The sequence below is a fragment of the Kitasatospora sp. NPDC004745 genome, assembly GCF_042873275.1.
Lineage (GTDB): Bacteria > Actinomycetota > Actinomycetes > Streptomycetales > Streptomycetaceae > Kitasatospora.
Genome location: NZ_JBIALK010000034.1, coordinates 1 through 84038, shown reverse-complemented (window position 1 = coordinate 84038; position 84038 = coordinate 1). Strand labels below are relative to the sequence as shown.

At 76.1% G+C, this 84038-nt stretch carries 63 protein-coding genes and 1 pseudogene; 28 read left to right on the top strand and 36 right to left on the bottom strand.

Features of this window, described 5'->3' with window-relative positions; all coding sequences use genetic code 11:
* The first annotated feature begins 278 nt into the window (after window positions 1-278).
* Window positions 279-635 (top strand): hypothetical protein, encoded by a 357-nt coding sequence (locus ACFYUY_RS35740; protein ID WP_387907115.1) that lies wholly within the window; start codon window positions 279-281, stop codon window positions 633-635.
* Window positions 636-868: 233 nt separating this feature from the next.
* Window positions 869-1492, top strand: coding sequence for a DinB family protein (locus tag ACFYUY_RS35735; RefSeq protein WP_387907112.1), 624 nt, complete (start codon window positions 869-871; stop codon window positions 1490-1492).
* Between the two features lie 36 nt (window positions 1493-1528).
* On the opposite strand, the gene ACFYUY_RS35730 is transcribed toward ACFYUY_RS35735, so the two are convergent.
* A complete protein-coding gene (locus tag ACFYUY_RS35730) occupies window positions 1529-2116 on the bottom strand; it encodes a pyridoxamine 5'-phosphate oxidase family protein (RefSeq protein WP_360221526.1) in 588 nt (195 codons plus the stop codon).
* Window positions 2117-2248: 132 nt separating this feature from the next.
* On the opposite strand from ACFYUY_RS35730, the gene ACFYUY_RS35725 reads away from it, so the two are divergent.
* The gene (locus ACFYUY_RS35725; RefSeq protein WP_387907108.1) at window positions 2249-3199 is read left to right on the top strand and encodes a helix-turn-helix domain-containing protein; all 951 of its coding nucleotides are present in this window, start codon (window positions 2249-2251) and stop codon (window positions 3197-3199) included.
* Window positions 3200-3467: 268 nt separating this feature from the next.
* Here the strand turns inward: ACFYUY_RS35725 and ACFYUY_RS35720 are convergent, their stop codons facing one another.
* On the bottom strand, window positions 3468-3902 hold the full coding sequence (locus ACFYUY_RS35720; RefSeq protein ID WP_360221520.1) for a CBS domain-containing protein: 435 nt from the start codon (window positions 3900-3902) through the stop codon (window positions 3468-3470).
* A 147-nt stretch (window positions 3903-4049) separates the two neighbouring features.
* On the opposite strand from ACFYUY_RS35720, the gene ACFYUY_RS35715 reads away from it, so the two are divergent.
* The 5 genes and pseudogenes from ACFYUY_RS35715 to ACFYUY_RS35695 all read left to right on the top strand — a co-directional run bounded on the left by ACFYUY_RS35715 (window position 4050) and on the right by ACFYUY_RS35695 (window position 7814).
* Window positions 4050-4946, top strand: a complete 897-nt coding sequence (locus tag ACFYUY_RS35715) for a helix-turn-helix domain-containing protein (protein ID WP_360221517.1) — start codon at window positions 4050-4052, stop codon at window positions 4944-4946.
* The gene (locus tag ACFYUY_RS35710) at window positions 4943-5410 is read left to right on the top strand and encodes a VOC family protein (RefSeq protein WP_387907103.1); all 468 of its coding nucleotides are present in this window, start codon (window positions 4943-4945) and stop codon (window positions 5408-5410) included. Before ACFYUY_RS35715 ends, ACFYUY_RS35710 begins: the two co-directional genes overlap by 4 nt.
* A gap of 7 nt (window positions 5411-5417) precedes the next feature.
* A complete protein-coding gene (locus ACFYUY_RS35705) occupies window positions 5418-5765 on the top strand; it encodes an MmcQ/YjbR family DNA-binding protein (RefSeq protein WP_387907100.1) in 348 nt (115 codons plus the stop codon).
* A 147-nt stretch (window positions 5766-5912) separates the two neighbouring features.
* Window positions 5913-6791, top strand: a pseudogene (gene ligD, locus ACFYUY_RS35700) (non-homologous end-joining DNA ligase); the annotation flags it as partial.
* A gap of 168 nt (window positions 6792-6959) precedes the next feature.
* Window positions 6960-7814 carry a DNA ligase gene (locus tag ACFYUY_RS35695; RefSeq protein WP_387907118.1) on the top strand — a complete coding sequence of 285 codons (855 nt, stop codon included), beginning with the start codon at window positions 6960-6962 and terminating at the stop codon, window positions 7812-7814.
* 108 nt (window positions 7815-7922) lie between these two features.
* On the opposite strand, the gene ACFYUY_RS35690 is transcribed toward ACFYUY_RS35695, so the two are convergent.
* From ACFYUY_RS35690 to ACFYUY_RS35675, 4 genes are all read right to left on the bottom strand, one after another.
* Window positions 7923-8543 (bottom strand): DJ-1/PfpI family protein, encoded by a 621-nt coding sequence (locus ACFYUY_RS35690; RefSeq protein ID WP_387907097.1) that lies wholly within the window; start codon window positions 8541-8543, stop codon window positions 7923-7925.
* A 4-nt stretch (window positions 8544-8547) separates the two neighbouring features.
* Window positions 8548-8844, bottom strand: a complete 297-nt coding sequence (locus tag ACFYUY_RS35685) for a PRC-barrel domain containing protein (RefSeq protein WP_360221508.1) — start codon at window positions 8842-8844, stop codon at window positions 8548-8550.
* A complete protein-coding gene (locus ACFYUY_RS35680) occupies window positions 8844-9254 on the bottom strand; it encodes a hypothetical protein (protein WP_360221505.1) in 411 nt (136 codons plus the stop codon). Before ACFYUY_RS35680 ends, ACFYUY_RS35685 begins: the two co-directional genes overlap by 1 nt.
* A gap of 66 nt (window positions 9255-9320) precedes the next feature.
* Window positions 9321-9764, bottom strand: coding sequence for an HAD family hydrolase (locus ACFYUY_RS35675; protein WP_387907094.1), 444 nt, complete (start codon window positions 9762-9764; stop codon window positions 9321-9323).
* Between the two features lie 201 nt (window positions 9765-9965).
* Between ACFYUY_RS35675 and ACFYUY_RS35670 the strand changes: the two genes are divergently transcribed.
* Window positions 9966-11066 carry a hypothetical protein gene (locus ACFYUY_RS35670; RefSeq protein WP_387907091.1) on the top strand — a complete coding sequence of 367 codons (1101 nt, stop codon included), beginning with the start codon at window positions 9966-9968 and terminating at the stop codon, window positions 11064-11066.
* A gap of 242 nt (window positions 11067-11308) precedes the next feature.
* Here ACFYUY_RS35670 and ACFYUY_RS35665 read toward each other — a convergent pair whose 3' ends face one another.
* A complete protein-coding gene (locus ACFYUY_RS35665) occupies window positions 11309-11992 on the bottom strand; it encodes a GNAT family N-acetyltransferase (RefSeq protein ID WP_387907088.1) in 684 nt (227 codons plus the stop codon).
* A gap of 96 nt (window positions 11993-12088) precedes the next feature.
* On the opposite strand from ACFYUY_RS35665, the gene ACFYUY_RS35660 reads away from it, so the two are divergent.
* Window positions 12089-12634 carry a GNAT family N-acetyltransferase gene (locus ACFYUY_RS35660; RefSeq protein WP_360221493.1) on the top strand — a complete coding sequence of 182 codons (546 nt, stop codon included), beginning with the start codon at window positions 12089-12091 and terminating at the stop codon, window positions 12632-12634.
* Between the two features lie 102 nt (window positions 12635-12736).
* Here ACFYUY_RS35660 and ACFYUY_RS35655 read toward each other — a convergent pair whose 3' ends face one another.
* The 3 genes from ACFYUY_RS35655 to ACFYUY_RS35645 form a co-directional block, all read right to left on the bottom strand.
* On the bottom strand, window positions 12737-14050 hold the full coding sequence (locus ACFYUY_RS35655; RefSeq protein ID WP_360221491.1) for a geranylgeranyl reductase family protein: 1314 nt from the start codon (window positions 14048-14050) through the stop codon (window positions 12737-12739).
* 163 nt (window positions 14051-14213) lie between these two features.
* Window positions 14214-15257: an ABC transporter substrate-binding protein gene (locus ACFYUY_RS35650; RefSeq protein ID WP_387907085.1), complete on the bottom strand. Its 1044-nt coding sequence runs from the start codon at window positions 15255-15257 to the stop codon at window positions 14214-14216.
* A gap of 256 nt (window positions 15258-15513) precedes the next feature.
* The gene (locus ACFYUY_RS35645; protein WP_387907082.1) at window positions 15514-16416 is read right to left on the bottom strand and encodes a hypothetical protein; all 903 of its coding nucleotides are present in this window, start codon (window positions 16414-16416) and stop codon (window positions 15514-15516) included.
* Window positions 16417-16578: 162 nt separating this feature from the next.
* Between ACFYUY_RS35645 and ACFYUY_RS35640 the strand changes: the two genes are divergently transcribed.
* Window positions 16579-17325, top strand: a complete 747-nt coding sequence (locus ACFYUY_RS35640) for a rhomboid family intramembrane serine protease (protein ID WP_387907080.1) — start codon at window positions 16579-16581, stop codon at window positions 17323-17325.
* 28 nt (window positions 17326-17353) lie between these two features.
* Here the strand turns inward: ACFYUY_RS35640 and ACFYUY_RS35635 are convergent, their stop codons facing one another.
* From ACFYUY_RS35635 to ACFYUY_RS35625, 3 genes are all read right to left on the bottom strand, one after another.
* Window positions 17354-18454, bottom strand: coding sequence for a calcium:proton antiporter (locus tag ACFYUY_RS35635; protein WP_387907077.1), 1101 nt, complete (start codon window positions 18452-18454; stop codon window positions 17354-17356).
* Between the two features lie 90 nt (window positions 18455-18544).
* Complete coding sequence (locus ACFYUY_RS35630; protein ID WP_387907074.1) at window positions 18545-20092, bottom strand: serine/threonine-protein kinase; 1548 nt, start codon at window positions 20090-20092, stop codon at window positions 18545-18547.
* 13 nt (window positions 20093-20105) lie between these two features.
* The gene (locus ACFYUY_RS35625; protein WP_360221473.1) at window positions 20106-20903 is read right to left on the bottom strand and encodes a serine/threonine protein kinase; all 798 of its coding nucleotides are present in this window, start codon (window positions 20901-20903) and stop codon (window positions 20106-20108) included.
* Window positions 20904-21192: 289 nt separating this feature from the next.
* Between ACFYUY_RS35625 and ACFYUY_RS35620 the strand changes: the two genes are divergently transcribed.
* On the top strand, window positions 21193-21600 hold the full coding sequence (locus tag ACFYUY_RS35620; RefSeq protein WP_387907071.1) for a hypothetical protein: 408 nt from the start codon (window positions 21193-21195) through the stop codon (window positions 21598-21600).
* Window positions 21601-21790: 190 nt separating this feature from the next.
* On the opposite strand, the gene ACFYUY_RS35615 is transcribed toward ACFYUY_RS35620, so the two are convergent.
* From ACFYUY_RS35615 to ACFYUY_RS35605, 3 genes are all read right to left on the bottom strand, one after another.
* Window positions 21791-22921, bottom strand: a complete 1131-nt coding sequence (locus ACFYUY_RS35615; protein WP_387907068.1) for an aminotransferase class I/II-fold pyridoxal phosphate-dependent enzyme — start codon at window positions 22919-22921, stop codon at window positions 21791-21793.
* On the bottom strand, window positions 22918-23679 hold the full coding sequence (locus tag ACFYUY_RS35610) for a PAS domain-containing protein (protein WP_387907065.1): 762 nt from the start codon (window positions 23677-23679) through the stop codon (window positions 22918-22920). Before ACFYUY_RS35610 ends, ACFYUY_RS35615 begins: the two co-directional genes overlap by 4 nt.
* Before the next feature lie 196 nt (window positions 23680-23875).
* Entirely contained in the window at window positions 23876-25525 is a 1650-nt protein-coding gene (locus tag ACFYUY_RS35605; RefSeq protein ID WP_387907063.1) for a beta-propeller fold lactonase family protein, read from the bottom strand.
* Between the two features lie 310 nt (window positions 25526-25835).
* On the opposite strand from ACFYUY_RS35605, the gene ACFYUY_RS35600 reads away from it, so the two are divergent.
* Window positions 25836-26279, top strand: coding sequence for an Rrf2 family transcriptional regulator (locus tag ACFYUY_RS35600; RefSeq protein ID WP_360221708.1), 444 nt, complete (start codon window positions 25836-25838; stop codon window positions 26277-26279).
* 72 nt (window positions 26280-26351) lie between these two features.
* Complete coding sequence (locus tag ACFYUY_RS35595) at window positions 26352-27530, top strand: globin domain-containing protein (protein ID WP_387907060.1); 1179 nt, start codon at window positions 26352-26354, stop codon at window positions 27528-27530.
* 126 nt (window positions 27531-27656) lie between these two features.
* Here ACFYUY_RS35595 and ddaH read toward each other — a convergent pair whose 3' ends face one another.
* Window positions 27657-28484, bottom strand: a complete 828-nt coding sequence (ddaH, locus tag ACFYUY_RS35590; RefSeq protein WP_387907057.1) for a dimethylargininase — start codon at window positions 28482-28484, stop codon at window positions 27657-27659.
* Window positions 28485-28797: 313 nt separating this feature from the next.
* The gene (locus ACFYUY_RS35585) at window positions 28798-29691 is read right to left on the bottom strand and encodes an MBL fold metallo-hydrolase (protein WP_387907055.1); all 894 of its coding nucleotides are present in this window, start codon (window positions 29689-29691) and stop codon (window positions 28798-28800) included.
* A 244-nt stretch (window positions 29692-29935) separates the two neighbouring features.
* Between ACFYUY_RS35585 and ACFYUY_RS35580 the strand changes: the two genes are divergently transcribed.
* Window positions 29936-30718 (top strand): SGNH/GDSL hydrolase family protein, encoded by a 783-nt coding sequence (locus ACFYUY_RS35580; protein WP_360221696.1) that lies wholly within the window; start codon window positions 29936-29938, stop codon window positions 30716-30718.
* A 7-nt stretch (window positions 30719-30725) separates the two neighbouring features.
* On the opposite strand, the gene ACFYUY_RS35575 is transcribed toward ACFYUY_RS35580, so the two are convergent.
* Entirely contained in the window at window positions 30726-31181 is a 456-nt protein-coding gene (locus ACFYUY_RS35575; protein WP_387907051.1) for a DUF2809 domain-containing protein, read from the bottom strand.
* A gap of 206 nt (window positions 31182-31387) precedes the next feature.
* Here ACFYUY_RS35575 and ACFYUY_RS35570 point away from each other — a divergent pair, with 206 nt between their 5' ends.
* The gene (locus ACFYUY_RS35570; RefSeq protein WP_387907049.1) at window positions 31388-32815 is read left to right on the top strand and encodes a DUF2252 domain-containing protein; all 1428 of its coding nucleotides are present in this window, start codon (window positions 31388-31390) and stop codon (window positions 32813-32815) included.
* A gap of 85 nt (window positions 32816-32900) precedes the next feature.
* Here ACFYUY_RS35570 and ACFYUY_RS35565 read toward each other — a convergent pair whose 3' ends face one another.
* On the bottom strand, window positions 32901-33587 hold the full coding sequence (locus ACFYUY_RS35565; RefSeq protein WP_360221690.1) for an alpha/beta hydrolase: 687 nt from the start codon (window positions 33585-33587) through the stop codon (window positions 32901-32903).
* A 169-nt stretch (window positions 33588-33756) separates the two neighbouring features.
* Between ACFYUY_RS35565 and ACFYUY_RS35560 the strand changes: the two genes are divergently transcribed.
* Window positions 33757-35469: an Imm49 family immunity protein gene (locus tag ACFYUY_RS35560; RefSeq protein ID WP_387907046.1), complete on the top strand. Its 1713-nt coding sequence runs from the start codon at window positions 33757-33759 to the stop codon at window positions 35467-35469.
* Between the two features lie 84 nt (window positions 35470-35553).
* On the opposite strand, the gene ACFYUY_RS35555 is transcribed toward ACFYUY_RS35560, so the two are convergent.
* A complete protein-coding gene (locus ACFYUY_RS35555) occupies window positions 35554-35886 on the bottom strand; it encodes a hypothetical protein (protein WP_387907043.1) in 333 nt (110 codons plus the stop codon).
* 455 nt (window positions 35887-36341) lie between these two features.
* On the opposite strand from ACFYUY_RS35555, the gene ACFYUY_RS35550 reads away from it, so the two are divergent.
* On the top strand, window positions 36342-37589 hold the full coding sequence (locus ACFYUY_RS35550) for a DUF5685 family protein (RefSeq protein ID WP_387907040.1): 1248 nt from the start codon (window positions 36342-36344) through the stop codon (window positions 37587-37589).
* A 251-nt stretch (window positions 37590-37840) separates the two neighbouring features.
* Here the strand turns inward: ACFYUY_RS35550 and ACFYUY_RS35545 are convergent, their stop codons facing one another.
* The gene (locus tag ACFYUY_RS35545) at window positions 37841-37984 is read right to left on the bottom strand and encodes a hypothetical protein (RefSeq protein ID WP_360221678.1); all 144 of its coding nucleotides are present in this window, start codon (window positions 37982-37984) and stop codon (window positions 37841-37843) included.
* A gap of 250 nt (window positions 37985-38234) precedes the next feature.
* Here ACFYUY_RS35545 and ACFYUY_RS35540 point away from each other — a divergent pair, with 250 nt between their 5' ends.
* Together ACFYUY_RS35540 and ACFYUY_RS35535 are read left to right on the top strand one after the other, a co-directional pair.
* Window positions 38235-39140: a chitosanase gene (locus ACFYUY_RS35540; protein ID WP_387907037.1), complete on the top strand. Its 906-nt coding sequence runs from the start codon at window positions 38235-38237 to the stop codon at window positions 39138-39140.
* Between the two features lie 213 nt (window positions 39141-39353).
* On the top strand, window positions 39354-39671 hold the full coding sequence (locus ACFYUY_RS35535; RefSeq protein ID WP_387907034.1) for a DUF6191 domain-containing protein: 318 nt from the start codon (window positions 39354-39356) through the stop codon (window positions 39669-39671).
* A 121-nt stretch (window positions 39672-39792) separates the two neighbouring features.
* Here the strand turns inward: ACFYUY_RS35535 and ACFYUY_RS35530 are convergent, their stop codons facing one another.
* Window positions 39793-40422, bottom strand: coding sequence for a TetR/AcrR family transcriptional regulator (locus ACFYUY_RS35530; protein WP_360221669.1), 630 nt, complete (start codon window positions 40420-40422; stop codon window positions 39793-39795).
* A 130-nt stretch (window positions 40423-40552) separates the two neighbouring features.
* Between ACFYUY_RS35530 and ACFYUY_RS35525 the strand changes: the two genes are divergently transcribed.
* From ACFYUY_RS35525 to ACFYUY_RS35515, 3 genes are all read left to right on the top strand, one after another.
* Complete coding sequence (locus tag ACFYUY_RS35525; protein ID WP_387907031.1) at window positions 40553-41023, top strand: DUF1348 family protein; 471 nt, start codon at window positions 40553-40555, stop codon at window positions 41021-41023.
* A 42-nt stretch (window positions 41024-41065) separates the two neighbouring features.
* Window positions 41066-41572 carry a GNAT family N-acetyltransferase gene (locus tag ACFYUY_RS35520; RefSeq protein WP_387907028.1) on the top strand — a complete coding sequence of 169 codons (507 nt, stop codon included), beginning with the start codon at window positions 41066-41068 and terminating at the stop codon, window positions 41570-41572.
* A 141-nt stretch (window positions 41573-41713) separates the two neighbouring features.
* Window positions 41714-42760 carry a hypothetical protein gene (locus ACFYUY_RS35515; protein WP_387907025.1) on the top strand — a complete coding sequence of 349 codons (1047 nt, stop codon included), beginning with the start codon at window positions 41714-41716 and terminating at the stop codon, window positions 42758-42760.
* Here ACFYUY_RS35515 and ACFYUY_RS35510 read toward each other — a convergent pair.
* Together ACFYUY_RS35510 and ACFYUY_RS35505 are read right to left on the bottom strand one after the other, a co-directional pair.
* Entirely contained in the window at window positions 42748-43419 is a 672-nt protein-coding gene (locus ACFYUY_RS35510) for a hypothetical protein (RefSeq protein ID WP_360221657.1), read from the bottom strand. The genes ACFYUY_RS35515 and ACFYUY_RS35510 overlap by 13 nt on opposite strands.
* A 165-nt stretch (window positions 43420-43584) precedes the next feature.
* Complete coding sequence (locus tag ACFYUY_RS35505) at window positions 43585-44112, bottom strand: MarR family winged helix-turn-helix transcriptional regulator (protein ID WP_360221654.1); 528 nt, start codon at window positions 44110-44112, stop codon at window positions 43585-43587.
* A 115-nt stretch (window positions 44113-44227) separates the two neighbouring features.
* Between ACFYUY_RS35505 and ACFYUY_RS35500 the strand changes: the two genes are divergently transcribed.
* Entirely contained in the window at window positions 44228-45499 is a 1272-nt protein-coding gene (locus ACFYUY_RS35500) for an MFS transporter (protein WP_387907020.1), read from the top strand.
* A 114-nt stretch (window positions 45500-45613) separates the two neighbouring features.
* Here ACFYUY_RS35500 and ACFYUY_RS35495 read toward each other — a convergent pair whose 3' ends face one another.
* Window positions 45614-46525: an alkaline phosphatase family protein gene (locus ACFYUY_RS35495; RefSeq protein WP_360221648.1), complete on the bottom strand. Its 912-nt coding sequence runs from the start codon at window positions 46523-46525 to the stop codon at window positions 45614-45616.
* A gap of 304 nt (window positions 46526-46829) precedes the next feature.
* On the opposite strand from ACFYUY_RS35495, the gene ACFYUY_RS35490 reads away from it, so the two are divergent.
* Window positions 46830-48092, top strand: coding sequence for a serine hydrolase domain-containing protein (locus ACFYUY_RS35490; protein ID WP_387907016.1), 1263 nt, complete (start codon window positions 46830-46832; stop codon window positions 48090-48092).
* A gap of 28 nt (window positions 48093-48120) precedes the next feature.
* Here ACFYUY_RS35490 and ACFYUY_RS35485 read toward each other — a convergent pair whose 3' ends face one another.
* Together ACFYUY_RS35485 and ACFYUY_RS35480 are read right to left on the bottom strand one after the other, a co-directional pair.
* Window positions 48121-50547, bottom strand: a complete 2427-nt coding sequence (locus tag ACFYUY_RS35485) for a tetratricopeptide repeat protein (protein ID WP_363365317.1) — start codon at window positions 50545-50547, stop codon at window positions 48121-48123.
* Window positions 50548-50880: 333 nt separating this feature from the next.
* A complete protein-coding gene (locus tag ACFYUY_RS35480) occupies window positions 50881-53580 on the bottom strand; it encodes a BTAD domain-containing putative transcriptional regulator (protein ID WP_387907013.1) in 2700 nt (899 codons plus the stop codon).
* Between the two features lie 288 nt (window positions 53581-53868).
* Here ACFYUY_RS35480 and ACFYUY_RS35475 point away from each other — a divergent pair, with 288 nt between their 5' ends.
* Window positions 53869-56727 (top strand): BTAD domain-containing putative transcriptional regulator, encoded by a 2859-nt coding sequence (locus ACFYUY_RS35475; RefSeq protein WP_387907010.1) that lies wholly within the window; start codon window positions 53869-53871, stop codon window positions 56725-56727.
* A gap of 65 nt (window positions 56728-56792) precedes the next feature.
* Here the strand turns inward: ACFYUY_RS35475 and ACFYUY_RS35470 are convergent, their stop codons facing one another.
* From ACFYUY_RS35470 to ACFYUY_RS35460, 3 genes are all read right to left on the bottom strand, one after another.
* Window positions 56793-57485 (bottom strand): sigma-70 family RNA polymerase sigma factor, encoded by a 693-nt coding sequence (locus ACFYUY_RS35470; RefSeq protein ID WP_360216909.1) that lies wholly within the window; start codon window positions 57483-57485, stop codon window positions 56793-56795.
* Between the two features lie 178 nt (window positions 57486-57663).
* Entirely contained in the window at window positions 57664-58014 is a 351-nt protein-coding gene (locus ACFYUY_RS35465) for a hypothetical protein (RefSeq protein ID WP_360216906.1), read from the bottom strand.
* Window positions 58015-58433: 419 nt separating this feature from the next.
* A complete protein-coding gene (locus tag ACFYUY_RS35460) occupies window positions 58434-60242 on the bottom strand; it encodes an alkyl/aryl-sulfatase (protein WP_387907007.1) in 1809 nt (602 codons plus the stop codon).
* A gap of 344 nt (window positions 60243-60586) precedes the next feature.
* Here ACFYUY_RS35460 and ACFYUY_RS35455 point away from each other — a divergent pair, with 344 nt between their 5' ends.
* Both ACFYUY_RS35455 and ACFYUY_RS35450 read left to right on the top strand, forming a co-directional pair.
* Window positions 60587-61951 carry a MinD/ParA family protein gene (locus ACFYUY_RS35455; protein WP_387907005.1) on the top strand — a complete coding sequence of 455 codons (1365 nt, stop codon included), beginning with the start codon at window positions 60587-60589 and terminating at the stop codon, window positions 61949-61951.
* A gap of 272 nt (window positions 61952-62223) precedes the next feature.
* Window positions 62224-62700, top strand: coding sequence for an OsmC family protein (locus ACFYUY_RS35450; protein ID WP_360216897.1), 477 nt, complete (start codon window positions 62224-62226; stop codon window positions 62698-62700).
* A 473-nt stretch (window positions 62701-63173) separates the two neighbouring features.
* On the opposite strand, the gene ACFYUY_RS35445 is transcribed toward ACFYUY_RS35450, so the two are convergent.
* From ACFYUY_RS35445 to ACFYUY_RS35425, 5 genes are all read right to left on the bottom strand, one after another.
* Window positions 63174-63596, bottom strand: coding sequence for a carboxymuconolactone decarboxylase family protein (locus ACFYUY_RS35445; RefSeq protein WP_360216894.1), 423 nt, complete (start codon window positions 63594-63596; stop codon window positions 63174-63176).
* Window positions 63597-63850: 254 nt separating this feature from the next.
* Window positions 63851-65287: a S8 family serine peptidase gene (locus ACFYUY_RS35440; RefSeq protein WP_387907003.1), complete on the bottom strand. Its 1437-nt coding sequence runs from the start codon at window positions 65285-65287 to the stop codon at window positions 63851-63853.
* Window positions 65284-68736, bottom strand: coding sequence for a right-handed parallel beta-helix repeat-containing protein (locus tag ACFYUY_RS35435; RefSeq protein WP_387907001.1), 3453 nt, complete (start codon window positions 68734-68736; stop codon window positions 65284-65286). The genes ACFYUY_RS35440 and ACFYUY_RS35435 overlap by 4 nt, the downstream gene beginning before the upstream one ends.
* A gap of 193 nt (window positions 68737-68929) precedes the next feature.
* Window positions 68930-70468 (bottom strand): hypothetical protein, encoded by a 1539-nt coding sequence (locus tag ACFYUY_RS35430; RefSeq protein WP_387906998.1) that lies wholly within the window; start codon window positions 70466-70468, stop codon window positions 68930-68932.
* Window positions 70469-70606: 138 nt separating this feature from the next.
* Window positions 70607-83488: a hypothetical protein gene (locus ACFYUY_RS35425; RefSeq protein WP_387906996.1), complete on the bottom strand. Its 12882-nt coding sequence runs from the start codon at window positions 83486-83488 to the stop codon at window positions 70607-70609.
* Window positions 83489-84038 lie beyond the last annotated feature (550 nt).

Sequence of the window (84038 nt, the reverse complement as noted above, 5' to 3'; positions counted from 1 at the left end):
GGCCGGCCTCACCAAGTAACACCCCCCCAAGCACCACCGCCACGGCGCCGCCGCACCCCCACCACGAGGGGCGCGACGGCGCCGTTCGCACGCCCTGGACATCCCCGGGACGCTCCCGGACACCCCTCCCCGGATGCCCGCCCCGGCACCGGCCCGCTAACGAGGCGGCGTCGGCGCGGCGGCGAGCCGGTCACGAACGGACCGCCGCACGAACGGGATCGGTACCGTCGAGGTGCGGGACCGGTTCGGGACCGCAGGCGACTTCGATCGGGGGGACGATGCGCCGGACCGCCGTACCGCTCGCGCTCGCCGTGCTGCTCGGGCTGGCCGGCTGCGACCCCAGGACCGACCCCGGCCGGAGCCTCCCGCCGGACGACCGGCCCGGCTACGCCGTCCCGACCCCGAGCCCGCCCGGCACCGTGATGCCCGAGCTGCGGGGACAGAGCGTGCTGGCCGCCCGCTCCCTGCTGCCGCTCTGGTACCCGGTGACCGTGCGGGACGCCGACCAGCGGGGCCGGGTCGTGGTGGTGCAGTGGCAGTGGCGGGTCTGCGCCCAGGATCCCGCGGCGGGGACGGCGCTGACCGGTCAGGTGGTCGCCCTGCGGGCGATGCTCGCCGAGGAGTCCTGCCCGTAGGCGCGGCGGCCGGCACCCCGTCGAGCCCGACCGGCACCACCCCGACCGGCACCACCCCGGACGGTCCGCAGCCCGGCCGACGGCCCCGCGACCGGGCCCGCCTCCTCGCGCTCGCTCCGGGCCGGCGCCGCCCGTGCGAAATCCGCTCGCGCCGGCCCGGAGCCGTGTGGCAGCGTGCACCCGGTCCGTCCGCACCCGCCCCGCCCGCACGCCCCGCGCCGAGGAGCCACCCGATGTCGCTGCCGCCCCGACTCGTCCCCCTGCTGACGGAGTTCGACTTCGCCCGCACCCGCCTCACCGAGCGGCTGGCCGGACCGACCCTGGACAGCGGGAACGGCACCCCGGTCGCCGTCAGCCCGCTCACCGACGAGGAGTACCTCTGGGAGCCGGTGCCCGGCTGCTGGTCGGTGCGCCGGCACGCGGACGGGCCGGGCGAGGGCGCGACGGTCCTGGTCGGCGCCGGCGCCTGGGGGCGGGACACCACCCCCTGGCCGCACCCGGAGCCGGCCCCTTTCACCACCCTGGCCTGGAGGTTGAGCCACCTCACCGAGCTGTTGCTGCTGCGCGCCGACCACACCGCCGGCACCCGTTCGCTCACCCGGGACGACTTCCGCCCGAGCGGGGACGCCGCGTCCGCGGTCGCTGCCTTCGACGCCGCGGCCACGGCCTGGCGGGCGGCCCTGCTCACCGCCGACGAGACCGCGCTCGACACCGTGGGGTACTGCACCTACCCGCACGGCGGCGACGCGGAGGAGCCGTTCTGGGAGATCGTCTGGTGGGTCAACCAGGAACTGCTGCACCACGGCGCCGAGATCGCCCTCCTGCGCGACCTGCACCGCTGGTCGCCGCGGCACTGACGAGCCGCCGGGGCCACCCGGCCCGCCCGGGCCCGCTCAGCGCGGCGGGCGGGCCGGGAGCGGCAGCGGCAGGGCGGGCAGACCGTCGATGCTGGTGCCGACGTACGGCTTGCCCTCGCAGTAGGTGTTGAACTCCTCCTCGTCCTTGCGGCCGAAGTACTGCTCGTGCAGGTCGCGGTCGGCGCGGTAGTCCATCAGCGGAACGGCGAACCCGCAGGAGTCGCTGACCCGTTCGGCCCGCACCAGCACGATCGCCCGCAGCCCGGCCCCGTCGGCCTCCGGCGCGAAGCGGCCCAGCAGACCGGCGAAGCGCGGGTCGTCACGGAACACCGGCTCGCCCCGGCCGTGCACCCGCACCACGGTGGGCGGGCCGTCGAAGGCGCACCACATCAGGGTGATCCGGCCGTTCTCCCGCAGATGGGCGACCGTCTCGGCGGTGGACCCGCCGAAGTCCAGGTAGGCGAGCGTGAGTTCGTCGACGACCACGAGGGTGCCGGAGCGGCCCTTGGGTGAGACGTTCACGTGCCCGTCCTCGGCCAGCGGCGCGGTCGCGACGAAGTAGACGGGCTGCCGCTCGATGAACTCGCGCAGCCGGCCGGTGATGCTCTCGTACTGCTTTCCCATGCCCGCCAGTCTGCCCGCATCTCGCCAGTCAAGAAAGCGTGATCCACCACACGAGACGATCACCCGGCGACCGGGGCGCCCGTAGGATGGCACGTGCACATGCCACCTGCTCGTCCTGACAAGGGAGTTGAGATGGCTCACGACGCCCCGGCCGCCCCCGACCCCGGCGACGCCACCACCTACGGAACGGCCCTCGGCGCGCCCGCCGGACCGCTGCGCCCGTTCGTCCTCGGCTACCGCGGCTACCGGCTGACGCTCCACCGGCCGCGGCGGCGCTTGGAGGTGCCCACGGACGTGGTCACCCTGGCGCTCACCTTCGAGGGGTCGATGCGGCTCACCGACGCCGTCGATCCGGGGCCCGGCCACTCCTTCGCCTCGGTCGCCGCCGGGCTGCGCCGCACCGCCACCATCGCCGAACACTCCGGTGTGCTGCACGGGTTGGCCGTCTCGCTGACCCCCCAGGGCGCGTTCCGCGTGTTCGGGCCGATGGCCGGCGACCTGGGCGGCCAGTGGGCCGAGGCCGGGGACGTCCTGGGCCCGCGGCTGCGCCGGCTGTCCACCCGGCTGGCCGACGCCCCGACCTGGCCGGCGCGGTTCGCCCTGCTGGACGCCTACTTCGCCGCACGGCTCGCCGACGGCCCGCGCTGGGAGCCGTCCGTCCAGTGGGCCTGGCACCAACTGCGGCGCTCGCACGGCCTGGTGCCCGTCCACGCCCTGGTCGCGGGCACCGGCTGGAGCCGCCGCCGGCTGGAGCTGCGGTTCCGCCAGCACCTCGGGGTGGCGCCCAAGCAGGCCGCGACCATCCTGCGCCTCCAGCGCACGCTCGCCGTCCTCGCCCGGCACTCGGCGGCCGAGCGGCCCCTCGGGAACCGGCCGGACGGCGGGAACCGGCTGGACGGCGCCCGGATCGCCACCCTCTGCGGCTACTACGACCAGTCCCACCTCGACCGGGCCTTCCGCGGCATGGTGGGCTGCTCGCCCCGCGAGTTCCTCGCCTCCCGCACCTCCGCCGCCACCCTGCCCGAACCGGCCGACCGGGTCGCCGGCCGGGTGACGAGCGCCGTCCTCAACCCCGGCGGCTGAGCCCGTCCGGAACCGGGGGGACGCGCCGCGTGCGCACTTTTACAAGACGGGCGCCCCCGCCGTCCGGCACCCTCGGAACGCCCGGCCGGTACGGGGGGACCGGCCGGTCACCGGGCGCCGCAGCGGCCGGCGGGCCGCTGCGGCCGCAACGGCGGCGGCAGCGGGACCCGCGACAGTGCCGGGAGCAGCGACGGCGGGCCGCCGTGCGTCACCTGCGCACGGAGCCCGCCGCCGGAGCGCGCGGCGGCGCGGACGCGCCGCCCGCCGGTCAGCGCTTCATGTAGACGCTGTCCATGAACTCGATGATCTGCTGGTCGGTCAGCCGCTGACCGTTGCGGTGCCCCATCGCGAGGTCGGCCTCGCTGATCATGCCCACCAGCCGCTCGCCGTCGATCACCGGGATCCGGCGGATCTGGTGCTGTTCCATCTTCCGGAGCACCATCTCCATGCTGTCGTCGGCGCGCACGCAGTGCAGGTGGCCGGACAGCTCCATGGCCGTCATGGAGGACGGGTCCTTGCCCTCCGCGAGACATCGCACCACGATGTCACGGTCGGTGATGATGCCCTTCAGCTTCTGGTCGTCACCGCAGATCGGCAACGCGCCCACGTTGCTGTCGCGCATCATCCGGGCGGCCTCGTCGAGCGTCTGGTGGGCGCCGATGCACTGGGCACCGGTGTGCATGATCTCTCGGGCAGTGGTCACGGGGACTCCTTCGTCGATGTCTCCCCCCGGTGATCCCCCCAGCGGCGGTCCCCCCGAGCGGTCGACCTCACCACTCGCGGAGTGACCGCGCCCTCACCATAGGCAACACCCCGCCCACCCGCGACCGCGGCCGCCGATACTGGAGACGTGACCACGGAAGCCCCCGGAGCGACCGGCACACCGGTCGACGAAGCCGTCCGCGCCCGGCCGGCGACCGCGCTGCGCCCCTACGTGGCCTGGTACTCCGGCTACCGCCAGCGCGGCGTCCCGCCCGCCGTGCACCGCGGACTGCCGTCCCCGTACCTGACGTTCATCCTCACCCTGGACGAGCCGCTGGTGGTCGCCGGCCACCCCGACCCGGCGCAGCCGCCCGGCACGTACCCGACGCTGCTCGGCGGCCTGCACACCGGCCCGGCGCTGATCACCCACGACGGCCGGCAGTCCGGCGTGCAGATCGCCGTGCACCCGCTCGCCGCCAGGGCGCTGTTCGGGTTGCCGGCCGGGGAGCTGGCCGGGATCGACGTCCCCGCGGAGCAGGTGCTGGGGCGGCTCGGCCCACTGCTGCACGAGCGGCTGCGGGCCGCCGGCAGCTGGGACGAACGGTTCGCCGTGCTGGACGCCGCGCTGCTGCGGGCCGCCCGCCCCTCCGGGCGGGTGCCGCCCGAGGTGGCCTGGGCCTGGCGGGCGCTGCGGCGCAGCGACGGCGCCCTGGCCGTCGCGGAGCTGGCCCGGGAGACCGGCTGGAGCGCCCGGCACCTGCAGGAGCGGTTCCGGCGGGAGACCGGCCTGACGCCGAAGGCGGCCGCCCGGGTGATCCGCTTCGACCGGGCCCGGCGGCTGCTGGCCGCCACCGCGCCGTCCCCCCGGCTCGCCGAACTGGCCGTCCGGTGCGGCTACTTCGACCAGGCGCACCTGGCCCGTGAGTTCCGGGCACTGGCCGGCGCCGCGCCCAGCGCCTGGCTGGCGGCGGAGGGACCGCAGGACGGGAAGTTCCGAAACGTCCAAGGCGGGGCGGACACGGCGGCCGCAGAGTGGGAGTCGTGAGCAGCCCCCCAGCGACCCCCGAGGAGCACGCGATGGACGACAGGACCCCCACCCCGCAGGTCTGGCCCAGCCTGCGCGCCACCGACGCCCGGGCCCTGATCCGCTTCCTGGTCGAGGCCTTCGGCTTCCAGGAGGTCGTCGTCCACGGCGAGGACGGGTTCGTCGCGCACGCCGAACTGGCCTGGCCCGAGGGCGGCGGCGTGATGCTCGGCTCCGACCGGGAGGCGCCCGAGGGCGCCGAGCCCTGGCCGGGCCGGCCGGGCACCTTCACCGCGTACGTGGTCACCGTCGACCCGGACGGCGTGCACGACCGCGCCGTCGCCGCCGGGGCCCGGATCACCACCGCGCTGACCGAGACCGACTACGGCTCGCGCGACTTCGCCGCCGCCGACCCGGAGGGCAACCGCTGGTACTTCGGCACCTATCCGGGCGCGCCGCGGCCCGCCGCGCCCTCGGCGGGGTGAGGAGACCGTGGCGGCGCCGGTGGACCGGCTGCGGGCCCTCTGCCTGGCCCTGCCGGAGGTCGAGGAGCGGGTCAGCCACGGGGAGCCGAGCTGGTTCACCGGCTCCGGCCGCCGGGCCCGCCTCTTCGTGATGCTCGCCGACCACCACCACGACGACCGGCTGTCCTTCTGGTGCGCGGCGCCCGGCGGCGCCCAGGCCCGGCTGGTCGCCGAGGACCCGGACCGCTACTTCCGCCCGCCCTACGTCGGGCACCGGGGGTGGCTCGGCGTGCACCTGGACGGGCCGCCGCCCGACTGGGCCCGGATCGAGGACCTCGTCGCGGACGCCCACGCCCTGGTGGGCCCGGACCGCTGACCGCCCACGCCCCGGGCGGTCCGGGCGCCCCGGGCGTCCGGGCGACGGCGGCCGGGGCGCGCGACGGTCCGGGCGGCGGCCGTGCGCCGCGGCCGCCGCCCGGGCAGACTGGCTGCGGGGGCCACCCGCAGGCTCCGGAGAGCGCCCATGCCCCAGCTCACGGTGGACGGGCGCACCCTCGCGCTCTCCCACCTCGACAAGGTGTACTACCCGCGCACCGGCACCCTCAAGGGCGAGGTGCTGCGCTACTACGCCGCCGTCCACGACGCCCTCCTGCCGCACCTGCGCGACCGCCCGGTCTCCTTCCTGCGCTGCCCGGACGGCGTCGAGGCCGAGGTGTTCATCGCCAAGAACCCGCCCGCCGGGACGCCGGGCTGGGTGCGCACCGTCGAGGTCCCGAGCAGCGGCGGCGACCTGCGCCAGGTGGTGCTCGACGACGGCGCCGCCCTGCTCTGGGCCGCCAACCTGGGCTGCCTGGAACTGCACGTCCCGCAGTGGCACGCGGCCGCGCCGGGGCTCGCCGACCGGCTGGTCCTGGACCTCGACCCGGGCGAGGGCGCGTCCGTCCTCACCTGCCGGACGGTCGCCGGGCTGCTGCGCGAACGGCTCGCCGCCGACGGCCTGACGGCCTGGGTGAAGACCTCCGGCTCCAAGGGGCTGCACCTGCTGGTCCCGCTCGAGCCCACCCCGAGCACCCGGGTCTCCGGCTACGCGAGGGCGCTCGCCGCGGCCCTGGAGGCCGAGCACCCCGACCTGGTCGTGCACACCATGGCCAAGGCCCGGCGCACCGGGCGGGTGCTCGTCGACTGGTCGCAGAACAACGCCAAGAAGACCACCGCCGCGCCCTACACCCTGCGGGCCCGGCCGCTGCCGACCGTCTCCACCCCGCTCTCCTGGGCCGAACTGGAGCGGGCCGGCACCGAGGACGACCTCGTGTTCACCCTCGCCGAGGTCCCCGGACGGCTGGCCGCCCACGGCGATCTGTTCGCCCCGCTGCTCGATCCGGGGCAGGCCCGGCCGCTCCCGGCCGACCCGGTGGGGGCGGGCTCCACGGCGACGTCCACGGCGACGTCCGCCGTGAAGGGCGCGGCGAGGGCGGGGCCGGAGGCGGGAGCACAGGCGGGCCCGGAGGCGGCGCCGCCCGCCGCGGCCGCGCCCCGCACCCGGCAGGTCCTGCACCCGCCCGTCGAGGTGATGCGCCCGGCCGCCGTCACAGCCGTCCCGCCCGCCGACGGCCTGGGCGGCGCCGGCGTGCAGTACGAGCTGAAGCTGGACGGCTTCCGCTGCCTCGCCTTCGCCCGCGGCGACCGCCCGCCGTTCCTCCAGTCCCGTACCGGCCGCGACCTCGCCCCCGAGTTCCCGCCGATCGCCGCCGCCGTCGCCGGGCTGCCCGAGGGGCTGGTGCTGGACGCCGAACTCGTAGCCTGGCGCGACGGCCGCTTCGCCTTCGGGGAGCTCCTGCACACCCGCCAGGCCCGGGCCGCCTCCCCGGAGGTCGCCCTCGGCCTGATCGCCTTCGACCTGCTGGCCCTGCCCGGTCGTGACGTGCGGCGGCTGCCGCTCGCCGACCGCCGCCGCCTGCTGCTCGCCGCCCTCGCCGACGTCCCGCCACCGATCAGCCCCGTGCTGGCCACCACCGACCGGGCCGAGGCGCTGGAGTGGATGGAACGCCTCGCCGACACCGGCGTCGAGGGCCTGGTCTGCAAGGCCGCCGGCTCGCCCTACCGTCCGCGCGGCGGCGGCCGGGCCTGGGTCAAGTACCGGCGCAGCGACACCGTGGACGCCACCGTCCGGGCACTCACCGGCCCGGCCGCCCGGCCGCGCGCGCTCGTCCTCGAACTCGACGACGGCCGGGTCCTGCTCAGCTCCCCCGGGCTGACCCCGGTGCAGGCCCGCGAGGTCGCCGCGGTGGCCGCGCCGCTGCTCGGCCCCGCCACCACCGACCCAGACCTCGGCCCGGTCCACCCCCTCACCGGCCCGCTGCGCGCCGAACTCACGCTCACCGGCCGGCCGCCCACCGCCACCTTCGTCCGTCTCCGCGGCGACTGAGGCGGGAGCCGGAGCGGGGGGCCGGAGGCGGGGGCCGGAGCGGGCGGGGGCCGGAGCGCGGCCGGGTTCGCCCCCGGCCGGACCCGCGGCGCACGCGCCCGCCCGCGCTCAGGCTCCGCGTCGTTTCGCCGCGTGGGCGAACGCGGTGACGAAGGCGTCCTCGAACACCGGCAGATCGGCCGGGTCCCGGCTGGTCACCAGCGGCCCCGGGCCGTCCCGGCAGAGGTGCACCTCCTCGTCGACCCAGGTCGCCCCCGCGTTGCGCAGATCGGTGCGCAGACTCGGCCCGGAGGTGAGGGTGCGGCCACGGACGGCGTCGGCCTCGATCAGGGTCCAGGCGGCGTGGCCGATCGCCGCGACCGGGCGGCCCGCCGCGCACCAGGCGCGCACGAAGGCCACCGCGGGCCCGTCCAGGCGCAGCAGGTCGGACCCGGCGACCCCACCGGGCAGGACCAGCCCGTCGAATGCCTCCGCGTCCGCCTCGGCGACGGACCCGTCCACCCCGAAGGTGTCACCGAACGCGGCGCCCGAGGCCTCACCGAAGGCCTCGCCCAGGGCGAGCCGCCGGACGGCCTGGACCCGGCCGGGTGCGGTGGAGAGCAGGCGCGGCACACCGCCGGACTCGGCCACCGCCTGCCAGGGCGACGTCAGTTCGACCTGCTCGACACCGAACGGCGCCACCAGGAAGGCGATCGTCCGGCCGGTGAGCGTGGTGGACGGCCAGCCCATGAGGTCAGCGCGGCTCGCGGCCCGCGAGCTCGACGGCGACCGGCGGAGCGGAGCTGAGCCGGGCGCGCGGACAGTCCAGGTGGACGGCCAGCTCCAAGTGGTCGATCCTGGCCACCAGGCCGACCGGGACCACCACCCGGGCACCGGGCACCCAGGGCCCGGCGTCGACCAGCAGGTGGTCCCCCGAGTCCTGTTCGACCGTGCCGAGCGGACCGTCGACGGCCTGCACCTCGTACCCCGTCAGGCTCAGCTCGGCCGCGTGGTGGGGACCGGGGCGGTACTCCCACAGCTCGGTGCCCATCACGCCTCCGGCTGGTCCCAGGGCCGCCGTTCGCGGCGCTCGTCCCGGTCGGGGGGCCGTGCGGCGGAGCCGTCTCCGGGTTCGCGGCCCGCGGCCCGGCGGCGCAGCAGCGCCGCGACGGCCATCGCGACCGCCACCGAGGCCGTCCACACCACGCCGAGGGCGATCAGCACGGCGGCAGTCGGGGTCCGCACGCCGACGGTGAGGCAGATCGCGGCCATCAGCAGCGCGGTCGTCACCACCCCGGCGGAGACCCGGCGGGCCACGCCGCGCAGCACGCCGCGGAACCGGCTCGGCCGTTTGGCACCCATGGTGCTCAACTTCCGGTCGAGGCGCGCGTCCTGGCGCAGATCGGACTCGATCTCCTCGAGGAGCCGCCGCTCCCATCCGCTCAACGCGGGTCCGTCCATCTCGGTCACCTCCGACAACTCCGGTGACGTGCTCGCACCCGGGCGGTTGCCCGGTTCGGGCCGGCGTTAACCGCCTCGGGGACCGCCTGTTCCCGCGCCCACCGGGCCGAAGGCCCGCGGGCGGGCGAGCAGGCTGTCGTCCAGGACTCGCAGCAGGGCGGCGGCGTCGCGGTGGACCTCGGCCGCACCCGCCGCCCGCAGCAGGGGGCCGGCGTCCACGCCGGCCTCCAGGGCGATGCACGGGACCCCGGCCCGCCGCGCCGCCAGCACCTCGTGTACGGTCCCGGCCACCGCCACCGCGTGTGAAGGCCTGCCGCCGACCAGCTCGAGCGCGGCCCTGACCGGGTCGTCGCCCGGGGCGGCCACGGTCAGGGCGGGAGCCCCGGCCGGCCCGGGAGCGGTCAGCACGACCGTCCAGCCACGGGCGGCGCACTCGCGCAGCAGCTCGGCGCAACCGGGCGGCGCTGGCCGCCAGGCGGTACCGAAGACAGCCGCCGAGATCACCGTCATGGCCCACCGCTTTCCCGTTCGAGGCCACGCACCGTACGCGCCCTTCCAGGTTAGGCCGCTCCCCGGCCGAGCGCGCCCTGCCGACCGTCGGCCCCTCCCCGGGCGGGCCGGAAATCCGCTTGGCCACGGACCGTCGGGCCGCGATACTCCGGGGACCCGCTGCCGGGGTCCGCGGGGGGCGATCCGCAGGAGGGGGACGGGATGACGGTGTTCGCGTGCACGCGGTGCGGGACGGCACTGACCACACCGGTGTCCCGGGTCGCGCTGCCCGCGCACGCCCGTCGCGAGGGCGGGGACCGCTTCCTCCCGCCCCTGCTGGAGCCGGGCACGTACGCCGTCGATCCGCTCTGGTGCGCGCCCCCGTGGCGGCCCTGGGAGGAGATCGGGGAGGCCGCGGCGGCCGCACTCGGCGTCCACGCGCCGCTGCCCGGGCTGTCCGTCGGCCCGGCCGGCGCGGTCGTGGTGGCGCCGGGCGACACCCGGGGCACCGTCCTGCTCCCGGAGCGCTGCGAGGGCTGCTGCGCCTCCGCCGGCGGCCTCGGGCCGAACCTGGCCTGCGCGGGCTGCGGGCGGGAGGTCGGGACCAGGATCGACGACTGCTACCGGTGGCAGTCCGTGTGGTTCCTCGCGGCGGCCGTGCGCAGGACACCGGCCGACGGCCTGTTCGACGACCGGGTCGACGGGCCGTCGGACGAGGCGCTGGACGAGCCGCTGGACGGGCCGGTCCCCTCAGCCGTGGAGGGCTGGACGGTACCGGCCCTGCCGCCGGTGGAGGCCCCCGGGTGGTGGAGCTCGCAGTGGGAGGCGGCGGTGGGCACGGCGCTGGCCGATCTGCTGGCCGCCTCGGGAGGCGCACCGGTGTCCGTGCCCGACGGCCTGCTCACGGCGACGTTCGGCCGCACGCTCGACGCGCTGCTGCCGGCCGGGCCGCCGGCCCGGACCCTGGCACTGGCCCTGGCCGGTCCCGGGCTGCCGCCCGCGCCCGGCGCCGACCTCCTGCTGGTCCCCCGGCACCCCCGGACGGGCACCGGGTGGCGGCCCGGGACCGCCGCGGGGTCGCCGCCCGCCGGCGGAGCCGCCACCGTCCCGCTGGACGCCGCGGTGTGGAGCTACCTGGCCTTCCCGGAGCCGCGGACGACGGCCCGGCTGCCCGCCGGGGTCGAGCGCGACGACCCGCTGCCGCTCCGGCCGTACAGGCCGTTCGCCCCCGACCGGGCGGCGCTGCTCGACCGGCTGGCCCGCCTGCCGGCCGTCCGACAGCCGTGGCTGCGGGCGATCCACGACCGGCTCCGCGGCGGCTGAGGGCTGTCTCTCCGGTCATCTGCGGAGCCGGCTGAGGATGGCTGCGAGGTGGAGTGCGGCCTGGCAGGCGATGGCGAGCTGGTCAGTGCGCATGGCCAGGCCCCACCACTGTTCCGAGCGGTTGATGCACCGTTCCGGTCTGGAACGGCCCCAGCTCCTCCGGCGGGTCCCGCCAGGGCGAGCACGGGCGGTACTTCCACGCGATCGCCCCACGTGCGCCGGAGCGGTCCGCGGGGCCCGCGTCAGCCGGGCCGCCCGGGCTCCGGGTCGGTGGCGAGGCGGGCGTGCAGGTGCTCGTCGAAGTACTCGCCGCCCTCGTAGCGGTAGGACGCGCGCAGGGTGCCCTCGTAGCGGAAGCCGGCGCGGGTGGCGACCCGGCAGGAGGCGTCGTTGCCGACGGCGTGGCAGAGCTCGATGCGGCGCGCGGCGGCGGTGTCCACGCCCCAGCGGGTGACGGCGGTGGTGGCGCGGGTGGCGATGCCCCGGCCGCGGGCGGCGGCGAGCAGCCAGTAGCCGACCATGGCGAGGCCGTCCTCGCGGTTGGTCCAGCGCAGCGCGACGTTGCCGAGCAGCCTGCCGTCGGCAGCGTCGGTGACGGCGAAGGCGGCGGTGCCGCCCTCGGCCCAGCCGGTGTCGCAGCGCTCCAGGTAGGCCTCGGCGGCGGCCCGGTCGTCGGCGCGGAACGGGTTCCAGCGGGCGATCTCCCGGTCGGCCGCGGCCGCGGTCAGGGCGGGGAGGACCCCGCCGGGCAGCTCGAGGGTGCGGCCCCAGGGGCGCAGCAGGACGTCGCCGAGGTCGAGGGTGGCCGGGCGGAAGGTGCGGTGGCCACCGACCGGGGCCGGGGCGGTCGGTCGGGCTGCGGCCTGGACCGGCTGGGCGGGCTGGGCCTGCCGGCCCGGCTGGGCGGGCGTCTCGGTGCTGCTCATCCGACCTTCCTATCCCGCCCCTTCCCGGGCCCGCCAGCGAATTTCCCCGCGGGAGACGACCCGCCCCCGGCACCCCGGGGGTGCGAGGATCGACACGTGATCGAGCTGCTGACGGCCCACACGTCCGGGTTGGGGCGTGCCGCGCTGGACGAGGCGCGGACCCTGCTGGTCGAGGTGTTCGGGGTGGTCTTCGAGGGGGGTCTGACCGCGGAGGACTGGGAGCACGCGCTGGGCGGGATGCACGTGCTGCTGCGGGAGGACGGGGTGCTGGTGGGGCACGCCGCGGTGGTCCAGCGGCGGATGCTGCACGGCGGGCGGGCGCTGCGCGCCGGGTACGTGGAGGCGGTCGGCGTGCGGGCGGACCGGCGCGGGCTCGGGTACGGCGCGGCGCTGATGGACGCGGCGGAGCGGGTGGTCCGGGGCGGGTACGAGCTGGGCGTGCTGTGCGCCGCGGACGGCGCGGCGGGCTTCTACGGGGGGCGGGGCTGGCTGCCGTGGCAGGGGCCGCTGGCGGCGCTGACGCCGACCGGCCCGGTCGCGACGCCGGAGGAGGAGGGCAGCGTGTTCGTGCTGCCGGGGCCGGTCGCGCCGGACGTCTCCGGCCGGCTGACGTGCGACTGGCGCGACGGCGACCTGTGGTGACCCGCGCCGTGGCCGCTCGAAGGACCGGCCGCGGCGCGGATCACCGGGCCGGCCACCACCGGACCGCGGATCACCGGACCGCGGGTCACCCGGGCGCCGCCCTCACCTGCCGGGCGCGACCCGCCCGACCAGGTGGAGCAGCCGGTCGAGGGCGTCCTTGGAGTTGGGCTCGGTGAGGTTGACCATCAGCCGGAAGGCCACCTTCAGCAGGGACGGGTGGCCGAGTCCGGCGGCGCCGGCGGCACCGAGCAGCCGGGGCCGGCCCAGGAGGTCGGCGGCGAGGCGCCCGAGTGCGAAGTATCCCGCGTAGGCGGACCGCAGGGCCTGCGGGTAGGCGCGCAGGGCGAGCTCGCGGCCGCGGTCGGTCCGCCGGGCGAGGGCCTGGACGACGGTCTCGGCGGCGAAGCGCCCGGACTCCATCGCGTAGGCGATGCCCTCGCCGGTGCCGGGGCTGACCGTGCCGCCCGCGTCGCCGACGAGCAACAGACCGTCGGCGTAGTGGGGTTGGCGGTTGAGCCCCATCGGGAGGGCGGAGCCCCGGACGGGTTCGGTGACGGCTTCGGGGGTGTAGGCGTACTCGGGCGGCAGGTCGTCGCACCAGCGGCGCAGGAGGTCCCGCCAGTCGAGGTCGATGTGCGCGGTGTCGAGGACGCCGAGGCCGACGTTGGCGGTGCCGTCGCCCATGCCGAACACCCAGGCGTAGCCGGGCAGGAGCCGGCGGCCCGGGTCGCCCGGGTCGCGCAGGTCCAGCCAGGCCTCCAGGTAGCGGTCCTCGTGGCGGGGGGTGGTGAAGTAGGTGCGGTAGGCGACGCCCATGGCGCGGTCCGTCCGGCGGTAGCGCTTCATGGCGACGGAGAGCCGGGTGGAGTTGCCGTCGGCGGCGACCACGACCGGTGCCCGGTAGCTGACCGGTTCGCGTTCCTCGCCGAGCCGGGCGGTGACACCGGTGATCCGGCCGGTCCGTTCGTCGACCAACGGGCCCGCCACGTTGGCCCGTTCGACCAGCCGGGCGCCGGCCGAGGCGGCCCGGCGGGCGAGCAGTTCGTCGAAGTCGGCGCGCCGCCGGACCAGGCCGTAGCCGGGGAAGGCGGACAGCTCGGGCCAGTCGAACTCGATCGAGCGCCGGCCGGAGACCAGCCGCAGGCCCCGGTTGTGCAGCCAGCCGGCCTCCTCGGAGACGTCGATGCCGAGGTCGGTCAACTGTTTGACGGCGCGCGGGGTGAGGCCGTCCCCGCAGACCTTCTCGCGCGGGAAGGCGGACTTCTCCAGCAGCAGGACGTCCAGGCCGGTACGGGCCAGGTGGTAGGCGGCGGTGGAGCCGGCCGGGCCGGCGCCGACCACGATGACGTCGGCGTCCTCCCCGGTCCGGGCGGACCGGCCGCCGTCTCCGGTCACCTGCTGCTCTGGGCCGGGCATCGCGCACTCCCACGGGTCGGATCGGGTGTGGAACTCGACGGAATCGGAGGGACTCAGACGGACGATAGAGAACCCCGGTGCCCGCCCGCCGCCCCGACACGCGGGCCCGCCCCGATGACCGGTCAATACCGGCCATCGGGGCGGGCCCGGCCCACCCGGTGGGTCAGAGCCCGCCGTTGACCACCGCGCTGGAGACGGCGCCCGGGCTCACGTTCCACTTGGCGAGGATCTTGTCGTACGCGCCGCCGCGGATCACCTGGTCGAGGGCCTTGGAGATCACGTCCCGCAGCGCGGTGTTGTCCTTGGCCACGGTGATGCCGTACGGGCCGGACTGCAGGAAGTGGGTGTTGGCGAGGACGAACTTGCCGACCCGCTCCGGCGTGGTGGTGTTGTACTGGGCGACCGGGTAGTCGTTCAGGTCGGCGATCGCGGTGCCGGAGGCGACCTCGGCGAGCGCCTGGTCGTCGTTGTCGAAGCGGTGCACCTGGAGCACCTTGCCGGTGCGCGGGCAGGCGCCCATCTGGCGGGTGGCGAACTCGTCCTGCAGGGTGCCGCGCTGGACGGCGACGGTCCGCCCGCAGAGGCTGTCGACGGTGCTGAGCGGCACCTGGTTGCCGGCCTTGACGACCATGGACGTCCCGGTCGTGAAGTAGTCGACGAAGTCGACTCCGGGGTCGGCCTGGTGGCCGTCGTCGGCGGCCCCGAGCTGGCGCTGCTTGGTGTCGATCACGGCGGACATGACCAGGTCGATGCTCCTGCTCTGGACGGCCGGGATGAGCTTGTCGAACGGCATGTCGACGAACTCGACGCGCAGGCCGAGGTAGTCGCCGATGGCGGCGGCGATCTCGGGGTCGAGCCCGGCGGGCTTGGCGTCGTTGTCGCGGAAGTCGACCGGTGGGTAGTGGAGGTAGGAGCCGATCTTCAGGACCCCGGCGTCCTTGACCGCCTTGGGGATCCGGTCGCGCAGGTCGGCCTGGCTGCCGGGGACGGACCCGGCGCCGCTGCCGCAGCCGGTCAGCAGTAGTCCGCCGGCGCCGAGCAGGGCGGCGGCGCGGGCCGGGAGCACGGGGGTGCCGGAGCGGCGGTCGGCGGGGCGGCGGTCCGCGGAGCTCCGGGCGCCGGAGCGGCGGTCGCCGGAGCTCCGGACGATCGGTCTTTGGCCGGGAGTGGGGGCGGAGCAGGGGGTGTGGTCGGGGGTGCGGTGCATCGCGATGCGTCTTCTTCGCAGTGAGAGTGCGGGCAGGGAGACGCCGCGCCGGAGTGGCTGCCGGGGTACGCAGTGCGGACCTCGTCGCCGTGTGCCCAGATCGGGCCGCCGGGGGTGCGGGGCGGCCGGTCGGCGGAGGTCCGCCGTCGGGGGCGGTCGGGGTCATCCTCGCACCCCGCGCCGGGCGCCCCGTCGCCGGGTCGGTGGGCGGCCGGTCGGCCTGCCCTCACGCGGGGGCCGGGGCGTCCGGCGGACCTCAGGCCTCGACCCGGTACCAGCCGTTGCCGCTGCGGAACCAGAGCGTCCCGTCCCGGCCGTGGGCGGGCCCCGGGTCGATCCCGCCGGGCAGCTGCAGCCGCTGTCCGCCGGTCCGCTTCCACTGCTTGCCGACCAGCAGGTGCCGGGTCAGCTCGCCGCTCCTGGAGAGGAAGACGCCCTCGCGGCCGCGGACGGCGAATCCGGCCGGCAGCCGCACGGGGCAGGGCACCGTCGTGGCCGAGCCGTCCACCGGGTCGATCTGGGTGAGGTAGCTGCCCGAGGAGCTCGGGTACCAGGCCAGCCAGGCGTGGCGGCCTTCGGTGGCGCCGGCGAGGCCCTCCAGCGGGTAGTCCGGCAGGCGGTCCTGCGGGCGGTCCCGGGGGCTCCACACCGGCCGGCCCCTGGTGTCGGCGGCCCGCAGCCCCGGGATCGCCATCGGGTGGTCGCCGTAGATGCCCTCGTCCCCGTACGCCATCCAGATCCGGCCGTCCCGGTCGGTCACCAGCGCGCGGACGTCGTCGCCGAGGAGCAGTTCGCGGCTCGGCGACCCGTCGGCGCCGTACACCACGCCGTTGGGCAGCCAGTCCTCGCCGTCCCGGCCCGGCCGGGCGTCGGTCAGGAGGATCCGGTGGCCCGGCAGGAGCGCCAGGTGGTCCGGCGAGGCCCCGACGCCGGTGAGCGGCACCCGCCACTCGCCGTGCCGGCCCAGCACCACGACCTCGCCGTCGAACGGCAGCCTGATGAACGGCCAGGCCCCGGGCGGCGTCGCGTACTGCTCCGGCACCACCAGGACGGCCAGTTCGCCGTCCGGCCCGACCGTCCAGGTCAGGGCCCGGCGGCCGGCCCGGCGTTCCTCCTCGGGCAGCCGCCAGACCTCGACCGGGTGCCGGTTCGTCGCCACCGGGCCTCAGACCCGCGCCGCGAACGCGGAGGACAGCAGCGGACGGACGCTCATCGGGCGGGTCACCTCTGGCAGTCGGGAGGAGGGTCGGCAGGTCAGCGGGACGGGAGCCACTGTACCGGGGGGTGCGTCACCGGTCCGACGGCCCTTAGAGTCGGGCCCATGGCCTCGAACGACCGCAGCCGTGCGGCAACCACGCTCGACCCCGCAAAGATGATCGCCGACGCCCGCCGGGCGCTCTTCACCATGGTCGGTGTGCTGGCGGCGATCTGGCTGATCCAGCTCGTGAACTGGATGGACGACTACCACCTCGGCCGGCAGTTCGGCGTCGTGCCGCAGGATCCGAGCCGGCTGCCGAACATCGTCACCGCGCCGTTCCTGCACTGGAACTGGGCGCACCTGGAGGCCAACTCGGGCCCGCTGTTCGTGTTCGGCTTCCTGGCGGCCTACCGCGGCGTGAAGAAGTTCCTCGGCCTGACCCTGCTGGTCGCGCTGACCAGCGAACTGACCGCCTGGGTCTTCGACAGCCCGGACTCGGTCGGCGCCGGGGCGAGCGGCGTGGTGTTCGGCTACTTCGGCTACGTGGTGCTGCGCGGGGTCGTGGACCGCAACCTGGTCGACACGCTGATCGGCGTCGTCCTCGGCGCCTCGTTCGCCTACATGGTGACCGCCGCCCTGCCCGGCGTCGCCCCGGGCATCAGCTGGTCCGCCCACCTGGGCGGTCTGGTCGGCGGCCTGGCCGGCGCCTGGATCTTCCGCGACCGCGCCCCGCGAACGGCGACCACACCCGTGCCCGCGCCCGCGTCGGCCTCCGGGGTCGGGTCCGGGGCCGCCACCGGGCGGGCCGCCGCCGCTCCGGGCAGCCCCAACGCCGCCCTGCTCAAGGAGCTGGACGACCTCGGCCTCTAGGCCGCGACTGACAAGTCCCGCCCGGTCGTCAGGGGTTGACCGCCAGCACCACGTAGGCGGCCAGCACCGCGAGGTGGACCGCGCCCTGCAACGGGGTGGCCCGGCCCGGGACGACGGTCAGGGTGCCGAGCACCACGGTCAGCGTCAGCAGCACCAGGTGCGCGGGGCCGAGGCCGAGGACGAGCGGGCCGGTGAGCCAGTACGAGGCGATGGCGACGGCCGGGATGGTGAGGCCGATGCTGGCGAGCGCCGAGCCGAGGGCCAGGTTGAGGCTGGTCTGCACCCGGTTGCGCAGGGCCGCGCGCAGCGCCGCGATGGTCTCCGGGAGCAGCACCATCAGGGCGATCACCACGCCGACCACCGAGTGCGGCAGCCCGGCGTCGTCCACCGCGGACTCGATGGTCGGTGAGACGCCCTTGGCGAGCCCGACGACGGAGACCAGGGCGACGCCGAGCAGCAGCAGGCTGACGCCGGCGGCGGCGGGGGTCGGCGGGTGGGCGTGGTCCTCCTCCTCCAGCACCCGGCCCTCGGGGGTGACGGGCAGGAAGTAGTCCCGGTGCCGGACGGTCTGGGTGGCCACGAACAGCCCGTACACCACGATCGAGGCGGTGCTCGCGTAGATCAGCTGGGTGGTCGAGAACTGCGGCCCGGGGGTGCTGGTGGTGAAGGTCGGCAGCACCAGGCTGAGCGTCGCCAGGGTGGCGATGCAGGCCAGCGCCGCGCCGGTGCCCTCGGCGTTGAAGACGGCGGTGCGGTGCTTGACCGCGGCGACCAGGATGGACAGCCCGAGGATGCCGTTGCAGGTGATCATCACGGCGGCGAAGACGGTGTCACGGGCCAGGGTGGCGGACTTGTCCCCGCCGTCGGCCATCAGCGTGACGATCAGCGCGACCTCGATCACGGTGACCGCGACGGCGAGCACCAGGGATCCGAAGGGCTCCCCCGACCAGTGCGCGATGACCTCGGCGTGGTGCACGGCGGCCAGGACGGCGGCCACCAGGAAGCAGGCGACCACACCCACCACCCAGCCGGGCAGGTCCCGGTGCCAGGTCAGGGCGAGGACGACGAACGACACCACCGGAACGACGACGGTCCATCGCGCGGAGGCCGCGCGGAGCTTCGTGATCATGCGCCGAGGATCCCAGACCGGGGGCCCGTCACCCGGGTGCCCGCGCCGGGGTACGGGGGGATGTGACCCGGTTCATCCCGCTTCGTCCGTTCACCCGCCGTAGTCGGCCAGGTACCGGAGCACCTTGTCGACGTGCGGGCGGACGCGCTCGGGGACGCCGCCGGCGGTGGCCACCGTCTTGTCGCTGGTCCGGTAGGCCGCGGCGACCAGCGCCGGCAGGTCGCGGGTGTAGCCGCGGTGCTTGAGCTGCTGGTCCAGCCAGCAGACGTAGTTGCCCATGGCCGCGATGGCGTCCCCCGGGTCGAGGTACGACTTCGGGCCGGGGTGGTTCGCGGCCTTCGCCCACGCCTCGAAGACCGCGGGCGTCCACATCGCGATGCCGTACTCGCCGGTCTCCGGTCGCGCCGCGTTCGGGTCGAAGCCGCTCTCGGCCTTCAGCATGGCGGCCAGCAGCGCCGGGGTGATCTCCGGTTCGGGGCAGCGCCGGGCGGCGTCCTCGATCATGCCCCGGTAGGCCGCCGGCACGTCGGAGCCGACCGGGATCGCCCCGGGGGGCGGCGTGGCCCGGTGGGCGGCCGGGGCGAGCGGCTCCGGCGCCCCGGTCAGCGCGAGCACCGCCGCGGCACAGGCCAGCAGGCCGGCGAGGGCGCGCAGGGCGGCGCGGCGGCGGACGGGCGGACGGGCGGCGGCCCGGGCGACCAGCGCCGCGAGGTCGGTGCGGGCCCGCTCCTCCCTCCCGGGCGCCAGGCAGGCGGTGACCACGGCCCGCCACGGCCGGGGCAGCGACGCGTCCAGCCGCAGCGGCGCCGCACCGCGCGCGTACGCCTGGGCGGCCAGCGAGCGGGCCCGGGCGGTGGCGCCCAGGAAGGGGTGCAGGCCGCCGGTGAGCAGCTGGTGGGCGATCACCCCGAAGGCCCAGACGTCGGCGCTGGGGCGCAACACGACGCCGCGCGCCCCGGTGCGCTGGGACCACCACTCGGGCGGGACGTGGTCGGGCGAGCCGAGCGGCGGGGCGTAGGCGTGGGTGCCCTCGAGTTCGGCGGTGAGGCCGAAGTCGGCGATCTTGGCGGTGCCGTCGGCGAGCAGCAGGATGTTGGCCGGTTTGAGGTCCCCGTGCACCCAGCCGGCGCGGTGCATGTGGGTCAGTCCGGCGCAGACCTCGGCCAGCAGGCGCTCGGCCCCGGGGACGGGGACGCCGGGGCGGGCGGTGGCCAGCACGTCCTGCAGGCTGCGGGCGGCACGCTCCATCACCAGGGCGACGGCGCCGTCGAGGCCGGGGTGGTCGGGGTCGTCGACGACCGCGACCGCGAGGGTGCGGATCAGGTGGGGGTGGTCGGCGCGGCGGCTGAAGCGCAGCTCGCTGCGGGCGATCTGGGCCATGGTCCGGCGCTGGCCCGGGCTGAGCCGGGCGGGGCTGAGCAGTTTGACGGCGGCCGGGGTGCCGTCGGGGCCCTCCGCGGCGTAGACGCTGCCCCAGGCGCCGGCGCCGAGCAGGGCGCCGGTGCGGTAGCCGGCGAACCGGTAGCCGGCCGGGACTTCGAAGGTCGGGGCGTCGTACGGCTGGGGGTCGCAGGGCTGGGCGCCGCGGGGCTGGGCGTCGGGCGGGCCTCCCTCGGGCGGCGGCGGGTCGGTCCTCACGGCGGGTCGGTCCTCAGGGGCGCCGGGGCGGGAGCAGGGCCAGGTGCTCCTCCCGGACGAGGTCGAACTTCAGTGCCAGGGCCGCGAGTTCCTCGCGCTTGCCGCCGCCCGGCGCCTCCTCGTAGGGCTCGCGCAGGCGCAGTTTCGTCCACACCAGGTAGTCGATGTGGTAGTTGACCGCCGAGCGGGTCAGTCCGCGGCAGGAGGGCAGCGCACGCAGCCGGGCCAGCACGTCGGTCACCCCGGGGACGGCGGCGGCGGAGGGTGAGCGCAGCCTGGGCTCGCAGAGCGCGAGCAGCACCAGGAAGTACTTGGCGGTCGGGTCGAGGGCGAACGGGCTGACAGTGCGTTCGCCCTCGGAGCCGCCGGCGTCCTCGACTCCGCCGCCCGCCGACCGTCCGGGGGCGGCGCCGCCCGGGCCGGGGGCCAGGTAGGCGTGCTGCGGGGCGAAGACCTTGAACGAGACGGGTTCGCCGAGCGCGGGAAGCAGCACCCGGGAGAACTCGAACGGGACGGGTGCGCCGAGCCGCCCCGGCGCCACCTTGACGTGCTCGCCCGCGCCCTCCAGGTTCTCCACGACGTAGGTGGCCGTGGTGCTGAAGTTGGAGAGCAGCCAGTAGTCCTCGGCGGCGGTGACCTCTCCCGCGCGGCGCGAGACACCCTGGTCCGTGAGCGGGATGGGGGCCGGCCGGCCCGGCTCGCCGCGCCCGAAAACCGCGGTCTCACCAGGCCCCATCCGCAGCAGTTCGGGGGCCCGGCCGGGCGCCACCACCGGTGCCGGGTCGGGAAGTTGGACGATGACCGTGTCCACGCAGACACCTCCGTCGGTCGGGTCGATGGTATCCGCCCTTTCCGCTCCGATGGCAGTTCGCCACCCGGACGGGTGAAGGGGCCGGACCACCGCGACGGGCGGGGCGCCGACGAACTGATCGTTCGTCAGTCGGCGATCTGTCCGCGTGCTGAACACTGCGAGAACGGTTGCAGCACGTAGTTGAATGGTCACCTTGAGTGTGACGTAACACACACGAAACATGTTCACGTTCTGTGCAAGACTCATCCCAAGGAGTGAGACACCCTTAATTTCCAAGGAGGTTCATATCATGCGCGCTCGGATCGCAGCCGTGATGGTGGCGACGGCAGGGATCGCGGGTCTCTCGGCCGGACCGGCCCTGGCGACCCCGATGACGGCCGAGACCGGCACCGTGGCCTGCGCCGCCGTGCTCAACCAGCCGTGCATCTCGCACCAGGCCGACGGTGAGGGCTTCGTCGGCACGGCCCAGGTGTCGGCCGCCCCGGGGCAGTTGACGGTCCTCCGGGTCGAGGTCCGCACCCAGAAGGCCTGGGGCAGCCCGTGGGAGACGGCCACGTCGACCACCACGGTCCGCCTCGGCTCGGTGAAGGCGACCACCCCGCGCGTCGTCACCAACGACCTGAAGATGATCTGCGCCACCGCCGGCCCCGCGCTGGACGCCGCGCAGCAGGTCACCACCTGTACCAACCCGTTCTGATCCTTCGCCAACCCCCGTTTGGCGAAAGGGATCCGGAACGCGGGGGCGGCACTCGGCCACCCCACGGGCCTCAGGGCCGGCCACCGTACGCGGTGGCCGGCCCGTTCGGCGTTCCGGCCCGTTCGGCGTTCCGGCCCACTCGGCGTTCCGGATCGTACGGCGCTCCGACCCGCCCCCGGGCCCGTGCGCGTCAGCGCTTGCGGAGCCAGTCCGCGAAGGCCGCCAGGGCCGGGGCCGGGTCGCGGCGGCCGAGGCCGATCCGGAAGCGGTCGGCCGGCGTGGGCGTCAGCTCGGAGCGGAAGATCCCGGCGGGCAGCAGCAGGACGCCCGCCTGCTCGACCAGCGCCGTGCAGAACTCCTCGACCCCGTCCGCGCCGAGGTAGCGCGGGTAGGCGACACAGCCGCCGTCCGGGGCGCGCCACTCGAAGAGGTCGGCGAACTCGGCGAAGAAGGCGTCGAACTGCGGGACGTTCTCCGCGATGATCGCGCGGTTGCGCTCCAGGATCCGCTCCCGGTTGTTCAGCGCGATCCGGGCCAGCACCTCGCTCGGGGCGGAGTTGCAGATCGTGGTGTAGTGCTTGGCCCGCTCCAGCCGGGAGCGCAACTCCGTGTCCCGGCAGGCGATCCAGCCGATCCGCAGGCCGGGCAGGCCGAGCGCCTTGGAGGTGACGTTGAGCGAGAGGGCGCGCTCGGAGAGGTCGGCGGCCTGCGGCAGGGCGCGGGCCCGGTCGCGCTCGAGGCCGCGGTAGACCTCGTCGGAGAAGAGCCGGATGCCGCGTTCCTCGCACAGCTGCGCCAGCCGCGTGAAGTCGGCGGCGTCGATCACCTTCCCGGTGGGGTTGTTGGGGAAGTTGACCGACACCACCCGGGTGTTCGGGCGCAGCGCGGCCTCGACGGCGTCCAGGTCGAGCGCCCAGTCCCGCGCCGCGTCGAGGGCGACCCCGGTCACCTCGCAGAGGGAGAGCGGGATGGTCTCGGCGGACTGGTAGTTGGGGGTGAGCACCACGGCGTGGTCGCCCGGTTCGAGGAGCACCTGCATGGCGAGGTTGAGCCCCTCCTGGGCTCCCCCGAAGCAGATCACGTCGTCGGCGTCCACCTGCTCGTACGTCCCGGCGATCGCCCGGCGCAGCCCCGGGTCGCCGTAGGTCTCGGTGTAGCCGAGGGCGAGGGTGTCCCACGCCTCCCGGTCCTCGGGGCCGGCCAGGGCGAGCAGCTCGGCCATCGTCATGGTCTGGGCGTCGGAGGCGGTGAGGTGGTGCCGCGCGGTGAACTCCCATTGGGAGAAGTGGGTCTCGAGTCGGAAGTCGGGGAGCCTGGTCATGGCTGGTCACTCGCTCTCGTGCGGTCGTGCGCTGGTGCGGGGGTGTCCCCGGGTCCGGCGTTCCCGGGTCCGGCGTCACGGGGTTCGGCGTCACGGGGTTCGGCGTTCCGGGATTCGGTGTTCCTGAGTTCGGCGAGCAGGGTGTACACGGTCGAGCGGGACACCCGGAGCGCGGCGGCGACGGCGGGGGCGGCCCGGCGGACGGCGAGGACCCCGGCCTGGTCGAGTTCGTGCAGCACCGCGAGCCGGTCCTCGCGCCCGAAGCGCTCGAGCGGGCGGCCGTGCGCACGCACGTATCCGCCGATCACGTCGTTCATCCGTTCCGTCCAGTCCCGTTCGAACAGCGGCTCGGGGCGGGGGGCGGTGGGTGCGGCGAAGCCGGCCAGCAGGGCGGCGGCCTGTTCCAGCGGGCCCCGGTCGAGGTTGACGCAGAGCACCGCCGAGGGCCGCCCGGCGTCGTCGCGCAGCACGGCGCTGACGGAGGAGAGCCGGCGGCCGTCGGGCAGCAGCTTCTCGTAGGGGCCGTAGACGTCGGGGGCGGACGGGTCGAGGGCGTCGAGTTCGCCGAGCAGCGACGGGTCCCCGGGGGCGCGGGTGGTCATCGGGTTCCACACGGCCAGCACCCGGTCCGCGGCGGCGTCGTGCAGCACCACCTCGGCGTAGGGGCCGAGCAGCAGGGCCACGGCGCGGCAGGCGGGGGCCCAGGTGCGGATCCGCGGGTCGGCGGCGTCGGCGGCTGCAGCGGGTTCGGCGGTCATGTTCGGACTGTACGTCCAGTCCGGACGTTTCGTCCAGGCGTGCGGGCACGGGCCCCGGGGGGGTGCGGCGGTGGCGGGAACGGCGGAGGGCCCCGCCCGTGGGTACGGGCGGGGCCCTCCGCGCTTCGACGGCAGCCGGTCAGCGGCTACGGGTCGGCGGCAGCCGGCCGGTGGCCGGCGGTCAACGGCAAGGCGGTCAACGGCAGGTGATCAGCAGACCGAGGACGGCGGTGCAGCTACGGGTGTCCCGGCTGGTGGCCGGGGACGGGTCGGCGGGCACGCCGGCGGTGCGGGCCACCGTGACGTCGAAGGTGCGGACCAGGCTGAGCAGGCCGACCGAGACCGAGAAGTGCCGGGTGGTGCTCGCGCCCTTGGCCAGCGGAGCGGTCACCGCGCAGGTGAGCTTGGTGCCCGCGATGGTGCAGTCGCTCGAGGTCGCGGCGAGGCCGACGGGGAGGTCGGCGGAGACGGTGGCCGAGGTCAGCGGGTCGGGGCCCTGACCGGTCAGGGTGACGGTGTAGTCGACCCGGCTGCCGAGCAGACCGCTCACCGGGGTCGCGGTGAGGGCGACACCGAGGTGGGCGCTGGGGGCCGTGTAGGTGAACCGGTCGCCGGCGACGGCGGCGCTGGTGCCGCCGGGCGTGGTGACCCGGACGTCCACCGGACCGGTCACCGTGGTGGCGGGGGCGGTGGCGGTGCAGCTGGTCCTGGTGCAGCTGAACCTGGTGGCGGCACCGGCCGCGCCGAAGGTCACCGCGGTGGCGCCGTTGAGGTCGGTGCCGGTCACGGTCACGGCGGTGCCGCCGACCCCGGAGCCGCCGGCCGGGCTGATCGCGGTGACGGCCGGCACCGGCAGCGGGAAGTTCAGCACGTCGACGGCGCTGCCGTTGAAGTCGGCCAGGTAGCCGTGCCGCCCGTCGGGGGCGACGGCCAGGGTGTAGGGGTTCGCCCCGACCGGCACGGTCGCGGTGACGGTCCGGCTCGCGGTGTCCACCACGCTCACGGTGTCGTCGTCGTAGTTGGACACGTACGCGGCGGTGCCGTCCGGGGAGATCGCGACGGCGTACGGGCCGGAGCCGACCGCCACCGTTCCGGTCAGCGTGTTGGCGGCGGTGTCGAGGACGGCGGCGGTGGCGTCGTCGGCGTCGGCCGCCCAGAGCCGGGTGCCGTCCGGGCTGAGGGCGAGCCCGAAGACGCTGTGGCCGACGGGGACGGTGGCACTCACCGTGCCGGTCGCGGTGTCGACCACGTTCACCGCCTTGGCGCCGGAGGCCGCGACGTAGAGGCGCTTGCCGTCGGCGGAGAGGGCGAGTCCGTGCGGTTCCGCGCCGACCGGGACGGTCGAGGTGACGGTGGCGGTGGCGGTGTCCAGCACGCTGACGGTGCCGGCCCCGGCGTTGCTGACGTAGGCGCGCGTGCCGTCGGCGGACAGGGCCAGGCCCCACGGCTGGGCGCCGACCGGGACGGTGGCGGTGACGGTGTTGCCCGTGGTGTCCACCACGCTGACGGTGCCGTCGAGGTGGTGGGTCAGGTAGGCGCGGTGCCCGTCCGGGGAGACCGCGACCGCGTAGGAGCCGCTGCCCGCGGTGAACGTGCCGGACACCGCCCTGGTCGCGGTGTCCAGCACGCTCACCGTACCGGTGCTCTGGCTGGTGACGTAGGCCCGGCCGCCGTCCGGCGTGAGCGCGACGCCCGCCGGGTAGTCCGCCACCGCCACGTGGGCGGCGACGGTCGGCGGCGGCGTCACGGCCTCGGCGGTGACGGGCTGCGACAGCAGCGCGGCCGTGGCCGCGGTTATCGCGGCCACGGCCGTCCAGGTGCGCCGGGGTGCACGGGCTGTTCTCACGGGTCTCTCCAGGATGGTCGGTCAAGGAAACACAACGCCGGTCGCTCCGGCGCCCCCCGCGGTTCCGGAACCGCACGAAGCGTAGAAGCACCCCTGACCGACCGTCAGGGGCTGATCGGTAATGTCGCCAACTGTTCAGATTCGATCGATTCGACACACCCGATCCGATCCCGACCCGATCCTGAACCGTTCCCGATCCGATCCCGGCGCGATCCCGATCCGCCCCCGCCTGATCCCGCTCCGCCGTCGACCCGGTCGGGATCGTGCAGAAAATTGGAGTTCCGGAATCGCATTCGCTAGCGTTCCGCACGTGAGGCTGACCAAGAGCACCGACATCGCCCTCCGGATCGCCATGCGACTGGCCGTCCTGGGCGAGGAGGCCAACCCGACCACCCGCGAGGTGGCCGAGTCGGTCGGGGTGCCCTACACCCACGCGGCGAAGGTGGTCAGCCGGCTGCAGCACCTCGGGGTCCTGGAGGCCCGACGCGGGCGCGGCGGCGGGCTGATGCTCACCTTCGCCGGACGCACCGGCTCGCTCGGACTCCTGCTGCGCGAGCTGGAGGGGGTCGGCGACGTGGTCGGCTGCGAGGACGACCCGCCGTGCCCGCTGCGGGCCGCCTGCCGGCTCCGCGGTGCGTTGCGGACGGCGCAGGAGGCCTTCTTCGCCACCCTCGACCCGCTCAGCATCGACGACCTGGTGGCCTCCCCCACCGGGCCGGTCCTGCTCGGCCTCACCAGCAGACCCACCGACTGATCCGCCCCGGGCCCCGCGCACCCGCGCTCGGCCTTTAATACGCATCTCAGATACCAGTTCGGAGCCCGACTGATGCTGTCCGCCAAGTCCGCCGAGGTCGTCGAGGCCACCCTGCCCGCCGTGGGCGGTGCCATCGGGGACATCACCCCGCTCTTCTACGAGCGGATGTTCGCCGCCCACCCCGAGCTGCTGCGCGACCTGTTCAACCGGGGCAACCAGGCCAACGGCACCCAGCGGCAGGCCCTCGCCGGATCGATAGCCGCCTTCGCGACCGCCCTGATCGCCCACCCGGACCAGCGGCCCGACGCGATGCTCGCCCGGATCGCGCACAAGCACGTGTCCGTCGGCATCCGCAACGACCAGTACCGGATCGTCCACGAGCACCTGTTCGCCGCGATCGTCGACGTGCTCGGCGAGGCCGTCACCCCGGAGGTCGCCGCCGCCTGGGACGAGGTGTACTGGCTGATGGCGAACGCCCTGGTGGCCGTCGAGGACCGGCTGCGCGCCGAGGCCGCCGCCGGCGGCGACCCGGCCGACCTCTGGCGCCCCTACACCGTCGTCGCCCGCTACCAGGAGACCGACACCGTCACCACCTTCCTGGTCCGCCCCGCCGGCGGCCGGCCCGCGCCCGCCGCCCGCCCCGGCCAGTACGTCTCGGTCCGCACCGAACTCGCCGACGGCGCCCACCAGATCCGCCAGTACAGCCTCTCCGGCACCGCCGACGGCGCGCTGCGCTTCAGCGTCAAGCGCGAGCCCGGCGGCGAGGTCTCCGCCCACCTGCAGGACCACCTGCACACCGGCGGCACCGTCGAACTCTCCCCGCCGCTCGGCGACATCGCCCTCGCCGACGGCGACGGGCCGGTGCTGCTCGCCTCCGCCGGCATCGGCAACACCCCGATGACCGCGATGCTCCACCACCTCGCCGCCACCGGCTCCCCCCGCACCGTCGTGTCGGTGCACGGCGACCGCGACCAGCTCAGCCACGCCTTCCGCGCCGACCTCGCCCAGCTCACCGCCAAGCTGCCGAACGCCACCGCCCACGTCTTCTACGAGCAGCCGCTCGGCGAGTGGCCGGCCGAGCGCACCGGGCTGGTCGACCTCTCCACCGTCGAGGTCCCGGCCGGCACCACCGCCTACCTGTGCGGACCGCTGCCCTTCCTGCGCACCGTCCGCGAGCAGCTGCTGGCGGCGGGCGTCCCCGCCGCCGACATCCACTACGAGGTGTTCGGTCCGGACCTCTGGCTCGTCTGAGGCCCCGCCGCACGCGGCCCGCTCGGGACGGATCCCGGGCGGGCCGCCGCCGCGCCGCCGGCCGGGCCGCACCCGGAGGCCGGGCCGCCCGCGGCCGCCGCCGCAGTCGGTCGACGGCGCCCGCGATCACTCCGGGCGGAGCTCCAGCGTGCAGCACTTCGCCCCGCCGCCGCCCTTCAGCAGCTCCGAGACGTCCACCGGCACCGGTTCGTAGCCGGCCTCGGCGAGCCGCCCGGCCAGGTTCTTCGCGGTCTCGGGCAGCAGCACCCGGCGGCCGTCCGAGACGGCGTTGAGGCCGAACACCTCGGCGTCGGCCCGGTCGGCGAGGATCGCGTCCGGGTACAGGGTGCGCAGCACGGCCCGGCTGTCCGCGTCGAAGGCCTCCGGGTAGTACATGACGTGGTCGTCGGCGAGCACCGCCAGCGCCGTGTCCAGGTGGTAGAAGCGCGGGTCGACCAGGGTCAGGCTGACCACCGGGACCCCGAACAGCGCGCCCGCCTCGGCGTGCGCGGCCCGCGAGGTGCGGAAGCCCGAGCCGGCGAGCACCCGGCGGCCGACCACCAGGTGGTCGCCCTCGCCCTCGTTGACGTGCCCGGCGCGGCGCACCTCCTGGTAGCCGTTCGCCCGGAACCAGGCCTGGTAGGCCGTGGACTCGGCGGCCCGCTCCGGGTACCGGAAGGTCGCGACCAGGGCCCGGCCGTCCAGCACGGTCGCGCCGTTGGCGGCGTACACCATGTCGGGCAGGCCGGGCACCGGGTCGATCAGCTCGACGGTGTGGCCGAGGCGCCGGTACAACCGGTGGAGCCGCTCCCACTGGCGCAGCGCGAGCGCGGTGTCGGTGGGCTGCGCCGGGTCCATCCACGGGTTGATGGCGTAGTCCACGGTGAAGTGCGTCGGCCGGCACATCAGGTAGCGCCGCGGCCGGGCGGTGCGCTCCGGGGTCTGGGTGGGCATTCCTCCACCGTCCTTGGGTGCGGGGGGTTCGGGGCGGTCCGTGGTTCGGAAGACCGTTCGACAGGCGGCTGCCCCGGCGGCGCCGTTCGCACACCCGCGCGGACGCCCCCGGCTGGCGCAACCCCCCGCGCACCCGGCGCGAGCCCCGGCGCACGGGCCGCGGTGAAGGGGACGCGGTGAAGGGGCCGTCGCGCACGGGCCGCGGCGAACGGGCCGCGACGCGTCAGGTGCCGCGGGCGGACGCACCCCGCCCCGCCCCACCTCCCCAACCGCGCGACCTCCGCACCGCGCGACCTCCACGCTCTGCACCGCTCTACCAGCGCACCGCGGCGAAGTCCACCGGGGCGGGCCGCAGCGACCGGCAGCGCTCGGCGAGCGCGCGCAGCCGCCGGTCCGCCTCCGCGGCGGGCATCCGGCGCCGCTCACCGTGGCCTGGCAGCAGCCACTCGAAGTGCAGCGCGCCCAGGCTGCGGTCCAGCGAGGCGGAGAGCTCCTCGATCGAGTACCAGGTGATGCTCTCGTGCACCTCCACGTCGCCCGTGGTGCGGGACCAGTAGAGGGTGTCACCGGTGAAGCAGTACCGGTCGTCCACCGCGTAGAGCACGCTGCCCCGGGTGTGGCCGGGGAAGGGACGGGCGGTGACGCCCGGGGCGATCTCCACCGGGTCGAGGCCGCGCAGCACCCGGTCGGCGTCGGGCGCGGCGTCCAGGTCCCCCTCGTGGATCCAGAGCCGGGCACCGAGGCGGTCGGCGTACCGGCGGCCGTGCGCCGCGTGGTCCCGGTGCGTCAGGAGTACGTCGGTGACGGGGCCGAGTGCCTCGTAGCGCGCGGCCAGCGCCTCGGCGAAGCGGGGCGTGTCCACCATCAGCCACCCCGTGGGGCGGCGGCACAGGTAGGAGTTGGCGCCCGCGGTGTGGCGGGAGTTGTGGCCGAGCAGCAGCACCTCCTCGTCGAGGGCGAGCGGGAAGGGGTCGCCCGCCGGGTCGAGCGGGCCGGCTGCCGGGCGGACGGAACGGGTGGGGCAGGCGTGGGCGGCCGCCAGGAGGCTGCGGTGCTCGGCCTCGTCGCGCGGCTGGCGGACCAGTTCGGAGCGCCCGCGGTGCTCGCGGATCAGCCCGGGGGCGAGCTGCCGGGCGACGTCGCAGTTGGTGCAGCGGTCGTCGACGGTCCAGTCTCCGGGCAGGCCGGAGGAGGCGTTCGGAGTCATGGGTGGCTTCCCCTCGTCACGGGACGGCGGCCGGCGACAGGGCCCGGCGGCCGGCGCGATCGCGCTCCTCGAGGATGGTCCGGGCACGCCAGGAAGCGGAAGGGGGCGCGGATCTTGTGCTTTCCGGTGACCGGCGCTCTGGCCGGCGCTCTCACCGGCGCGGGGGGGTACGTGGCCCATCTCACGCGCCTCCCCGGTCACCTACGGTGGCGTAGGTCACTTGAGAAGGTGAACTATCTACTTCATGCCGAACCTCCAGGAGACCCTTGACCTCAGTTCGTACGCCGCCCTCGGGGACAGCTTCACCGAGGGCCTGAACGACCCCGGAGCGGACGGCGCCTTCGCCGGCTGGGCCGACCGCCTCGCCAAACTGCTCGCCGACGCCCGCCCGCCGGGCGGCTTCCGCTACGCCAACCTGGCGGTCCGCGGCCGGCTGCTCGACCAGATCGCCGCCGAACAGGTGCCGCAGGTCCAGCGGCTCCAGCCGGACCTCGCCACCTTCTGCGCCGGCGGCAACGACATCCTCCGCCCGGGCAGCGACCCGGACGAGGTGGCCGAGCGCTTCGAGGCGGCCGTCGTCCGACTCACCGAGGCGGCGGGGACGGTGCTGATCTGCACCGGCTTCGACACCCGGGACGTGCCGCTGCTGAAGCACCTGCGCGGCAAGATCGCCACCTACAACGGGCACATGCGGGCGGTCGCCGACCGCAACGGCTGCCAGGTCGCCGACCTGTGGTCGCTGCGCGCCGTGCAGGACCGGCGTGCCTGGAGCGAGGACCGCCTGCACCTGTCCCCGGAGGGCCACCAGCGGGTCGCCCTGCTCGCCGCCCGCTCGCTGGGGCTGCGCACCGAGCAGGACCCGGAGGCGCCCTGGCCCACCGTCCAGGAGCTGTCCGCCGCCGACCAGCGGCGCGAGAACATCCAGTGGGCCCGCGAGTACCTGCTGCCCTGGGTCGGGCGGCGCCTGCGCGGCGAGTCCTCGGGCGACAACGTCGAGGCCAAGCGGCCCGACCTGCTGCCGCTCTGACCCTGCGTCAGACCCGGTCGGGTGCTGCGGGCCGCTCGGTCCGCAGCACCCGGCGTCCCCGGTGCACCCGGCGCCCCCGGAGCGCGCTCAGCGCCCGGTGGACCAGCGCGGCGGACAGCGCGCCGACCAGGTACCAGAACAGGTCCGGCGGGTTGAAGGTCGACCCCAGCACCAGACGGGCCGGCGTGCTGCGCCGGCCGAGCTCCTCGGGCACGCCGGTGAGCTGCAGGAACTCCACCGCCCAGCTCACCACGGAGGCCGTCACGGCCGCCCGCCACGGCCGCACCCGCGGCGCGACCAGCACCACCAGCGCGTACACCAGCACCGTGTAGAGCGCGTCCCCGGCGGCCTTCGCGGGCTCCCCGCCGAGCAGCGCCCGCGCCCCCAGCCCGGCCGCCACCGTCAGCCCCGCCGCCGCGCCGGCCGCAGCCCGCACCCACCCGTGCCCCCGAAGACCGTCCATCCGGCCCACCCTACGGGCCGCCCGCCCCGCCCCTCGACCCCGCTCCCCCGCACGCCGTCAGCACCCCCGCCACGCCCCGGCCACCACCCCTCCACCCACCGGCCCCCTCCCCCCAGGAACCACTGCCCCACCCCGGACGTCACTCCCCCTGCACGCCGTCCGCGCAGGTCGCGGACGGGTGGGACGAGAAGGGCGGGCCGGGAGCGGTGACGCAGGTGATAGACGCGGTGGACGGGGTGGGGCTGCCGGGGCGGCGGGCGTTCGCGGTGGCCGGGTTCGCGTCGGGGCAGGACGGCCGGGCCCGCGAGCGCGGGAAGGCGCTGCGGACCAAGGTGCCGCGGGAGCAGCACGCCGAGCTGGTGCCCGTGGCGGGGCGGCCGACGGCCGTCGAGGCGATCGAGGCGTCCAACGCGGGCCGGATCGGCGCGCTGGTGCCGATCCGGGTCGGCCGGATGGCCGCCACGCCGTTCGCGTTCCTGCGCGGTTCGGCCGGTCTGATGGCCGCCGACCTGGTCGGCACGCCGGACACCGGGGTGTCCGCCCAGCTGTGCGGGGACGCGCACGCCGCCAACTTCGGGCTCTACGGCGACGCCCGCGGTCAACTCGTGATGGACATCAACGACTTCGACGAGACCGTGCCCGGCCCGTGGGAGTGGGACCTCAAGCGGCTGGCCGCCAGCCTGGTGCTGGCCGGCCGGGAGACCGGCGCCGGCGAGGGCACCGCGCGCGCCGCCGCCCAGCACGCGGCCGGTTCCTACCGCCGGACCATGCGCACCCTGGCCAAGCTGCCCGCGCTGGACGCCTGGAACGCCGTCGCGGACGAGCAGCTGGTGTCCTTCGCCGACGCGCACGACCTGGCCGACGTGCTGCGCAAGGTCGGCACGAAGGCGCTCGGCAACACCAGTGCCAGATTCGCCGCCCGCAGCACCGAGCGGACGGACGACGGCGGTTGGCGCTTCACCGCCGCTCCGCCGGTGCTCACCGAGGTGTCCGACGCGACCGCCCGGGCCGTCGCCGCCTCGCTCGGCCCCTACGTGTCCACGCTGCCCGCGGAGGTGCGCACCCTGCTGTCCCGCTACCGGGTGCAGGACGTGGCGTTCCGGGTGGTGGGCACCGGCAGCGTCGGCACCCGCTCGTACGTGGTGCTGCTGACCGACCACCGCGACCAGCCGCTGGTGCTCCAGGTGAAGGAGGCCCGGCCCTCCGTGCTGCTGCCCCACCTGCAGCCGGCCGGCCACCCGGTGCCCGGCCGGGACGGGCACGAGGGCCGCCGGGTGGTGCTCGGCCAGAAGCACATGCAGGTGGTCAGCGACACCCTGCTCGGCTGGACGACGGTGGACGGGCTCCCGTACCAGGTGCGGCAGTTCCGCAACCGCAAGGGCAGCGTCGACCCCGCCGCGCTGCTGCCGAACCAGCTGGACGACTACGCGCGGATCACCGGGGCCCTGCTGGCCCGGGCGCACGCGCACACCGCGGACCCGGCGCTGCTGGCCGGCTACTGCGGCAAGAGCGAGGCACTGGACGAGGCGGTCGCCGCCTTCGCCGTCGCCTACGCGGACCGGACCGAGGCCGACCACGCCGACCTGGTCGCCGCCGTGCGCGCGGGGCGGCTCCCGGCCGAACACGGCGTCTGACGCCCGCTCCGCCGCCCGCGCCCCTCGCCTGCTGACGGCGTCCCGCTGGTGCCGCCCGTCGAGGCCGCCGAAGCCGTCCGGCGCCTCAGCGGGCGAGGAACGGCGCGACCGCCGCGACGAACTCGGCGGGCCGGGCGGCGTGCACCAGGTGCCCGGCCTCGACGGTGACCGACCGGCAGTCGGGGATCCGCCCGGCGAGCTCGACCAGCCCCTCCTGCGGGACGTGGCTGGTCGGGCCGCCGCCGACCACCAGGGTGCGGGCGGTGATCCGGGACAGCCCCTCCCGCCAGGCCGGGTCCGGGCTGTCGATCTGGGCCTTCACGGCGCCGACCACCGCCCAGTCGAAGTGCACCGGGCCGTCCGGCCCGTCCGGCACCGCGGAGGCCGGCCGCGGGTACGGCGCCGGCACGTCCTCCAGGACCAGCCTGGCGACCCGCTCCGGCCGGTGCTGCGCCAGCAGGTGGGCGACCACGCCGCCCATCGAGTGGCCGACGAGGTCGACCCGCGCGAGCCCGAGCGCGTCGAGGAGGGCGAGCACGTCGTCGCGCATCTCCGGCAGCCCGTACCCGGCGGTGCGGCCGCTGTCGCCGTGACCGCGCAGGTCCGGGGCGTACACGCGGTGGCCCGGCGCCAGTGCCGGCAGGACGACGTCCCAGTCGGAGGCGCGCTCACCGAGCGCGTGCAGCAGCACCAGCGGCGGGCCGTCCACGGGCCCGCTGGTACGGCAGGCGAGTGCCACCTCGGGCAGGTTCACGATCCGGACTTCGTTCATGCCCGCCACCGTACGGGCCGACCGGCCGTCAGCCGACGGCCGTTCGCCCTCGGCGCACCCCGCGTGGTTCCGGCCGCGACCTGCGGAGTCAGCTGTCGGACCCTCCACTTAGGGTGGGTGCAGGTCGACGGTCAATCGGTGATCCGTCGGTGATCAAGGGGGCAGGGCCGTGCGGATCGAACGTCACCGGGTGGACGCGTCGCGGGTGGCTGAGGCGCGCGACGGCTTCGTGAACCGGATCGGGAGGCAGGTCCACTCCTACTCCCGCGCCGGCCTGATGACCACCACCGAGTGGCAGCTGATCGCCGACTCCTTCCTCGACTACCTCGGCGCCCTCTCCACCACCCGGCCCGACCTGGACTCCGCCGAGGCCAAGGCCGTCCTCAAGGACGCCACCGAGGCCGCCGCCGGCGCCGTCTCCTTCGCCGCCTACTACCCGGTCGACGGCTTCCACGTCTTCCTCGACTACCCGAACTTCGGGATGAGCTACGACCGCGAGCACGGGCTCGCGCGCGACCCCCGGCACCTGGTCACCGCCCGGGAGTGGCTGGACGCCTTCTGCCTCGCGATCGTCTCCGACAAGGTCTCCCACCACGGCGAGGCCTTCGGCTGGGCCCGGCAGCTGATGCCGGACGAACCGGTCACCCCCGCCCTCGAACTCGTCGACGGCTTCTTGGCCCACTACTTCGAGGAGGGCGGCTCCCCAGACTCTGCCGACTCCGCCGATGCCGACTCCGCCGACTCCGACTCCGCCGGCGGGGCGCAGCCCGGTCTGCGCGCCCTGCGCGCCCTCACCGACGGGGACCGCGCGGCCTTCGACGCCGCGCTGCTCGCGCTCCTCCAGGACGGCCCGCACGGCACCCGGCCCGCCGACCTCCTGCCGCTCGTCCCGATCGCCCTCGCCGCCCTCGGGTACCGCACCCACGGATGGACCCCGGCCGTCGACACCGACTACCTCCCCCACGCCCTGGTCACCGGCTTCGAGACACCCGGCCCGCGCGTCCACGGCCTCGGCCGGGACCGGCGCCCCGACGCGGTGGCCCGGCTCGCCGCCGGGCCCGTCGACCTCGACCGTCCGATCCCGGCCCTACCCCTCAGCCCGGACAGCGAGGCGCGGTTCGAGCAGCGCGTCCAGCGGGCGATCACTCCGAAGGAGGGCGAGCCGCTGGACGCGTGGGAGCTCACCGGCGCCCTGCGCTACCAGACCTGGCTCCTCGCGGCACGCGCCTCGGAGTCCGCCGACGCCACCGACGCCCAGCTCGCCGACCTGCGGCTCGGCTCCGGACTCGGGGCCGCCGCGTTCCGGGCCGCCCTCGCCGAACCGGGCACCGAGGCCGAGGTGACGGTCGACGGGCGGACGCTCCGCTTCCCCGCCAGCCGGTGCAGCGACTTCGGGCCGGCCTTCTGGGAGACGGCCCTGTCCTACGCGCTGATCACCGGCAGCTCCGAGGACCTCGAACCGCTCGTCCTGGCCGGCCCCACGATCGCCGCCGAGGACCGCTCCCCGTTCGCCTCGTACCGCACCGCCCTGCACGACCACCTGCGCGGCGCGGACCCGCTCCCGGCCACCCGGCGCGCCCTGGAGGAGGTGGAGCGCAGCAGGGAGCAGGGCTTCCTCCCTCCCCCGGTCGTCCTGTTCTCCCAGCTCGTCGAGGGCGACGAGAGCAGCTTCAACCTCGCCCTGCTCGACGCGCTGGAAGCCCACCGCGATCACCACTCCGTCGCCGACCGGGCCACCGAGGCCGGTGCCGCGCTCAGCCTCGGGGTCCTCGCCCTCGCCTGCCACGCCCGGCGCAGCCGCGGCTGGTCGATACGCGTCCGGTCGCCCTACCTCCCGCCGCGCCTGCTGACGGCGGCCGGGGCCGGGGCCGGGGCCGTCTGACGCCCCGGGCCGGGCCGGGCCGGGCACACCGTCAGCGTCCGAGGCCGGGCAGGAACAGCGGAGAATCCGCCGGGGCCACGGCGTTCAGGGGGCCGGGCGCAGGTCGTCCTGGTCCTTGAGGACGGTCACCTGCTCGCCCGAGTCGACGTACGAGACCACCCCTCGCCACCGGCCGTCGGCGCCTCGCCGCCACTCGGTGAGGAGGCCGCGCACCCACTGCGCGTCCACCCGGACCAGGCAGGGCTTGGCGGTGCTGGTCGGCCGGTACGCGGGGAAGCAGCGGATGCAGGCGCCGCGCCCCTGGGCCATGGCGTCGGCCAGCGCGACGCGGGTGGGCTCGTGCACCTCCTTCCCGAAGCGGGCCGCGCGGGCCTGCCCGTCGGCGAGTGCCTCGCACGCCACCGAGCGGTGGAACACCGAGCCGCCCCGGGTCGTCCAGACGGACGCGGTCAGACCTCGGGGAACCGCTTTGCAGTGACCGCACTGCCCGACTATCAGTCCGTGATCACACCGCTCGTCAGCCATGACTGCATCGTGCCGCCGGCCCGGCGGAAGATCAATGACACCTCGTCAGGCCACCGTTTCGGGAGCCCGGGCGGGGGTTCGGCGACGGCACGGAAAGGGCTCCCGGGCAGCCCCTCGCCCTGCCGGGCGGGGCGCGGGCCGAGCCCGCCGGAGCGGCACGCCCGCATCAGGAGCCCCGGTCAGCCGTCCGGGGTCACCCCCTGTCCCGGCCGGCCCGTCCGGGGGCCCGGTGGGCGGCCGTCGGTCGGGGGCCGGGGTGTGGTCGGCGGTGGGTCCAGGTGCGGGGGTGATCGTATGATGTGCGCGGATCGGGGCCGGTCAACGGCCCACGGGGGCGAGGGGGAACCATGTTCGGCATCATCAGACCGTGCAAGCACCGGCTGTCCGAGCGGCTCCGCGCCTCGTGGATGGCGCACCTGTGCGGGCTCTGCCTCGCCCTGCGCGACGACCACGGCCAGCTCGCCCGCACCGCCACCAACTACGACGGCCTGATCATCTCGGTGCTGGTCGAGGCCCAGGCCGCCCGGGACGACTCCTCCTGGCGGCGCACCGCCGGGCCGTGCCCGCTGCGCGGCATGCGCACCGCCTCCGTCGCCCGGGGCGAGGGTGCCCGGCTCGCCGCCGCCGTCTCGCTCGCCCTCGCCTCGGTCAAGATCCGCGACCACGTCGAGGACCGCGACGGGGTGTTCGCCCGGCGCCCGGTCGCCGCCGGGGCCCGGGCCGTCACCCGCCGGTGGGACCGGAAGAGCGCCGGCAGCGCCTCCGCGATCGGCTTCGACACCGGCGTGCTGCTCGAAGCCGCCTCCCGCCAGGGCGGGTTGGAGCGGACGCTGCGGCCGGGCGGTTCGGTCCTGCTGGTCACCGAGCCCACCGAGACCGCCACCGCGGCCGCGTTCGCGCACACCGCCGTCCTCGCAGGGCGCCCCGGCAACGCCGCCGCGCTCGCCGAGGCCGGGCGGCTCTTCGGCCGGCTCGCCCACCTCCTCGACGCCGCCGAGGACCAGGCCTCCGACGCGGCCAACGGCGCCTGGAACCCGCTCACCGCCACCGGCACCGACCGCGCCGAGGCCGAACGGCTGTGCCGCGACGCCGTCCACGGCATCCGGCTCGCCCTGCGCGAGGTCGAGCTCACCGACCGCGCCCTGGTGCACGCGCTGCTCGCGCACGAGACCGGGCAGGCCGTCGACCGGGTCTTCGGCCCGGCCGCCCACGCCGCCACCTGCCGCACCCGCAACGCCGGACCCGCCGGCGGCGAGCACCCGAACGACGCTCCGCCGCGCCGGGCGCCGCCCGGCCAGGACCCGCTCTCCCCGTGGGTGCCGCAGGGCCCCGGCTTCACCCCGATCGGTGGCAAGCCCCCGCAGCCGCGCAACCTGCTGGCCGGCTGCGCGGTGTGGGCTCTGATGGCCTGCAGCTGCCAGCTGCTCTGCTGCGAGCACGAGGACCCGTTCAGCCGGGAGCGCCGGGAGGGCTGGTGCCAGCGCAACTGCGACTGCGACTGCGACTGCTGCGACGGTTGTCAGTGCTGCGGTGACTGCTGCGACGGGTGCGACGGGTGCGACTGCTGCGACGGGTGCTGCTGCGACGGCTGCTGACCCGGCGTCACCCCTTGGTGGTGCGCCACTCCGACCGCCGGACCGCACCCGCCCCCAGGACCGCCACCGGCCCGGGACGCCCCCGCGGCGTCCCGGGCCGGATCGCGTCCACACCCATGTCCGTGCCGGCGTCCGAGGCCGCCCCGGCCCCGCGCTCCGACCCGAACGGCCCTGGCGACCAGGCCGACCAGGCCGCGGACTCGCCGCGCAGCCAGAGCGGCAGCACCGCGACCGGGCCCCGCGGCAGCCCGTCAGGCGTCACGCCGCGCCGCCTCCCGGTCGGCCGCCAGCGAGCGCTCCAGTCGCGCGAGCAGCTGCCGGAAGCGTTCGGCGTCCTGCTCCGTCATCCGCCCGTCGGGCGCCGCCCCCGGCCACTCGGCCGTGTTCTCGTTCATGCACCCGACGTTAGGCCGCGACGATCAACACACGATAAACACCCGCCCCGGCAGTCCCACTGGGGGCGGACCGAGCCCCTGTCGCCCCGTGCGCAAATTTATTAGGAAAGTTTCCTTACCTTATAGACCAGCGCCCGACCCGGCACCTACGCTGCTGCCGCGAGCTCGCACCCTCGCCCCGGCACGCGGTCGACCGTGCCACCCCCACACACCCTCCGGCGGCTGCGCCCCCGGAGATCGGAGCACACCCATGCGAGTTTCCCGAACCCGCCGCCTCGCCGCCCTCGCCACCCTGGCCGCGCTGACCGCCGGCCCCGCCTGCACCGCCGGGCCGGCCCAGGCCGCTCCCGACACCGCCATCGCCACCGCCTCCGCCAGCGCCACCGTCACCACCGCCGCCTCAGCGGCCGGCGTGCGGCCGCTCGCGACCGGAGGTCTCACCCCCGACCAGCGCCGCCGGGCCGACCAGCTGATCAGCATCTTCGAGAACAGCACCACCGAGATCCAGTACGGCTACGCCGAGAACATCGACGACGGCCGCGGCGTCACCGCGGGCCGGGCCGGCTTCACCACCAACGACGGCGACGCGCTCAAGGTCGTCCGCGCGTACACCGCCGTCTCCCCGGACAACCCGCTGGCCCGCTTCATCCCCGAGCTGGAGCGCCTCGCCTCCGCCGGCAGCGGCGACACCAGCGGACTGCCGGAGGCCGAGTACGTCGCCGCCTGGAAGCGGTCCGCCGAGGACGCCGTCTTCCGGCAGGTCCAGGACGACCAGGTCGAACAGCGCTACTTCACCCCCGCCATGGACCAGGCCGACCGGCTCGGGCTCACCACCGCCCTGGCTCGCGCCGAGCTCTACGACGCCTCCGTCCAGCACGGCAACGGCGGCGAGTACGACGCCCTGCCCGCCCTGATCGCCCGCACCGGCGCGAAGGTCGGCTCCCCCGCCGTCGCGGGCGAGGCCGCCTGGCTGGAAGCCTTCTTCGAGGTCCGCATCGACGACCTGACCAACCCGGCCAACTCCTCCACCGCCGACGAGTGGCGCAAGTCCGTCGACCGGGTGGAGTGCCTGCGCCGGATCGCCGCCACCGGCAACGTCGACCTGGACGGGCCGCTCGCCGTCACGGCCTTCGGCTCCGCCTACACCGTCGCCTGAGCCACGGACCCGGGGCCCGGTTGTGGGACCGGACCCCGCCCCGGCGCCCGTGGGGCTCCGGCCCCACGGGCGCCGGTACGGGTCGGTGGGCCGCCCGCTCCAGGGCGGCCCACCGACCGCCCTGGAGCCGGCCCCGCGCCCGGGAACCGCTACGCCCCTCCTCCGACGGGGGTCGTCCTTCCGCCGACCGGGTCGCGCGACGATACTGGCCGCATGGGGTTCCTCGTCTTCCTCACGCTGCCCGGGCTGGTGCTGCTGCTCACCGCGCTCGCGCTGGTCGACCAGCTGCTGCTGCGGGCCGGCCGGGCCGGACTGCTGCCCTGGCGGAGCAGCGCGCGGCAGGGGCAGGTCTCCGCGACCGGGTTCGAGCAGCTGCACGCCACCTTCTCGGCGGGCAAGCAGCACGAGCTCAAGGAGCGGCAGTCGGCGCTGATGCTGCGCGACGACGACGAGGACGGCGCCCCGCCCCACCGCCCCGGTGTCGACCTGGCGCGCGGTTCCGCGGTGATCCGGCTGCCAAAGGCGTCCTGAAACGCCCGGGCCGCCCTGGCCCTCCCCGGGCCGCCCGCAGGCGTCCCGACCCCCCGACCCGCCCGCAGGAACCGAGGCGCAGGCCCTGCCCCGCGGGCGCCGGACGGCGGCGGAACGTGGGCTACCCGCGGGTGGCCAGGGCGGCGTCCAGCAGGATGCGCGCGGCCTCCCGGGCGTCCTCGGCCGCGCTCGGGTCGCCGTGCACGGCGGCCGTGGTCATCGCGCCCTCGGCCAGCAGCGCCAGCTGGGTGGCGAGGGCGGGCGGTGCGTCGGCGGCCTCGGCCAGGCCCGCCAGGTAGGCGTTGAACTCCTCCTTGTGGTGCCGGGCGGCCAGCGCGACCGCCGGTGACACGGCACCCAGTTCGCCGAAGGAGTTGACGAACGCGCAGCCCCGGAAGTCGGGTTCGGCGAACCAGCGGCCTAGCCAGTCGAAGACGGCGAGGAGCTGCTCCCGCGGCCGGTCGGCGGCGCCGGCCACGTAGTCGGCGAGGCCGGCCCGCCAGCGGCCGTCCCGCCGTCGCAGGTAGGCGTCGACGAGGTCCCCCTTGGAGGGGAAGTGCTGGTAGAGGCGGCGCATCGTCACGCCGGAGGCGGCCCGGACGGCGTCCATGCCGACCGCCTGGACGCCCTGCCCGTAGAAGAGTTCCTCGGCGGCGTCGAGGATCCGCTCCCGCGCGTCGTCGTGTTCGGTCCGGCGGCCCGGCGACGGCTCCGCCCGCCCGACCGACCGCCCGTTCGCCTGCGCGTCCATCTGCCGTGCCCTTTGCGTGAGAACGATGATTCTCCTAGAGTAGCCACATCAGTGAGAACGCTCGTTCTCATCGATATCCGCCGACCCGACGTCCGCCGACCCGACGTCCACCCGACCCGAGGAGACCCCCGTGTCCGACCAGCGCCCTCCCCTGCCACCGTTCACCCCGGAGACCGCCCGACAGAAGGTCCGCGCCGCCGAGGACGCCTGGAACACCCGCGACCCCGAGCGCGTCGCCCTCGCGTACACACCCGACAGCCGCTGGCGCAACCGCGCCGAGTTCCTCACCGGACGCGGGCAGATCGCCGAGTTCCTCACCCGCAAGTGGCGCCGCGAACTCGACTACCGGCTCGTCAAGGAACTCTGGGCGCACGACGGCGACCGCATCGCCGTCCGCTTCGCCTACGAGTGGCACGACGACTCCGGCCAGTGGTACCGCTCGTACGGCAACGAGAACTGGGAGTTCGACCGGGACGGCCTGATGGCCCACCGCCACGCCTCCATCAACGACCTGCCGATCGCCGAGGCCGACCGCCGGTTCCACTGGCCGCTCGGCCGCCGGCCCGACGACCACCCGGGCCTCACCGAGCTCGGGCTCTGACCGGCCGCGGGCGGCACCCGCGCCCGTCGTAGCCTGGCGGGCATGGCAACGACCGTCACCTACCTCGAAATGACCGACCCCGGAGAGCTGCGGGCGGCCCCCGCCATCGCCGGCCTCGCCCTGGCCCGCGCCGACGGCTCGTCACCCGCCGTCCAGGAGGTCCAGGCCGAGGTCGGCCGGCCGCACGGCTGGCGCAGCGCCCACCGCACCGCACGGGACTGGGCGGCGTACCGCGCCGAACACCCCCGGCGCCAGAGCTGGCTGCTCACCCACCACGGCGGGCCCGCCGGCATCGTCGCCCTGGAACCGCACCCCGACGGGGAGGTGGAGATCACCACCTTCGGCCTGCTGCCCGCGATGGTCGGCCGGGGCCTCGGCGGCTACGCGCTCACCCTGGCACTCCGTCAGGCCTGGGCCACCAGTCCCCTGGGCGGCGGGCCCGCACGCCGGATCTGGCTGCACACCGACTCCGACGACCACCCCAACGCCCTGCCCAACTACCACAAGCGCGGCCTGCGGACCTTCCGGACGGAGGTCCGGGACGCCTGACCGGCGGCCGGGGCCGACCCGCCGGCCGTCCCCTGGGCCGGGCCGGCTGTTCCACGACCGTGACATCCCCCGCACCCGCCCCTGACCCGGCTCTGGGACGCTCCTACTCGAACGCGAACAGCACCCGAGGGGGAACCTGGAATGTCCGTGCGCAACAGATTCGGCACCGCGGCCGCGATCGCCCTGATGACCACCGTCGGCGCCGTGCTGCTCTCCGCCTGCGGCCCCGAGAACTCCGGCTCCGACCCCACCGCCGCCCCCGGCGGCACCGCGTCGGCGACCTCGGCCCCCGGCGGCACGGCGCCGGGCGGCACGGCCCGCCCGAGCAGCCCCGCCCCGGGCGCCAAGGAGGTCAACGGCACCTCCGCCGCCAACCACCTGACCATCAGCACCGGCACCCGGACCGTCGCGATGAACGGCACCACCGTCGACTTCGGGACGGCCGTGCGGGACCTCACGTGGTCCCCGGACGGCAAGCGGGCCGCCTTCGTCAACGGCGACGGCGACCTCGTCGTGGCCGGCCCCGACGGCAGCGGGAAGGTCACCCTGGCCCGGAACCCCGGCGGCGAGACGTGGTCCCACCCGACCTGGCAGCACGCCGCGAAGAGCCCCGGCGACCTCCCCGAGTCCGCCGACCGCTTCGACGCCGTCGTCTTCTCCGCGGCCAAGGGCGGCGTCCTGCGCCTGGAGAAGATCGCGACCAAGAACGTCGGCGGCACCCCCGAGGTCCTCACCCCGCACAACTCCGAGGGCGGCAACGAGAACATGCCGCAGCCGCCGCAGACCGGCAACACCTGGTCCAACGCGGGTGGCCAGCGCGGCGAGATCGCCTACGCCAACACCCCGGCCGGCGAGGTCTACCTCTACGACGACTACATCCGCCCCGCCACCCGGGACCTCGGCAAGGGCTCCCAGCCCGCACTCTCCCCCGACGGCGAGCACATCGTCTTCGTCCGTGCCGTGAACGGGCACGACCACCTGTTCAGCCGCTCCACGCAGTCGGACCAGAAGGCCGAGAAGGACCTCACCCCCGCGGCCACCACCGACTACACCGAGCCCGCGTGGTCCCCCGACGGCGCGACGATCGCGGCCCGCACCCCCGACGGCGTCAGCACCGTCCCCGCCGACGGGTCCGCCGCCCCGGCGCCGGTCTCCACCGTCAAGGGCCTGCCCGCCTACCGCCCCTGAGCCGACCCGTCCGCCTGAGCGGCCCCGTCCGCCCGGCCCGACCCCGCCGCCTGAGCGGACCCGTCCACCCCGCCCGGTCCGGTCGCCGAGCCCGTCCCGGCCTCCGGGCCCGGCGGAACGACCCGGCCCGACCCGCCGGCCGGACGGCCCGGCCCCGCCAGCTCGGCGCGCAGCGCGGCCAGGTGCTCGTCCGCGGACTCGTGCGGCAGGAACTCGACCACGTCGAGGAAGCGAAACAGCACCCGGGTCTCGGTGACGGCGTACTCGTAGTCGCCGAACCCGACCACCGCGCCCGTGCCGCCCCGCACGGCCCCGCGCACCGCGGCCGCCGTCAGCCCGTCCGGGCCGGCCCCGGTCGTCGCCCGCCGCCGGGCGTTCGGCCGGGCCAGGTACGGGCAGACCATCGCCGCGTACAGCATGCAGGCCCGGTGGCCCGGCCCCTCCATGGTCGGCGCGAGGTTGCGGTACGGCCCGCCCGCGGCGAGCGCCGCGGCGATCGCCGCGCTCTCCGCAGCCCCGACCACCCGCCACACCGGGCCGCGCGGCATGAACCCGCCGCAGACCGAGCAGCGCCGCTGCAGCGCGCAGTCGGCGCTGCGCCCGTGGTCGGTCAGCGCGAACTGCGGCTCACCCGCGTGCCACGGGGTGATCGCGGGCACCGGATAGCCCCTGCCGTCCCGGGGCCGTTCCCCCACCGCCGCCGGCATCGGCACAGAATCGAATCGCACCCCCCATCCATACCAGCCCCGCCCGCCGACGGTCGATCCCGCTGCCCGGTGCGGCAAGGACCGGCGGCTCGGCCGGGTGGCGGCCGGGCGCGGGCCTCACTGCGCCCCGGGGGCCTCCTGCGCGAGGAGCACCTTGCGGAGCAGGTCGGACAGGGTGCGGCGCTCCTCCTCGGTCAGCACCCCCAGCAGGCGGCGCTCCTCACGGCCCACCACCTCCAGCGCCTCGTGCCAGGCCGCGCGGCCGGCCGCGGTGAGGACGATGTCGACCTTGCGGCGGTCCGCGGTCGAGGGGGTGCGGACGACGAACCCGCGGCGTTCGAGGGCCTCCAGCCGACCGGTCACGGACGCGGCGGCGAGGTTGAGGTCGGCTCGCAGGTCCGACGGGGCGGCGTGGCCGCCGCGGCCGGCGAGGACGTGCAGGGTGTCGAACTCGTGCTTCTGGAGGCCGTAGTCGGCGACGCCCTGCTCGCGGACCCGCCCGAGGTGGCGGGTGAGCTTCGACATCCGGGTGACGGCGGCCTCGATGTCGGGGTCGAGGTGGGGCAGCACCGGGAGCCAGCGTTCGACGTGGCCGTCCGTCCAGTCGCGGGGCGAGGTCGGCTGGTGGTGCGGGTGCTCGGCCATGGGGTGAGTCTACAAAGCGACCCGGGGTCCCCCTCCGGGGAGAGTCTTTCGATACCGAAATTTCGTTGCCAAAATTTCGTTGCCGAAACTTCGGTACCGAAATACAGTGCCACGCGTGACCGAACACCCCCTGCGGAACCGCGACTTCCGCCTCCTCTTCACCGGCCGGACGATCTCCACCCTCGGCGACGCCGCCGTCCCCGCCGCACTCGCCATCGCGATCACCCGCGCCACCGGCTCCGCCACGGCGATGGCCCTCGTCCTGGGCTGCGCGATGCTGCCGCGGCTGGCCCTGCTGCCGCTCGGCGGGGTGGTCGGGGACCGCTTCGACCCGCGACGGGTCGCCCTCACCACCGACCTCCTGCGCGCCGCCACCCAGCTGCTCGTCGCCGTCGAACTCGCCGGCGGCACACCGAGCCTGGCGCACATCGCCGCCGCGTCGGCGGTCGCCGGCACCGCCTCCGCCTTCGCGATGCCGACGGCCGCACCACTGGTCGCGGCGACCGTGGAGGGCGGCCTCCGGCTGCGGGCCAACGCCCTGCTCGCCTCGGCCGGCAGCGCCGCCCGGCTCGGCGGGCCGGCCCTCGCGGGTCTGCTGGTGTACACCGCAGGGCCCGGCTGGGCCTTCGTGCTCGACGGCGCCTCCTTCGCGCTGAGCGCCGCCCTGCTGACCCGTCTCACCGTCCGTCACCAGCCCGGGGAGCGCCGCTCACTGCGCCGGGACCTCGCCGAGGGCTGGAGCGAGGTGCGCGCCCGCGACTGGTACTGGACCAGCCTGATCGCGCACGGGGTGTGGAACGGCGCCAGCGCGGTGCTGCTCACCCTCGGGCCGCTGATCGCCACCACCCGCCTCGGCGGGGACGGCGTCTGGATCGCCCTCACCCAGGCCGGCGCGGTGGGCCTGCTGGCGGGGTCGCTGATCGCCGGCCGGGTCCGGCCGCGCCGCCCGGTGCTGGTCGCCAACCTCGCCCTCGCGCTGTACGGGCTTCCGCTGGCGGCGCTCGCCGCGGCCGCCCCCGCCGCCGTGACGGTGGCCGCGTACGCGGTGGCGATGGCCGGGCTCGGCTTCCTCAACCCGGTCTGGGCGACGGTCGTCCAGCAGGACTTCCCGCCCGGGGTGCTGGCCCGGGTCACCTCGTACGACTGGCTGCTCTCGCTGGCCGCCGCCCCGCTCGGCTACGTCCTGGCGCCGCTGGCCGCCGACGCCTGGGGCGACGCGGCCCCGCTGCTGGCCACGGCGGCGCTGGTGACGCTGGTCTGCGCGGGCACCGCGGCGGTGCCCGGCGTCCGCCGCGCCGGGACGGCGTCCCCCGCGGACGCGTCGGACGCCCCCGCGGAGGACGCGGCGGCCGCGGAGCGCCCGCCGGCCCGGGCCGGCTCCTCCTGAGCGGCGGGCGTCCCGCAGCGCTCCGGACACGCCCTCGGCACGGCCGTCACGCCCCGCAGGGGGACGTGACGGCCGCTCCCGCTGTCCGGCCCCGGGCAGCGGGGCCGGCCGGGGTCAGTTCCAGATGCCGGTGATGTCGCTCGCGGTGGCGGCGTTGCCCGCGTGGCCGGTGGCGCCGGCCAGGTCCTCCAGGGTGCGCAGCAGGTTGTAGTGGTTGTAGGTGGTGGCCGAGCTGCTGCCGGGGGCGACGTGGGCGCCGTAGATCACGGTGGGGATCCGGTTGCCGGCCAGCCGGTTGTCCTCGTCGAAGGTCACCACGAGCAGGCTGTTGTGGGTCTTGGCCCAGGTGGCGTAGGCGCCGAGGTTGTTCTTGACCCAGGTGTCGCCGGTGCCGACCGAGCAGTCGTGCATGTCGCTGCAGAGGTTGGGCACGACGAAGGAGACGTTGGGCAGGGTGGTGTAGTCGGTCGGGAACTGCGCGAAGGTCTTGGCCGAGCTGAGCGCGACGTTGCCGAAGCCGAACCACGGGTTGTGCTTCTGCGCGTACTTGCCGCTGCTGCAGACGGTGCTGCCCTGGGACGGCAGGGTCTCGTTGTAGCTGGCCCAGGTCCTGCCCGCGGCGGTGACCTCGGAGGCCAGGTTGGCGCCCTGGAGCGCGCCGACGCTGACGCAGCTGTCGTCGGTGATGCCCTGGGTGGAGCCGGAGAACAGGGCGTAGTAGTTCGGCTGGCTCGGGTGGGTGATGCCGAACGACTGGGTGAGGTTGGCGCCGCCGGTGGCCAGGGAGTTGAGGTACGGGGCGCTGCTGCTGCCGATGACCTGGGTGTAGGCGTGGTTCTCCATGACCACCACGATGATGTGGTCGGGCGTCGGCAGGGCGGCGGCGTGCGCGGTCGTGGCGGTGGCGGCCCAGAGGCCGGCGGAGGCGGCCACGAGCGCGGCGGCCGAGCCGAGGGCGGTGGCGGTGCGGCGGGAGCGCGGCTTGGTGGGGTTCACGGGCTGGGTGGGCTTCGTGGGCGAAGTCATGACAAGTCCTTGGGTAGGGAACGGCCGTGGCGGCCGTCCGGCCGGGGAGCGGACCGCGGGACGCCTGGCGGGCTCGGTGGGGCGGGGAGGGCCGAGGTGCCGGAGCACGCTCGGAGCGCCCGAACAGCATCGGGTGGATCCGTCGACGCGGGTAGGCCACGGCAGGTGAAACCTTGGCTCCGGGCCGGGAAACGGTTGGTGCGTCCGGTCCGGTTCACTTTGCCAGCGGCCGCCCCGGCCGGTGATAGTGGATCTTCGAGGACGTGGCCCGACGCCGCGTCAGCTGACGAGAGAACAGAGGACCATGGCGAAGACCAGCCTTCTCCGCCCGCTCGCCGTCGCCGCCGCCGGTGCCGTCCTGGTGGCGACCGGTGCCGCGCACGCCGCCGCCGCCGACCGGGACACCACCGGGGCACCCATCCCCGACACCGCCGCGGTGCTCGCCGCCCTGAGGACCACCGCCGACGCGGGTGCCCCGGGTGCCTTCGCGGTGATCCGCGACCACGGCGCCGGGTCCACCACCCGCTCGCTGTCCGTCGGCAAGGCCGACCTCGACGGGACCCCGATGAACTCCTCGTGGCGGTTCCGCGTGGGCAGCAACAGCAAGATGTTCGCCGCCGTTCTCGTGATGCAGCTGGCGGAGGAGGGCCGGATCGACCTCGACCGGCCGCTGCGCGACTATCTCCCGGCCGGGACGCTGCCCGACGGCTGGACGATGACCGGCCGCCAGGTCATGGAGCACCGCGCCGGGATCTACGACCACACCAACGACCTGCTGGAGCAGGCCGGCGAGGAGACCACCAGCGCCTTCGAGGCGCGCATCCGCAGCACCGTGTACGAGCCGCGCGACCTCGTCGCGATGTCCGTCAAGCACGGCCAGCAGTACACGCCCGGCAGCCGCTACTCCTACTCCAACACCGACTTCGTCCTGATGGGCCTCGCCGTCGAGAACCTGACCGGCCAGCCCTACGCGGAGGTGCTGAACGAGCGGATCATCCAGCCGCTCGGCCTGAGCAGGACCTCCTTCGTCGTCCCCGACCAGGACATCCGGGGCGCGCACGTCACCGGCTACCTCACCAACGACGACCGCACCAAGCCGCTGCTGGACTCGACCCTGGCGAACGGCTCCTGGGTGTGGGCCGCCGGCGCCGTCATCTCCGACGCCGCCGACCTCGACCGCTTCCTCACCGCACTGGTGGCCGGCAGCAAGGGCGGCCTGGTCACGGACGACTCGCTGAAGCAGATGACCGCCGCCATCCCCACCCCCACCGCGAAGGTGGCCTACGGCCTCGGGCTGCGCCGGATCACGCTCTCCTGCGGCGACGTGTACGGCCACGGCGGCATCGTCCAGGGCTTCCAGACCCAGTCCTTCACCACCCAGGACGGCAAGCGCTCCGTCGTCGTGTTCGCCAACGCCTCCAACAACGGCGCCGTGACGCAGGGCCTGATGGGCGCGCTGGAACCGGCCTTCTGCGGCAAGAAGCCCGCCGCGGCGCGCAACTCCTTCGCCCCGAGCGCCTTCGCCGAGGACGACGTCCTGCCGGTGGTCGAGGACACCCGGATCTGACGCCCCGCCCCCGGCCGGGCCCGCGGCGTCAGCCCGTCCGGCGGTGGCTCTGCCGGGGGCCGTCCGTGCTCAGGTCGGTGAGCGCCTCGGTGAGCAGTTCGCGGGCCTCGTCGGCACGGCCCTGCTCGATCAGGGCCGTGCCGAGCTCGGTCAGCGTCTTGGTCATGCTGTCCGGCCGGCCGATCGCCTCGTAGTGGGTCAGGGCCTGCCGGTACGCCTTCTCGGCGGCCGGCCAGCGCTTCAGCGCGGCGCGGTCCAGGCCCAGTTCGTGCGCCGTCATGGCGGCCATCAGGTGCATCAACGGCGAGGACCAGCGCTCCACCAGCTCCAGCGCCCCGGCGAGCGCGCGACGGCGGTAGTCCACCGCCTCCTCGGCGCGGCCGGAGTCGCGCAGGCAGTTGGCGGCCCCCCGCAGGGTGACCAGCCGCCCGATCCTGGCCGAGCGGCTGGTCACGGTGCCGAAGGCCTCCCCGGCCCGCCCGTAGGCGTCGATGGCCTCACGGTGGCGGTGCAGGTGGCGCAGGCCCGCGGCGAGGTAGCTGAGCGCCCAGCCCTCCTGCTCGCGGTCGCCGAGCCGGCGGGCCAGTTCCAGCCCCTCGCCGGCGAGTTCGGTGCCGCGCTGGTAGCGGTGCAGGCAGGTGACGTAGGTCCAGGCCAGGTAGTTCACGTGCACGACCTCGGCCTGCCGGTCGCCGCAGGCGCGGGCCGAGTCGACGGAGAGCTGGAAGACCTCCGTCCAGAGGTCCCAGCTCAGCAGCCGGTCCGAGAACCAGTGCATGGCCTCGGCGGTGGCGATCACCTCGCGGTGCCGGCCGGCCGCGAAGGCCTGGTAGAGGGCCGCCAGCCACTCGGTGTGCTCCTCCTCCAGCCAGCGCGCCGCCTCGGTGAGCGGCACCGGCGGGCCGGAGCCCTCCCACGGACCCCCGGAGTGCGGCCCGGCGCCCGCGGCCGTGGCCTGGGCGTGGTCCGGGTCGAACCGCAGGCCGAACTCGGCGGCCCGGTCCAGCAGCCAACCGCCCGCCCTGGTACGGGCGTCCGCCACCGCGCCGGGCTCCTCGTCGACGCCCAGCCGCTCGCCCGCGTAGAGCCGCACCAGGTCGTGCAGGCGGTAACGCTCCGGGGTCGCCAGCTGCACCAGCCCCGCGTCGATCAGCTGTTCCAGGACCAGCTCGGTGCGGGCGGCCGACAGGCCCGCGTAGGCCGCGGCGACGGCGGCGGTGAAGTCGTGCCCGGCGGTCAGCGCGCAGCGGCGCAGCACCAGCTGGGACTCGGCGGGCAGCCGCCGGTAGGACAGCGCGAAGGCCGGGCGGACGGCCAGGTCACCGGTGGCCAGGAGGTCCAGCCGGTGCTCCTCGGCCGCCAGCTGGCGCACCAGGTGGCTCACCGGCTGCTGCGGGCGGGCGACCAGCCGCTGCCCGGCGATCCGCAGCGCGAGCGGAAGGTAGCCGCAGAGCCGGGCCAGTTCGGCGGTGGCGTCGGGCGCGGCCTCGATCCGCTCCCGGCCCGCGATCCGGGCCAGCAGGTCGGCTGCCTCGCCCGGGGACAGCGCGTCCAGCCGCAGGCGGTGCACCGACTCCAGGCCGGGCAGCACGTTGCGGCTGGTGACCAGGGTGACGGCCGGGCCCGAGCCGGGCAGCAGCGGGCGGACCTGGGCCTCGTCGGCGGCGTTGTCCAGCACCAGGACGAGCCGCCGCTCTCGCACCAGCGCCCGGTAGAGGCCCGCCCGCTCCTCCGTACCGGCGGGCACCGCCCGGTCCGCGACCCCGAGGGCGCGCAGCACCTGGCCGAGGGCGTCCCGGGCGGAGAGCGGGGTGGCGGACATCCCGCCGAGGTCGAGCGAGAGCTGGCCGTCCGGGAAGAGCGGGGCCAGGGTGTGCGCGGCGTGCAGGGCGAAGGCGGTCTTGCCCAGGCCGGGCTGACCGCTGATCAGGACCACCCGGGGATGGGCCGGTTGGGCGTCCCCGGCGAGGTCCGCGAGCAGCGCGAGGGCGTCCTCACGGGCGGTGAAGTCGGCGATGTCGCGGGGCAGGGCGAGGGCGCCGGGGGCGAGCGGGGCGGCGGCCTCCGGCTCGGCCGGGGGCCCGGTCACGCCGGCGGCGACGGGCTCCGCACCGCGGTCCGGCGAGGCGGGGGCGGTGCCCGTGGTGGCGCTGGGGCCGGCGGTCGCCGTCGACCGGGTGCCCCGGGGGCGGCCCGACTGGGCGGCCCGGTCCAGGGTGGCGGCGCGCGCCGCGTCCAGCCCCAGCGCCTCGGCCAGCGCCCGGACGGTGCGCCGCTGCGGCCCCCGGGTGCGGCCGCGCTCCATGTCGCCGACGGCGCGCAGGCTGACCCCGGCCGACGCGGCGAGCTCCTCCTGGGTGAGGCCCGCCGCCACCCGGTGGCCGGCCAGCAGGCGGCCGAACTCGCCGCCCCCGTCGGCGCCCGAACCTGCCACCGTGTCGCTCGCAGCCGTCATGTCCGCCCCTGATCGCACCCGTTACTTCTGCCTGCTGTCGTGCCTGCCAGGCAGCCCCCGGCAGAAGTATGCCGGGCAGAAGTATGCCTCGTACCCGACCCTTTCCCCGCATCGGGCGCCCGGCGGGCGCACCGCCCGGCGGGCGGCAGCGGGCCGCCGGGCGGTCGGGCCGGTCCGCCGCACGGGTGGTCGCGCCCATCACTTCCGCCCACGGTTCTGCCTGTGGTTCTGCCTGTGCGGTCGTGGCCCGGCACGGGGACCACCGGTGCGGGAGCGCCCGGCCCGGGCGCCGTCCGCGCGTCGACCGCCGGTCCGGGACGGCCCCGGGCCCGCTCAGCGCTCGCCCGCGGCGAGGGCCTGTGCCTGCCGCCGTTCGGCCGTGCCCTCGGCGGTGCGGCCCAGTGCGCAGAGCAGGTCGGCCAGCAGCCCGTGCGAGCGGGCCTCCAGCGTGACGTCCCCGACGGTGCGCCCGAGGGCGACGGCGAGCCGGGCGGTGGACAGCGCGGCGTCGCCGCGGCCGAGGGCGTGCAGGGCGCGGGCCCGGCTCTGGGTGGCGAGGACGGCCTCGGCGTCGGCGGAGCGGCCGGTGGCGATCCGCACCGCCTCGTCGGCGTGGCCGAGGGCCGGCTCCGGGGCGCCGGCCAGCACGAGGGCGTCGGCCAGGTCGGTGAGCGCACCGACCAGCAGGTCGTCGACGGCCGGGACGCGGGCGGCGGTGACCAGGTCGGTGAACAGCACCAGGGCCTGGTCGTAGCGGCCGGCCCGCTGCAGCGCGCCGGCCACCCGGCCGCGGCAACGGTGGCGCAGCAACGGGTCGCCGGCCCGGTCCGCGGCGGCGACGGCCCGGTCCAGCTCCTCGGCCGCGGTGCGGTGGGCGGCCCGCTCGACGTGCAGGACGGCGAGGTCGGTGGCCAGCCGGGCGACGGCCGCCTGGTCCGCGCAGGCGTGCGCGGCCCGCAGGCCGGCCTCGACGACGGCCCGCCAGTGCGTCCGGTCGTGGCCGGTGGCCTCGTAGAGCAGGCTGGTGCGGTGCGCGAGCTGCCAGGCCTCCGTCGTCCGGCCGAACTGCTCGGCGCAGACCACCACAGCGTGCAGTGCGGCCTCCTCGCGCCCGAACCAGGCGGCCGCCTCGGCGGGCGCCGGCGGGCCCCCGTCCACCGTCCACGCGGCGGTGACCGCGAGGTAGTGGGCGATCAGCCGGTCGAGCGCCACGAACCGCTCGTCGCAGGTGAGTTCGGCGGCCTGGCGGGCCGCGTAACGGCGGACCAGCTCGCGCCGGACGTACCGGCCGGGGGTGGTCTCCTCCAGGAGGTGGACGGCGTCCAGCCGGGTCAGCAGGGTGCGGGTGGTGGCGCGCGGCAGGTCGGCGAGCGCGGCGGCGGTGGCGGTGTCGATGACGGCGCCCGGGTGCAGCCCGAGCAGGGTGAACAGCCGGGCGGGGGCGGGCGGCAGGGTCCGGTAGGTGCGGTCCAGGGCGGCGGTGAGGCCGAGCGGTCCGCGCCCGGTGCCGGCCAGCGTGGAGAGGCCGGTCTGTTCGTCGGCGAGCTCCTCGACCAGGTCGGCCAGCGACCAGCCGGGGTGGGCGGCGAGCCGGCCGGCGGCCAGCCGCAGGGCGAGCGGCAGGTGGTCGCAGGCGGTGGCGAGCTCGGCGGCGGCCTCCGGTTCGGCGGCCACCCGCGCGGTGCCGAGGGCGCGGTCGAGGAGGTCGGCCGCGCCCTCCGCGGTGAGCGGGCCGAGCGGGAGGGCGGTGCCGCCCTCGCGGACCAGCAGGTGGCGCAGCCGGCTGCGGCTGGTGACGACGGTGACGGGTGCGCCGCCGCCCGGTGCGGGCGGGTCGGGCAGCAGCGGTGCGAGCTGCTCGTAGGAGAACGCGTCGTCCAGCACGACCAGCGTCCGGCGGTCGGCCAGCAGCTCCCGGTAGCGCCGGGCCCGCTCCTCGGGGCAGGCGGGCAGGGCGTCCGCCGGCTCGCCGAGGGCGAGCAGGAAGCCGGCCAGCACCTCGGCGGGCTCCCGCGGCCCGGCCGGGTCGAAGCCGAGCAGGTCGGCGTGCAGGAGGCCGTCCGGGAAGTGCCCGGCCGCGCGCTGCGCCCAGTGCCGGACCAGGCTGGTCTTGCCCGCCCCGGCGGGCCCGGTGACCAGGATCGGGCGGCCGCTGCGGGCGGCGTCGGCCAGGGCCGCGTCCAGCCGGCCGAGGTCGGCGGACCGGCCGGTGAACCGGCGGTCCGGGGGGCCGAGCCGCGCGAACGGGGTGGGGCGGTCGGCGTCGTCGGCCGGCCGTTCCGGTCCGCCGGCCAGCAGCTCACCGGCGCGGCGCAGCTCCGGCCCGGGCGGTCCGGCCAGCCGGGCGACCGCCAGGTCGTACCGGGCCTGCGCCTCGTCCCGGCGGCCGGCCTGCTCGAGGCAGCGGACCAGCCGGGCCGCGAGCGTCTGACGGCTCGGGTGGGCGGCCGCAGCCTCGGCGAGCTCGGCGGCCAGTTCGCCGCCTCGGCCGGCGCCCAGGAGCCCCTCGGCGAGCCGGTCCAGGGCGCGCAGCCGCAGGTCGGTGAGGGAGGGCAGGGTGCGCTCGCGCAGCAGTGCGGAGCCGCAGTCCGCGAGGGCCGGGCCGCGGAAGAGGTCCAGGGCGGTGCGCAGCAGCGGGACGGCCGGGTCGGGCGGGCCCGTCCCGGCGTGCCCGGCGGGCGGCGGCGGGGTGGGCAGCAGCACGCCCGCCCGGTCGCAGAGCAGGCCGAAGCGCAGCAGGTCGACGCGGTCCGGGTCGCCGGTGAGCAGGTAGCCGCCGCCGCGGGTGTCGAGGGTCAGCCGGGGGTCGTCGAGGAGTTGCCGCAGGGCCGCGACGTGGCCCTGGAGCGCGGCCCGGGCGGTGGGCGGGGCCTCGCCGTCCCAGACCAGCTCGATCAGTTCGTCGGTGCCGACGGTCTGGTTGAGCCGGATGGCGAGGGTGCTGAGCAGGGCGCGGCGTTTCGGAGCCGAGGGCGTGACCGTCGTCCCGTCGTCCCGTCGTACGGCGACCGGCCCGAGCAGGTCGATGTGCATGCGGCCCTCTCCTCCCCTGTGGCCGGCGGATCCGCCGCCGCCGACAACCGTGGGCGGCCTTCCGGCGTTCTTGAGGATAGGTGCAGGATCCGTCCGCGAACTCCGGGCCGCGGGGAGCCGGCCCGCCGCGGTGCCGGGTGGCGCGGGACACGCCCGGCCGTCGCGGGCGGGCGATCTGGCGCGAACAGGACAGTTCAGGGCACTACACTGCACCACCCCGGGGCACGCCCCCGGTGGTCGTGGGGCGGGGGGACGCCCTGGTTCTCGTGGGGTGAGTGGGGGTAACTGGTGCGGATTCGGCTCCTGGGGCCGGTCGAGCTGCGGGCCGGGACGGACGGGTTCGTGTCGCTGCCGGGCGCGCAGCGCCGGGCGATCCTGGCGCTGCTGGCACTGCGGCTCGGCCGGGTGGTCGGGGTGGACGGCTTCTCCGAGCTGCTCTGGGGCGACCGGCCGCCGGCCAGTGCCCGGGCGGCGCTGCAGGGGCACGTGGCCGCGCTGCGCAAGGCGCTCGCCGGCACGCCGTTCGTGCTGCACACCCGCTCGCCCGGCTACCTGCTGGACGGTCCGGCCGACGAGGTGGACGCGCTGCTCTTCGAGTCGCTGACCGGCCGGGCCGGGGAGCGGGCCGGACGCGGCTCCCGGGCGGCGGACGCGGAGGCGATCGCGCTGCTGGAGCAGGCGCTGCGGCTGTGGCGCGGCGAGGCGCTGGCCGACCTCCCGGACACCGCGCTGCGCTCGGCCGCCGTGGACCAGCTGGACCAGGCCCACTCGGCCGCCGTGCTCAGCTGGGCGGGCCTGCGGCTGCGCCAGGGCAGCGGCGCCGCGGCGGTGCCCGCGCTCGAGCAGAACGTGCGCGCCGACGGGCTGCGCGAGGAGATGGTGGCGCTGCTGATGCGCTGCCTGCACCAGGCCGGGCGGCCGGCGGACGCGCTGGCGGCCTACCACCGGGCCCGGCGGCGGCTGGACCGCGAGCTGGGGCTGCGGCCCGGCCCGGCGCTGGAGGCGGCGCTCGCCGAGGTCCTGTCCGGGGACCGCGCGCAGGACGCGGACCCTGCGGGCCCCGCCACGCTCACCGCCCCGGTCTCCCCCGCGGGCCCGGCCGTCCCCGCGGTGGTGCCGCGGGTGCCGCGGCAGCTGCCCCGCCGGCCGCTCGACGTCGTCGGCCGGGGGGCCGAGGCGGGCTGGCTGGACCGCGAGTGCGGCCCGGAGCGTTCCGGGGACGGCCTCGCGCTGGTGGTCGGCCCGGCCGGGTCCGGCAAGACCACGCTGGTCGCCTCCTGGGCGCACGGCCGCGCCGCGGACTTCCCGGACGGGCAGCTCTTCGCCGACCTGCAGGGGCTGGACCCCGAGGGCCCGGTGGACCCGGACACCGCCCTGGACCGCTTCCTGCAGGCCCTCGGGGTCGCGCGGGAGGCCGTCCCGGCGGACCGCGACGGCCGGGCCGCGCTCTACCGCGACCGCACCCGGGGGCGGCGCCTGTTGGTGGTGCTGGACGACGCCGCCGACGCCGACCAGGTCGCCGACCTGCTGCCGGAGGGCCCGGGCTGCGCCACCGTGGTGACCAGCCGGGGCTCCCTGGAGGGCCTGGTGTCCGCCGACGGCGCCGCACTGCTGCGGCTGGAGGCGCTGCCCGAGGCCGACGCCCTGCGGCTGCTGGAGGGGGCACTGGGCACCGAGCGGCTGCGGGCAGAACCGGCCGCGGCCGCCGAGCTCGCCGCGCTCTGCGACCACCTGCCGCTGGCGCTGCGGATCGCCGCCGCCCGGCTGGCCACCCGGCCGGACTGGACGATCGCCGAGCTGGCCGCCGAACTCGCCGACGAGGGCACCCGCCTGTCCGTCCTGGACGCCGACGGCGCGACCGGTGTCGCCACCGAACTGCGGCGCACCTTCCGCCGGCTCTCCCCCACCGCGGCCGAGCTGCTCACCCTGCTCGCCGTCCACCCGGGCCGGGAGGTGGACGCCCTGGCCGGCGCCGCGCTGCTCGGGGCCGACGCGGTCGCCGCCCGCCGGGCGCTCGGCGAGCTGACCGCCCACCACCTGCTCACCGGCACCGCCCCGGGCCGCTACGGCCGCACCGAACTGGTCCGGCTGTTCAGCGCCGGGCTGCTCGCCGAGCAGCCCGAGGAGTGCCGGCGCCTCGCCTGGGAGCGCCTGGTGGACTACTACCACGCGGCGTTGCGGCACTGCGGCGCGTACCTCGACCCGGGCCAGGAGGACGACGACGCCCCGGTGCTGCCGCTGCACGCGCTGCCGCCCGCGACGGACATCCGCACCGCCCTGGACTGGTTCCGGGCGGAGGAACCCGCGATCCGCGCGCTGATCGACACCGCCGACAGCACCGCCCCGGACCGGGCCTGGCGGCTCGCCCTGACCTGCGGGTCGCTGTACTACGGCGCCAGCCGCTTCACCGACTGGCTGCGGTGCGCCCGGGTGGGCGAGGCGGCGGCCGAGCGCTGCGGCGACCCGGTCGCGAGCGCGCTGCTGCACGTCAGCCGGGCGCAGGCCCTGGTGGCGCTCGAACGGCGCCACGAGGCGGCCGAGGTGGTGCGCAAGGCCGTGGACGCCACCCGGTCGATGGCCGGGCCGGTGGCCGTGTCGGCGCGCGTCCGGGCGCTCGCCACCCTGGGGCTGGTCACCGCGATGACCGGCAGCGCCGCCGAGGCGGACCGGCTGGCGGCCTCCGCGACCGCGCTGGCGCTGGAGGCCGGGGACCGCCGGCGGCTGGTCGACGCCCTCGTCCACCAGGGCTGGGTGAACCTGGCGGGCGGCGACCGGGAGGGCGCGCAGCGCCGGTCCCGCGAGGCCAGGCAGCTGCTGCCGGCCGTCCCCGTCACCCAGGTCCACATCTGGTCGATGCTGACCGAGGCGCAGTCGCTGCCGCCGACCGTCCACGACCAGGAGGTCGACCTGGCCTGGCACCGGCTGCTGGCCGCCTGCGAGGAGGCGGGCCTGCTCTACCTGCACGCGATCGCCGAACAGTCCTACGCCGGGCTGCTGCTGGCGCGCGGCCGGGAGCGCGAGGGGACGAAGCGGCTGCGGCTGGCGCTGGACCGGTTCGACCGCCACGACCGGCTGGCCGGGTTCGTGAGCGAGTTCACCGGCGGGTTGGAGGAGTCGTTGAAGCTGCGCTCGTCCCGGTCGTTCTGACCGGGGGGCACCGGCTGACCGGCGGTCACCGCGCCACGGCCGGGGTCACCGCGCCGCGGGCGGGGTCACTGCGCGACGGCGCCGGAGCGGGCCCCGCCCCGGGCGCCGCGGCCCTCACCCGGGCCGTAGCCGTGCTCCGCGGACAGCACCGGGCGCAGCGCCCGGATCGCGTAGAAGTTGCGGGACTTGACGGTGCCCGGCGGCACCCCGAGGCGGGCCGCCGCCTCCACCACCGAGCGGTCCTTCAGGTGGAGTTCGACCAGCACCTCGCGGTGGTGCTTCTGCACCCGCCGCAGCGCCAGCGCGATGTCCCGGGCGACGACCACCTGTTCGTACGGGTCGTCGCAGAGCGGGCGGTCCTCCAGGGGTTCGCCGATGACCTCCTTGGCGCGGGCGGCGGCCATCCGGTAGTGGTCGATGGCGATCCGGCGGGCGACGGTGAAGAGCCAGGGGCGGGCCTGCTCGGCTCCGGCGGACAGCGCCTCCGGGTGCTGCCAGGCGCGCAGCAGGGTCTCCTGCAGGATGTCCTCGGCCTTGCCGCGGTCGCCGCCGGTGGCACGCAGCAGGGCGCGCAGCAGGTAGCCGCCGTGCAGCCGGTGGATCTCGGCCAGGATCTCCGGGTCGAGGGTGGGGCGGGCGTCCCGCGGGGTGCGCTGCGCGGGGACGGCAGCCGTGGCGGCCGACGGGTCCGTGCCGGCCGCCGGGCCGGCGGACGGCTGGGTGACGGACAGGGGCTGGGCGACGGGCTGCTTCGACACGCGCGACCTCTCAGATCGGGCCAGGGGCGGGGCGACCACCGACCGGACGTCCCAGGCGGCTACGGCAGCAGCCTGCCGGGGCCCGCCAAGGCCGCACCAACGATCCGCCAACGCCCCCGGCCCCGCGCGGGCCCGGCCTCGGGCCGGGCCGCCGCCGCGGGGCCGGGCCCGCACCGGGTCAGGCCGCGTTGAGCGCCCGCACCAGCTCCTGGACGCCGTCCTCGCCGTGGTACTCGATCAGCACCGCGACCCAGGTCGCGAGCCGGTCCCGCTCCGCGGACGACCAGTCGGTCGCCGACGGGTGCTCGTCGACCACCAGCGCCTCGGCGAGCCGTCGCAGGCCGGGCGGCGGCTCCGGCCGCCACCGCTCGGCCGGCAGCGCCCGCAGGGCGAGCCGCCTGGCGACGGCGATCACCTCCTCGGCCGGCCCCTCGGGCACCGCCAGCACGGGCGGCCCGGGCTCGCTCGGAGCGACCTGCCGCACCAGCGCCGCGACGACCTCGCGCACGTCCGGCCCGTCCGGATCCATCGTTGTCCCTCCCCCGTCCCGTTCGCACGGGACTCACGCCGGTTCCTCCTGCATGACACTCGGCGTGCACCGAGTGCCACCCGGAGACGGTATCCACTGACGGCCGGTCCGGCAGAGGGTTTTCCGGTACGGCCGCCCGGCTGCCGCCGGGTCGGCCCGGCCGGTACGGCTCGGCGGTATCCTGCGGATCCCCGCCGGGTCCGTCAAGATCCACAAGGCGCCGCCGGGGGCGTCCTAGGCCGTGCCCGAGGAGCCGTGGCGGGCCCTCGGCCGGGCCGTGGCGCGGATCGTGGGGTGCGGGGTGGTGCGCATACGGGTCCTCCCGGGCCGTCGGGGCGCGCCGCGCGCCCCGACCCGCTCAACGGGCCCCCCGCCGGGGGCGGTTCACGGGCCCCGGGGAGTGATCCGCACGACACTCCCTACGGTGTGACGATCGGGAAGTCCGGGTCGACCCGGTCGACGACCGAGCGCAGCGCGCTCAGCGCCGTCGGGTCCCCGGCCACGGTGACGCCCTCGGGCTGCCGGCCGGCCAGCAGGACCACCAGCTGTTCCCTGGTCAGCGTGAAGGCCGCGTCCGTCCCGGCGCCGAAGAGGTCGGGGGCGACCGGGGCGTGCACCAGGACGCCGTTCTCCAGCGTGGTGCGGTGGTACTGGTCCAGGTCGGTGACGTGCCAGTCGATCACCGCCCGCAGGTCCCACGCGCGCGGGCCGTCGATCCGGATCGCGATCGCGTCGAAGAGCTGCTCCACGGTCAGCGCGCCGGCCAGGCCGGAGGAGGCGATGGCGGTGCGCTCGACGCCGTGGCGCAGCTCCCTGGCGCCCATCAGGTAGCAGTTGCGCCAGGTCGCGCACTCCGCGCCGTAGGCCAGCCGCTCGAAGGTGTCGGCCAGCAGCTCGCGCGCTGCGGCGTGCTCCGGGTCGGCGAAGACGGCGTGCCGCAGCAGTTGGGCGGCGAAGCGCAGGTCCCCGTCGTCGGCGTAGCCGCGGGCCTTGGCGACCACCGCGTCGACGCCGCCCATGCAGTCCGCGTAGCGGCGGGCGCTCGCGGCCGGCGGGTGCTCCCACAGCGAGGACGGGTGGCCGTCGTACCAGCCCATGTACCGCTGGTAGACCGCCTTGACGTTGTGGCTGACCGAGCCGTAGTAGCCGCGGGTGTGCCAGGCGGCGGCGAGCCGCGGCGGCAGTTCGACCCGCTCGGCGATCTCGGCACCGGTCAGGCCCTGGTTGAGCAGCCGCAGGGTCTGGTCGTGCAGGTAGCCGTAGAGCTGGCACTGCTCGGCGAGGAAGCGGGCGATCCGGTCGGTGCCCCAGGTCGGCCAGTGGTGCGAGGCGAACAGGACGTCGCTGTCCGCGCCGAACAGGGTCAGCGTCTCGTTCAGGTAGCGCGACCAGACCCGGGCGTCGCGGACCAGCGCGCCGCGCAGGGTCAGGATGTTGTGCAGGTTGTGGGTGGCGTTCTCGGCCGTGCAGAGCGCGCGGTGCGCGGGCAGGTGGAAGTTCAGTTCGGACGGCGCCTCGGTGCCGGGGGTGAGCTGGAACCGGAACGGCACGCCGTCGAGCGTCTCCTCCTGCCCGGTGCGGGTGATCTCCAGGGTCGGCGCGACCAGCCCGGGCTCGCCCTCCGAGGCGGCGAAGCCGAGCCCCATGCCGACCTGCCCGGTCGGGCCGGGCGGCACGGCCGCGCCCGAGTAGTACATGCCGCGGCGCAGCATCGCCGTGCCCGCGTAGACGTTCTCCGCGACCGAGTTCGCCAGGAATCCGGCGGGGGCGAGGACCGGCGTGCCGTCGCCGGGGGCGAGGACCCCGAGGATCCCGCCGAAGTGGTCGATGTGCGAGTGGGTGAAGACCACCCCGGTGACCGGCCGGTCGCCGCGCCTGTCCCGGTAGAGCGCGAGGGCCGCCGCGGCCGTCTCGGCGGACACCAGCGGGTCCACCACCACGACGCCGCGCTCCCCCTCGATCAGGGTCATGTTCGACAGGTCGTAGCCGCGGACCTGGTACACGCCCTCGGTGACCTCGTACAGGCCGGCGCGGGCGCACAGCTGGGACTGCCGCCACAGGCTCGGGTGGACGGTCTCCGGGCAGTCGCCCGCCAGGAACGCCGTGCGCTCGAAGTCCCAGACGACCCGGCCGTCGCGACCGGTGACCGTGCCGGACGGGGGCCCGGCCAGGAACCCGCGGTCGGCGTCCTCGAAGTCCGTCCGGTCGGAGAAGTCCAGCGCCGTCATTCCTGCCTCCAGTCGCCGGGGGCGGCGGCGCGGGCGAGGGGGCGCCCCGCCCGTCGCACGACCTTCCCGATTCTTGGCCGCCGCCGGGCCGGGCGCCCGTCCGCCGTGCCGTTCGGGTGGGTTCCGCGCCGGTCGGGCGGCGGCGCGGACCGGTCCCGCCCCTCGGCCGGGCGCCCTCCCTGGGCGCGACCCCGCAGTTGAGCAGGACGCCGCCGTCGGGGGCGTTGAACGCGGTGGCCCCTCCCGTCCGTTGAACGGGTCGGACGGCCCGCGCGCGGTCGGCGTCGGGGGCGCCGGCGACCGCGGCACGAGACGGGGCCGACACGGCGACAGGAGGCGAACAGGTGGCCGCCGACCACATGCACACCGGGCGGGTGCACCGTCTGGCGCAGGGCCCGGACTGGGACCTCGCCCCCGACTACGGCCCCCGCACCGCGCCCGCCGGGGCAGCCGCCGGGGTGGCCGCCCCGGTCCTCGCCGGGGCAGCCGTCGGGGGGCCCGCCGGGGCGACCGCGGCGCCGCCCACCGGGCCCGGGCCGACGACGACGGGGCCGGCGACGGCACCCTCACCCGACTGGCGCCGGCCGCTGGACGTCCTCGGCACCGTCCTGGTGCCCCCGGAGGCCCGGCCCGCCCCGAGCCCGGCCCCGGCCGTCCCGTCGGCCCCGTCGGCCCCGGCCGTCCCGCCGCCCTTCGCCCGGCTCGCCCCCGTGCCGCCGGCGCCACGCTTCGCACCCGCCGCGCACGTCCCGGCGGCGGCCCCGGCGCCGCAGCCTTCAGCCGCCGCGCCCCGGCCCCGGCGGTCCCTCGGCCTGCCCGCCCTGCCCGCCCTGTCCGGCGGGCTCGGCCGCGGCCTCGGCCTCGCCCGGGGCGAGCGGGAACGCGAACGGGAGCGGCTCACGGCCACCATCCGCACCCCGCTGCACCGCTCCTTCCGGATCGCCGTCGTCGGCCTCAAGGGCGGGGTCGGCAAGACCTCGGCCACCCTGGCGCTCGGCTCCGTCCTCGCCGGGACCCGCGCCGACAAGGTCATCGCCGTCGACGCCAACCCGGACACCGGCACCCTCGGCCGCCGGATCCACCGTGAGACCCCCGCGACCATCCAGGACCTGCTCGCCGCCGCACCCGGCATCTCCGGGTACATGGACGTCCGGCGCTTCACCTCGCTCACCCCCAGCGGGCTGGAGGTCATCGCCAACCACGCCGACCCCGCCGTCGCCAACGGCTTCGGCGGCGAGGACTACCGCCGGCTCGTCGAGCTGCTCAGCCGCCAGTACCCGATCGTCCTCAGCGACTGCGGCACCGGCCTGCTGCACGGTTCCACCCGCGCCGTCCTCGACCTCGCCGACCAGCTCGTCGTCACCGCCACCACCGGCGTCGACGGCGCGAGCAGCGCCGACAGCACCCTGGAGTGGCTCCGCGCCAACGGCTACGCCCACCTCGCGGAGCGCAGCGTCACCCTGATCTCCGGCATCCGGGCCGGTGGCCGGTCCATCCGGGTCGAGGAGCTGGTCGCCCACTTCGAGCGCCGGTGCCGCGGTGTCGTCGTCCTGCCCTTCGACGAACACCTGGCCCTCGGCGGCGAGTTCGACCCCGCCAAGCTCCGCCCGCGGACCCGCCGCAGCTACCTCGAACTCACCGCGCTGGTCGCCGCGGGCATCCCCCTCGTCGCGCCCGCGCCCGCACTCGGGCCCGTACTCGGCCCGTGACCGCGGAGGTCAGCCGTGGTACCCCCGGCCCTCGATGCAGAAGCGGGCTGCGACCACCCACCTCGAAGCCCGCGCTGCCAACCGGTCGCCGGTCGGCATCAAGCGCGTCGCGCCGACCTCCGGGTGGTCCTCGACCGGGTGGCCGAACGACGCCGGGCCTCGCGCGGGGCGCCTCGCTGCGGTTGACTGGCCGGGCCGCGGCCCTTCCGGCCCACGGCCCGGCCGGAGTCCGCCCGGAGAACGCCCGTATCCGCCCGCTCGGAGGCATCCGCATGGCCAGGCAGTACGCGTACACCGCCGAGATCACCTGGACCGGCAATCTGGGTGCCGGCACCAGCGACTACCGCTCCTACTCCCGCGACCACGACGTAGCCGTCGAGGGCCTGCCGACCATCCTCGGCTCCGCCGACCCCGCCTTCCGCGGCGACCCGGCGCGCTGGAACCCGGAGCAGCTGCTGCTCGCCGCGCTCGCTCAGTGCCACCTGATGTCGTACCTGTACCAGTGCGCGGTGAACGGGGTCGTGGTGACCTCGTACGTCGACCGCCCGGTGGGCACCATGGCCGTCGCCGCCGGCAGCGGGCACTTCACCTCGGTGGTGCTGCACCCGCGGATCGAGGTCGCCGAGGCGGGCATGGTGGAGAGGGCCCTCGCCCTGCACACGGAGGCGAACCGCGGCTGCTTCATCGCCAACTCGGTCAACTTCCCGGTGCTGCACGAGCCCGAGGTGACGGTCGCGGGCCGGGAGTGACGGGACCGGTCCGACCGGCCCGGAGCAGTCCGGCCCGGAGCAGCGGGCCGGCCGGGGCGGTCGCCGGCCCCGACTACCGCCCCGGCCACGGCGATGTAGCCGGCCACCTCGTCGCACCGGCGGATCAGCCGGCGGGCGTCGGCCGCGGGCTCGGTGGAGCCGGCGCGAGCGGGCGGGGCCGGAGCGGATGAACTTCCTCCGCCTGGCGGAGATCGTCGGTGACGGTGGTGGGCGGCACAGTGAGGCCCGGGCGCGCGACGACCGCCGGTCGGAGGGACGTAGTCGGCGGCCGCCTCCCGGGCGGGGTGTGGTTCACCCGCAACGGGCCGCCGATCGCGTGGAGCGTTCCGGCGAGCCCGCAGCGGGTCCGGGCGGCGGCGAAGCGGGCGTCGTCGGGGCCGAGGGTCCTCGTCGGTGTTCGGACCTGCCCGGCCACGGAGGCCGGGCAGGTGCCGAATCAGGCCGAGAGCGTGTCAGTCGGCGGCGACCGGGAGCAGGCCGCGCTCGGCGAACACCTTCTTGGCGACGAAGGTCGCGTTGAGCGCCTTGGGGAAGCCGCAGTAGGCGGCGGAGTGCAGCAGCGCCTCGACGATCTCCTCGGGGGTGAGGCCGACGTTGAGCGAGGCGTTGACGTGCACGTCCAGCTGGGGCTCGCAGCCGCCGAGCGCCGTCAGCATGCCCAGGGTGACCAGCTGCCGGTCCCGCGGCGCCAGCCCGGGGCGCCGGTAGATCTCGCCGAAGCCCCAGGCGACCACCTGGTGGGCGAGCTCGGGGCTGATGTCGGCCAGCGCGTCGACGACCCGCTGCCCGCCCTCGCCGTCGACCCGGGTGAGGACCTCCATGCCCCGGTCGAAGCGGTCCTGGCGGGTCTCGGCGGGGTTCACGGGGGTGTCCATGCGGGTGCTTCCGTTCCGGCCGCACGGAGGCGGCCCGTCGTCCTGTCCGGTGCGGTCCGACCGGTGTGTCCGACCACCGGGCCGGGCGGCCCGCGGTCATGACAGGACGTTAGACGTTGGAGTGCACTCCAACTCAAGCCCCGCCGTCCGACGGCCCGTACGCGCACACCCGTGGCGCCGACGGCGAGAGGCGACAGGGCGGCCGGGGCCGCCACGCCGGGGAGGCGGTGCGGTGCCGCGGCCGTGACCCGGCGTCAGACGGACCAGCGGCCGGGGCGCCAGGAGCGGCGGCGACCGGCGGTGCCGAGCGCGGCGGCGCCGACCACGAAGGCCACCCCGGCGGTGGTAGCGGCCGCGATGACGACGGCCTGGTGCCCGGAGGGGTCCGCTGGCGGGGGCCGGAGCACGGTGACCGTCGGGGCGCTGCGGGGCGCCGGGTCACCGGCGACGGGAGCGCTGACGGCGGCCAGCGGGTCCACGGTGCCGTAGCCGAGGAGCGGGTCGGGCAGGGCGGTGCCCGGGTGGTAGGCGGTGGTCCGGAGCCGGTCGGCGAGGCGCTCCGGGGTGAGGTCCGGCCGGTAGGCCAGGGCGAGCGCCGCGGCGCCGGCCACCACGGCCGTGGCGAAGCTGGGCCCGGCGCCGGTGAAGTGGCCCTTGCCGCCGGGGCCGACGCTCAGCACGGCGTCGCCCGGGGCCACCAGGTCGACCCCGGCCGGATCCGCGGCGCCGCTCGGCGGGGCACCGTCGGGGCCGAGGTCGGCCACGGCGAGGACGCCCGGGAGGGCGGCGGGCAGGACGGGGGGCTGCGCTGCACCGGAGGACCCTGAGCCGCCCTGGTCGGGGGCGGCCGGGGCGATCACCAGCGCGCCGCGCTCGGCGGCGTGGCGGACGGCGTCGGCGAGTTCGGCCTCGCCCGTCGACACGGTGACGCCGACGGCGATCACCCGGGCCCCGCCGTCGGCGGCGTCCCGGATCCCCTTGGCCAGCGCGGCCGGCGTGGTGTTCCCCGCGTCGTCGGTCACGGCGACGGCGAGGATCCGCGCCTCGGGCGCGATCCCGGCGAAGCCGACGCCGTCCTGGCGGCGCGCGGCGACGAGCCCGGCGAGGAAGGTGCCGTGGCCGACGCAGTCGCGGGTGGAGTCGCCGGTGCCACCGTACTCGCGCGGCCCGGGGGTGAGGCGGCCCTCCAGGACGCCGGAGCCGGGGTCGACACCCGAGCCGACCACGGCGACCGTCACCCCGGCACCGCGGCTGAGCTCCCAGGCGGCCTCGGGGCGCAGGTAGGCCTGCGCCCAGGGGGTGCGGTCGGTGCCCTTGTCGGAGGGCTTGAGGCAGCCGTCGGGCCGCCCGCTGCCCCGGTTCTGGGCGACCAGCGGCAGGGCGGAGGGCTCGGCCCCGCCGGGGGCGGCGGCGGAGGCGCCCGGGGCGGCCGGTCGGGCGCGGGCCGCCGGCGTCCCGGCGACGGCCGCGGACGTGCCGGCGACGGTGCCGGGGACGGTGGCGGGCCCGGACGCCCCGGGGGCGGCGGGGGGCGCCGCCGGGGCCGCCAGGGCGGGCCCGGCCGGGAGCAGCAGGGCGCCGCAACAGAGCGCGGCCGCGGCCGCGCGGGCCGCCGTGCCCGCCGGCCCCGGAGTCGCCCGTGTCGCCCGTGTCGCCGGTGTCCCGGGCGTCCTCCTCTCCCCCGCCGTCACACCGCGCTCCGCTGCGCCGACCCGGGGATGTCCTGGGGCAGCAGCAGGCTGAGTTCGGAGAGGTCGCCGACGTCGAGCCGGGCGAGGCGGCCGGCCTGCCGGGTGACCATCGACTCCAGGGTCTGCCGGGCGAAACGGCCGTTGCCGAAGGTGCGGTCCCGCGGGACGGCCTCGCACAGCTCGGCGAGCGCGGCCAGCGTCTCGGGCGCGCAGACGTAGCCGGCCTCCTCGGCCTGCATCCGCACGATGGTGACGAGTTCGCCGGTGCTGTAGTGGTCGAAGGCGATCTGCTGGGAGAAGCGGGAGGCCAGACCGGGGTTGGAGCCGAGGAAGCCCTGCATCTCGTCCTGGTAGCCGGCGACGATCACGACGACCTCGTCGCGGTGGTCCTCCATCAGTTTCATCAGGGTGTCCACCGCCTCCTGGCCGAAGTCGCCGCCCGCGGCCGCGCCGCGCGGGGTGAGGGTGTAGGCCTCGTCGATGAACAGCACGCCGCCGCGGGCGCGTTCGAAGGCGTCGCGGGTGAGCTGGGCGGTGTGCCCGATGTAGCGGCCGACCAGGTCGGCCCGGGCGGCCTCGACCAGCTGGCCGCGCGGCAGGACGCCGAGCTCGGCGAGCAGCGCGCCGTACAGCCGGGCGACGGTGGTCTTGCCGGTGCCGGGCGGCCCCGCGAAGACGAGGTGGTGACTGATCCGGGCGGTCGGCAGGCCGGCCTCCTCGCGGCGACGGGCCTGGGTGATCAGGTTGACGAGGTTCTCGACCTGCTCCTTGGCCGCCGCCAGTCCGACCATCGACCGCAGCCGGTCGAGCAGTTCGCTGCCGCCGCCGGGCCCGCCCGGGCCGGCGGGGCGGGCCGTGGCGGCGAGCTCCGCGCCGAGGTCCTCGGGGAGCAGCCGGGCGAGGTCGGCGTCGGTGATGTCGGGGAGGGCGGCCAGCCGGGACGCCTGGCGGTCGACCATCTCCTCGAAGACCTTGCGGGCGGCGCGGCCGTTGCCGAAGTCGGCTCCCTTGGGCATCCGGGTGAAGTGCTCCCCGAGCACCTCCCGGGTGTCGTCGGCGAGTTCGAAGCCGTGCCCGGCGGCGGCCCGTTCGACGATGGTGACCAGCTCCTCCGCCGAGTAGTTGCGGAACTCGACGCTGCGGCTGAAGCGCGAGGCCAGGCCGGGGTTGGAGCCGAGGAAGGAGCGCATCTCCTCCGAGTAGCCGGCGACGATCACCACCACGTCGTCCCGGTGGTCCTCCATCAGCTTGACGAGGGTGTCGATCGCCTCGCGGCCGAAGTCCGGCCCGGTGCCGCCGGATCCGGCGGAGAGCGTGTACGCCTCGTCGATGAACAGCACTCCGCCGAGTGCCGACTGGAACACCTCGGTGGTCTTGATCGCCGTGCCGCCGACGATGGAGGCGACCAGGTCCGCCCGGGCCACCTCGGTGAGGTGCCCGCTGCGCAGCACGCCGAGCTCGGCGAGGATGGCGCCGTAGAGGCGGGCGACGGTGGTCTTGCCGGTGCCCGGCGGCCCCGCGAAGATCAGGTGCCGGCCCATCGGCAGGGCCGGCATGCCGGCCTGTTCGCGGCGCCGGGCCAGCTTGTTGAGGTTGACCAGGGTGGCGACCTGCTCCTTGACCCCCTCCAGGCCGACCAGCGCCTGCAGCGCGGCCTGCGGGCCCTCGGGCTCGGCCGGCGGAGGGTCGGCGGGCTGCTCCGCCGGGGGCCCGGCTCCGTCGACGCCCCCGTCGCCCGGCGCACCGCCCGGCCGGTCGGACGCCGGGCCGCTCCCCGCCCCGGCGGTCGCGGTGCCCCCGCCGTCGGCCCGCCCGTTCTCCCGGCTGGTCAGGTCCTCGACGGACAGCCGGTCACCGGACCCGGTCCGGGACAGGCCCGCGCCGCGGTTGCCGGTGACGGTGCAGCCGGTGATCCTGATCGGCTCCTCGGACTCGGCGCGCAGCCCGTCGCGGGCGTTGTCGGCCATCTCGCAGCCGGTCAGGGCGGCCCGGCTGCCCGCGGCCAGCAGGACGCCGTGCCGCCGGTTGCCGTGCGACCGGGAGCGGGCCATGGTCAGTTCGCCGCCGTCCTCGACGACGACGCCGTCGGCGGTGCACCCGGCGATGTCGCAGTCGCGCAGTGAGGCGGTGCCGCCGTGTCCGACCTCGACCCCGGGGACGCCGCCCGGAGCCGCGGCCCCCTTGCCTCCGGCGGCCCGGCCGCCGGCCGCACCGGCCGTGCCGCGCACGGTGGTGCCGCCCACCTGGGTGTTGCCGCCGTCGGCGACCCGCAGCGCGGCCAGCCCGGTGGCGGCCAGGACGCAGGACTCCAGCCGGCCGCGCCCCTCCCGCAGCACCTCGACGCCGTGGCCGCGCACCTCGGTGACGTCCAGCCGGCGCAGCAGCGGGTTGGCGCCGTCGCGCACGCTCACCCCCGCGCCGGCCGCGCCGCGCACCTCCAGCCGGTCGAACTCGGCGGCGCTCTCGCCGACCAGCTCGACGCCCGCGGCGCCGCCGTCACGCACGACAGTGCGGGTCAAGGCCGGGCTGGAGGCCTCGTCGACCAGGATGCCGGCCAGCTCCGGGGCGAGCACCTCGCACCCCTCGAAGCCGCCCCGGGAACGCCCGGTGACGTGGATGCCGTGGCCCTTGGTGCGCGCGGTGCGGCAGCGCCGCACCAGCGGATCGGTGCCGCCCGCCAGGACCAGGCCGTGGCCGCGGATGTCCTCGACCGTGCAGTCCTCCAGCAGCACCCGGGCGGCGGAGTCGACGAAGACCCCGATCGGCGCGGCGCGCACGGTGGTGCGCAGCACCCGGGTGCTGCTGTGCTCCTCCAGCGCGATCCCCGGTTTGTCGGTGGCGGAGATCTCGCAGTCCTCGATGGTGCCGCGGCCCTCCCCGTTGGCGCAGACGCCGTTGCCGCGGGCGTCGCGCAGGACGCAGTTGCGGACGACGGGGTCGGCCCGCTCGCCGATCACCACGGCGGAGCTGCCGAGGTGCTCGACCACGCAGTCCTCGATCACGCTGGTCCCGGTGGACGTCTCGACGATCCCGGCGCCGGCCGGGTTGACGACCCGGCAGCCGCGCATGGCGAGCGCCCCCTGCTCGCGGGTGAACAGGGCCGTCCACGAGTTGCCGACGACCTCGCAGTCGTCCAGGGCCGCCTGCCCGCGCGGGACGTCGACGGCCGGCAGCTCCTCGTCCCGGCCCTGGAGCACCAGCCCGGTCAGCTGGACCGCCTCGGCCACCACCTGCACCACCGCGCCGCGCCGGGGGGAGATCCGGACGCTGCCGCGGGCCTCCTCGGCGGTGATGGTCACCATCTTGGTGATCACCAGGTTCTCCTCGTAGCGGCCCGGACGGACGCTGATCACCGTGCCGCTGCGGGCCGCGTCGAGCGCGGCGCCGATGGTGCGGTAGCCGCCGCCGTCGTGCTGCTCCGCGCTGACCGTCAGCACATGGCGGATCATGGTGCGTTCTCCTCCGTCGTTCGTGGCCCGGGGGCCGTGGTGCGGGCCGTGCCGGGTGGCGTCGTGCCGTCGGGCGGGCCGGGTGGGCGGTGCAGGCAGGGCGGGCGGTGCAGGCAGAGCGGGCGGGGCGGGCAGAGCGGGCGGGGCGGGCAGAGCGGGCGGGGCGGGCCGTCCGGGCGGGGCGGGCCGGGGGTCAGCCCGTGCAGGACGCCCGGACCGCGGACGCGGCGTGGTGGGCGTACGTCTTCGTGGAACCCGACCAGTCCAGGCCCCGGGTGTGCAGCATCACGGCGATCTTGCCGCCGCTGAGCGGGAACGTCCCCACCGAGACCCACTGGCCCCGGCTGGAGACCTGGTTGACGGTGAACGAGTCGATCGTCCCGGTGCCGGGCGCCGACTTGTTCTGCACGGAGTAGTACGTCGGGGCGCCGCCGACCGCCTTCACGTCCCCGCTGCCGGGCACGTAGACCGACAGCTTGCAGCTGCCCGTGGTGACCGGCGCGGTGTTGAACGTCCAGACCACCGAGTTGCCGTCGTCCTTGGCGTCGCCCGACATCGGCACCGAGTAGTAGGACCCGTTGCAGCCGTCGCCCGAGTAGCCGCCGGAGTTGGTGCGCCACCCCGACTGCCCGTTGTCGTACCAGCCGTACGACTGCGTGGTGGTGCTGCCGCCGCACGACGGTCCGGCCACGGCCGCGTAGGTCGGCGGCGGGGGCGGCGCCGGCTGGGCGGGCTTGGCCGCGGGCGGGGCGGGGGCCGGCGGGGCGGGCTGCGGGGCCGCGGGCGGCTGCTGCGCGGCCGGCGGCTGCTGGGGCGCCTGGCCCTGCTGCGGCTGGCTCTGCGGTGCCCCGGCGCCGCCACCGCCCTGCCCGGCCGGGGCGCCACCGGAGGTGCGGGCTGCGTCCGGCTTGCCGGTCGTCGCCGCCGGTGCGGGGCCCCCTGCGGCCACCCGGCCGGCGAACGGCACGGACTGCCCGCCACCGGCGCCCTGGTCCACCGGGGCACCGCCGGCGGCGGCCGCACCACCGGCCGCCGCCGCAGCGCCGTCACCGGGCGGCGGGCCCGCGGCGTCGACCGGCTGACCGGCCGCCACGGGCTGCTCGGCCGGCACGTTCCCGTGCGCGTCGGCACCCGGGACGAACCCGTTGCCGCCGTCCTGCTGCGTGTACCCGGCGGGCGGCGGGCCCTCCGCGCCGGACGGCCCCGGGTCCTCCCCGCCGAACTTCGCGATGCCGAGCGGCACACCGACCAGCACCAGACCCGCGATCACCGCGGCGGCCACCATCGGCCGGGAGATCCGGCGGGGGCCGCCGCTCTCCTCCTCCTCGCCCGGCGCCTCGCCGGGGACGGCGCTCACCCCGGCGGGCGCGCCGGCGGCGATGGCGGCCGCCGCGGCGGGGGACGTCGTAGCGGGGGACGTCGCGGCGGCGGGGGTGGTGGCGGCTCGGGTCGGGGACGCCGTGGCGGCCGGCGCCGGGTCCGGGTCGGGCAGTGCGGGAGCCGCGCCGGAGGCGGGAGCGGCCTTCGTCTCGTTCGCGTTCACCCCGGCCTCGGGCGCCTCCTCGGAGACCTCCCCGACCGCCCCGACCGCCACCGCGGCAGCGCCCGCCGCGGAGACCGCCTGACGGGACGCCAGTTCCTCGGGCACGACCCACGCCACGGCGGGCAGCTGGATCCCGGCGCCCTCCGACCCCTCGGTCCGGCTCGCCCGGCCGCTCCGGTCCTTGCCCACCCTGGCCCCCTGGCCCTCGACGACGATCCTCGGCAGGGACCCGCCGCCGGCCCGGACCCGGTCGGGTCGGCCGGAACGACGCGTCCACCCGACTCGACGGCCGGAGCGCACCGGGAGGTTCAGCACCCGGCGAACTCGTCAGACGACCGGCGGCTTCCCGCCGCCACCGGTCCCGCCCCGGCCACGCCCACCCCGGCCACCGCCCCGGGGCGCACCCCGGCCACCACGGCCACCGCCGCGCGGAACGTCGCCACCGGTCGGGGGCCGGACGGGCGTCGGGGTCGGCACCGGTGCCGGGGACGGCTGACCGGTGGGTGTGTCGTCGGCAGCGGTGTTCTCCGCTGCGGGCTCCTCCGTCGTGGTGTCCCCGGCCGTGTTCTCCTCGCGCTGTTCCCCGGTGTCCTGTTCCCCGGTGTCCTGACCCTCGCTGTCCGTGCCCTCCGCGTCCGACTCCTCGCTGACCTCCCCCGGCTCGGAGTCCGACAGGTACGGCTCGTCGTGCTGCCCCAGTGGCGGCGTGTAGCCCTCCGGAGCAGTGATCCTCCCGTCCGTACCGAACAGCAGGGACTGCTGCTTGCCCTTCACCTGCACCGAGGTCCCGGTGATCTTCGCCGTCAGTGCCGCCCGCGCCTGCTCGTGCTTCATGAGGCACTCCGGCGCGGCCCAGTTGCCGAAGATCTTCCCGTGCGTGCCGCCCGTCACGACGACGAAGCCCAGATCCTTGGCGATGTACTCGTTGAAGACGGCGTGGGCCCAGTGGCAGGCCATGCAGTCGCGTTTGCGGCCGCCGATCGGCCAGGGCTTCAGCCTCGGCTCCTCCGCACGCTGCTTGCCCTTGTCCCGGGCCCGTGACGTGCCGCTGCTGCTCCCGGCGGCCGGGTCGTCCTCGTGGGTGGAGCTCTCGTCGCCGGACTCCCCGGCCGTCTCCTCGGTCTCCTCCCCGGGCTCCTGCTCCGACTCGGCCTCCCGCTCCGCGGTCTCCTCCGCCTCCTTCGTCCTGCGCTCCTCCTCCGCCTTCCTCGCGGCTTCGAACTCCTTCCGCATCTGCTCCTGCACCACGTTCAGGAGGTCCATCTCTCCGTGCACGCAGCCGGCTTCGGCGCGTTCGTTGGGCCTCCAGTTGATGCGGCTCGGGTCGATCAGCGCCCTGCGCACCGCGTCCAGACCCGCGGCGTCGTCGACGTCGTCGCCCTTGCGCCGGTACCGACCGTCCCTGATCGCGCGGAGCTTCCCCAGGTCGTGGTTCATGGCCGGGTTCGGAACGTCGTCCAGACTCGACAGACGGTTCCTCGCACTGTCCTGCTTCTCCTTGGACATACCGGAGTTGCCCGCGACGTGGACCACCCCGTCGATGACGGTCAGGGCGATGTGCGGCGTTCCGGTCACCTTGAACGACAGGCCGACACCGAACCGGTCCGCGCCCATCATGACGCGGGACATCCGGTCCAGGGCCCGGCCGAAGGCGCCGCGCAGCGAGTCCGTCTCCTCCCCGAGCCGGGCGTCCAGGCTGGGCGGGCGCAGCTCCAGCGGGAACGCGGTGTGACCCGCCGTACCCGGCGTGCCCTTGACGACGTAGGCCACGCCGTCCCGGTCCTCCACCCGGGCCATGTGGTCCTGGTTCGTCAGCGGACGGCTCCCGCCACGTGCCACGGTCCCCCCGCCCCGGCCGCCGCGACCGCGACCGCGCGTCGACGGCGCCGACGCGGGGTGGCCGGTGTTGCCGGTGCCGACGTCGGCCCCGCGGCCACGGCCGCGACCGGCGCCGGACCCGCCTCGGCCGCCGCGCGTCGTCTCGGTCGGTGCCGGCGGACCCGCGTCGTTCCCGCGATGTCCCCGGCCCCGGCCCCGGCCCCGCTCCTGGCTTTGGCCCTGCTCCTGGCTTTGGCCCTGGCCCTGCGGACGTCCGCCCCGGGAGGCCGGGTGCGCCGAGGCGCCCACGACCGGGTTGAGCGCCTGCTGCACCAGATCGGCCATCGACGCCGAGTGGTCCGGCGCCTCCGGGGCCGCGTCCGGATCGTCCCCGAGCGGCTGCTCCTCCGGATGCCCCACGCCCTCCACACCGTGCACGAACTCGCGGAAGCCGCGCAGCATCGCGTCGTCCGCGGAGGTCTCGCGGACCGGGTTCGCCGGTACCGGGCGGCCACTGTCCGGGCGCTCCCCGTAGAGCCGTTCCAGGACCGGCAGGAGGGTGGGCAGGTGGTCGCGCACCCACCCGGCACCGTTGTTGCGCGGCCGGTCGGTGTCCGGGTCGTGGCCGTGGTTGGTGCCGAGGTAGGTGTTGGTCAGCTGGGCGAAGAACTCGTGCTCGTCCGTCGACGAGTAGTTGCCGACCAGGTGCCCGCCCAGGTCGTGCACCGGCCCGTCGGGCCAGGCCGCCGTCGACTCGGTGTCGAACAGCCCGCTCAGGGTGTCGGCCATGTGATTGTCGAGGAAGACCTCCCGTATGCGTTCGCGCTCCTCGTCGGTGAGGGCGAACGCGTGGAGGGCGTGGGCGAACTCGTGGGTGGCGGTGGAGTAGCCGTCCTCGAAGCCCGCCGCCTCGCCGACCGAGGTGTCCTCGCCGAGCAGGTTCTCCGCGGTCACGGCGACGTACCGGCCCTCGGTCGCGCCCCGCACGTCGTGCCAGCGGCGGAACGCTCCCGCCGCGCCCCCGGCGGCACTGCCGGCCAGATGGCGGAAGCCGTCGACCTCGGTGACCGGGACGTCGTTCGGCACGACCACCACCCGCACCCCTCGCCTCAGCAGGTCCGCGGCGACGTCGGGGTTGCCCAGCATCCGCTCCAACTGGGCGTGCGCGGCCTGCCGGGCGGCCACCGGCCGGTGCACCCCCGGGTCCACGTCCACCAGCAGGCGGGCGGCGACCACCGCGAACTCCTCCGGCAGCAGGCGCTCCCGGAGGGTCCCGACGAAGTCGGGGTCGGCCGCGAGCTCGCGACGTGCCCCGGGCGCGAGCGAGTCCAGCGTCAGCAGACGCTCCTGCGGACCCAGCACCAGGAAGGCCTCCGCCGGCGGAGTCTCCTGAACCTGCGACGGCGGAACCGGCTCGGGCTCGGGAAGCGGCTCGGGCTCGGGAAGCGGCTCGGGCTCGGGAAGCGGCTCGGGCTCGGGAAGCGGCTCGGGCTCGGGCACGGGAAGCGGCTCGGGCACGGGAAGCGGCTCGGGCACGGGAAGCGGCTCGGGCTCGGGAAGCGGCTCGGGCTCGGGCGAGGCGTCGGGGCGGGGCACCACCGGCAGAGGTTCGGTGACGGCCTCCTTGTCCCGCTCGTCCTGCTTCGCCTGCTCCTGCCGGCGCGCCAGCTCCGCGAGCCTGGCCGACTCGGCCTGCTGCCGGGCCAGTTCCTCCCGCTCAGCCTGCTCCGCCTGCTGCCGGGCCAACTCCGCCAACCTGGCGAGCTCAGCCTTCTCGGCCGACTCCGCCTGCTGACGCGCCAACTCCTCCCGCTCAGCCAGCTCCGCCTGCTGCCGGGCCAACTCCGCCAACCTGGCGAGCTCAGCCTTCGCGGCCAACTCCGCCTGCTGACGCGCCAACTCCTCCCGCTCAGCCAGCTCCGCCTGCTGCCGGGCCAACTCCGCCAACCTGGCGAGCTCAGCCTTCGCGGCCGACTCCGCCTGCTGACGCGCCAACTCCTCCCGCTCAGCCAGCTCCGCCTGCTGCCGGGCCAACTCCGCCGACCTCGCCGCCTCGGCCTCTTCGGCCGCCCGCTGCGCCGCCGCGAGCTCCGTTGCGCTGCCCCCGGCACTGCCCCCGGTCCGGTCGCCCGGTGGCTCCGGCGGGCTCGGGACGCGGCCGAGGGTCTCGGCGATCCGTCCTGCGAGGTCGTTCGCCGACGCGTCCGGGACGGGCGGTCCGGGCTCCTCCTCCTGGTCCGGCGGCAGGTCGTAGGGGTCGGACGGCCGGCGGCCCGTGCGCCAGTTGTCCGGGGTGAAGTAGGTGTCGTCGGGGCCGGTGTGCTGCCGGGTGACCGACCGCTTCGGGACGGCGACCAGCACCGGGACGTCGCCGACCACGGTGTGCGGCCGCCACGACCAGGGTCCGGTGCGGTGCTGGAAGGAGAAGGTGAACTTGGCGTACCCCTCGAAGCGCACCAGCGGCTCGGGGAACTTGGAGTTCGTCACGGACCTCTCGGCGACGGTGCGTTCGCCTCCGGTGCGGCGCCCCGCGCCGCCGCCGAAGGTGATGCCGCCCATGATCTTGCCCTTGACCTTGGAGAACTCCAGACCGAACTGGCCCATGAGCTGGGTCATCCGGGAGGCCAGCGCGCGTTCGGTGAACCGGGTCGACACCTCGGCGGACTGGGAGATCTCCGACTTCGGCTCCTCGCGGCCCCGGCCGAGTGCGACCAGCTCCGCCCGCACGGTCACGCTCACCGTGTCGACGAAGCCCAGCCGGACGGTGCGGACCAGCGTCCCGCCCGCCGTCAGGTCGGGCAGGACGTCGATGAGGGTCACGCGGTCGAAGGCGCGCCGGAGCCGGCGTGCGTCCGCCGAGTCCGGGTCCAGCCGGAACAGGTTCCGGCCGAGGGTGCCGAGCAGGTTCCGCAGCGAGCCGACGTCGGGCAGGTCCACGAGCAGGTCCTCGGCGCCGAGCCCGCTCCACACCTCCCGGGGCGGCACGAGGTGGGTGGTCGTCGGGACGGCCCCGCGCGGCGCCCGCAGCGATTCCTCACCGGTGTCGGGGGCCCGGTGGCGCGCCTGCGCCGGCGTCCCGACCACCTGGGTGTCGGAGGTCTCCAGCAGCACGTCGAAGCCGAACTCGACGGTGGTGGTGGCCGCCCGGCGCGCACGCCCGGACCGTCGGTCCGCATCCGGCACCGGCCGTGGCGTCGGCGCGGAGCGCGCCGCGTCGCGGATCCGCTGGTTCTGCCGGTCCAGCTCCTCGACGAAAGGCCGGGGCAGGGGCGCGCCCGCGGGCAGGCCGGCGGCCGGGCGGAGCGCGCGCTGGCGCTGCTGTTCGGCGCGGGCCGCCGGCGGGAGGGTGCCGCGGACGGGCCGGGGCCTGCCCCTGCGGCGCAGCTCCACCTGGAGCACGCCGGTGCCCGTGAAGACGCTGCCGGGGACCTTGGTCTTGGTGGCGGTGCCGGTCCGCCCGGCGCCGTCGTGCTCGGTGATCCGTTCCTGGCCCCGGACGTGGCTCAGCGTGCCGCCGAGGACGAGGGAGACGGGCAGCGCGCCCACCGGGTCCGTGGTGACCACCAACCGCCCGGCGATTCCGTCGTCCGTGGCCGTGTTGTGGCCGGTCCGGCCGTCGGGGCCGCCCTGGGCGACGCCGCCGGCGCCGCCGGCGGCGAACTCGGTCTCCGTCGTGTCCGCCGTGTGCCGGATCTCCCGCACACCGGCCCAGCGCAGGACCACCGTGCCGCCGGGCACCTTGACGAAGTGCTCCTGGCCGGCCATCAGCGCGCGCATCCTGGACTGCACGGCGCCGGCCCGGAGGAGGGGTTCCAGCGTGCTCCGCACCCGTTCCCAGCCGGCGCCGTAGACGCTCCGGCCCGGCCGGTCGAGCTGGTCCAGCAGCGACGGGCGGTGTCCCGACCCGGGCTGCGGAGGCACAGGCACGGGCTGCGGCGCCGGCTGCCGAGACACCGGCCCGGGCTGCGGCGCCGGTCCGCGGTCCGGCTGCGGGGTGGGCCGGTCGTGCCCGGAGGGGAGGGCCCGGGGCTCCGGTGCCCAGACCCGCAGCAGCACGTCGGAGCCGCCGAGCACCCCGGAGTCGACGATCCGCCGGGGCACCGAGCGGTGTTCGGCGGGCGCCGGGGCCAGCCCCGTCTTCGGGTCGACGGGCAGTTCGCGGACGGGGAAGACCACGTCGATCCCGGTGACGGCGGTCGTCGGACCGGAGGCGTCGGCGAGCCGCTGCCGGACGGCCCGGCCGACCAGCACGGACGGCCGGTTCGACGTCACCACGACGGACAGCTCGACGGTCACGTCCCCCGTGAACCGGGCCGCCCGCTCGACGGTCTTCTCCTTCTCGGAACGGCTGGTCACCGTGTCGCGGGTGGTGCCCACCGTCCCGTGGGCGGCGGAGGTCTGGCTCAGCGTCACCGCCACGTGCGGGAACGTGCCGTCGACCGCCGCCGTCGCGGTGGCTCCGCCGCGCGTGTCGCGCAGGGTGCCGGTGGAGGAGACGGTCTCGCCGCCGCGCTCGAACTCGCACTTCTCGATCAGGCCCCGGTACTCCCGCATGGTCGCCGCGGCGCGCAGGAGCCGGACCTCGGCGGTGTAGCCCCGGTGCGAGACGGTCACCGTCCACCCGGCGCCGGTGGTGAGGGCCGCCAGCCGGGGGCGCAGCGAGGTCTCGTCGAGGTGGGGGGCGAGCGCGGCCTCGACCCAGGCCCAGTGCCGGCCGAAGACCGGCCGGAGCCGGGCGCCCACGGCGTCCAGGACGGCCCGGACGTCGTGCAGGCCGAGGACGGGGTCGGAGGCGCCGAGCTCCCCGGTCCGGGTGACCCGGTCCGGGGGTTGCACGGCGAGCGGCTCGACCGGGCGGGGCAACACGGCGGGAGGGCGGACGTCGGCCTGCTGGTCGCCGGAGGGCTGGTGCTCGCCCGGCGACGGGTGGTCGCCGGGGGCCTGCTGCCCGCCGGCCTCCTCGCCCTGCCCGGTGGGCGGGACGTCGGGGCGGGTGAAGACCAGGCGGGACGGGCCGCCGTCCGCCGCGGTCGGGTGCGGCGTCGTCAGGGACCTGGGGAGCGCCAGCAGGGCCCGGACGACGGCCCGTTCGGACGCGGTCGGTGCGCCGGCACCGTCGTGCGCGACCCTGACGTCGACCTCGACGTCGGCCAGGTAGACGACCATCGGCTCGGCGAACTTGGCGTTGGCGGAGCCGCCGGCGCTGTCCGCGGCCCGGTCGCCGCGGCGCGAGCGCGCGGCGTAGCCGCCTCCGCCGGTGGCCGCGACGGTGGTGTCGGCCGCAGGGAACCGGGGGCCGCCCTGGAGCCGGCCGGCCGCCGAGCGGAAGGTGTTGCGCCGGTCCCCGCTGCCGGCCGTCCACTCGTTCACGATGTTCAGCTCGGCCTCGTCGAACGCCCGGACGTAGGCCAGCCGCCGGACCTCGGCGCCGGCGAGCACCAGGGCGTCCGGCTGCCCGGCCCGCACCAGCAGCGGCGAACGCAGGTCGATGCCGTGGCTCATCCCCGGGAGCAGTGCCGCGAGCCGTTCGCGGCGGAAGGCCCCGCGCACGGCCGGGCCGAGCGCCGTCCAGCCCTCGGCACCGAAGGTGCGCCGGCCCAGGCCCTCCAGGACCTCCGTCAACCCGGGGAGCGCGTCGGGCCCGTCCTGGGGGCCGGACGGGAGGACGTCGAGCACGACGGCGCCCGTCGGCAGCCCGGTGCGGCCGTGGGCCGGGTCGGGGCCCCACACCTGGGGTGCGGGCATCCGGGCGGCGGTGCCGGGCGGCAGCACGGGCGCCCGGAGCGGCCCGGGCTCGTCGTCGGTGCGGAACGTCCGCCCCGCTTCGCCGGCCTCGCACTCCGCGGCCTGGAAGAGCACCTGGAACCCCAGGTCCGCCCTCGCCCGGTCGGGGCCGACGGCGCCGGTCCGGTCCCGGTGGGCGAGCGAGAGCCGGACGACGCCGTCGAAGATCGCGCCCGGGACCTTGGCCTTGAGCGCCGCACCCGTCCGCTGCGCGTTCTGCCCGACGGTGTTCCGGTCGCTGCCGCGCTGCCCGGTCAGCACGCCGCTGCCCGTGCCGCTGACGGGATCGTCCTTCCCGGTTCCGGAGACCTTGGCCGAGAACCCGAGCCCCAGGGTCACGGCCCTGGTGCTGGAGGAGGTGACGGCACCCGTCGCGTCGGCACCGGTGTTGAACTCGCTCGGGTCGGTGTTGCGCAGGTGCACCAGCTCCAGGACCGTCGCCGAGACCAGGACGCTGCCCCGGCCCTCCGCCAGCGGGACCTCCAGCGGCTCCCCCGCGGTCATCGCCCTGAGCTGCGCCTGCAGACTGGGCAGGTCGAGCTGCGCGAGGAGCTCGGCCCGCACCGCGGGCCAGTCGTCGCCGAACCGCCGCCGGCCGAAGGCCTCCAGCCCGGTGTCCGCGTCCGCGGGCCCGAACAGGGCGGTGTGCCCGTCGGCGCGGTCGCCGCGCCCGTACCGGGTGCGGACGTCCTTGACCACGTCCATCCCGCCCAGCGCCGCCGTGCGGAGCACCCGGGCCGGCGGGGCGTGGTGGGTCTTCGGCGACGGCGCGTCACCGCCGGACTCCGCGGCCGGGGTGACGACCCGCGCCGACAGCCGCACCGACACCGGTCCCTCCTGCCCGGGCCGGGGGGCGGCCGCCACCACCGGGGTCCGCGACAGCGGGCGGGCCGGTGTGCGCACGCCCGGGACGGCGGAGAAGTCGAGGTCGAGAAGGATCTCCGCGTCGACCCACAGCACCGGCTCCGCCGTCTTGCTGCGGTGCGTCACCCGCCCGGTCGAGGCGACCGCCGTCCCCTCGGCGCGGTCCGCGACGCGGGTCGCCGGACCGGTCACGCCGACGGCCGAGGCCGGCTTCCCGCTGACCACCAGCCCCCCGGCCCACCGGGTGCGGCTCTCGCGCAGCGCGCCCGTCCCCGCGGACGAGTCACCGCCGTCCTCGAACTCGAACTTCTCCGTCCGGTGCGCGGTGACCGCCCGCACCACCGTGGCACCGACCCGCAGCAGGCCCGGCCCACCGCCGAGGTCCAGCGGCAGCAGCAGGTCGTCGCCCCTGGTCATCCGGGACAGGTGGGGCTGCAGGGTGCGCACGTCGAGCTGCTCGGCCAGCCGCTTCCGGATCTCCTCACGCCGGCCCGCCGACACGCCCGCCGGCAGGTGCGCGAGCACGGCCTCCACGACCCGGCCGTTCGGACCGTGGACCAGTACCACGCGGTCGCCCGCGCTGATCCATCCCTCCTCGGTCATCCGGCGCGGCGGGGCGGGCAGGGGCGGGGTCGGGAGCGGAGTCGGGAGCGGGGTCGGGGCCGGGACGGTGGCGGGCTGCTCCTGCGGGGGGACGGGCGGCTTGGTCGGCTCCTCCCCCTCGTGGTGCTCCTCCTCGGGGTTCTCGTCCCCCTGGAGCCGGTCCTCCTGCGGCGTGTCCGCCTCCTTCGGCGGCTCGTGCTTCGGCGGCTCGTGCTTCGGCGGCTCGTGCTGCGACGGCTCGTGCCCGTGGCTCTCCTGGACCGGCTCGTTCGGTGGACCCGCCGGGCGGGTCACCCAGGTGAGCGCGCTGTAGTGCGCGCCGCGGATGTCGGCGGGGTTGGAGCGGTGCACGTCGACGGTCCGCGCGGCCTCGGGGTTCAGCACGAAGGACCTGCCGTGGTCGTCGTGCACCACCAGGCGCACGGCCAGGGCGTGCGCGACGACCTGCGCGATCTCGTCGTAGAAACGGCTGCTCCACAGCGACCGGTTGCGCACCGCCATGTCCACCAAGAGGCTGAGCGGCTGGTCGCGGAGGTCCGCGAGGGTCAGCCGCCGGGGATCGGTGTCACCGTCGTGCACCCACAACGTCCCTGCGAGCGCGGGAAGCTGCTCCAGCATCCGGCTCCAGGCGGCGTCCGCGTCCGCCGCGGGCGCCCCGGCGGCGAAGACCGCCCGCAGGTGCTCGACCAGGTCCTCCCGACCCACGCCGTCGAACGCCGTTCCGGCGATCGCCCGCACCTGACGCTCCGTCAGATCGTCGAGCAGGAAGTGCAGCGGGCTCTGCTCCCGGGAGTCGATGCTCTCCCGCATCGGGGCGCCCGCCGGGCCCCGGAACCAGTGCGAGACGACCCTGCGGGCGTCCCGCGCACCGAGGTCGCGGTGCTCCCAGGGGCCGAGCCCGTGGTCGGCGCCGGCCAGCACCGCGGTGAACAGGCAGTCGCCGTCGCCCGGGGTCTCCAGGACGTCGAAGGACGACCCGTCCGCCCGCGTCACCCGCTGCACCACGCGGTGGCCCGGCCCTGCCTCCGGCCCGTCCGATGACGGCTGGTCGTCCTGCAGGAACCCGCCGAGCCCTCCGACACGCCGGGAGTCCTTGGACTTCCTGGTCTTCTTGGTCGATTCCGGCTCGACGGGCGGGTGCGAGCCCCGCTCCGTGTCCGGCTCCGTCCCCGGCACGAACTTGACCCAGCGCCCGCGCGTGCCGTGTTCGTCGCTGAGGATGCCGAGCTGGGCGACACGCTGTCCGACGGCCACGTGGATGGTGGTCGTGGACGCCCAGACCACGCGGCCGGTGGCCTCGGCGAGCTCCTGCGCGACCGCCTTCCCGCTGTCGCCCAGGGCTCCCGCCTGGCACGCGAGCAGCACGATCTGCGTGTCCGGCGGCATTCGCCGGAAGCTGGGACGCCGACGCACGACCTGGCCGAGCCCCGTGCCCGAGACGTACACCTTCTTCTTGTTCCCGTTGGCCGGCTGCCCGGACAGCGTCGGCAGTATGGCCGCCAGGTGCGTGGCGTGCGTCATGACGGTGTAGATCGGCGCCGAGACGTCCCAGGGGACGAGGCCGATGGAGCCGAGGTCCGGATCGTCCGACGCGGCCGCCAGCGTGGGATTGTCCCGGAAGTCGGAGGACAGGTACTCGAAGTGCGGACTGGTCGGATCGAAGCCGTCACGCACTGCTTCCCACTCCCGGGTGAGCGAGTCGTCCCGGAAGAAGCGGCCGCCCGACTGCCTGCCCAGCGGGAAGAGGATGGGCTGACTGTCGAGGTCGTCCTCGTCGACGATGTCCGGCTTCTTCGCGTCGACCCGGCGCCCGTTCTCCTTGGTGACGCCCTTGGTCGGGATGCTGGAACCCTCGGGCGCCTCCGGCATCGTCGGATCCGGCGGGACCTCCTTGATCCAGAAGCCCCGTTCGGCCTTCGCCCCGCCCTTGCCCTTCAGGTCGGAGCGCAGCCTTCCCCGGACCCGGATCTGGCCGTCCGTCAACGTCGTCGCCACCGAACTGGTCCACACCGTCCGTCCGGTCGCCGCGGCCAGCGCCCGCGGGAACACCAGGTCCGTGCCGAGGTCGGAGGGTCCGACCAGAACCAGCGGGGTCTCCGGGGCGAGGACGTCGCCCGGCAGGTCGGCCGCCACGGCCTTGGCGAGGTCGTCGGGGTCGAGGTCCGACAGCTTCGTGGGGATCAGCAGGAGGAAGGGCTCGTGCCCGGTGATCTCGGTCAGGCTGTAGTTCTTGTTCTTCTGCTCCTTGGCGTCCTGATCCTCCGGGTCGCTCCCGTCCTCGGCGTCCTTCGCCGGCTTCGTCGATTTCGGGGGCTTCGCAGCCTTCTCAGGCTTCGCGGGCTTCTCCGGCTTCGCGGACCTGGCCTTCTTCCCGGCCTGCACGGCGGTCGTGGCGCTCGGCAGGCTCTCCGCCGCCGCGCCCTCCGCGGTGACGTCCGGAGCCGCCACGCTCCGCTCCACCGGCTGGTACGGCCCGTCGACGGGCTTCACCGGCGAGGACCAGTGATAGACGCTGCGCACGTCATCGGCCACGGCGGGCAGCTCGTCGGGCCAGGCCCGGGCCCGCAGCAACAGGCCGACCGTGACGCCTCCGGACGTGGTCAAGGGGCGGGTCTGATAGCGCTTCTGCCGTTTGTCCGGCTCCTCCTTCGCCTCACCGGCGCCCTCGGAGAGGGGCTCGGGGAGCGTCTGCGGCGCGGCCGTCTCGCCGGACGCCGACTGCTCCCCCTGCAGCGCGGCCGGGAGCAGGACTTTCAGCAGGGCATCCCGCAAGGCGGACCCGCTCAGGGACGGATCGATCGCTCGGATCGCGTCCACGACGGCCTTCAGGTGCTCCGGCGACGGGCGCTGCCGGTCCGGCAGGCCGTGCAGGTCGTGTGCCATGCCCGCCAGCCAGCCGCCGGTCAGGTAGGCGACCCTCATCCGGTAGTGGTCGCGGGCGAGTTGCTCCAGTCGCCGGAGCGCCCTGACCCTGTCGAGGTCGCGCGTGATCGCCTCCGGGGCCACGTCCCGGTGGTAGAGGTCGTCGTGGATCTTCAAGAGTGCACCGGCGGCGAGCCGTTCCCGCGAGGAGGGCGCGGATGCCGAGGACTCCTCGCCGGGCGGCACCACGGCAGGGTCACCGGTCGTGGCGGACTCCTCGGCCAGATCGCGCGCGACCTCGTCCAGTGCGTCCCGGGTGACCGTGCCGCCCGCACCGTCGATGCCACGGGTGACGATCGCCGCCGGTGAGGTGGGAGGCGTGGTCACCGCGGGCTTCTTGGCCCGTCCGGAGAAGCTCGTCGTGTCGTCGTCGTAGTCGTCGTCGTAGTCGTCGTCGTACTCGTCGTCGTACTCGTCGTCGGTGCTGTCAAAGTCCTCGTCGTAGACGCTGTCGTCATCCTCTCCGTAGACGCTGTCGTCGTCCTCCCCCAGGAGGTGCCTCGCCACCGTCCGTCGGACTTCGGAGGCGGCGTCGGACCGATCCCGTTCGCCGCTGCCACGGGGGAAGTCCGGCATCAAGCCTCGACGGGCCAACGACTCGACGTTCACACCCAGTTCGGCGGCCAGCCGGTGCCAGGGGTCTGCCAGTCCGTCCGCCCCGTACCGGGCGAGCAGGGCGCGGGCATCGGCGAGCGAGAGGTCCCCGTGCTCGCCGGAGCTGCCGCCCGACTTGTCCCGCAGGTCAGCCAACAGCCGCTGCCAGTCGGATTCTTCGGCAGCCTCCCGGCTCTGCCGGGCACTCTCCCGCGTCGCCCGGTGGGCAGCCTGCCGCTCGGCATCGCGCTGCTCCTCGCGGGCCTGCTCGTCGGCGAGGAGACGCTTCTGCTCCTCCAGGGCCTCCGCGCGCGCCCGGGCCCTGGCCGTCGCGTCGGCCTCCCGCTGCACCTGCCGTTCGGCCCTGCGCTGCTCCGCCTCGGCGGCCTCCCGGGCCCGCTGTGCGGCGCGTTCGCGGGCCTGCGGGTCGTTCGTCTGCTCCTCGCGTCGGCGCTCGGCGGCCTGGTGGCTCGCGCTCTGCTGACCGGACTCGGTGGCCCGCCCGTCGCGGGTGGCGTCCTTCCCCCCGAGGACGTGGCCCTGGCCGGGGAAGTCGCCGCGCGCCTTCGGGGGTGCCGCGGGCGGGCGCTCCTCCCGCGGGCCGTCACCGGGCCCGTCCGTCAACCGGTGCCCCTGACCCGGGAACCTGTCCGGGGCCGTGGGGGTGTCCGAGCCGCCGGGGTGCTCGGGCCCGGCAGGCCCGGGTACCACCTGCGTCCGGCTGCCCTCGGACTGCCGGCGGGTCTGCACACCGGATTCGGACGGAGCCGAACCCGCCTGGTCGCGGCCACCGGAGCCCTTGTTGGGCGCGACGGCACCGGAGTCGTCGCCGTCCCTCTCCTTGAGCTCGTTGAACGCGACGATCCTGGACCTGCGCGGAGGCCGCGGCTTTCCGTCGTCGCCGTCACGGCGCGGGCCCTCGGAGGGCGAATCGGCGGTCGGCTTCCGGTCCCCCTTCAACTCCGCCTGACGATCCAGGAACGCCGACACCCGCTCACCACGCGGCCCCGACGCAGACCCACCCAAACCATCCCCACGACCCGAGAACGGCACCACCGGCGGCACCTCACCACCGCCATCACCGTCACCACGCGGGCTCTCCGACGGCGAATCCGCCGTCGGCCTCCCATCCCCCCTCAACTCCCCCTGACGATCCAGGAACGCCGACACCCGC

Bases quoted from the DNA above. Each gene is read 5' to 3' on its own strand.
- ACFYUY_RS35675 (WP_387907094.1), bottom strand. From the start codon at position 9,764: ATGACGGTGATCTCGGCGGCTGTCTTCGGTACCGCCTGGCGGCCAGCG.
- ACFYUY_RS35615 (WP_387907068.1), bottom strand. From the start codon at position 22,921: ATGACCAGGCTCCCCGACTTCCGACTCGAGACCCACTTCTCCCAATGG.
- ACFYUY_RS35480 (WP_387907013.1), bottom strand. From the start codon at position 53,580: ATGCACATCGACCTGCTCGGGCCGGTCGCCGTACGACGGGACGACGGG.
- ACFYUY_RS35610 (WP_387907065.1), bottom strand. From the start codon at position 23,679: ATGACCGCCGAACCCGCTGCAGCCGCCGACGCCGCCGACCCGCGGATC.
- ACFYUY_RS35545 (WP_360221678.1), bottom strand. From the start codon at position 37,984: ATGAACGAGAACACGGCCGAGTGGCCGGGGGCGGCGCCCGACGGGCGG.
- ACFYUY_RS35680 (WP_360221505.1), bottom strand. From the start codon at position 9,254: ATGGACGGACCCGCGTTGAGCGGATGGGAGCGGCGGCTCCTCGAGGAG.
- ACFYUY_RS35540 (WP_387907037.1), top strand. From the start codon at position 38,235: ATGCGAGTTTCCCGAACCCGCCGCCTCGCCGCCCTCGCCACCCTGGCC.
- ACFYUY_RS35690 (WP_387907097.1), bottom strand. From the start codon at position 8,543: ATGGGCTGGCCGTCCACCACGCTCACCGGCCGGACGATCGCCTTCCTG.
- ACFYUY_RS35670 (WP_387907091.1), top strand. From the start codon at position 9,966: ATGACGGTGTTCGCGTGCACGCGGTGCGGGACGGCACTGACCACACCG.
- ACFYUY_RS35485 (WP_363365317.1), bottom strand. From the start codon at position 50,547: ATGACGGCTGCGAGCGACACGGTGGCAGGTTCGGGCGCCGACGGGGGC.
- ACFYUY_RS35530 (WP_360221669.1), bottom strand. From the start codon at position 40,422: ATGGACGCGCAGGCGAACGGGCGGTCGGTCGGGCGGGCGGAGCCGTCG.
- ACFYUY_RS35515 (WP_387907025.1), top strand. From the start codon at position 41,714: ATGTCCGTGCGCAACAGATTCGGCACCGCGGCCGCGATCGCCCTGATG.
- ACFYUY_RS35580 (WP_360221696.1), top strand. From the start codon at position 29,936: ATGCCGAACCTCCAGGAGACCCTTGACCTCAGTTCGTACGCCGCCCTC.
- ACFYUY_RS35535 (WP_387907034.1), top strand. From the start codon at position 39,354: ATGGGGTTCCTCGTCTTCCTCACGCTGCCCGGGCTGGTGCTGCTGCTC.
- ACFYUY_RS35640 (WP_387907080.1), top strand. From the start codon at position 16,579: ATGGCCTCGAACGACCGCAGCCGTGCGGCAACCACGCTCGACCCCGCA.
- ACFYUY_RS35725 (WP_387907108.1), top strand. From the start codon at position 2,249: ATGGCTCACGACGCCCCGGCCGCCCCCGACCCCGGCGACGCCACCACC.
- ACFYUY_RS35495 (WP_360221648.1), bottom strand. From the start codon at position 46,525: ATGACTTCGCCCACGAAGCCCACCCAGCCCGTGAACCCCACCAAGCCG.
- ACFYUY_RS35655 (WP_360221491.1), bottom strand. From the start codon at position 14,050: ATGCCCGGCCCAGAGCAGCAGGTGACCGGAGACGGCGGCCGGTCCGCC.
- ACFYUY_RS35565 (WP_360221690.1), bottom strand. From the start codon at position 33,587: ATGAACGAAGTCCGGATCGTGAACCTGCCCGAGGTGGCACTCGCCTGC.
- ACFYUY_RS35685 (WP_360221508.1), bottom strand. From the start codon at position 8,844: ATGGGCACCGAGCTGTGGGAGTACCGCCCCGGTCCCCACCACGCGGCC.
- ACFYUY_RS35635 (WP_387907077.1), bottom strand. From the start codon at position 18,454: ATGATCACGAAGCTCCGCGCGGCCTCCGCGCGATGGACCGTCGTCGTT.
- ACFYUY_RS35465 (WP_360216906.1), bottom strand. From the start codon at position 58,014: ATGGATCCGGACGGGCCGGACGTGCGCGAGGTCGTCGCGGCGCTGGTG.
- ddaH (WP_387907057.1), bottom strand. From the start codon at position 28,484: ATGCCCACCCAGACCCCGGAGCGCACCGCCCGGCCGCGGCGCTACCTG.
- ACFYUY_RS35740 (WP_387907115.1), top strand. From the start codon at position 279: ATGCGCCGGACCGCCGTACCGCTCGCGCTCGCCGTGCTGCTCGGGCTG.
- ACFYUY_RS35575 (WP_387907051.1), bottom strand. From the start codon at position 31,181: ATGGACGGTCTTCGGGGGCACGGGTGGGTGCGGGCTGCGGCCGGCGCG.
- ACFYUY_RS35445 (WP_360216894.1), bottom strand. From the start codon at position 63,596: ATGGACACCCCCGTGAACCCCGCCGAGACCCGCCAGGACCGCTTCGAC.
- ACFYUY_RS35730 (WP_360221526.1), bottom strand. From the start codon at position 2,116: ATGGGAAAGCAGTACGAGAGCATCACCGGCCGGCTGCGCGAGTTCATC.
- ACFYUY_RS35595 (WP_387907060.1), top strand. From the start codon at position 26,352: ATGCTGTCCGCCAAGTCCGCCGAGGTCGTCGAGGCCACCCTGCCCGCC.
- ACFYUY_RS35665 (WP_387907088.1), bottom strand. From the start codon at position 11,992: ATGAGCAGCACCGAGACGCCCGCCCAGCCGGGCCGGCAGGCCCAGCCC.
- ACFYUY_RS35450 (WP_360216897.1), top strand. From the start codon at position 62,224: ATGGCCAGGCAGTACGCGTACACCGCCGAGATCACCTGGACCGGCAAT.
- ACFYUY_RS35650 (WP_387907085.1), bottom strand. From the start codon at position 15,257: ATGCACCGCACCCCCGACCACACCCCCTGCTCCGCCCCCACTCCCGGC.
- ACFYUY_RS35505 (WP_360221654.1), bottom strand. From the start codon at position 44,112: ATGGCCGAGCACCCGCACCACCAGCCGACCTCGCCCCGCGACTGGACG.
- ACFYUY_RS35490 (WP_387907016.1), top strand. From the start codon at position 46,830: ATGGCGAAGACCAGCCTTCTCCGCCCGCTCGCCGTCGCCGCCGCCGGT.
- ACFYUY_RS35460 (WP_387907007.1), bottom strand. From the start codon at position 60,242: ATGACGGCGCTGGACTTCTCCGACCGGACGGACTTCGAGGACGCCGAC.
- ACFYUY_RS35585 (WP_387907055.1), bottom strand. From the start codon at position 29,691: ATGACTCCGAACGCCTCCTCCGGCCTGCCCGGAGACTGGACCGTCGAC.
- ACFYUY_RS35695 (WP_387907118.1), top strand. From the start codon at position 6,960: ATGCGCCCGGCCGCCGTCACAGCCGTCCCGCCCGCCGACGGCCTGGGC.
- ACFYUY_RS35520 (WP_387907028.1), top strand. From the start codon at position 41,066: ATGGCAACGACCGTCACCTACCTCGAAATGACCGACCCCGGAGAGCTG.
- ACFYUY_RS35620 (WP_387907071.1), top strand. From the start codon at position 21,193: ATGCGCGCTCGGATCGCAGCCGTGATGGTGGCGACGGCAGGGATCGCG.
- ACFYUY_RS35435 (WP_387907001.1), bottom strand. From the start codon at position 68,736: ATGATCCGCCATGTGCTGACGGTCAGCGCGGAGCAGCACGACGGCGGC.
- ACFYUY_RS35735 (WP_387907112.1), top strand. From the start codon at position 869: ATGTCGCTGCCGCCCCGACTCGTCCCCCTGCTGACGGAGTTCGACTTC.
- ACFYUY_RS35550 (WP_387907040.1), top strand. From the start codon at position 36,342: ATGTTCGGCATCATCAGACCGTGCAAGCACCGGCTGTCCGAGCGGCTC.